Origin of the sequence: Nocardia arthritidis (assembly GCF_011801145.1) — a bacterium.
Lineage (GTDB): Bacteria > Actinomycetota > Actinomycetes > Mycobacteriales > Mycobacteriaceae > Nocardia > Nocardia arthritidis_A.
In genome coordinates, this window is record NZ_CP046172.1 from 5,503,868 (window position 1) to 5,618,937 (window position 115,070).

The 115,070-nt window shown below is 67.1% G+C and carries 110 protein-coding genes and 2 riboswitches (2 of these 112 running past the window's edge); of the genes, 49 read left to right on the top strand and 61 right to left on the bottom strand.

The features are described 5' to 3' along the window. The 4 genes from F5544_RS24710 to F5544_RS24725 form a co-directional block, all read right to left on the bottom strand. Positions 1–746 carry the 5' portion of a class I SAM-dependent methyltransferase gene (locus F5544_RS24710; RefSeq protein ID WP_203217340.1) on the bottom strand. The gene continues 10 nt to the left of window position 1, outside the view, so only the first 746 of its 756 coding nucleotides appear in the window; its start codon is at positions 744–746; its stop codon lies beyond the left edge, outside the window. A gap of 579 nt (positions 747–1,325) precedes the next feature. Then, positions 1,326–3,113: an ABC transporter ATP-binding protein gene (locus F5544_RS24715; protein ID WP_167475392.1), complete on the bottom strand. Its 1,788-nt coding sequence runs from the start codon at positions 3,111–3,113 to the stop codon at positions 1,326–1,328. Between the two features lie 339 nt (positions 3,114–3,452). Then, positions 3,453–4,052, bottom strand: coding sequence for a TlpA family protein disulfide reductase (locus tag F5544_RS24720; protein ID WP_167475393.1), 600 nt, complete (start codon positions 4,050–4,052; stop codon positions 3,453–3,455). Further along, entirely contained in the window at positions 4,052–4,630 is a 579-nt protein-coding gene (locus tag F5544_RS24725; RefSeq protein ID WP_167475394.1) for a MauE/DoxX family redox-associated membrane protein, read from the bottom strand. Before F5544_RS24725 ends, F5544_RS24720 begins: the two co-directional genes overlap by 1 nt. A 419-nt stretch (positions 4,631–5,049) precedes the next feature. Here F5544_RS24725 and F5544_RS24730 point away from each other — a divergent pair, with 419 nt between their 5' ends. Continuing rightward, positions 5,050–5,298 (top strand): hypothetical protein, encoded by a 249-nt coding sequence (locus tag F5544_RS24730; protein WP_167475395.1) that lies wholly within the window; start codon positions 5,050–5,052, stop codon positions 5,296–5,298. Between the two features lie 283 nt (positions 5,299–5,581). On the opposite strand, the gene F5544_RS24735 is transcribed toward F5544_RS24730, so the two are convergent. Further along, positions 5,582–5,893 (bottom strand): EthD family reductase, encoded by a 312-nt coding sequence (locus F5544_RS24735; protein WP_167475396.1) that lies wholly within the window; start codon positions 5,891–5,893, stop codon positions 5,582–5,584. Between the two features lie 167 nt (positions 5,894–6,060). On the opposite strand from F5544_RS24735, the gene F5544_RS24740 reads away from it, so the two are divergent. Continuing rightward, a complete protein-coding gene (locus tag F5544_RS24740) occupies positions 6,061–6,963 on the top strand; it encodes a LysR family transcriptional regulator (protein WP_167475397.1) in 903 nt (300 codons plus the stop codon). Positions 6,964–7,258: 295 nt separating this feature from the next. On the opposite strand, the gene F5544_RS24745 is transcribed toward F5544_RS24740, so the two are convergent. Beyond that, positions 7,259–7,693 carry a hypothetical protein gene (locus tag F5544_RS24745; protein WP_167475398.1) on the bottom strand — a complete coding sequence of 145 codons (435 nt, stop codon included), beginning with the start codon at positions 7,691–7,693 and terminating at the stop codon, positions 7,259–7,261. A gap of 313 nt (positions 7,694–8,006) precedes the next feature. Here F5544_RS24745 and F5544_RS24750 point away from each other — a divergent pair, with 313 nt between their 5' ends. Then, complete coding sequence (locus F5544_RS24750) at positions 8,007–9,116, top strand: hypothetical protein (RefSeq protein ID WP_238846642.1); 1,110 nt, start codon at positions 8,007–8,009, stop codon at positions 9,114–9,116. After that, positions 9,113–9,883: a hypothetical protein gene (locus F5544_RS24755; RefSeq protein ID WP_167475400.1), complete on the top strand. Its 771-nt coding sequence runs from the start codon at positions 9,113–9,115 to the stop codon at positions 9,881–9,883. Before F5544_RS24750 ends, F5544_RS24755 begins: the two co-directional genes overlap by 4 nt. Positions 9,884–11,633: 1,750 nt before the next feature. Here the strand turns inward: F5544_RS24755 and F5544_RS24760 are convergent. Then, a complete protein-coding gene (locus F5544_RS24760; RefSeq protein ID WP_167475401.1) occupies positions 11,634–11,846 on the bottom strand; it encodes a hypothetical protein in 213 nt (70 codons plus the stop codon). 76 nt (positions 11,847–11,922) lie between these two features. Here F5544_RS24760 and F5544_RS24765 point away from each other — a divergent pair, with 76 nt between their 5' ends. Next, positions 11,923–12,141, top strand: a complete 219-nt coding sequence (locus tag F5544_RS24765) for a hypothetical protein (RefSeq protein ID WP_167475402.1) — start codon at positions 11,923–11,925, stop codon at positions 12,139–12,141. A gap of 273 nt (positions 12,142–12,414) precedes the next feature. On the opposite strand, the gene F5544_RS24770 is transcribed toward F5544_RS24765, so the two are convergent. After that, complete coding sequence (locus F5544_RS24770) at positions 12,415–12,789, bottom strand: tautomerase family protein (RefSeq protein WP_167475403.1); 375 nt, start codon at positions 12,787–12,789, stop codon at positions 12,415–12,417. A 174-nt stretch (positions 12,790–12,963) separates the two neighbouring features. Here F5544_RS24770 and F5544_RS24775 point away from each other — a divergent pair, with 174 nt between their 5' ends. Beyond that, on the top strand, positions 12,964–13,563 hold the full coding sequence (locus F5544_RS24775) for a TetR/AcrR family transcriptional regulator (RefSeq protein ID WP_167475404.1): 600 nt from the start codon (positions 12,964–12,966) through the stop codon (positions 13,561–13,563). 50 nt (positions 13,564–13,613) lie between these two features. Here the strand turns inward: F5544_RS24775 and F5544_RS24780 are convergent, their stop codons facing one another. Continuing rightward, on the bottom strand, positions 13,614–14,510 hold the full coding sequence (locus tag F5544_RS24780; RefSeq protein WP_167475405.1) for an alpha/beta fold hydrolase: 897 nt from the start codon (positions 14,508–14,510) through the stop codon (positions 13,614–13,616). Between the two features lie 92 nt (positions 14,511–14,602). Between F5544_RS24780 and F5544_RS24785 the strand changes: the two genes are divergently transcribed. Continuing rightward, positions 14,603–15,061: a MarR family winged helix-turn-helix transcriptional regulator gene (locus F5544_RS24785; RefSeq protein ID WP_167475406.1), complete on the top strand. Its 459-nt coding sequence runs from the start codon at positions 14,603–14,605 to the stop codon at positions 15,059–15,061. Positions 15,062–15,719: 658 nt separating this feature from the next. Here F5544_RS24785 and F5544_RS24790 read toward each other — a convergent pair. Further along, entirely contained in the window at positions 15,720–15,980 is a 261-nt protein-coding gene (locus tag F5544_RS24790; protein WP_167475407.1) for a hypothetical protein, read from the bottom strand. Positions 15,981–16,221: 241 nt separating this feature from the next. Here F5544_RS24790 and F5544_RS24795 point away from each other — a divergent pair, with 241 nt between their 5' ends. Then, the gene (locus F5544_RS24795) at positions 16,222–17,427 is read left to right on the top strand and encodes an MFS transporter (protein ID WP_167475408.1); all 1,206 of its coding nucleotides are present in this window, start codon (positions 16,222–16,224) and stop codon (positions 17,425–17,427) included. A gap of 260 nt (positions 17,428–17,687) precedes the next feature. Further along, positions 17,688–18,398: an amino acid-binding protein gene (locus tag F5544_RS24800; RefSeq protein WP_238846643.1), complete on the top strand. Its 711-nt coding sequence runs from the start codon at positions 17,688–17,690 to the stop codon at positions 18,396–18,398. 238 nt (positions 18,399–18,636) lie between these two features. Here the strand turns inward: F5544_RS24800 and F5544_RS24810 are convergent, their stop codons facing one another. The 3 genes from F5544_RS24810 to F5544_RS24820 all read right to left on the bottom strand — a co-directional run bounded on the left by F5544_RS24810 (position 18,637) and on the right by F5544_RS24820 (position 20,933). After that, positions 18,637–19,242 (bottom strand): hypothetical protein, encoded by a 606-nt coding sequence (locus F5544_RS24810; RefSeq protein WP_167475409.1) that lies wholly within the window; start codon positions 19,240–19,242, stop codon positions 18,637–18,639. Between the two features lie 84 nt (positions 19,243–19,326). Then, positions 19,327–20,577, bottom strand: coding sequence for an MFS transporter (locus F5544_RS24815; protein ID WP_203217341.1), 1,251 nt, complete (start codon positions 20,575–20,577; stop codon positions 19,327–19,329). Continuing rightward, positions 20,574–20,933 (bottom strand): hypothetical protein, encoded by a 360-nt coding sequence (locus tag F5544_RS24820; RefSeq protein ID WP_167475410.1) that lies wholly within the window; start codon positions 20,931–20,933, stop codon positions 20,574–20,576. The genes F5544_RS24815 and F5544_RS24820 overlap by 4 nt, the downstream gene beginning before the upstream one ends. A gap of 212 nt (positions 20,934–21,145) precedes the next feature. Between F5544_RS24820 and F5544_RS24825 the strand changes: the two genes are divergently transcribed. The 4 genes from F5544_RS24825 (at position 21,146) to F5544_RS24840 (ending at position 25,032) form a co-directional block, all read left to right on the top strand. Next, positions 21,146–22,075, top strand: coding sequence for a cutinase family protein (locus F5544_RS24825; protein WP_167475411.1), 930 nt, complete (start codon positions 21,146–21,148; stop codon positions 22,073–22,075). A 220-nt stretch (positions 22,076–22,295) separates the two neighbouring features. After that, positions 22,296–22,652 carry a protealysin inhibitor emfourin gene (locus F5544_RS24830; RefSeq protein ID WP_167475412.1) on the top strand — a complete coding sequence of 119 codons (357 nt, stop codon included), beginning with the start codon at positions 22,296–22,298 and terminating at the stop codon, positions 22,650–22,652. A 56-nt stretch (positions 22,653–22,708) separates the two neighbouring features. Beyond that, positions 22,709–23,767: an LLM class flavin-dependent oxidoreductase gene (locus F5544_RS24835; RefSeq protein WP_167475413.1), complete on the top strand. Its 1,059-nt coding sequence runs from the start codon at positions 22,709–22,711 to the stop codon at positions 23,765–23,767. A 29-nt stretch (positions 23,768–23,796) separates the two neighbouring features. Then, entirely contained in the window at positions 23,797–25,032 is a 1,236-nt protein-coding gene (locus tag F5544_RS24840; protein WP_167475414.1) for a family 1 glycosylhydrolase, read from the top strand. Here F5544_RS24840 and F5544_RS24845 read toward each other — a convergent pair. The 12 genes from F5544_RS24845 to F5544_RS24900 all read right to left on the bottom strand — a co-directional run bounded on the left by F5544_RS24845 (position 25,027) and on the right by F5544_RS24900 (position 37,914). After that, positions 25,027–25,242 carry a hypothetical protein gene (locus F5544_RS24845; protein WP_167475415.1) on the bottom strand — a complete coding sequence of 72 codons (216 nt, stop codon included), beginning with the start codon at positions 25,240–25,242 and terminating at the stop codon, positions 25,027–25,029. The genes F5544_RS24840 and F5544_RS24845 overlap by 6 nt on opposite strands. Before the next feature lie 153 nt (positions 25,243–25,395). Further along, complete coding sequence (locus F5544_RS24850) at positions 25,396–26,922, bottom strand: flavin-containing monooxygenase (RefSeq protein ID WP_167475416.1); 1,527 nt, start codon at positions 26,920–26,922, stop codon at positions 25,396–25,398. 54 nt (positions 26,923–26,976) lie between these two features. Beyond that, on the bottom strand, positions 26,977–28,149 hold the full coding sequence (locus F5544_RS24855; protein ID WP_167475417.1) for a hydroxymethylglutaryl-CoA synthase: 1,173 nt from the start codon (positions 28,147–28,149) through the stop codon (positions 26,977–26,979). Further along, positions 28,146–29,213, bottom strand: coding sequence for a hydroxymethylglutaryl-CoA reductase (locus F5544_RS24860; RefSeq protein ID WP_167475418.1), 1,068 nt, complete (start codon positions 29,211–29,213; stop codon positions 28,146–28,148). Before F5544_RS24860 ends, F5544_RS24855 begins: the two co-directional genes overlap by 4 nt. 9 nt (positions 29,214–29,222) lie before the next feature. Next, positions 29,223–30,323: a type 2 isopentenyl-diphosphate Delta-isomerase gene (gene fni / locus F5544_RS24865; protein ID WP_167475419.1), complete on the bottom strand. Its 1,101-nt coding sequence runs from the start codon at positions 30,321–30,323 to the stop codon at positions 29,223–29,225. Then, a complete protein-coding gene (locus F5544_RS24870; protein WP_167475420.1) occupies positions 30,320–31,396 on the bottom strand; it encodes a phosphomevalonate kinase in 1,077 nt (358 codons plus the stop codon). The genes fni and F5544_RS24870 overlap by 4 nt, the downstream gene beginning before the upstream one ends. Next, on the bottom strand, positions 31,393–32,421 hold the full coding sequence (gene mvaD / locus F5544_RS24875) for a diphosphomevalonate decarboxylase (protein ID WP_342760381.1): 1,029 nt from the start codon (positions 32,419–32,421) through the stop codon (positions 31,393–31,395). Before mvaD ends, F5544_RS24870 begins: the two co-directional genes overlap by 4 nt. 46 nt (positions 32,422–32,467) lie before the next feature. Further along, positions 32,468–33,472 (bottom strand): mevalonate kinase, encoded by a 1,005-nt coding sequence (gene mvk / locus F5544_RS24880; RefSeq protein WP_238846644.1) that lies wholly within the window; start codon positions 33,470–33,472, stop codon positions 32,468–32,470. A 192-nt stretch (positions 33,473–33,664) separates the two neighbouring features. Continuing rightward, complete coding sequence (locus F5544_RS24885) at positions 33,665–34,501, bottom strand: methyltransferase family protein (RefSeq protein WP_167475422.1); 837 nt, start codon at positions 34,499–34,501, stop codon at positions 33,665–33,667. Next, on the bottom strand, positions 34,492–35,508 hold the full coding sequence (locus F5544_RS24890) for a fatty acid desaturase family protein (protein WP_167475423.1): 1,017 nt from the start codon (positions 35,506–35,508) through the stop codon (positions 34,492–34,494). The genes F5544_RS24885 and F5544_RS24890 overlap by 10 nt, the downstream gene beginning before the upstream one ends. A gap of 52 nt (positions 35,509–35,560) precedes the next feature. Next, positions 35,561–36,868 (bottom strand): hypothetical protein, encoded by a 1,308-nt coding sequence (locus tag F5544_RS24895; RefSeq protein WP_174867399.1) that lies wholly within the window; start codon positions 36,866–36,868, stop codon positions 35,561–35,563. After that, positions 36,865–37,914: a polyprenyl synthetase family protein gene (locus F5544_RS24900; protein ID WP_238846645.1), complete on the bottom strand. Its 1,050-nt coding sequence runs from the start codon at positions 37,912–37,914 to the stop codon at positions 36,865–36,867. Before F5544_RS24900 ends, F5544_RS24895 begins: the two co-directional genes overlap by 4 nt. 149 nt (positions 37,915–38,063) lie before the next feature. Here F5544_RS24900 and F5544_RS24905 point away from each other — a divergent pair, with 149 nt between their 5' ends. From F5544_RS24905 to F5544_RS24920, 4 genes are all read left to right on the top strand, one after another. Further along, positions 38,064–38,240, top strand: coding sequence for a hypothetical protein (locus F5544_RS24905; RefSeq protein WP_167475425.1), 177 nt, complete (start codon positions 38,064–38,066; stop codon positions 38,238–38,240). A gap of 1,117 nt (positions 38,241–39,357) precedes the next feature. Beyond that, positions 39,358–41,631 carry an MMPL family transporter gene (locus F5544_RS24910; protein ID WP_167475426.1) on the top strand — a complete coding sequence of 758 codons (2,274 nt, stop codon included), beginning with the start codon at positions 39,358–39,360 and terminating at the stop codon, positions 41,629–41,631. Then, a complete protein-coding gene (locus tag F5544_RS24915; RefSeq protein ID WP_167475427.1) occupies positions 41,628–42,440 on the top strand; it encodes an MMPL family transporter in 813 nt (270 codons plus the stop codon). Before F5544_RS24910 ends, F5544_RS24915 begins: the two co-directional genes overlap by 4 nt. A gap of 169 nt (positions 42,441–42,609) precedes the next feature. Continuing rightward, positions 42,610–44,193, top strand: a complete 1,584-nt coding sequence (locus F5544_RS24920; RefSeq protein ID WP_167475428.1) for an exo-alpha-sialidase — start codon at positions 42,610–42,612, stop codon at positions 44,191–44,193. 193 nt (positions 44,194–44,386) lie between these two features. Here F5544_RS24920 and F5544_RS24925 read toward each other — a convergent pair whose 3' ends face one another. Beyond that, entirely contained in the window at positions 44,387–44,920 is a 534-nt protein-coding gene (locus F5544_RS24925) for a hypothetical protein (RefSeq protein ID WP_167475429.1), read from the bottom strand. Between the two features lie 252 nt (positions 44,921–45,172). On the opposite strand from F5544_RS24925, the gene F5544_RS24930 reads away from it, so the two are divergent. From F5544_RS24930 to F5544_RS24945, 4 genes are all read left to right on the top strand, one after another. Beyond that, entirely contained in the window at positions 45,173–45,715 is a 543-nt protein-coding gene (locus tag F5544_RS24930) for a dihydrofolate reductase family protein (protein WP_167475430.1), read from the top strand. A 176-nt stretch (positions 45,716–45,891) separates the two neighbouring features. Continuing rightward, entirely contained in the window at positions 45,892–46,209 is a 318-nt protein-coding gene (locus tag F5544_RS24935; RefSeq protein WP_167475431.1) for a cupin domain-containing protein, read from the top strand. Between the two features lie 116 nt (positions 46,210–46,325). Next, the gene (locus F5544_RS24940; protein ID WP_167475432.1) at positions 46,326–47,138 is read left to right on the top strand and encodes an inositol monophosphatase family protein; all 813 of its coding nucleotides are present in this window, start codon (positions 46,326–46,328) and stop codon (positions 47,136–47,138) included. A 148-nt stretch (positions 47,139–47,286) separates the two neighbouring features. Then, positions 47,287–48,414: a glycoside hydrolase family 3 protein gene (locus tag F5544_RS24945; protein ID WP_167475433.1), complete on the top strand. Its 1,128-nt coding sequence runs from the start codon at positions 47,287–47,289 to the stop codon at positions 48,412–48,414. Positions 48,415–48,417: 3 nt separating this feature from the next. Here the strand turns inward: F5544_RS24945 and F5544_RS24950 are convergent, their stop codons facing one another. After that, positions 48,418–48,756 (bottom strand): hypothetical protein, encoded by a 339-nt coding sequence (locus tag F5544_RS24950; RefSeq protein WP_203217342.1) that lies wholly within the window; start codon positions 48,754–48,756, stop codon positions 48,418–48,420. Positions 48,757–48,832: 76 nt separating this feature from the next. On the opposite strand from F5544_RS24950, the gene F5544_RS24955 reads away from it, so the two are divergent. Both F5544_RS24955 and F5544_RS24960 read left to right on the top strand, forming a co-directional pair. Next, positions 48,833–50,035: a dipeptidase gene (locus tag F5544_RS24955; RefSeq protein ID WP_167475434.1), complete on the top strand. Its 1,203-nt coding sequence runs from the start codon at positions 48,833–48,835 to the stop codon at positions 50,033–50,035. A gap of 170 nt (positions 50,036–50,205) precedes the next feature. Beyond that, positions 50,206–51,267, top strand: a complete 1,062-nt coding sequence (locus tag F5544_RS24960) for a serine hydrolase domain-containing protein (RefSeq protein ID WP_167475435.1) — start codon at positions 50,206–50,208, stop codon at positions 51,265–51,267. A gap of 68 nt (positions 51,268–51,335) precedes the next feature. On the opposite strand, the gene F5544_RS24965 is transcribed toward F5544_RS24960, so the two are convergent. The 7 genes from F5544_RS24965 to F5544_RS24995 all read right to left on the bottom strand — a co-directional run bounded on the left by F5544_RS24965 (position 51,336) and on the right by F5544_RS24995 (position 59,155). Beyond that, a complete protein-coding gene (locus F5544_RS24965; protein ID WP_167475436.1) occupies positions 51,336–52,553 on the bottom strand; it encodes an FAD-dependent oxidoreductase in 1,218 nt (405 codons plus the stop codon). A 143-nt stretch (positions 52,554–52,696) separates the two neighbouring features. Next, on the bottom strand, positions 52,697–53,317 hold the full coding sequence (locus F5544_RS24970) for a hypothetical protein (RefSeq protein ID WP_167475437.1): 621 nt from the start codon (positions 53,315–53,317) through the stop codon (positions 52,697–52,699). A gap of 91 nt (positions 53,318–53,408) precedes the next feature. Next, positions 53,409–54,254, bottom strand: coding sequence for a TauD/TfdA family dioxygenase (locus F5544_RS24975; RefSeq protein WP_167475438.1), 846 nt, complete (start codon positions 54,252–54,254; stop codon positions 53,409–53,411). Between the two features lie 86 nt (positions 54,255–54,340). Beyond that, positions 54,341–55,333 carry an ArsR/SmtB family transcription factor gene (locus tag F5544_RS24980; RefSeq protein ID WP_167475439.1) on the bottom strand — a complete coding sequence of 331 codons (993 nt, stop codon included), beginning with the start codon at positions 55,331–55,333 and terminating at the stop codon, positions 54,341–54,343. Between the two features lie 54 nt (positions 55,334–55,387). Further along, the gene (locus tag F5544_RS24985) at positions 55,388–56,365 is read right to left on the bottom strand and encodes a substrate-binding domain-containing protein (RefSeq protein ID WP_167475440.1); all 978 of its coding nucleotides are present in this window, start codon (positions 56,363–56,365) and stop codon (positions 55,388–55,390) included. A 28-nt stretch (positions 56,366–56,393) separates the two neighbouring features. Continuing rightward, positions 56,394–57,575, bottom strand: a complete 1,182-nt coding sequence (locus F5544_RS24990) for an ABC transporter permease (protein ID WP_167475441.1) — start codon at positions 57,573–57,575, stop codon at positions 56,394–56,396. Next, positions 57,572–59,155, bottom strand: coding sequence for a sugar ABC transporter ATP-binding protein (locus tag F5544_RS24995; protein WP_203217343.1), 1,584 nt, complete (start codon positions 59,153–59,155; stop codon positions 57,572–57,574). The genes F5544_RS24990 and F5544_RS24995 overlap by 4 nt, the downstream gene beginning before the upstream one ends. Positions 59,156–59,469: 314 nt before the next feature. Here F5544_RS24995 and F5544_RS25000 point away from each other — a divergent pair, with 314 nt between their 5' ends. After that, positions 59,470–59,835, top strand: a complete 366-nt coding sequence (locus F5544_RS25000) for a darcynin family protein (RefSeq protein WP_167475442.1) — start codon at positions 59,470–59,472, stop codon at positions 59,833–59,835. A 7-nt stretch (positions 59,836–59,842) separates the two neighbouring features. Here F5544_RS25000 and F5544_RS25005 read toward each other — a convergent pair whose 3' ends face one another. Then, positions 59,843–60,493, bottom strand: a complete 651-nt coding sequence (locus F5544_RS25005; protein ID WP_167475443.1) for a DedA family protein — start codon at positions 60,491–60,493, stop codon at positions 59,843–59,845. Between the two features lie 85 nt (positions 60,494–60,578). Between F5544_RS25005 and F5544_RS25010 the strand changes: the two genes are divergently transcribed. Beyond that, positions 60,579–61,397 (top strand): SDR family oxidoreductase, encoded by an 819-nt coding sequence (locus F5544_RS25010; RefSeq protein ID WP_167475444.1) that lies wholly within the window; start codon positions 60,579–60,581, stop codon positions 61,395–61,397. Between the two features lie 114 nt (positions 61,398–61,511). Here F5544_RS25010 and F5544_RS25015 read toward each other — a convergent pair whose 3' ends face one another. The 11 genes from F5544_RS25015 to F5544_RS25065 all read right to left on the bottom strand — a co-directional run bounded on the left by F5544_RS25015 (position 61,512) and on the right by F5544_RS25065 (position 76,805). Next, a complete protein-coding gene (locus F5544_RS25015) occupies positions 61,512–62,441 on the bottom strand; it encodes a carbon-nitrogen hydrolase family protein (RefSeq protein ID WP_167475445.1) in 930 nt (309 codons plus the stop codon). A 27-nt stretch (positions 62,442–62,468) separates the two neighbouring features. Further along, on the bottom strand, positions 62,469–63,431 hold the full coding sequence (locus tag F5544_RS25020; protein WP_167475446.1) for a zinc-dependent alcohol dehydrogenase family protein: 963 nt from the start codon (positions 63,429–63,431) through the stop codon (positions 62,469–62,471). Between the two features lie 68 nt (positions 63,432–63,499). Continuing rightward, positions 63,500–64,861, bottom strand: coding sequence for an L-serine ammonia-lyase (locus tag F5544_RS25025; RefSeq protein ID WP_167475447.1), 1,362 nt, complete (start codon positions 64,859–64,861; stop codon positions 63,500–63,502). Next, the gene (gene glyA / locus F5544_RS25030) at positions 64,858–66,153 is read right to left on the bottom strand and encodes a serine hydroxymethyltransferase (protein ID WP_167475448.1); all 1,296 of its coding nucleotides are present in this window, start codon (positions 66,151–66,153) and stop codon (positions 64,858–64,860) included. The genes F5544_RS25025 and glyA overlap by 4 nt, the downstream gene beginning before the upstream one ends. A 39-nt stretch (positions 66,154–66,192) precedes the next feature. Beyond that, positions 66,193–66,288: riboswitch (glycine riboswitch) on the bottom strand. Continuing rightward, positions 66,289–66,379, bottom strand: a riboswitch (glycine riboswitch). A 117-nt stretch (positions 66,380–66,496) separates the two neighbouring features. Further along, positions 66,497–67,282, bottom strand: a complete 786-nt coding sequence (locus tag F5544_RS25035; RefSeq protein ID WP_167475449.1) for an IclR family transcriptional regulator — start codon at positions 67,280–67,282, stop codon at positions 66,497–66,499. Positions 67,283–67,370: 88 nt separating this feature from the next. Next, a complete protein-coding gene (locus tag F5544_RS25040; RefSeq protein WP_167475450.1) occupies positions 67,371–68,927 on the bottom strand; it encodes a GMC family oxidoreductase in 1,557 nt (518 codons plus the stop codon). After that, positions 68,920–70,464 carry an APC family permease gene (locus F5544_RS25045; RefSeq protein ID WP_167475451.1) on the bottom strand — a complete coding sequence of 515 codons (1,545 nt, stop codon included), beginning with the start codon at positions 70,462–70,464 and terminating at the stop codon, positions 68,920–68,922. The genes F5544_RS25040 and F5544_RS25045 overlap by 8 nt, the downstream gene beginning before the upstream one ends. A 66-nt stretch (positions 70,465–70,530) precedes the next feature. Next, entirely contained in the window at positions 70,531–72,012 is a 1,482-nt protein-coding gene (locus F5544_RS25050) for an aldehyde dehydrogenase family protein (protein WP_167475452.1), read from the bottom strand. Next, on the bottom strand, positions 72,009–73,205 hold the full coding sequence (locus F5544_RS25055) for an aromatic ring-hydroxylating oxygenase subunit alpha (RefSeq protein ID WP_167475453.1): 1,197 nt from the start codon (positions 73,203–73,205) through the stop codon (positions 72,009–72,011). Before F5544_RS25055 ends, F5544_RS25050 begins: the two co-directional genes overlap by 4 nt. Then, positions 73,202–74,350: an N-methyl-L-tryptophan oxidase gene (solA, locus tag F5544_RS25060; RefSeq protein WP_167475454.1), complete on the bottom strand. Its 1,149-nt coding sequence runs from the start codon at positions 74,348–74,350 to the stop codon at positions 73,202–73,204. The genes F5544_RS25055 and solA overlap by 4 nt, the downstream gene beginning before the upstream one ends. A gap of 4 nt (positions 74,351–74,354) precedes the next feature. Continuing rightward, entirely contained in the window at positions 74,355–76,805 is a 2,451-nt protein-coding gene (locus tag F5544_RS25065; RefSeq protein WP_167475455.1) for a GcvT family protein, read from the bottom strand. Positions 76,806–77,008: 203 nt separating this feature from the next. Here F5544_RS25065 and F5544_RS25070 point away from each other — a divergent pair, with 203 nt between their 5' ends. The 4 genes from F5544_RS25070 to F5544_RS25085 are packed head-to-tail and all read left to right on the top strand — an operon-like array spanning position 77,009 to position 80,308. Then, positions 77,009–77,419 (top strand): bifunctional 3-phenylpropionate/cinnamic acid dioxygenase ferredoxin subunit, encoded by a 411-nt coding sequence (locus tag F5544_RS25070; protein WP_167475456.1) that lies wholly within the window; start codon positions 77,009–77,011, stop codon positions 77,417–77,419. Beyond that, positions 77,416–78,600 (top strand): NAD(P)/FAD-dependent oxidoreductase, encoded by a 1,185-nt coding sequence (locus F5544_RS25075; RefSeq protein WP_167475457.1) that lies wholly within the window; start codon positions 77,416–77,418, stop codon positions 78,598–78,600. The genes F5544_RS25070 and F5544_RS25075 overlap by 4 nt, the downstream gene beginning before the upstream one ends. An 8-nt stretch (positions 78,601–78,608) precedes the next feature. Continuing rightward, positions 78,609–79,694: an S-(hydroxymethyl)mycothiol dehydrogenase gene (locus tag F5544_RS25080; protein ID WP_167475458.1), complete on the top strand. Its 1,086-nt coding sequence runs from the start codon at positions 78,609–78,611 to the stop codon at positions 79,692–79,694. After that, positions 79,691–80,308 (top strand): MBL fold metallo-hydrolase, encoded by a 618-nt coding sequence (locus F5544_RS25085; RefSeq protein ID WP_167475459.1) that lies wholly within the window; start codon positions 79,691–79,693, stop codon positions 80,306–80,308. Before F5544_RS25080 ends, F5544_RS25085 begins: the two co-directional genes overlap by 4 nt. Positions 80,309–80,541: 233 nt before the next feature. On the opposite strand, the gene F5544_RS25090 is transcribed toward F5544_RS25085, so the two are convergent. Further along, positions 80,542–82,170 (bottom strand): flavin monoamine oxidase family protein, encoded by a 1,629-nt coding sequence (locus tag F5544_RS25090; protein ID WP_275106966.1) that lies wholly within the window; start codon positions 82,168–82,170, stop codon positions 80,542–80,544. Positions 82,171–82,342: 172 nt separating this feature from the next. Here F5544_RS25090 and F5544_RS25095 point away from each other — a divergent pair, with 172 nt between their 5' ends. The 3 genes from F5544_RS25095 to F5544_RS25105 all read left to right on the top strand — a co-directional run bounded on the left by F5544_RS25095 (position 82,343) and on the right by F5544_RS25105 (position 83,930). Beyond that, complete coding sequence (locus F5544_RS25095; protein WP_167475460.1) at positions 82,343–83,068, top strand: class I SAM-dependent methyltransferase; 726 nt, start codon at positions 82,343–82,345, stop codon at positions 83,066–83,068. A 58-nt stretch (positions 83,069–83,126) separates the two neighbouring features. After that, positions 83,127–83,495 carry a hypothetical protein gene (locus tag F5544_RS25100; protein WP_167475461.1) on the top strand — a complete coding sequence of 123 codons (369 nt, stop codon included), beginning with the start codon at positions 83,127–83,129 and terminating at the stop codon, positions 83,493–83,495. A gap of 165 nt (positions 83,496–83,660) precedes the next feature. Next, the gene (locus F5544_RS25105) at positions 83,661–83,930 is read left to right on the top strand and encodes a hypothetical protein (protein ID WP_167475462.1); all 270 of its coding nucleotides are present in this window, start codon (positions 83,661–83,663) and stop codon (positions 83,928–83,930) included. A 107-nt stretch (positions 83,931–84,037) separates the two neighbouring features. Here the strand turns inward: F5544_RS25105 and F5544_RS25110 are convergent, their stop codons facing one another. Both F5544_RS25110 and F5544_RS25115 read right to left on the bottom strand, forming a co-directional pair. Beyond that, entirely contained in the window at positions 84,038–84,730 is a 693-nt protein-coding gene (locus F5544_RS25110; protein WP_167475463.1) for a peptidoglycan recognition protein family protein, read from the bottom strand. Positions 84,731–84,793: 63 nt separating this feature from the next. After that, a complete protein-coding gene (locus F5544_RS25115) occupies positions 84,794–85,498 on the bottom strand; it encodes a hypothetical protein (protein ID WP_167475464.1) in 705 nt (234 codons plus the stop codon). 125 nt (positions 85,499–85,623) lie between these two features. Between F5544_RS25115 and F5544_RS25120 the strand changes: the two genes are divergently transcribed. Further along, complete coding sequence (locus F5544_RS25120; RefSeq protein WP_167475465.1) at positions 85,624–87,123, top strand: APC family permease; 1,500 nt, start codon at positions 85,624–85,626, stop codon at positions 87,121–87,123. Between the two features lie 21 nt (positions 87,124–87,144). Here the strand turns inward: F5544_RS25120 and F5544_RS25125 are convergent, their stop codons facing one another. Continuing rightward, positions 87,145–87,996 (bottom strand): GNAT family N-acetyltransferase, encoded by an 852-nt coding sequence (locus F5544_RS25125; RefSeq protein WP_238846647.1) that lies wholly within the window; start codon positions 87,994–87,996, stop codon positions 87,145–87,147. Between the two features lie 134 nt (positions 87,997–88,130). Beyond that, the gene (locus F5544_RS25130) at positions 88,131–88,559 is read right to left on the bottom strand and encodes a MarR family winged helix-turn-helix transcriptional regulator (RefSeq protein ID WP_203217344.1); all 429 of its coding nucleotides are present in this window, start codon (positions 88,557–88,559) and stop codon (positions 88,131–88,133) included. A 71-nt stretch (positions 88,560–88,630) separates the two neighbouring features. On the opposite strand from F5544_RS25130, the gene F5544_RS25135 reads away from it, so the two are divergent. Then, positions 88,631–89,521 (top strand): alpha/beta hydrolase family esterase, encoded by an 891-nt coding sequence (locus F5544_RS25135; RefSeq protein ID WP_167475467.1) that lies wholly within the window; start codon positions 88,631–88,633, stop codon positions 89,519–89,521. Positions 89,522–89,549: 28 nt separating this feature from the next. Then, positions 89,550–90,110 carry a YbhB/YbcL family Raf kinase inhibitor-like protein gene (locus tag F5544_RS25140; RefSeq protein WP_167475468.1) on the top strand — a complete coding sequence of 187 codons (561 nt, stop codon included), beginning with the start codon at positions 89,550–89,552 and terminating at the stop codon, positions 90,108–90,110. 1 nt (position 90,111) lies between these two features. On the opposite strand, the gene F5544_RS25145 is transcribed toward F5544_RS25140, so the two are convergent. Continuing rightward, positions 90,112–90,519, bottom strand: a complete 408-nt coding sequence (locus F5544_RS25145; RefSeq protein ID WP_167475469.1) for a RidA family protein — start codon at positions 90,517–90,519, stop codon at positions 90,112–90,114. After that, the gene (locus tag F5544_RS25150; protein ID WP_167475470.1) at positions 90,520–91,494 is read right to left on the bottom strand and encodes a helix-turn-helix transcriptional regulator; all 975 of its coding nucleotides are present in this window, start codon (positions 91,492–91,494) and stop codon (positions 90,520–90,522) included. Between the two features lie 62 nt (positions 91,495–91,556). Between F5544_RS25150 and F5544_RS25155 the strand changes: the two genes are divergently transcribed. From F5544_RS25155 to F5544_RS25165, 3 genes are all read left to right on the top strand, one after another. Continuing rightward, a complete protein-coding gene (locus F5544_RS25155) occupies positions 91,557–92,135 on the top strand; it encodes a DinB family protein (protein ID WP_167475471.1) in 579 nt (192 codons plus the stop codon). Continuing rightward, a complete protein-coding gene (locus tag F5544_RS25160; RefSeq protein ID WP_167475472.1) occupies positions 92,132–92,524 on the top strand; it encodes a RidA family protein in 393 nt (130 codons plus the stop codon). Before F5544_RS25155 ends, F5544_RS25160 begins: the two co-directional genes overlap by 4 nt. 193 nt (positions 92,525–92,717) lie before the next feature. Further along, complete coding sequence (locus F5544_RS25165) at positions 92,718–93,188, top strand: DIP1984 family protein (protein WP_167475473.1); 471 nt, start codon at positions 92,718–92,720, stop codon at positions 93,186–93,188. Positions 93,189–93,418: 230 nt separating this feature from the next. Here the strand turns inward: F5544_RS25165 and F5544_RS25170 are convergent, their stop codons facing one another. After that, positions 93,419–94,828, bottom strand: a complete 1,410-nt coding sequence (locus F5544_RS25170) for an alkaline phosphatase family protein (RefSeq protein WP_194252434.1) — start codon at positions 94,826–94,828, stop codon at positions 93,419–93,421. 107 nt (positions 94,829–94,935) lie between these two features. On the opposite strand from F5544_RS25170, the gene F5544_RS25175 reads away from it, so the two are divergent. The 4 genes from F5544_RS25175 (at position 94,936) to F5544_RS25190 (ending at position 98,112) form a co-directional block, all read left to right on the top strand. Beyond that, entirely contained in the window at positions 94,936–95,805 is an 870-nt protein-coding gene (locus F5544_RS25175; protein WP_203217345.1) for a helix-turn-helix domain-containing protein, read from the top strand. A gap of 18 nt (positions 95,806–95,823) precedes the next feature. After that, positions 95,824–96,633 (top strand): SDR family NAD(P)-dependent oxidoreductase, encoded by an 810-nt coding sequence (locus tag F5544_RS25180; RefSeq protein ID WP_238846648.1) that lies wholly within the window; start codon positions 95,824–95,826, stop codon positions 96,631–96,633. Positions 96,634–96,761: 128 nt separating this feature from the next. Continuing rightward, on the top strand, positions 96,762–97,541 hold the full coding sequence (locus F5544_RS25185; RefSeq protein ID WP_167475474.1) for a hypothetical protein: 780 nt from the start codon (positions 96,762–96,764) through the stop codon (positions 97,539–97,541). Between the two features lie 130 nt (positions 97,542–97,671). After that, positions 97,672–98,112, top strand: coding sequence for a GlcG/HbpS family heme-binding protein (locus F5544_RS25190; protein ID WP_203217346.1), 441 nt, complete (start codon positions 97,672–97,674; stop codon positions 98,110–98,112). Between the two features lie 33 nt (positions 98,113–98,145). Here the strand turns inward: F5544_RS25190 and F5544_RS25195 are convergent, their stop codons facing one another. Next, positions 98,146–98,757 (bottom strand): TetR/AcrR family transcriptional regulator, encoded by a 612-nt coding sequence (locus F5544_RS25195; protein WP_167475475.1) that lies wholly within the window; start codon positions 98,755–98,757, stop codon positions 98,146–98,148. Positions 98,758–98,826: 69 nt separating this feature from the next. Here F5544_RS25195 and F5544_RS25200 point away from each other — a divergent pair, with 69 nt between their 5' ends. Both F5544_RS25200 and F5544_RS25205 read left to right on the top strand, forming a co-directional pair. Beyond that, entirely contained in the window at positions 98,827–99,705 is an 879-nt protein-coding gene (locus tag F5544_RS25200) for an alpha/beta fold hydrolase (RefSeq protein WP_167475476.1), read from the top strand. Positions 99,706–99,805: 100 nt separating this feature from the next. Then, the gene (locus tag F5544_RS25205) at positions 99,806–101,011 is read left to right on the top strand and encodes a cytochrome P450 (protein ID WP_167475477.1); all 1,206 of its coding nucleotides are present in this window, start codon (positions 99,806–99,808) and stop codon (positions 101,009–101,011) included. Here the strand turns inward: F5544_RS25205 and F5544_RS25210 are convergent. Beyond that, complete coding sequence (locus F5544_RS25210; RefSeq protein WP_167475478.1) at positions 100,995–101,399, bottom strand: VOC family protein; 405 nt, start codon at positions 101,397–101,399, stop codon at positions 100,995–100,997. The genes F5544_RS25205 and F5544_RS25210 overlap by 17 nt on opposite strands. 56 nt (positions 101,400–101,455) lie before the next feature. Continuing rightward, a complete protein-coding gene (locus F5544_RS25215; RefSeq protein ID WP_167475479.1) occupies positions 101,456–101,791 on the bottom strand; it encodes a hypothetical protein in 336 nt (111 codons plus the stop codon). Positions 101,792–102,286: 495 nt separating this feature from the next. On the opposite strand from F5544_RS25215, the gene F5544_RS25220 reads away from it, so the two are divergent. Further along, the gene (locus F5544_RS25220; protein ID WP_167475480.1) at positions 102,287–102,946 is read left to right on the top strand and encodes a DUF4360 domain-containing protein; all 660 of its coding nucleotides are present in this window, start codon (positions 102,287–102,289) and stop codon (positions 102,944–102,946) included. A gap of 164 nt (positions 102,947–103,110) precedes the next feature. Here the strand turns inward: F5544_RS25220 and F5544_RS25225 are convergent, their stop codons facing one another. The 4 genes from F5544_RS25225 to F5544_RS25240 form a co-directional block, all read right to left on the bottom strand. Next, the gene (locus tag F5544_RS25225) at positions 103,111–104,736 is read right to left on the bottom strand and encodes a PucR family transcriptional regulator (protein WP_238846649.1); all 1,626 of its coding nucleotides are present in this window, start codon (positions 104,734–104,736) and stop codon (positions 103,111–103,113) included. Between the two features lie 85 nt (positions 104,737–104,821). Next, the gene (gene menC / locus F5544_RS25230) at positions 104,822–105,925 is read right to left on the bottom strand and encodes an o-succinylbenzoate synthase (protein WP_167475481.1); all 1,104 of its coding nucleotides are present in this window, start codon (positions 105,923–105,925) and stop codon (positions 104,822–104,824) included. After that, positions 105,922–106,821, bottom strand: a complete 900-nt coding sequence (locus F5544_RS25235; protein ID WP_167475482.1) for a GNAT family N-acetyltransferase — start codon at positions 106,819–106,821, stop codon at positions 105,922–105,924. The genes menC and F5544_RS25235 overlap by 4 nt, the downstream gene beginning before the upstream one ends. Further along, positions 106,818–108,005, bottom strand: coding sequence for a M20/M25/M40 family metallo-hydrolase (locus F5544_RS25240; RefSeq protein WP_238846650.1), 1,188 nt, complete (start codon positions 108,003–108,005; stop codon positions 106,818–106,820). Before F5544_RS25240 ends, F5544_RS25235 begins: the two co-directional genes overlap by 4 nt. 191 nt (positions 108,006–108,196) lie before the next feature. Between F5544_RS25240 and F5544_RS25245 the strand changes: the two genes are divergently transcribed. The 4 genes in view from F5544_RS25245 to F5544_RS25260 are tightly spaced (at most 36 nt apart) and all read left to right on the top strand, a layout consistent with a single transcriptional unit that may run on beyond the window. Beyond that, positions 108,197–109,129, top strand: coding sequence for a serine hydrolase (locus F5544_RS25245; RefSeq protein ID WP_167475483.1), 933 nt, complete (start codon positions 108,197–108,199; stop codon positions 109,127–109,129). A gap of 36 nt (positions 109,130–109,165) precedes the next feature. Next, on the top strand, positions 109,166–110,575 hold the full coding sequence (locus F5544_RS25250; RefSeq protein ID WP_167475484.1) for a serine hydrolase domain-containing protein: 1,410 nt from the start codon (positions 109,166–109,168) through the stop codon (positions 110,573–110,575). Continuing rightward, positions 110,575–113,913, top strand: a complete 3,339-nt coding sequence (locus F5544_RS25255; protein WP_238846651.1) for a serine hydrolase — start codon at positions 110,575–110,577, stop codon at positions 113,911–113,913. Before F5544_RS25250 ends, F5544_RS25255 begins: the two co-directional genes overlap by 1 nt. After that, on the top strand, positions 113,910–115,070 hold the 5' portion of the coding sequence (locus F5544_RS25260; protein ID WP_167475485.1) for an MFS transporter. 435 nt of this gene lie beyond the right edge of the window; 1,161 of the gene's 1,596 nt are visible here — the first part of the coding sequence; its start codon is at positions 113,910–113,912; its stop codon lies off the right edge, out of view. The genes F5544_RS25255 and F5544_RS25260 overlap by 4 nt, the downstream gene beginning before the upstream one ends.

Below are 115,070 nucleotides of genomic sequence, written 5' to 3' on the forward strand. Positions count from 1 at the left end.
TGCAGGACGAAAAACAGGAAGCCCAAGAAGCTTTCGCCGACGACCTCGCGGAACAACTCGGGAAACAGATCGCGGGCGGTAGACACGGGTGGCGGTTCGCTGATGACATTGATGCGAAAGCCCGACGCGGTGAATGCATCGGTCATCGCGTGCAGCGGACGGTCCCAGAACTTCAACTGGGTGGTCTGCCCGCCCATCGTCCACTCTTCGGTCCGCTCACGGGTCTGGAAATAGTCGGTCTTCGCCCCGGCCGTGCGCTCGGTGATCCAGATGGCGAAAGGATGCTCGACCGACGCGATGAGTCGGCCCCCGGGCTTCAGGACGCGTCGCAGCTCGGTCAGTGTCGGACCCCAGTCCTGCAGGTAGTGCAACACCAGGGATGCAACGACGTCGTCGAACGCGTCGTCGGGAAACGGCAGCGGGTTCGCGAGGTCGGCGATCCGCAGGTCCGCCGCGGCGCCCAGTCGCTGCCGAGCCAGCTCCAGCATCTCGGCACTCGCGTCGATGCCGGTCACGATGGCACCACGGTCGCGCAGCTCAGCGAACAACGGACCTGATCCACAACCAGCGTCGAGGATCCGCCGACCGGTCACGTCCCCGGCGAGTTCCAGCACCGCGGGCCGCTCGTAATAGGCGTTCAGCAAGCTGGTCTCGTTCTCGGCGGTGTACCCCTCGGCTATGCCGTCGTAGTTGTACGCCGGGGCAGGATCGGCGGGAAGCGCAGTGCCTTCCGGAACTGGAGTCATGCGCCCCATCCTGGCACACCAGCATGTGCATGCAGCGTAAAGCCTTGTCAGACAACCAATCTGAATACTCGACAATCACCCGCTGTGCGGCAGGAGTTGTTGTTCTGACCGAAGGTCCCTGGCGGATTGTGGTCAGGCACCGAAGAATAACCGCGACATTTCGCGCTGCATTCGGCATGTGCGTGCATTGGAAGTTTATGTCGCCCAACCAATTCGGACGGCCGACCGACGAGCGATATGCGGCTACTCGAGGTCTGGTGTTGGGGTCGGATCCCGGCCAGGATCTGGTCCATGAGGGGACGTTCGCAGGAGTGTGATCAGCGATTTCTGATGACACCCCAGGATGAGCGGGATCAGCCGAGTGCCCCTGGGCGGCAGGTTGGAATGACTCTGCCATCCGGAACAAACCGCGGCTACGACTGTTTGGTGACCAACGCGTGGTATGCGGTGTGGGTTCAGGCGGTCAGGCGGCGGCCGACGACTGATGGTTGGCCGCGTCCTGGGTCGCGACTGGATGGGTGGCCGGGGCGTGTTCTGGGTTCGGTTGGATCTGGGTGACGGTCGGCGGGGTGGTGGGTGTCAGTCGAGGTATGCGTTGGCTTGGGCGCGGTACATGTCGGCGTAGTGGCCGTTGTGATCGATGAGTTGTTGGTGGGTGCCTTGTTCGATGATGTGGCCGTGGTGCAGGACGTAGATGTGGTCGGCGGTGCGGACCGAGGAGAAGCGGTGTGAGATGAGCAGTACGGTGCGGTCGTGGCAGAGGGTGCGCAGGGTGGTGAACAGGTCGGCTTCGGCGCGGGGGTCCAGCGCGGCGGTGGGTTCGTCGAGCACGATCAGTGGGGCGTCGCGGAAAAAGGCGCGGGCCAGGCTGATTCGCTGCCATTGGCCCATGGACAGGTCGGTGCCGTCGGTGTACTCGGCGCTGAGTTGGGTGTGGTATCGGTGGGGCAGGGTGTCGATGAACGCGGCCGCGCCCGCCTGGGTGGCGGCGGTGTGGATGCGGTGCTGGTTGTCGATGTCCGGCGGGCGGCCCAGCCCGATGTTGTCGGCGGCGCTGAGTTTGTAGCGCTGGTAGTCCTGGAACAGGACCGCGCACACGTTGCGGAGTGTGGCGGAGTCGGTGACGGTGTGCCCGTCCAGGCGCAAGGTTCCGCCGGTGGGCCGGTAGAGGCCGGCGAGGAGTTTGGCGAGGGTGGTTTTGCCCGAACCGTTGTCCCCGACCAGGGCGATCACCTGACCGGCCGCCAAGCGCACCGAAACCCCTTGCAGCGCGGGAACATTCGAGCAGGGGTAGGTGAACCACAGGTTGTCGGCGGTGATTTCGGTGAATTGGGTGGTGACGGCGGCGGGTTCGGCGAGGCTGGTGTCGGTGCCGAGGAAGCTGCGCAGGTCGTTCATGAACAGCATGCTGGTTCCGGCGCCGCCCACCATCGCCGCGGTGCTGCGGACCTGCCCGCTGAGCAGGTACATCGCGGCGAGCCCGGTCAGTGCGGTCGCGGTGTCCAGGTGCCCGGAGGCGGTGAGGACCATCATGATCGCGACTCCGGCGGCGACGATCGCGTCCGACAGCAGGCGTGCCCGGATCTCGCGCCAGGTGTAGTGACGCAGCAGCGTGGCCTGTTGATGCAGGTACTGCTGGTAGCAGTGGTCGAGGCGTCCCCACAGCAGGTGGGCGGTGTCGAAGGCACGCAGCTCTTTGGCCTCGTCGCGGCCGGTCAGCAACTGTCGCAGGTAGTTGCGGGTGCGGGTGTTCTCGGTCAGTTCGACCGCGAGGGCGTAGGTGGCGCGTCGGCGCGCCAGGGCCACCCGGACCGCGGGGGCGGCCGCGGCGGCGATGATCGGGAGCACCCAGGGGCTGACCCTCAGCAGCGGCACGGCGATCGCCAGCAACAGCACGACGGTGCGCAGCCCGGTGATCACCGTGGTCAAGGTCATCGGCACGGAGCTGCGGGCGGCGGTCACGGCACGCTCGACACGGTTGTGGAACTCCGGGCCTTCGAAGTCCTCGAGCGGGGCCGATGTAGCCGCGGCCACGACTGCACGCAACGCCGACCGCTCGATCTTGATGCTCAACAGCCGGGACACGGCGCTGTTCACCTGCGTCAGCGCGGCACCGAGGCTGCCCAGCGCGAGCAGCACCACGGTGGACACGGCCAGCCCGGCCGGGTTCGCGGCGGTGGTGGCGCCCATCAGGTGGTGCAGGGCGGTGCGGGCGACGAGCAATCCTGCCCCGGTACCGGCGGCGCCTGCGGCGGCGAGGACGAGCGCGGCCGAGACCAGGCGGCGGTCGGCCCGCCAGGCCAGCACGAGGGAGAACGAGTACAGCCGTCCCAGATCGCGAACCGACAGCCGCCGTGAACCTTCCACGGCGGCTGTGCGCTCGCACCCCGCACCCGCAGGTGGCGGTGTCGTGCTCGCGTCGATGGTGACTCGCCCGGTTATCCCACACCCGTCCGTTTTGACACTGCATGCAGGTGCCGGGAGGTGCGGCGCGGGGCCGCACCTCCCGGCGGTCACCGCGCTAGGGGGCGGGGACTTCACAGCATGCCGTCCCGTTGACGACACCGACAACCGCACAGGTTGAGCTGGCGGTACTGATACATTCCGCGACCGTATCGCTGCTCGTGCTGAGCATCTCGTCGCAGGCCGGCAGGGTTTCACAACACTGGTTGCCGGCTTCGCAATCCTCGCAGGTGCACATGATGTTTACCTTCTTTCTTCGCCAAGGGGGATCCTTGGCCATCGGCCGATGTCGGCCGATGTCTGGGGCGTCGTTGTCGACGCGGGAGTCATCCGGGCGAGCAACTGCGCCGCGTCGCCCGGATACCAGTGGTCGGTGATCCGCCCGTCCGGGCCGAACAACACCGCGCGGGGCGTCCCCCGGATCCGGAACCGCTCGGTGAGCGAGGCGACCGCGTCCGGGTCGGTGACGACCGGCACCCGCATCGGCCTGTGCTCGAGCAGCCGTGCGCACGCGTCGCCGTCACCGCGGCAGACCAGGACCAGTCGCGGCCGGTGCCCGTTGAGCGCGGCGGACAATCCGTCGAGGATCTTGTGGCACGACGAGCAGGTCGGCGAGACGAACAGCAGCCCGCCCGGGTGCCCGGCGAAATCGGTGGCACCGACCGGCTCCCCGCCGGTGGCCGTGACCGCGAATTCCGGTGCGCGCCTGCCGATCATCGCTCGCCCGGGATCCGGCGGATGGCGCAGCCGATCCAGTGACCGGGTCACACCCATCATCAACAGTGCCTGCGCGCCGACCAGAATCCACAACGTCAGCAGCGAAATCATCAATGGTGCCGACATCACCGGGTCCCCTTCCCCGCCGCAGTCGTGACGCGCGATACCAGCACAGTCCGTGACAGCACCGGTAACTCGAACGCCCACATCGCGACGACGACGGCGGCCACCGCGAACCCCACCGCGGCGAGCAGATCCTGGCTACCGACCCCTCCCGCCCACACCGGCCCCGACCCGCCTGCGGCCCACCGATGCACCGCAAGATCAACGACCGCGGCCAGCAGCACCAGCAGCCGTCCCACGGTGCGCCAGGAGATGTCCTCACTGTGCGGGCCGAAACAGCCACACGACACCAGACGGCCCCGAGACAGGTTCACCACCACCGCCGCCAGGAACACCAGCGACAACACACCGGCCACCAGCAGCGCGTACCCCAGCGCGAGCCCGGTCGCCAACCCGGCACCAGCCAGCAGCTCGACCGCGACCACGCCACCGGCCACGACGGGAACCAGCCGCACCGGCACCATCTCGTAGTCCCGCACGACCCCCGCAAAACTTCGGAAATCCGTCAGCTTCGCCACCCCCGCGGTACAGAACACCGCACCCAACGCGAACTGAACGGCCAACCACAGGTCGGTCGACACCAGGCACCTCCAGCCCTGACATCCCGACCCATTTACGTGACATAAATTACATAGCTGACAGCTATTATTTCGTTACAGGCAACTGCCGGGCCCGAACACCTTGTCACGGCATAAACACGCGACGCGCCGCTCGTCATCGGAGCGGTGGTAGATCGCGCCGGGCAACCGCGCGCAGCCTGACATCGGCCATATGCGTGCGTTGGAAGCCCTGTCGCCCAACCGATCTGGAGGATTGATCAACGCTCGCCATGCGGCATTTTCGCGCATTCGGTCCCCGGACCGGACGGCTCATGGAAGCCTTTATGTCGCGGTCATGCTTGAGAGACAAGGGTTTTGACATGGACGAGCCGAGTCGCCAGTTGCTCGCACAGCTGTGGGCCGAACACCGGTCAGCCCCATTTCCGCCACGCTGCCGAGGCGTGGACATCGAAGATGTGGAGCTGGTACTGGTCGATGCGAACATCGCGGGATGCGTCTCGGTGGCGCTTTCGAGGGCGCTGGACGATTGGCGTCGCCGAGTCCTGAGCGAATGCATTGGCGATCTGGACAGAATCATGCACCACTTCGAAGACGAGTACGAGGCGGAATACTTCGGACGGTTGCGTGACATGGCCATGACGTTGTATTCACTCGACCAGGCTGAGATCGAAACCAGACCATCGCCCTGACATCGGCTTGTGCGTGGGAAGACCGTGCCGCTCAACAGATCTGAGCGGTTGACCGCCTGAACCCACAGGCATGAGGGGGGTGTTGGTGGTGGTACTGCGTCGGGCTGTGCGGTGGGTCCGAGCCCGATGCTCGGACCCACCGCCCGTCACGATTGCCATCGGCCAGGCGTGAGCCGGGCATGCCTTGGGGTGCGGCGGGGCCGGACCCGATCGCTACCGCTTGCGCGACACATCACAGTATTTCGGTATGCCGGTCGGCGATGTCGATGGATTTCGGCCTGCCTCAGTCGGTGCCGTCCTGCACCGGATAGTCGATGGCGACCACACCGCCGGTGGCGTAGTTGACGACATCGGCCGCCGCCCGCTGGCCGTACGTCGACGCCCGCGACGCGGCCAGGGCGGCGGCGTCGGCGAAGTCGGCTTCGAAGACCGCGAAATACGGCGCTTCTCCGTTGGAAGCCGCCACGTCGAAGCTGTAGCGCCACGCGAGCAGGCCGGGCCAATTCCTGACCAGCGGAAGGTGTTTGGTCACGTAGTAGTCGCGGAAGTGGTCGGGATCGACGGGCTTGGGATACAGGACCAGCAACCTATGCATGACTGCCTCCTACATCGCTGGGTGCGCGACATCCGGATTCGGGTGAGGACGGAGGAGGCTTCAGTCGAATCGTCATATGCGCAGGTTAGGGCTTGATGTGCGGTCGAGGGAAAGACCGGGTCGCGATAGGCTCAGAACCGATCGTTATCAATCGACCGGGAGGGCATGTGGCGCCGGATACGGTGAGCCTGCGGTACTTCCTGGTACTGGCGCAGGAGTTGAACTTCACCCGCGCGGCCGCACGGATCGGTATCGCTCAACCCGCACTCAGCGCCCGGATCCGCCGATTGGAGGCGGAACTCGGTACGAGCCTGCTGGTCCGCAACACGCGCAGCGTCGAATTGACCACGACCGGTGCGGCTTTGGCGGAGTCCGCGCCGCCCGCGCTGGCGGCGCTGGACCGAGCATGGGACACCGCCCGGAACGCGGCGGCCGGTGAACTGGGCACGCTGCGCATCGGATACAGCCTCAGCACCGGGGCCGAGACCGCACCGGCCCTGGTGGACAGACTCATTCGCAGCACCCCGGGACTCGAGATCAGCGCGGTCCCGATGGCGACACCGGAAATCTCCCCCGCGGTCGCCGACGGCCGCATCGACGCCGGGATCACCCGCGGTGCACAGCCGGGCCGTGGCGTGCGCCGGTACCTGCTGCGGCGTCAGCGCGTCGGAGTCCAACTGGCACAACACCATCCGCTGGCCGAACACCCGGAGATCGAGATCGCCGACGCGGCCGCGTACCCGCTGCGACTCCCCCACCGTACGGCCAACCCCGTGATCCACGATCAGCTGTCCGCACTGTTCCGCGACACCCGGCCATACCCCCGATTCCACACGCCCGCAGTCTCTTTCGACATGTCTCAGCGCGACCTACGCGACGGGCTCACCCTCGCCCCCGCCGGAGAAGCCGCGGCCACGACAACAACGGCCGGTCTCACCTGGCGACCGCTGCGGGGCGCGCCCGGCCTGACGATCCACCTGGTCCTCCCACGCGAGCAGTCGCCACTACACCGCCGCATCCGGGCCGTCGCCAAAACCCTGGCACACGAGCAGCATTGGCTGCCGGACTGACGCGCAAGAGGTCACGCGAGACGGACGTCTACGGTGGCGAGGCCGAAAACCTTGCGCCCCAGCGGACTTCGCGGTTGACGACGACGGTCTTGCCGAATGTCCGACACGACCTCGCTACGCCGGCGGATCAGCATCCGATGATGGCCCCTTGCACCAGCACTCTTGCGGTCACTGACCGCCGTCACCAGCCCCGCGCCGAATGCACCGACATACCGCTGCGCGCGTGTTGGTCAACCGTTCATATCGGTTGGGCGACATGGTCTTCCAACGCACGCACATGCCGATGAGCGAATGCTCAACAGAAGTCGGTACTGCTCGACCGAATGGTAGCGACGGCCCCGGTGGCGTGAAGCAGGCGCGCCAGAGCCTCCATCTCGACGAGAGTCCCTCGAAGCCCAACAGACAGGAGCTCATCGGCCATGGTGCGCGCCTGCGACAGCGTCAGCGACCGGACTTGACGGAGGGTGCGCATCACAGCCACCGGCTCGACACTCCCGGCGCCGAGTTCGAGCACGCTAGGACCGTTGACGTCCAGTATCGCCGCACGAATACTCGCCGGTGTCGGCCCGGAACCGCACTCGTACCACTCACTTTCACATTTTCGACAGGTTCCGTGGAGATTCCACTCGTGCCATCCACCCGTCAGGACCTCGGCCACGGCAGCGTCGGCCGACGATCCGCACTCGATGCAATCCCTTGTGTACAGCGCAGATTCGAGCACAGTATCCATGAGCCGAACCTAGATTCGGAACCGATGCGACGCCAACCTGTCGTTTGCCCCAGGACTGGGGAGGAGTTCCCCAGCTCATCGAGGTGCTCAACCACCACCGATGATGGGACGATTCGGGCGCTGGAAGTAATTCCGTTGGGCCGGAGGGGTTTTCGAGGCCCAATAATACGCGCTTCTCCTCATGAAGCTAGCAAGGGGGTTCTCTGTGATATCCAGTAAGCAGCACGAAAGATCCGTTCGGCGGCGTACCCGTGTCGTGCGAGCCGCGGCCGTTCTCGCAACGATCACCACACTCGCACTCAGCCCTGCCACCGTGTCCGCGCGCCCTGCCGATCCTCCCTATCCGATCGGTGGGGCGATCAAGGTCGAATACGACGAGACCGGCGGATTCGACTTCTTCGGCAACGCGACCAACCCCGAGTCCGACGCCGCCCGCGGCGGACGCTGGCAGGCATTCGAGAAGAACAGCTCCATCTACTGGCACCCCTCGGTGACCAACGGCCACGCCCACCAGATCGGCGGTAGAATCCGGGACAAATGGGGTGAACTCGGCTGGGAGAACGGAACTTTGAAGTACCCCACCACCAGAGAACAACCGACCCGCAAGCCGGGCCGGTTCAACGAGTTCGAGGGTGGGTCGATCTACTACTCCAGCGCAACCGACGCGCACAACATCTGGGGCCTGATCCGCGACAAGTGGGCCTCACTCGATTGGGAGAACGGTCGACTCGGATTCCCGACCAGCGATGAGTTCGGCACCCGCGACAACGGCGCGGGTCAGCATATGGAAGGTGGCGAGCTGTATTACTCGCCGTCCGGCGGTGTACACCCCGTGTGGGGCGCTATCCGTGACCAGTGGGTCAACGCGGGATACGAGAACGGGAAATACGGGTACCCGATCAGCGACGAAGTCGACGGCGGAGACTACAACAACAAAAAGTACGAGGGCAAGTGCCAGTACTTCGAACACGACGTCATCACCTGGAATTTCACGAGGGGGCTCTACGACAAATTGAATTCGTCGGTCTACGTCGGCCCGGCGGGAACTCAGCTGGGACTGTTCAACCGCTCCAAATACGTCGCTGAGGTCCAGAACGCAGTCGATCAGTGGAACTCGAAGGGCAAGGTGAAAGTCGTGATGCCCGGCGTCGAGAACCCGGTATTGCAGGTGGTGGACGTGAATATTACCGACGCCGATTTCGTCGGACAGTACGTTCCCGGCTCTCAGATCAGGCTCAATTCGCACTTCATGGACGATCCATACTACGTCGGTGCCCGCGACCGCAATGTTGTCTTGCACGAGATGGGGCATGCCCTGAGCCTGAACCACAGTTGCACATACAACATCATGGACGCCGTGGTCTCCGAGCAACAGGAATTCGGTCTTCTCGATAACAGCTCCTACCAAGCGATGTGGGGATGACGATGCATCCGAATGTCAAATCCGTATACACGCGGGGTTTACTGACGATCGTCGCCTCGACGGTCGCGGCGGCCATGGCAGGCTGCGGGGCGACCGCGATTCCGGAACCGAAACCAGGGAAGGCCGTCCATGTCGATTCGGATTTGGCCGTCGATCCCCGCGATCACGAAGCGGTCGCTGGCTGGGCCGACGCCATCTTCGTTGGAACGGTCGAGAAATACCTGCAAACCCAGGGCCGGGACCCTGAAATGCCGGAGACCCAGTTCCGGGTGTCGGTGGTGGACGAACTCAAAGGCGACCTGCCCACCAAAGTCGTGGTCAACCAATTCGGCGGCACGAAGACGGGCAGCAACGACATCATCATCGTCAATAATTCACCGATCCTTGACGCCAACAAGACGTACCTGTTCATTGCACGCTACTACGCCGAGAAGAAATGGCTGACCATAGCGACTGGATTCGGAGCTCTCGAACTCACCGGTGCCGATGCCGACGCGGCAAAACGAGCAGACAACAATCCGGCCAACCGGGACGCTGAACCGGAACCGGTTAAAAACATGCGTGACGCTATCGCGCACGAAAAACCATTCAGCGATCAAGCTACCCGACCGAAACTGCCCGACGCCGCCAGCCTGCCCTCCGACGTGCCCGGTATCCCGACCCCACCGGAAACCACAAGCCGACCGCCAACCCCCACGAGCAGTGGACAACCGCATCCGTCTACGACCAGCTCTAGCAGCGCAAACTCGCCGACTCCAACCTCCTGATACCGCCCAGGAGCTGCCGGCATGAGCACCGGCGAAAAGCCGCCAAGCGGGATGGGCGAACGCTACCGGCGCACCGATGCCCATGCTCTTAACGGAACACTCGACACGCCGCCAGCCAGCGCATGAACGACAGGCCGATGCTGTAGCGGGATCCGGGCCCTCCTGCCATGGAGAATGCCGATCCAAGTCGGCCCCGGCAAATCCGATCATCGGAACGCCGGGGCCGACTTCCATACACGGCGGTCTTGTACACGAGACTTCGGGCATACACCGCGCGGGCGAGTTCGAATATCGACACTCGCGTTACCGTCCGGAACAGCGGCCATGCGATAACCGTGTTTGTTCGAGGTCATTGTTCATTTCATTGTCAATTACAGATGTCTCGACGGAAAGCACGATCCGGGTCGACAACACCGCGTAGCCCGCAAAAGTGGTTGCGCCACAACTGAATGAGGGTAAACAGGTTGTTTGCTGCCGCGTTGATCGAGGTCGAGGGTATCGACGGCTCGCACTGGGTGATCTGTGGGGAGGGCCAGGGCGGGGAGGGCGTCGAGCTGGGCACCAGCCCGACTGGCCTGTATGACACGCCAGTGCAAACCATGTGAGTGTCCTCGGCGTTCCAGATCGGCGCTACCTATGCGGGCACGAACCGACTCAAACGCGATGTGACGTTCGGTGTCAACGTGTTCGAAGTGCCTGCCGGTCGCCATCCCACCGATCGGCCCATGTATCTGCTGTGGGTGTGCACCGCCCCCGGGCGGTGGGAGCTACCCGACTTCTCCTGGAAGCGACATCACGCGCATCGCACCGTCGTCCTGCAGCGTCCTGCCGAGGGCTCAACACGAACTCTACTGCCGCGGTGCAGGCGGTTTCCTGCAGTCGTGCGGCATACCCAAAAGATCAACGCGCCGAGATCATCTCGGCCTCAGCAATGTGCGGAAATGCCGCTTCCCGCGCTTTGGTCAACTGTGTCAATACCGGTCGATCGTTGACCCCGCGGTTCCGGTTGCAGTGACCCACCGTGGGAAGGGTCGACTGTGAGCGGAGCGGTTGAGCGTCGGAGTCATCTGTTCGGATCCAGTGGTGAGTCGGCTAGTGACACACTGGGATTCGCACGGGCTTACCACCGGATTGGAGATGTGACATGACTGAGTCGGGTGTTGATCCTGCGGCGGAGCCGGATGACGCGAAGGACGCCGAATTGAAGCCGACCACCAAGCGAGCGACCATAACAAAGGACAGCTTGACCATAGTCGATGGAGGCGGAAACGCCGGGGACGTGGCAGGCGGGTAGCGCTACTCGAGGGCCGGGAGAGTCAGGCCCAGCCTAGTACTTTCGGCTTGCTCGATCGTTGGTCTTGGCCGCGGGAACGCGGCCGAGATCACGGTCTTCGAGTCGGTGGCCGTCGCCTCGAGGGAGATGACCTCGGCATGGTGGACCAGGCGGTCGACTAGCAAATGGACGGTTGGTGGTGGCGCAGTGGTGCGACTACTTCCTCCACGCGAGGGCGTCGGACGCCGAGGCGCTGGCCGCGTTCGGCCCACGAGACGGCCGCGAAGCGTCGTAGCACCGGGCGGGAAGGCACTCCGTGAGCAACATTCAGGGCCGGGCCAAGCAGCGACACGACGACACCAACCGCCCGCTCGCCATGCGACGCCTCGAGTCTCGAGTAGCCGCTGGTCGGGCGATCGGCGGAGCGAGATCGACTGCGGCGCAAGGCATCCGGACCTGCCGCTGACAGCGTTGCTCTCAGTCGGCGTCGGTCACGTAGAAGAACGCATTCGGTCTACGAATTTCGCGCGGCATGTCTTCGTCCAGCCAATCCTGCTCGACACCACCGTCGAGCTGCCCGACCCCAACGCCCACAATCACACGCCACGTCCGTGGCTGAAGCTTGCCGATTACCCGGCAGGGAAGGCTGTAGGGCACGTAGGACAGGTGGACTGTATAGCGCATGGTCATCAAGTCTCTCTCGCGTGCAAATCCCTGCGCAAAATTCGGTTGTCAGGGATCGCCGCGCGGCCGAGGATGACCAGCGATGAGCAGGAGTTGGAGAACCGATCCCTATGAGATCCGGGCGGCTCGCAGGACCCGTCACTCGGTGCCGATCCGGGTCACGGCCCCGCGGCCCGGACATGTCCATTCGGCGGCTCCCAGTGACATCCGGCGGTTGCTGGCGGAGCTCGGTCCTGTCGGAACCTACGGCGTGCGCCGGATCGAATTGCGCCAGCAGGAATTCGACTACGGCCAGGGGTGACTTTTCGGCCAGACCCGCTATCCCGGCGGCCACGAACGCACCATAATCAGCCGCTGATCGCTCGTTCGATCGGCTTCGCCACGAGACGCTCGCCGAAACGATCAGAGCTATCCACGCCGCCTCACGCGGTGCGCCGAATCCATGCCGAGATGATCATCGGGAGTGGCATCGACAACGACGCCACTCCAGCCTCGGCTGGCTCACACCATCGGAGTTCGAGAAGACGAACCAGCCCGCATCACGACGTGCGACGTCAGCGAGTTGTGTACGGCTTCAGGCGAATTGCGCGCCGTGGCCGACAGACCAGTTCTCCTTCGCGGAATCAAGAATATTGATGAAGATGTCTTCTGGCCGGACGCCCGGGTTGTCGCCGAGCAGCTCGGCGATCCGCCGAAACAACGCACTCTTCTGCGCACCTGTGCGTGTGTTGAAAACGGTGATCTGGATGTACACGAGATCGTGACTGCGGTCCACGCCAAATGCGTTGCCGTAGCGAAAGTTTGCGGCGTCGTGTTCGGTGATGGTCATGAACTGATCGCCCTCGGGAACGTCGAGCGTTTCGCGCATCGCCCGGTAGATCGCGTCGAAAATTGCCTGGCGGTAGCCTTCGGGCTTCCCGGCACGCAGCGAAATGTGAACGAGGGGCATGTCGAATCCTTTCGCATTCGGTCGACCACTCCGGTAACGACGTCCGACACCTGGCCCACCTGCCCCGCAACATGGGGCGAACCATTTTTGACACCGTGATAAGAACACGTTCTTGACATGCTGTCAAGTACTCTCGTGGCTGGAGACTGCCCATCGCCGATCGGGGAAGAAGCGTTGAGACCACGAGAATTCGACCACGACGAAGTCCTGCGCATCGCGTTCGATCAGTTCTGGCGCAAGGGCGTGCGAGGCACTTCCCTCGCAGACATCGCGCGCGACGCAGGCGTCCAGCGCGGCAGCCTCTACAACGCCTACGGCAGTAAGGAGGCGCTGTTTCTCGTCGCCTACGAGCGCTATGCGAACAAGTATCTGGACACGCTGCGGAACGTGCTGAGCACGGGGACGCTGCGCGAGCGTCTCGTTGCATTTTTCGACGCGACGATCAAGAACTTTCGTTCCGGCTCCCCGCCTCGCGGGTGTCCGACCACGCGCGGCCTCATGGAGTTGGCGCCCGGCGAGGGCGAGGGCCTGGGAGAGGACGCGCGCCGTGCCTTCGCCGACCTCATCAGCCGCATCACCGCCCTCGTCGAGGAAGCCTTCGTCGAGGGGCAAAGGCTGGGCGAGTTCGACGGAACACCCGGGACCGCCGCCTTGCACATTGTGACCGTCACGCGCGGATCAGCCGTGCTCGAGCGGGCGTTCGGCGATGAGCCGGAGCTCCGCAGGATCGCCGCATACACGATCGACCTGGTTCTGGGCGAGCAAGGCCGCTGAGCCCACGGTCGCCTGCGCGGTATTCCCGCCTGAGGCCGTGATCGTCGAGGTCAATGTGCGATGGCGTCGATGTGGTCGATCATCGTCGGCCATATGCCACGGGGAAATGCGCCGTGTCCCACCCCCGGCATGATCACGGCTTTCGCGCCGGGGATCGCACGGGCGGTCGCCAAGCCCCCGGCGGGCCGGATCATCGGATCCGCGGAGCCGTGCAGCACCAATGCCGGTATGCGAAGTTCCCGCAGCGCCCGGGTCCGGTTCGGGGCGGCCAACATTGCCGCCTGCTGACGCAATTTGCCTGCCGGATCGTAGGCGCGCTGGTAACTGAGCTCGCCGACGTGCTGTAGCCATTTCACGTCCAGCGGATAGTTCTCGGCCGAAGTGCCGATAAGTTCGTACATCGCCACCAGCTGCCGTCCCGCCTCCTGCGGCGAACCGACAGGCTGCTGCAGCAGGCCTGCGACCTTCATGCTGGTTCTGATCGTCGCGCGGCCGATCCGTGCCGACGGCGAGGACATGATCGAGGTCAAAGAGCGTACGCGCTGGGGGTATTCGATCGCCATGGTCTGGGCGATCATGCCACCCAGCGAGCCACCGGCGAGATGTGCTGTGTCCCAGCCCATATCGTCGAGCACCGCGACCGCGTCGCCGGCCATGTCCGCCAGCGAGTACCGGGCCGCGCGCCGGGGGCGCACGACCATATCGAGCACCCGAGGCTCTCCGAGCTGGGGCAGGTGGGTCGAGAGCCCGACATCACGGTTGTCCATGCGGACCACCTGAAATCCCTTGTCTACCAAGGCATGACAGAAATCGTCGTGCCATAGCAGCATCTGCATACCCACGCCCATGAGCAGCAGCAAGGGGCGGCCGCCGTCCGGGCCCAGTACCTCGTAGGCCAGTGCGATGTCACCGTTGTGCGCGGTGCGGATGGTTGCCGGTTGGGTCATGGTGACTCCTTCGCGAGTTCGACTCGCCCACTCTAACCCAGATTGTTCTCATGTGAACAGTTCTTTTGAGAACACCGCATATGCTGGGATCCATGCCAGAGCCCTCCGACTTCTACAGCGAGTTCGGTTACTACATCCACCAGGTCGTCGCGTTGATCGACAAGCGTGGTGACGCGATGTTCCGCCGCGAACTCGGCATCAGCCTGCGGCAGTTCACCCTGCTGCGACTGTTCGAATCCGGAGACGTGCCTTCGCAACAGCTGTTGTCGGACCGGCTGGGGATCGCCAAGAGCGCCGTCAGCAGGCAGATCGATATCGCACGCCGCAACGGCTGGATAGTCGTCGAGGTCTCGCCCCACTCCCGTCGCCAGCACACCTTGACCCTGACCGAGGCCGGCCGGCAGCTATTGTCACGAGCCAAAGCACTGATCGAAACATCCGAACTGGCAGGCTTCGGCGACCTACCGCAGGCTGACGTCGAGGCCACCCTGCGAACGCTGAAATCCTTGCACGGCAAGCTCCTCCAGCAACCGCTTGACCAAGCCACGTGACCGCAGCCGCTCCCCGGACGTATCGCGAATCGCTGCCGATTGTCGGTAGCGCGCGAAAACCACCCACCCGCCCGAAGGCGATGGAGAGCGCCTGGTAGGTCTTGTCCCGGAGCTCGATGGTGATCTGCGGATTCGCCTTGATGTCGTACGCGAGTCATCGCGTGTCCTGGCATCCCGCCGGGCGATCGTTGTGCTGCGAGATCGACTGCGGCGCAGCACGTCCGCACATGCTGATTGCTTTCGAAGTCACTCCGCCACGGGCCGTCGAACTGCGATACTTGTTGTGGGGAATGGGTCCTACCAGCGAAAGTAGCTTCGATGAGTACTGATCCAGCGGCCGACGAGAACGAATCCGTCACCAGCGCCGAACCGGAGACAGACGCTCGGGAGGCCGAGCAGCGGACTCCACCACGAGTGGGTGCTGTTCCAGACTCTGTCGTATTCATTCAGCCCCCTCCTGTCGACTAGGCCGCGCCCTTGCCGCTGGGCGCGTTAGGCGGTCATCCAGAACGTTTGCCTGGCAAAGCTTTCCAGCGCACGCGAAGTGGCCGCTGCGCGGGCGAACCGTTCAGATCGGCTGGGCGACATGGCCTTCCAGCGCATCACCAGTGTGATGGCTCGGACCGTCACCTATGAGGGACGGTCGACATAACCCGGCTCAGTGCAGCAACGCTCGCGCTATCCAGCATCGGGAACGGGAGCGACCGTTACGCCGGTACACGGTGGCGGTGATCCGAGCACCCAGCGAATCGGTGACGTAGAAATACTCTCCGCCGATATCGGTTGCGGCACGGGCGATCTCATCGATCGATCCGTGAAAGTCATATGTTCCCCAGCCGCTCAACGCCATCTCGACCGTGCCGACCGGGTCGAAGTCATGCGACGGTTCGGTGTCGAGTTCCTCCGCTATGTGGCGCATCGCCCCACTCTCAGCCGGACCGAGAACCGCTGTCAAGGCAGTGTGCCGCCGCCGGGTGTGCGCTCGAACACTCGAGTCAGCGACGGAAGGCTGACGCATACCGCCGGCTCGGCACACCCGCAACCTGACCCTGCCGGTAGCAGGAACCGGATGCCTACGCTGCGCGGCCCTCTGGTTACCACCGCGCAACGGATCGAGGCTGATTCGACGATCGAAAACCGAATCAGAAGGGAATCCTGCTGTGCCACTTGCCCTCATCGCACTGATGATCAGCGCTTTCGCCCTCGGCAGCACCGAATTCATCTTGAATGGGCTGCTGCCGGAGGTCTCCCGGGACCTCGATGTCTCCATTTCCACCGCGGGCCTGCTGATCTCCGGCTATGCGCTCGGCGTCGTCGCGGGTGCGTTGCTACTCACCGCAGCCACCATTCGGATGCGCCGCAAAACCGTACTGCTCGGGCTGTTGTCGCTGTTCGTCATCGGGAATACCCTCTGCGCCGTCGCGCCCGGATACGGCCTGCTCATGACCGGGCGAATCGTGTCGGCGCTCACGCACGGCGCGTTCTTCGGCGTCGCGGCCGTGGTGGCCGCCGGGCTGGTCGCACCGGATCGCCGGGCCGGCGCGATCGCCGCGATGTTCACCGGGCTGACCCTGGCCAATGTGCTCGGTGTTCCGGCCGGAACCGTCATCGGCCAGCACCTCGGCTGGCGCATGGTGTTCTGGGGCGTCGCGCTGCTCGGCCTGGTCGGGTTGCTCGGCATCGCCGCGCTGGTGCCGAGCGCGCCCGGCGACCCGGACGCGGGCCTGCGGCGGGAGCTCGCGGTGTTCCGCCGCCCACAGGTGTGGCTGGTACTTGCCATGACCGCGGCCGGAATCAGCGGGCTGTTCATCTCTTTCACCTATATCGCGCCGATGATGACGACGGCCGCCGGCTTCGCGGAATCGTCCATGGCTTGGCTGCTGGTGCTGTACGGGGCCGGACTGGTGGTCGGCAATCTGCTCGGCGGGCGGGTCGCGGACCGGTCGCCGCGGGCGGCGCTGGTGGGCAGCTTGGCCCTGCTGGTCGTGATGCTGCTGGTGTTCACCGCGACGGTGCATGCCGCGATTCCCGCGGCGATCACGCTGGCGCTGCTCGGCGCGGCCGGATTCGGCCTCGTCCCGGTGATGCAGAGTTGGATGCTGCGCTATGCCGAAGGCGCGCCGACCCTGGCCTCGGCCGCCAATATCGCGGCATTCAATACCGGTGCGGCACTTGCGGCGTGGCTCGGCGGACGGGTGATCGACGCCGGATTCGGCTATCCGGCGTTGAACTTGGTCGGTGCGTTGCTCAGCGCGGTGGGACTACTGCTCGCGGCGATCGCGGTCGTCGGTAAGCGGACGTCCCGCGGCGAGCCTGCTGGCCGGGACGATATCCAAGACAGGACTCTCACCGTTTCGAGCAGCTGATCCGGTCGGCCCGGCGAGAAGGTGGGAAACGAGCTGTACGGCGACGCCGCGCAGGACCTCGCTGTGCTGCCCATTCTCCTGGGCGGCCCCAGCGCGGCCGTGGCTCTCCCACCGAATCGTGTGGGTTGCGGCACATCGGGTGAAATCGTGTGGCTCAGCTCACTGAATTCGACTCTGCCGCAACCCTTTTGTCCGCATGCTTCATGGCCTCTTTACACCGCAGCACAAGGGTGAAACTTCGGTCGCACACTCTGGTGAATATGAGGCAACCTCAGGTGTATGCGCTGGCGTGCGAAGTGTGCGGTCGTCTGCCCCATCCCCGGCGCGCCCGGCTCGCCATGGCCAAACTCGGTGCGGTCTTCCCGGTTGAGCTGGCACTGCACGGCTTGGTCATCCGTCTCGAATTGCCCTATCTGGCAGCGGTTTTCGTGCTCGCCGTCGTCACCACCATTCTCATCATCTGGGTGGTCGAGCCCGGGGCTATGCGGTACCTCGCGCGGTGGCTGCACGGGCCGGAGCTGCGACATCGACATCGCCTCGACAGTGCCCAGCGACTGTGGCGCATCCGGGTGCGCCTGGACAACAAGCCCGGCCGCCTCGAACAGCTGGCCAAACAGCTCGGTGACCGGCGCGCGAACATCCTCACCGTCCACGTGCACCATCTGGAGAACGGTGTGCTCGACGAGCTTGTGGTTTCCACCCCGGCCGGACTGCCACCCCAGCGTCTCGACCACGCCATCGCCCGCGCGGGCGGCACGGTCATCGGGATCTGGCCCGCATCGGCCATCACCCTGGTCGACGGTCAGACCCGTGCCCTGGAGTTGGCCGCCCGGGTCGCGACCGACCCTGCCGAACTCCCCTCGCCATCGCGGAACTCCTGGGCGCCCAATACATCCCGGACGCCGATCCGGACCGCACTCCCGGCAGCACCGTTCTGGAGATCACCCCGGACGACAACTCGGCCGGTATGACCTTCATCCGATCGGGCGAACCCTTCACCCCCGCAGAGATCGCCCGCGCCCACCGCCTCACCGACCTTGCCCTGCTCACCACCTACCGCGGCTGACCTCGGGCGCGACCAGAGCGCAGGCCTCGACTGCATCGGCCCAGAACAGACTGGCGAAACGAGCTTCCCGGCCGTGATCAGTCTGTCGACCTCCGCCCGCGACAGACCGCAGCCGGTGGCGATGAATCGCCTTCGGGCTCAGGTCAATTCGGTCCCTGCCAGATTGTCAGGCCGAGCGTCACATAGCCGCTTTCGAACCGGGAATCGCCGTTCAGTATCGATGCCGCGACGACCAGTCCCTTACCGGTGATGCACAGGGTTTGGCGGACATAGTTTCTCGGTTCGACTCTGCTGCCGATGTATTGCCGGGTATTCCGGCAGTCGTCGTAGGTGGGTGTGGTGCCGTTCAGAGTCGCGACGTTCTGTGCGCCGTCCACACCGAGCCCATACGACAGGTTGTTGAGGCTCAATGCCAGTCCGCTGACGAATCTTTCGGCCGCCGGACAGTCCTGGCTGGCGCGCAGTGGTATTCCGGAGCCGTCAGGCACGGTCACGGTGCAGGTCACCCAGGTGGTTCCGGCGGCGGGTCCGGACGGCTTCGGAACGGTCGTCGGTCCCGGCCCGACCGGCGGCGGCCCCGGAACCGTCGACGCCGGGACGACCGGTGAGATGACGGTGGTCTGCGGCGCCGGAGGTTTAGCCTGGTCGTGATTGATGACGGCGACGACGATCGCGCCGACGGCGCCGATCAATGCCGCCACGATGGCACCGACACCGGCTGTGCGCCAATACTTTTCATTATCCGCCACGTGGCGCTCCCCCTGTCCCACCGAGTCGTTCGGCACGATCGTAAAGGATTCGTCCCCGGCGATTAGGCGAATGCGAGACGTGGCTCAACGGCTCCTTTCCGTCGGCAGCAGACCGTCCGGCAGTTCCCGCGTCGAACGCAGGGGCGAAAAGAGCAGTGGCAGTAGGGGAATCACCCCGCCGACGGCGATCACCCAGAGGGTGGTGCGCGCTCCGATGAGCTGACCGAGGACGCCGCCGACGGCCGCGCCCAGCGGCGATATGCCCCAGACCAGAAAGCGCATCGTCGCGTTCATCCGGCCCAGCAAGGTATCCGGCGTGAGCCGCTGCCGGAAGCTGACCTGGGTGATGTTGTAAACCGATGCGCAGAGCCAGATCACCAGATAGGCCGCGGCGGACAACCACAGCAGCCAACCGCGCTGCGCCAGCGGAACGAGCAGCTGAAACGGCGCGGATGCCGCGACCACCACCCAAATCGTCGGCCCCTGCCCGATCAGCTCGGCGATCTTGCGGGCGAATAACGCGCCGATCAGGCTGCCGACCGCGGCGATCGAGAAGAAGGCGCCGATCACGCTGGCCGAGAGCTGCAATACCTGGGCCAACAGCACGGTGAGCATCGCGCTGCGCGCGGCGGACAGAAAATTGTAGGAGGCGGTGGATAGGGCGATGGCGCGCAATATCCGGCTGCCGAAGACGAAACGCAATCCCTCGCGCACCTCGTGGCCGAGATGTGTATTTGTTTTATCCGGCAACTGCTCTCGTTTGCGAATTCGCCCCAGAAAGAGCGCCGAGATCACGAAGCTGACCGCGTCGATGACGATCGCGACCGGCGCGGACAGCGCCTGGATCATCAGCCCGGCCAGCGTCGGTCCGCCGATCTGGCTGACAGCCCGCACCCCTTCCAATCGGGCATTGCCCTCGGCGAGATGTTCGCGGCCGACCAGATGCGGCAGATAACTCTGGTACGCGACGTCGAAGAACACCGTCAGGACGCTGGACAGCAATGCGACGAGATAGAGCTGGCCCATGGTGAGCACGCCGAACAACCACGCCAGCGGAACGGATCCGAGTATCAGCGCCCGCCCGGCGTCGGCGCAGATGAGCACGCGCCGCCGCCGAGACCGATCGACCCATGCGCCCGCGGGCAGGCCGACAACGAGGAAACCCACTGTGCTGCAAGCGGATAGGATCCCGACCGCCAGACTGGACGCGTGCAGCAGCCACACGGCCATCAGCGGCAGCGCGAGCAGACCGACCTGACTGCCGACCTGGCTGACGGTATCGGCGAGGAACAATTGCCGAAAGTCCCACTGCCGCAACAGTCCAGGCGTCCTCACGGCAGCGGCACCGTCGAATCGGCGGCCGCCTCCGCCTCGACGAACTCCGCCAGCCGCGCCACACCGTCGGTGATTTCGGCGGGGGTGAGGTAGCTGAAGGCGAGCCGGATGGTGCGCTCACCGCCACCGCCCGGGTAGAAGTACGACATGGGCGTCCAGATCACGCCGTACCGGTCCGCCGAGCGGGACAGTGCGGCATTGTCGGCCAGGAACGGCACCCGCAGCGACAGGAAGAATCCGCCCTTCGGCTCGTTCCATGCCACGCCCAACCGGGCCGCCCGAGCGGGCGGGAAGTGGGCCCGCAGCATGCCGCCGACCACGATCTGGCTCAGCGACGCGGTGTTGACCGTGATCATGCTCTTCACCTTGGCGAATTACCCCGATGTCCCACGGGCCAGTTTGGCGCGTATACACAGCCGACTGGCCGGTTTCTTGATATTTTGGTGTCCGCATCGCGCCAGTTGCCGTTGGTTCGCCGCTCGCCACCACCGGGAACAAACCGGTGCCGTGACATCGCCAACAGGTAGGGTTGGAGCCAACCACAAACTGGTGAAAAGGAGTGTCGGACTTGGTAACTCGAACCGCCCGCACGTTCAAGTCGGCATGTTCGGTGGCCGCTGCGGCGGTCGCGGTTGCGGCAGGTGTGCTGTCCACCGCCGACGCACCGCGCGCCGCCGCCGCACCCGCCGGTTGCCCGGACGTGGACATCATCGCCGTCCCCGGCACCTGGGAAACCTCCCGCGAGAATCCGCGCCAGGGCATGCTCTCCCTGGTCACCCACGGCTTGCCGGGTACCGTGCGCACCGACTACGTCAGCTATACGGCCACCGCGCTGCCATGGGAGGGCGAGGTGTACGGGCAGTCCAAGCGCGAGGCGCTGAACAATGCGCGCGCCCTGCTCGCCGATGTCGCGGCCCGCTGCGACACAACGCGTTTCGCACTGCTCGGTTACAGCCAGGGCGCCGACGCGGCCGGTGACCTCGCCGCCGAGGTCGGCACCGGACACGGTGTCGTATCGCCCGACCGGGTGATCGCCGTCGGCCTGCTCGCCGATCCGCGCCGCTCCCCCGCCGACGACCTGATCGGCCCGCCGGTGCGCGGCGCGGGCGCGGGCGGTGCGCGCATCGGCGGCTTCGGCTGGCTCACCCCGAAGGTACGGACCTTCTGCGCCGAGGGCGACCTGTACTGTTCGGTGCCCAACGACGACCTGGCCGGCCGCTTCGCCGGATTCGCCGCCCAGCTCTCCGCGCCCGACCCGCTGCAGATCGGCAACTACGCGCAGACCCTGCAGTCGATCCTCAACGACGCGCTGGTCCCCGGCGGCCAGGCCATTCTCTCCGCGCCCGCCGACAATCCGGCGAGCGAACAGTGGAAGAAGCAGATCCAGGATTTCCTCGCCTCCGGCGCGCACCAGTCGTATCCGAACTACGTGGTCGACAGCAGCGGCACCACCGCGACCGGCTGGCTGCACAACTGGCTCGACGGCCTCGTGCGCTGAGCCGCGCCAACAATTTTCACGATCGCGGCCGCCGGTGCACACGCACGGCGGCCGCGGTCGTATCCGGGAAATCCCCAGATGTCCGATCGACCGCCGGATGGGTAGAGTCGGACCCATGTGGAAACCTCGGTTCCACCCCGGTCGAGCAGTCAGCGCGGCGGTCCCGGCCGCAGTGGCCGCCTTCCTCGTCGGATCGATAGGCTGTGGAACGGTCTCGAGTATGCAGACATCGGAAAAACCAAGCGACGCAGCGCCTCCCGCCGTCGTACGGGTCGAGCTGAACCAAACCGGCGGATTCGCCGGCGTCGACGAGGTCTACACCGTCGACAGCGGGGTCGCCGATCAGCGCCGCGACCAACTCTTCGATATGGTTGCGGGCCAACAGTTCCGCACGCTGAACCAGACCTACTCGGTCCCGAACAAATGTCGTGACCAGTTCTTCTACCGCGTCACCGTGACCTACTCCGACTCCACCACAAAGGAAGTCAGCACCGACGATTGCAGCCAGTCGCCGCAGCTGCTCACCGATGTCCGCACCCTGATCCGACAGATCGGCGTGCACCACAACGGCAGATAGATCCGGGTACCATTTTTCCAAGCGCCGGAATACGTTGCGGCGCGACGATACTCGTCATGAACATAGTTGACGATGTCCGGATCGGCGCGTTCGTATTCACCAGCCGGTACGACGGGCAGTCGGCCGCGGAGGTGCTGGCGCGCGGCGTTGCCACCGCACAGGCCGCCGAGGCGGCCGGATTCGACGACATCTGGGTCACCGAACATCATTTCGTGCCGTTCGGGGTCAATCCGTCCGCACTGACCTTCGCCGGATATCTGCTCGGCCGGACCAGCACGGTGCGGGTCGGCACGGCCGTCACCGTGCTGCCGCTGCATTCGCCCGTGCACGTCGCCGAGCAGGCCATGCTGCTCGATCACCTGTCCGGCGGCCGCTTCGATCTCGGCATCGGCCGGGCGCAGCCGGTCGTCGACTACGAGGTCATCGGGCGCGGCGTCGAATACTGGCGGCGCGGCCTGCCCGAGGCGCTCGATCTGGTGACGGCCGCGATGTCCGGGCGGGTGTCCGCCGACTCCGACCTCTACCGCTTCCGCGAGGTGCGCCCCGAACCCGGGCCGGTCCCGGGCCGGTCGACCCCGATCTATCTGGCCGCGAACGCACCGACATCGGTGGAACTGGCCGCGACCCGCGGGCTGCCGATGCTGCTGTTCTTCGACAAGGACGCCGAGACCAAGGCCGCGATGGTCGCCGAGCACGCGCGCATCGCCCGCGCGGCGGGCCACCCCGACACCGAATACGCCCACGGGACAGCACTTTTCGCACATGTGGCCGACGACCCGGACGAGGCGGAGCGGGTGATGCGCCGGGCCGCGCGCGAATTCGTCCTCGCCAACCAGCAGTACCAGCCGCTCATCGAGGCGCCGCAGCGGATTGATCGCAACGCCCCGGTGGACGAGGTCGCCGACCGGTTGGCCGCGGCCGCGCTGGCCGCCCATCCGGTCGGTGAGCCGCGGGTCTGCGTCGAACGGCTGGTCGAACAGATCCGTGGCTCGGGCTGTCGCCGGGTGCTGTGCCAGGTGGAGATCGCCGGGGATCAGGACAGCGTGCTTGCCAATATCAAGCGGATGGGCGAGGAGGTGCTGCCCGAGGTCCGCAAGCGCCTCGGCGCGGGCTGAACTACGCCGAAAACGGGTACCCATGGGGTATGGCAACTCAACCGCCCGCATCGGTGGACCCGTTCGGCCCCGAATTCCTCTGGGGCGTAGCCACTTCGGGTTTCCAATCCGAAGGGCACGCCCCGGACAGCAACTGGGTGCGCTACATCGCCAGGTCGGGTTACGAGGCATACGGTGACTCAATCGATTTCTACGACCGGTACGGCTCCGATCTGGCGCTCGCGCGCGCGATGGGGCTCAACGTATTCCGGATCAGCATCGAATGGGCCCGGATACAGCCGCAGCCGGGACAGTGGGACGAGGACGGATTCCGCTTCTACGATTCGCTGCTCGACGCGATCGCCGCCGCGGGCATGCGGCCGATGGTGACGCTCGATCACTGGGTGTATCCGGGCTGGCGGGCCGACCGGGGCGGCTGGAACGACGCGGGCATGGTCGACGACTGGCTGGCGAACGCCTGCACCGTCGTCGACCGGTACGCGGCGCGAAAACCGCTGTGGGTCACCGTGAACGAACCCGTCGCCTATATCGTGCACGAGGAGCAGCAGACCGGCGTCACCGGGCCGGTCATCGAGGAGCGAATCGCCGCGGTGCACAACGGGATACACGACTACATCCACCATGTGCAACCGGATGCGTTGGTCACCAGCAACATCGGCTATGTCGCGGGCAGCGAGACCCAGGTGAACCAGCCGGTGGTCGACCGCATCAAGGACCGACTCGACTACATCGGCGTCGACTATTACTACGGCGCGGACGATCCCAACGCGCCGCCGCCGGGCGACCGCCAAATATGGGAGCTGCCTTTACAACCCGAGGGCGTCTACTACGCACTGCGCCACTACGCCCGCCAATTCCCCGGCAAACCGCTCTATGTCGTCGAGAACGGCATGCCGACCCAGAACGGCCAACCGCGCCCCGACGGCTACGACCGCGCCGATTATCTGCGCGATATCGTCTACTGGCTGCAGCGCGCCCGCATGGACGGGATGAACCTGATGGGCTACAACTACTGGAGCCTCACCGACAACTACGAATGGGGTTCCTACACACCGCGTTTCGGCCTATACACGGTGAACGTCCGCACCGATCCCGCGCTCACCCGCACCCCGACCGACGCCGCCGACGCCTACCGCACCATCGTGCACGCCGGCGGCGTCCCCCGCGACTACCTGCCGACTCGCCCGCCACTCGCCTGTTCGTACGTCGACCCGCCGAGCAGCTGCGATGATCCGGTCACGCTGCCGCCGTGCGCGGTGCTATAGATCGCTCGGCAGCAAGCTGGCGTGATCATCGATCTGCTGAACATCCACCTCGTCGCCCGGCAGCAAGCTGGCGTGATCATCGATCTGCTGAATACCGGCGTGATCCGTCGGCAGCAGGCTGGCGTGATCATCGGCCGCGGCGACACCCGAGCCGACCAGCAGTAAACCGCCCGCCGCCCCAACCAATACGAGCGCCTTCAGATTCTTCATGAATTACTCCCTCTCACAAGATAATTCACAGTTGTCGACGGCAAATCGACCGTCGAGTCATGGTTTTATCAAGGATGTGGGGCACTCGCCGCGGCCGTGTTCCCAGAACTGAGAGGTCGCCCGGCGACGCCGCCGAGCGACCGATGAACTCGCTCAGGCCGTTCGGGCCGTCACCTCGCCCGCGCGGCTCGTCGTCTCGTACGCCTCCACGTCGAACTTTCGCACCAGCCGCCGGAACCGGAAGCTGAAATCCGGCCACAGCGTGGTGTTTTTGCCGTTTTCGTCCAGGAACCAGCTGGTGCAGCCGCCGGCGAGCCAGATGCTGCCGTCCATCATCCGCTGCACCTGCCGGGTGTATTCGGTTTCCAAATCCTTTCGCACCTCGACCGTCCGCAGACCGCGTTCGGCGACCGTGGCGACCGCGTCGACGATGTAGTTGATCTGGGATTCGATGGTGTAGATCGATGAGGTGTAGCTCAATCCGGTATTCGGGCCGAGTATCACGAAGGCGTTCGGGAAATTGGCGACGGCCGTACCCTTATAGGCGTGCGCGCCCTCGGCGGCGTATATCTCGGCCAGCGTGCGGCCATCCCTGCCGCGGAACAGATCCCAGGTCGGCGAGTTGGTGACCCGGAATCCGGTGGCCAGCACGATGGCATCGGCCGGGCGCTCGGTCCCGTCCTCGGCGACGATCGAATTCTCCCGGATCTCCTTGATACCGCCGGTGACCACCTCGACATTGTCGCGGCCGAGGGCCGGATAGTAATTGTTCGAGATCAGCATGCGCTTGCAGCCGAGGCGGTAGTCCGGCGTCACCTTCCGGCGCAGCGCCGGATCACGGATCTCCAGCCACATCTTCACCCGCGCCATGAATTCGTAGAGCACGGCCAGCCGCGGATATTTGGTCTGCCCGAAGACGAACAGTTCACGATTCGCGTAGATGGCCGCGCGCAACAGCCGTTGCAGGCCGGGTACGTGTTTGAAGGCGAAACGCTCCAGCGCGAAGTATCCGCGATCCAACCGCGGCAACACCCACGGCGCGCTGCGCTGATACACGTCGAGCCGCGCGGCGTCGGGCGCGAGGGCGGGCACGATCTGAATCGCCGACGCGCCGGTGCCGACGACGGCGACCCGCTTACCGGTCAGCTCCGCTTCGTGATCCCAACGAGCGGAATGGAATATCTTCCCCTCGAATGTGTGAATTCCCTTGATATCCGGTAATTTCGGCTCGCAGAGCGCCCCGACCGCGGATACCGCGATATCGGCCGTGAACGGGCCCTGGCTGGTCTGGATCTCCCACCTGGCATCCGCCTCGTTCCACTGCGCGTCCAGCATTTCGCAGCCGAAGACGACCTTCTCCCGCACCTGATACCGGTCGGCGATATCCCGCAGGTACTGCTGGATCTCCGGCTGCGGTGAAAACGACCGCGTCCATTCCGGATTCAGCGCGAACGAATACGAATACAGATGCGAGGGCACATCGCAGGTGGCGCCGGGATAGGTGTTGTCGCGCCAGGTTCCGCCGACGTCGTCGCCCCGCTCGAGGATCAGCAGGTCGGTGAATCCGCGCTCGATCAACCGAATTGCCGTACCGAGTCCGGCGAATCCGCAACCGACGATGACGACATGCGCGTGGCGCGCGGTGGTCCCGTGCCCCTCTTTGATAACTTGGCCACTCATCTGGGCCCCCTCACCGGGATTGTGGATGGATTCGTTGCCGGACTCGTGAATCGGTCATCGCGATTCGTAGATGCGTTTGTGCCCGGAGATCGCGGCGAGCCGGAACGGGCGTCCGGTCTCCTCGGGGGTCGCGTGATACATACCGTCCGAAGGCGATTGGGCCTCGTGCAATTCGCGGTAGTGGTCGTAGTCGAGCGGCGCGCGGGTTTCGATGGCCTGCCGGTTGGCCTCGGTGCGCAGATGTTCGCGGTAGCCGGGTTCGACTGTGCCGCTGAAGAATTCGGCGACGCTACCGGATCCGTAGCTGATGAACGCGAGCGGTTTTCCGGTGAGGTCGTCGGCATTGTCGAGCAGCGACGCGAGCCCGAGGTACAGCGATGCGGTGTAGCTGTTGCCGACCGTGCGGTTGTAGCTGGTGGTGTGGCGGATCACCGCGTCGATCTCGGCCGGATCGGCGGTGTGGCCCTGACTTTCGAGCAGATGCCGATGCGCCTTGTACGCCATCTTGGTGAAGGGCTGGTGATAGCAGAACGCGGCGAATTCGGTGAGATCGCGGCCGCCGCGCCGCCGGTAATCGGTCCACGCCTCCTGCGTCGCCTTCTGATAGGCGTTCACCGAGGTCTTGCCGTCGACCATCGCGGCGGTCCGGTAGTTCGGGCGCCAGAAATCCATGATGTCGGCGCTGTACAGACCGGAGTGCGGTTCCAGGCGCAGAATCGCCGGATCCGCGCTGACCAGCATGGCGACCGCGGCGGCGCCCTGCGTCGGTTCACCGGGGCTGTCGAGTTCGTATTTCGCGATATCGGCGGCGATCACCAGCACCCGCTGCGACGGGTCGCGGGCGATGAGGCCGGCGGCGAATTGCAGTCCGGCGGTGCCGCCGTAGCAGGCCTGCTTGAGCTCGACGACGCGGGCGGTATTGGGCAGACCGATCAGCGGATGCAGATACAGGCCGGCGGCTTTGGATTGGTCGACACCGCTTTCGGTGGCCAGCAGCACGGTGCGGATGTTGTCGACGCCGTTGCGTTCGAGAATCGGCTGGGCGGCGGCCGCGGCGATGGTGACGATGTCCTCGTCGGCGGCGGCGACGCTCATCTTGTCCTGGCCGATGCCGAGATAGAACTTGTCCGGATCGACGCCGAGGCGTTCGGCGAGCACGGCGTGGTCGAGCGCGTAATGCGTTGTGGCGAAGGAGAGGTCGTGGATGCCGAGCGGAATCGTTGTCATGGCTGTACTCCGTTGCTTGCGGTGGACCGTTCGAACTGGGTGTGGGCGCGCATCAGTTCGCCGCTGTTGGTTTGCGCCGCCATCAGCGACAGTTCGCCGCACAGCACGGCGGCGGCGGCGATCACGGCGAGCCGTCGGGCGTTATCGCCCGGATCCCGATCCTGGCGGCAGCCGAGGCGGGTCAGGTTCTCGTCGACGAAACCCAAATCCTTGCCGTTGCCGATGGTTCCGACGATGAGGTTCGGCAGCGTGCACGAGAAATACAGGTCCCCCGCGCGGTCCTCGGCATGCGTTATGCCCTGGGATCCTTCGACGATATTCGCTGCGTCCTGCCCGGTGGCCAGGTAGAACGCCAGCAGCATGTTGGCGTAATGCGCGTTGGCGGAACGGATTCCGCCCGCCAGCAGCGTGCCGATGAGGTTCTTGCGGATGTTCAACTCGACCACCTGTCGAGCGGTGGTGTGCAGTCTCCTTTCCACGATGTCGCGCGGTATCAGCAATTCGGTGACGACGTTCTTGCCGCGCCCGAGGATCCCGTTGACGGCCGTCGCCTTCTTGTCCGTGCAGTAGTTTCCGGAGATCGAGACGTAGCGCAGGCCCGGCCGCGTCGCCAGGATGTGGTTCATCAGGTGGTCGCAGGCGAGGGTGACCATATTGTGGCCGGAGGCGTCGCCGGTGGTGAATTCGAAGCGCAGGAACAGCAGATTCCCGGTGATCTGATGATGCAGATCGATGAGGCGGGCGAAGCGGCTGCTGCCCGCCGCCACCTCTTGTAGTTGGGGGAATTGACTTTTCAGCGTTTCGACGGCGGTGTGCGCGGCGTACGCGTCGTCGGCCTCGAGCAGGATCGAGCGGGTCATCCGGTCGTCGACGAGGGTGGCGACCACACCGCGTTCGGTCAGCGTCGAAATCCGCGCGCCGCGACCGACCGAGGGCCACAGCGGTGATTCGTAGGTGGCCAGCGGGATGTCGACGGAGTCGTCGACCACATTGCCGGTGATCCGGACCGGACCGACCCACCGCAGCGGAACAGCCGCACTGGAGATGTCGTCAGTGTCTTTCATGGATGCGCCCTAACCCCTATCCTTTTCGTTCCACCACAGGCTGCGATGGGCATAAGCGGCGGAATCTATGCCGCGCACCCGGCAGAAGGTCTCCACCTCGCCGGTGATCAACAGATCGCTGCCCGCCAGATCCGCCGGTGTCGGCGCGCCGAGCACGGTCAGGATCTGCCGCAGCTGCGTCAGCCAGGTGCGAATCATCTCGACCAAGGCTTCGGCGCCCTGGCCGACGACCGTGTCCAGGAATCGGCCCGCGACCCCGGTCGCGTTGGCGCCCAACGCGAGAGCGCGGGCGATATCGAGGGGTGAGCGGATGCCGCCGGAGGCGAAGATATCGATGCCGCCGATACCCGCGCAGTCGAGCAGGCAGTTGGGCGTCGACTGCCCCCAATCCTCGATGAAGGAGAAATCGCCCGCGCTGCGCCGGTCGTTTTCGATGCGCGCGAAATTGGTGCCGCCGCGCCCGCCGACATCGGCGACGGCGACCCCGGCGTCGCGCAACCAGGTGACGGTGGGCCTGCTGAGCCCGAACCCGACCTCCTTGACGATCACTGGGATCGGCACCGCGGCGGTGATCTCCTCGATCCGGCGCGGCCACGACCCGAAATTCCGGTCGCCCTCGGGCATTACGGTTTCCTGGACCGCGTTGAGGTGGATCTGCAGGGCATCGGCCTCCAGCAGATCGATCGCCCGGCGCACCTGATCCAGCGTCGCCGTGGCATTGACGTTGGCCATGACGAAGCCGTGCGGATTCTCCTGCCGCAGTATCCGAAAGGTGTCGGCGACGGCGGGTTCGCGGAAGTAGGCGCTCATCGATCCGGACGCGATCGGGATGCCGGTTTCCCGCGCGGCGATGGCCAGCTGGCGGTTGATCTCTCCGGTATTCGGGCTGCCTCCGGTCATACCGTTGACGAACAGCGGTGTGTCCCAACGCTTTCCGGCGACGTCGACGGCCAGCGAAACATCACGCCCGTCGATTCCGGCGAGGGCGTGGTGGATGAAGGTGATTGAGTCGAAGTCGTTGCGGCCGTTACCGGTTCGCTGCTGCCGCACGGCGTGACGGACGTGCTCGTCCTTGCGGTTGGCCGGATCCCCTTGCGATACCGTGTTCATGTGCGGTCCCCTTCGAATGGGTGCGTCCGCAGCGGCAGCGGCCGGATGCCCGCGGTGACCCAGCGGTCGGTGAGTTCGGTGCTGGCGCCAGGGTCGATCAGCGCGATACCGCAGTCGCCGCCGCCCGCGCCGGATGGTTTGGCGGCGGCGCCCACCGCCTCACCCGCCTCGCACAGCGCCCGCAGTCGCGGTGTCATGATGCCGAGCTGGGCCGAGGTATCGAGATCGATCAGAAGCGTTCTGGCGCGGCGGATTTCGGCGCTGATGCCGATCGGGTCGTCGGCTTCGATCGCGGTGACGAGCCGCCGCACGCAGTGCTCGCTGTGCCCGAGAAAGGCGGTGTGGTCGCGGCTTTCGCGGAGCCCGGCGACCAGCTTCGGTGTCGACGCGGGCGTTCCGGTCCAACCGACCCGCATGGCAAGGCTTTTCGGCGTAGGCAACGGTCGCACCGATAATCCGGGCCACGGTTCGCCGAGTGTGGCCTCGATCCCTTTGCGCGCGGCCAGCTCGGCGACCAGGCCGCGGTCGGGTGAACTGTAGGCGAGCCAGCCGCCCCAGGTGCTCGCCGCGACATCACCGCCGGAGGCGCGCGGATTCACCGAGATGGTGGCCAGCATCGCCAACCGGTACCGGTCCATCGGGCCGAGATCGAGCCGGTGGAACGCATCCAATGCCGCTACGGTCGCGGCGGTGACCGCGGCGCTGGATCCGAGACCCAATTTCGTGCCGTCGTTGTCGGCGAGGTCGGTGCTGATGCTCAATTCATAAGGGCGCTGGCCGATTTCACGCTCGATGAGCAGCTGGTCGACCGCCGCGGCCGCCGCGAAGACGTATGCGAACGCCGCGGGCACGGTGGCGTCGGCGGTGAGCGGGACAATGCGGTCGCCGTCGCGGCGGCAGGAAAGCGTCGCGCCGCCGTCCAGTTCGGTATGCAGTGTGGTCTCGCCGGTGGTCTCGGCAATGGTCGCGGTCGCATAGCGGTCGACCGCGACGAGGACCGCGCTGTGCCCCGGCTCGACCACCGCGTATTCGCCTGCGATGAAGAGCTTTCCGGGGGCGCGACAGGTGATCATCGGTCGCCGCCGGGGACCAGGGCCGCACCCGGCCCGAGATGCGCGACCCGGGTGTCGACGAAATCGCCGACCTCGCGCAGCGCGGCGTCCACCCGCGGAGTATCCGAACGCGCGCACAGCACAGTGACATTCGGTCCCGCATCGATCGTCGCGTACGCGGCGACACCGTCGGCCCGCAGCGCCAGCACGCGGTCCAGGATCGCGACCGACTGTGGCGAGAGGTACCGGATCGACGGCCGCGCCATGAGCATGCTCGCATGCATGCCGAGCGCGTTGCGCTCGGCGATCTCCCCGACCGCGGACAGCTCCCGGCGCGCGATCGCCATGCGCATCTCGTCGAGATCCACCGCCGACGCCTCGGCCCACGGCCGATAGAACGGTGAGGTCGCGCAGGTCAGCCGCATGGCATCGCGGCTGGACACCGCCTTGGCCGCATTGTCGACGACGGCGACCACCAGGGCCGGATCCAGCACGTCGCCGTCGATCGGTTCCGCGTACGAGCTCCGGTCGCCCGCCTCGCCGTCGCCTTCACCCGCATGCCACACCACGAACCCGCCGAAGATGGACCGGCATGCCGATCCGGAACCGCGGCGGGCCAGCCGGGACAGTTCGCGGCCGTCGACGTTCAGACCGTACGCGGCGGCCGCCGCGGCGGCCAGCGCGGCGAAACCGCTCGCCGAGGAGGCGAGGCCCGCGCCGGTCGGCCCGGTGTTGGTGGAGATGACCTCGGCGCGTTCGTCGCGTCCGGCCTTGCCGCGAATCATGTCGAGGAATCGCTCGACGCGGCTGTGTGCCGTACCGGTGGCGGTATTGCCGTTGAGCACAACGACATCGGCCGGACCCGCGGTCAATCGCACCGTGGTGGTGGTCGGGTAGATGTCCAGGGTCATCGAGAGGCTTCCGGTGACCGGAAGGAACATCGATTCGTCGCGCTTGCCCCAATACTTCACCAGGGCGATATTCGGATGTGCGACGGCAGTGCCCTCGTCGCGGATCCGGGGTGCGGCCGCATCTGCTGCTGGCATGAATGTCATTGGCGGGTATCCGGTTTCGCGTGAGATCGGGAAATTGTCATGGCCGCACCGCCCGGGTCGGGACGAGCCAGGTGCGTACCGCGCCCGCCCGCCGCAGCGCCTCGCTCACCCGTGCCGCGTCCCCGGTTTCGGCGAGCGCGATGACGCAGCCGCCGAGGCCGCCGCCGGTGAGTTTCGCGCCGAGCGATCCGGCGTCGTGCGCCGCGGCGACCAGGGCGTCGATTTCGGGTGTGCTGACGCCGAGTTCGCCGAGGATGCATTGGAATTCGCGCAGCGCCTTGCCGAGCGAGGCCGCGCGCCCCGCCGCCAGATCCGCCGCGGCGGACCAGGTCAGGTCCGCCGCGCGCTCCAGCAATCGCTGCGCGGCGAGCCGGTCGCCGTCCAGCCTGCGACGCACGGCGGCGACCGCGCGCTGGGTGGCGCCCGACGTTCCGGTGTCGGCGAGCACCAGTTTGGCGTCCAGGCCGATCTCCAGCGCGCGAGTCGCGCCCGCGTGGAACCAGATGGGCGCGTTCGCGAGTACGGTGCTGGCATCGACGCCGCTGGCCCTGCCATGCGCGAATTGTTCGCCGCACTGCACCAATTCGTAGAGCGATGCGGCGTCGAGGGTCCGGCCGTGCAGATCGGCGACCGCACGCACCGCCGCCCCGGCGCAGGCGGCGCTCGAGCCGAGACCGCGGGCGGGCGGAATCGCGCAATCGACGGTGACCTCGACGGTCTCGTCGCCGATTCCCCACCGCCGCAATGCTTCTCCCACCGCGACCTGCGGCCCGGACAGCGTCTGGGCCGCGGCGGGCGCATTGCCGGCGATGAAGCGGAAGCGCCAGCCCTCGGGCGATGTCCCGATATCGACGGTGGGCGCCTCTCCCGGATCGCTCACCCGGGCCGCCGCGCGCACCGCCAGGGTCGGCAGCGGAAACGCGATGGCGGGCGTGCCGTGCACAACGGTGTGTTCGCCGAGCAGGATCGCCTTGCCGTGCGCGCCACCGGCGCCGACACCGGCGACCGGATGTCCGCTCTCGCGAACACCGTTACTGTTCACGTCGATTCACCTCCATACTCGGGCAGGTTCCGGCGTCGCGTCCCGCGCTGCGATGCGACGGCGGATCGGGTTCACCCGCACGGCGCGCTGACACGCCGCGATGGACAACCCACTTGGATTCTGTTGCGAGCGCGCGTACTTCATCAATCGGACGTGGCCGAACTCACCGCAGGCGCCGTCGGCGGCGATGGGTCACGGCCGCTCGGCCGAACGGCGGAAAACGTTCTCCCGCAGCCGGATTCGCGCCGAAGCGCCGAGGGGTGACGGGAAGAAGGCGGGCACCCGCTCGGCATAGGCGCGGTAGGCCGCACCGAAGCGCGCGACGAGATCGCGCTCCTCCAGGAAGGTGCCGAGCAGGATGTAGCCGGTCAGCCCGAGCGCCCACAGCAGATGCCCGGCCGTGAACACGCTCGCACACCAGAAGCTGAGCAGCAGGCCCGTCATCAGCGGGTGCCGCACCAGCCGGTACGGTCCGTGCACCTGCAGCCGGTCGGCGGTGGCGTCGGGCACCCGGGTCACGTACTGGCGGTAGGCCTGACGGATCCCGAGCAGGTGAAAGTGATCCAGCAGCAGGGTCGCCGCGTAGACCAGCACGAAACCCAGCCAGAACCCGACGTCCAGTACCGTCCCGACCACACCGTCGGCCGACCAGATCCGGTGTGGCAGCGGCTGCCAGCCGAGGCACAGCAGCCACACGGCCAGACAGGTCATCACGATGTAGCCGGTGCGTTCGAGGGCATCGGGCAGCCGGCGGGTGATGAACGCCTTCACCGAGGGCCGGGCCATGACCGAATGTTGCATGCCGAACAGCGCGAGCAGCAGCACATCGATGACGACCGCCGGACCGGTCGACAGATGCGGCCCCCTGTCGATCGTCTTCGGCAGCCACCAACCCCCGGCGAACAGCAGGAACAGCGGAACGGTTATCCCGGCGAAGCCGTATACGGCGAAGGCGACCAGGAACGGGACGAGCCGGCGGCGGTCCGTCAGCACGTCCCGGGCCTGATGTTGTGCGGTGGTCAGATCCATGCGAACCACGGCAGGTACCGGGCGCGGACGGTACCCTCCTCGATGCGCTTTTCCAACTTGGCCTTCCAGCGCTCGCCGTAGGACGCGTCGAGGAAGCCGCCCGGCAACGCGACGCGCCATGCCGAGTTGATCGTCATCCAGTAGGGCACGACGACACCCGCGTCGACCTGCCGCATGAAGTCGAGCTTCTCGGGGATCTGGCTCCAGTGCACGCCCGGGTAGCGGTGGTGCACGCTGTGGTAGCCCTGGTTGAAGATGAAGAAGTTGAGGATGTTGCCCGCCGTGTTCAGCGATTTGCTCGGGTCGTCCTCGTAGCCCCTGGCCGGGGCGTGGGTCAGCCAGGCGAAGTAGCCGGAGTTCACCTGGGTGATGAGGAACGGCACGAACCAGAAGAGCAGGAACCGCTCCCAGCCCGCCACGTAGCAGATGCCGACCGCCACCGCGAGCGTCAGCGTGAGGTCGATGATGAACTGGTAGCGGCGTTTACGCCGGTTGTCCGACGGGTTCGCGGCGAAGATCATCCGAACGGTGTGGCTCTTGACGACCGTGCCGTACCGGAACCAGTACCAGACGGCGCGCAGCCCGGAGTCGCGTCCCTCGGTGGAGGTGACGTCGCCGGGTCCGTCGTTGAAGCGGTGATGGTTGAGCACGTGCACCTCGCGCATCTCCGCCGCCGTCAAAGTGGCGGGCAGACAGCACATGACGTCGACGACACGGTTCATCCGCCGCGATACGAACAGCGGCCGGTGCGTATGCATGTGCAGCACGCCGATGGTGAGCGAGAAATTCGCCAGCGTCAGCAGGATGATCAGCGGCACCGCCAGGTACCACTCGGTGGCGGCGGGCACGAACAGACCGAAGGCCAGCAGCGCGAGCCAGCCGACGATATGCAGCAGCGGGCCGATATTCGCCGGATGCTCCAGCTTGAACACCCTGCGGCTGAACGGGATTGCTTCCGACGACGCGGCGGGCGTCTTGTCGCCGGGACGGATCGGCGCGGTGGTCATGGGCGATCTCCTAATGTGATGGTGACAAGAATTCGGGGTGACGCATCGGTCACTAGGGCACCGTCCTTTCTGCGGGGTTCTTCGAAGGAGTCGGAAGTCGTTGTCCTGCACGATCTTCCGTGGTCATCGGCTCGAGTGCGGCGAGTTGGAATCGCTCGGCGAGCGCCAGCATCTCCTGGGCCCCGCGCGGTGGCAGCCGCTCCAGGGCGCCGAAGGCCAGGTGATCGGCGATCATCATGGTGCGGATATCGGCGTCGGGCAGTTTGCCGGTGAGCGGCGCCTCCGGCAGCCCACGCACGAGCGCGAACGTGGTGTCCACGATCAGCGGCATCACCGCGGGCGCGAGCGCGCCGGGATCGACCGCACCGAACACTCCCGCCTGTTCCGGTCCCGCGCCGAGTTCGGGCGCGGTGTCGAGCACCCGGTGGATCGCACCGTCGGCGCAGCGCCGTACCCGATGCAACATCCTGGTCCAGTAGGCGGGCGACCAGGCGGCCAGCGCGGCCGCGGCGACCGGCCGCCGGTACGGCACCGGAGCCCCGACCGCGGTGCACAGGAACGCCGATGTCGTGATGGTCATATACGCCATCGCCGCCCGCGCGCCGCGGCTCGGCGTGCGCCTGCCCAACCGGGCCAGCAGGGCGAAGCCGCCCAGTGCGGGCGCGAGCAGTTGCAGCATCACCGTCCTGGTGAGCTCCGCGCGGTCGGCGACGCCGTATATCTCCAACTCACCGTCTCGCAGGTCGTTCGCCGATTGGGCGATGACGCCGACGCATGCGGTCAGCTCGCTGAGATCGGCCTCGGTGAAGGCGCCCGCGGCGACCAGCGAGCACGCGTAATGCGTCACCCGCCCGAGCACGCCCTCGCTGTAGACCACCCGGGACAGCGGCGTTTCGAGGTTGCGCGCCATCACCCGCCCGATATCGAGCAGCATCGCGCCGACCCGGTCGCGTGCCGCGGCGGGCAGCGCCGAAACGAGCGCGCGGACGTCGTCGACCCGCTCGGCCAGCACCAGGTCCACGGCCTCGCTGTCGCGCACCGCGACACCATCCGGCGGCGGTGGCGGTGTTTCCGTTGCGCCGCTCAGGTATTCGGCGGCGGTGCGGACGGCGCTGCTGGCCAGCGGACGGTCGATGAGGTCCTCGTACGCGTCGAGCACACGGCAGGACAGCAGGGCCGCGGTGGCCTCCGCGCGCAGATCCGGCGGGAGGAATCCGATCGCGATGCCCATATTCCTGGCCGCCGGGATCAGCGCGAGCCGAGCCAGCTCTCCGGGCGATCCGGCGGCCCGCAGCGCGGCGAGGTCGGGTGCGCGGCGCAGGTCGCGCAGGCCGCTGACGAGTATGCGGAACCGGTTCATCGGGTGATCACCTGCTGCGCCAGGTCGCATAGATCATCGCGCGCCGGGGTCGGCGGGAATACGTCCAGTGCCCGGCAGGCCGTCTCGACGGCGCGGACCGCGGCATCGCGCGCCGCGCCCATCGCCCCGCTGCGAACCAGGTCGGCCTGTAGCTCGGCGCTGGAAGTCGCTGCGGAGAGCCACATTTCGCGGGCGTCGGGTCTGATGGCGAGCCATTCGATCACCGGCCAGGTCGGCACCCGGCGGTCCAGATCGCCGCAGGCCTCCTTGCCGAGCGCCGGATCGCCCTCGACATCGCGCACATCGTCCATGATCTGGAAGGCGAGGGCGAACTGTTCGGCGTATTCCATCAGCGTGCGCAGCCGATCATGGTCGACGCCGCCCGCCGTGCCGCCGTACGAGCAGGCCAGCCGGAACAGCGTGCCGGTCTTCGCGGCCGCGACGAGTTCGTAATGGCGGCGCAGGGTGACATCGTCGACCTCGGGCGCCATCGTCTCGACGAGCTGCCCGGCCGACAGGTCCGAAATCCGGTCCAGATAGGTGACGCCGGGCGCCTCGCCGAGGCGCGCGCACACCACCGGATTGTCCGCGAGCACCCGCGCGACGACCTGTAATGCGGTTCCCGCCATGTGGAATCCGGCCCGCGCCGCGGTGCGGACACCGAATTCGGCTGGCACCGAAGGGGAATCGCGGCGCAGCAGCGAGCCATCACAGATATCGTCGTGTACCAGCGATGATTCGTGGAACATCTCCATCGCACAGGCCAGGTCGATCGCGTCGGACCGGGGTACCGCGACCGCCGAGGGCAGCAGGCGGTGACAGTCCAGGACGAGGCGGGCGCGGACGCGTTTGCCGGGGGCGGCCAGGATGTGCCGGTAGATGGCGTCGAAATCTCCTCCGGTGAGGAGGATTTCGTGCAACCGGTCGGTGATGGCGGACGGTTGGAAGATCTCGGCGGCGGGTAGTTGCCCGTTCGGCGCGGTGGTGCGGATGGGGCCGCCGGCAACAGTTTGCGCGGTGCTGGACCGTCCGGACCGGGCTGCCACCAGGCGAGCGTTCTGACGGTGTCCTGGCGATAACGTGGAATCGTCCATGGCGGTGAGCTCCTTTGGCGTGATCACGGTGGCCGAGTCGGGCGCGCGGCGGGCAGCGATAAGCCCGGCGGGCGTTGGTTTGGATTCGAGGTGACCCTCCGGTGGCCGACCGCGCTGTCGGTACCGTGACGCCGGTCCAGCTCGAAGGCCTCGATCAAGTCGATGGCTTGGTCGGCGTTCGTAAATCACATGGCAGCAACAACATTCACTTTACAACAAAACTATTTCATATGGCAGCAACAAGTTTCACAAGCACGCTGCAAGTATTAACGAGATGAATACGCCCCCTCGCGATGTAATCTTCGACGGAAGGTCGGATCGGCGGTTGTGCAATCTGCCTGATCGTCAACGATTCCGGAGTCACCGCGATGGTATCGCGGAATCCCGCCCGTCGCCCAGCTGGTCAAGCCGAATCAACGGAATCGTCGGCAGCGCGGCTACCTCTGTGCCTCGGTGGCGGTAGGTCGAATTGTCCACGCGTCACCAACGATTCCAAACATCATCGCCTCCCAGCGTGAATCGGGCAGCCGTCTAGCTGACTAGACTAGCTCCGAAACTCGTTGCCGTAAATAATGATTCGGTTGTGACTTCGAGTCAAGTATGCGGGGTTCCGATAGTGACACAGCCTAAGCCCGCGGTGGGACGGAGCCGTCTTCTCAGACTTCTCGCCACCGCGGTTCACGGGTACGGGTATTCCGTTGTCATGCATACAGGTATCACATTCTCGTCAGATCGGCGACAGTTACGGATCATCGAATGATGGTTGTTTCCATCATGTTTCCGGGGCCTGACGGGATCATCGGACGACCGCCTGCACGGTGGGGTTCGGCGACGCCATCGTTCCGGGCCGCCGCACCGGCACCCCGATTGACGTGCTCGAATCCATCGGCGGCACAGCGTCTTTCACAAAAGATGCCGATACCGCCGGTATCTGCAAGTATCATCTCGCGAGGGCGTCTCGCGGCACGGATAGCGAGAGAGGTTGAGCCGCACGGAAATCGCGAGCGCCTGAGTTCGACGCGACTTCAGCGGAGGTGTCGAGTATCCCGAAGGCTTCTGGAAGTCCTTGCCGGACAATGACGGTGACAGCATCGAGATCACCGCCGCTGTCTATGCCTTGACGTATCATCGATACTGTTCCGAACGTGCCCGAGTGAATATACTTGCGCGCCCGGACTTTCCGAATCTTCGCCGGGATTTTCGAGCAGAATTATTCGGTATATCCGCGAAATCCGCTGCCCGCGATCACTTCACCGCTCCGCATTCGCATCGGTGCGGTTCGTCGCGATCGTTGTGCGCGGCAATAGGCGTACCTCCGCATTTAGGAGGCTCTCGGCCCCGAAACTCCCTCCTCGCCTAGGATCTTCGCAACATTGCGGCAAGAGAGGACACCGGATGCGAACCGGCCTATTGGACCGACTCGGCACACTCGTGCTGCGATTCCGTTACGTGGTGGTGGCGATCTGGTTGCTCGCGGCGGGAATACTGAATCTGGCCGTGCCGCAACTGGAATCGACGGTCTTCGACCACTCCACCCCGATGATTCCGCGGGATACGCCCGCCGCCCGGGTGCTGCTGGAGATGGGTAAGCAGTTCCACGAGTCCACCGGATCCGGCACCGCCTACCTGGTGCTCACCCGCACCGATCCGCTCACCGACACCGACCACGCCTACTTCGACAAGGTCGTCGCGGCGCTCGACGCCGACCGAGGGCACGTCGAATCCGTGATGGATCTGTGGTCGTCCCCGGTCACCGCCGGATCGGTCGTCAGCGCCGATAAGAAGGCGGTGTACGCGCAGATCCGGCTGGCGGGCGATACCGGAACCACTCAGGCCGCCCGCTCGCTCGACGCGGCGCGCGCCGCGGTGGCGTCGGTGCCGCGCCCCGCCGGTCTGTCGGCCGACATCACCGGGCCGACACCGACATTCGCCGACGAACTCGACGGAATCCATCACGCGCTCGCCATCATCACCCTGCTGACCGTCGGGCTCATCACCGTGCTGCTGATGGTGACCTACCGATCGCTGTCAACCGCCATGGTCGCCCTGCTCACCATCGGGCTCGCGCTCGGCACCGCGCGACCACTCGTCTCGCTGCTCGGCGCCAACGGACTGCCGACATCGATCTTCTCGGTGGCGCTGCTGTCGGCGATGATCCTCGGTGCGGGAACCGATTACGCGATCTTCCTGATCAGCCGCTACCACGAGGGCAGGCGCGGTGCGCTGCCCCCGCGCGAGGCATACCGGGCCGCCTACCGCCGCATCATGCCGATCATCCTCGCCTCCGGCCTCATCGTCGCGCTCACCTGCGCGGCGATGACGGTCACCCGGATCGGGGTCTTCCGCACCATCGGCATCCCCTGCTCGGTCGGCGTGCTCGTCACCATGGTCGCGGCGATGACGCTGACGCCCGCGCTGCTGATGATCGCCGCCGATCGCGGTCTCGCCGAACCCACCGGCCGCGGCACCGCGGGGTACTGGCAGCGACTGGCCGACGCAATCACCGCCCATCCCGCCCGGATGCTCGCCGCATCGCTCGCCGTGATCGCCGTCCTCGCCGCGATCGCGCCGACGCTGGCCATCAGCTACGACGAACGCGCGACCCAGCCGTCCGGCACGCCGAGCAATCGCGGATATGCCGCCGCAGCAGCGCATTTCCCCGCCAACGAACTGCTGCCGACCTTCGTGCTGATCCGGTCCGACCACGATATGCGCACCTCCCGCGACTACGCCGCGATCGAAACGCTCGCCACCGAGATCTCCCGGCTGCCCGGCGTCGCCTCGGTCCGGTCGGTCTCCCGGCCGCTCGGCGTCCCGATCCCGGAGGCGGCGGTCACCACGCAGATCGGCATGGTGAGCGACCGACTCGGTTCGGCCGCAAGCCAACTCGCCGCGGCGCGACCGCAGGTGCAGCAATTGTCCGGCGGCGTAACGCAATTGAACGACGGCGCGCAGGCGCTCGCCACCGGCCTCGGCGGTCTCGCGGCCGGTTCCGCGCAGGCCGGGCAGGGTTCGGCACAACTCGTCGACGGATCGCGCACCCTGGCGGGCGGTATCGACCGTCTCGCCGCGGGCGCGGCCGACCTCGACTCCGGGGCCCAACGCCTGCGCGCGGGCAGTGCCGAACTGGCCAATGGCGTGGATGCGGCACTGGCTCCGGTCCAGGGTCCGCTGTCCGCCATCGACGGCCTGCGGGCGCTCGTCGCGGGCGATCCGCACTGCGCGACAACGCCGTTGTGCGCCGCCGCCCAGGCCGCGCTCGCCGCCTTCGACAGCAGTTCGGTCGGCGCCGCCGTCGGTGAGCTCGGCCGCCTGCGCGACGGCGTGCACGCGCTGTCCGACGGCCACGCCCAGCTGGCGGACGGAATCGCCCAGCTGCGAGCGGGAATCGGTACCGCACAGACGGGTTCGGCGGCGCTCGCCGACGGTCAGGCCCGGCTGAACCGGGGCATCGGCGATCTCGGCGCAGGCATCGGCCAGGCCAGAACCGGCGCCGACGCCCTGGCCACCGGAACGGGCCAGGTGCGCGACGGCGTCACCCAGATGACCCAGGTATACGACCAACTGCCCGCCGGACTCGATCAGGCCGTCGGCTATCTGAGCGAACTGCGCGACAATCAGACCATCGCGCCGGATGCGGGCGGCTTCAACCTCCCCAGTTCGCCATGAGCAACCAGGATTTGGCCGTCGCGTCCAAGTACTACCTCTCCCCCGACGGACATTCCGCGCGAATGATCGTGATCGGCAAGGCGAATGCGTTCAGCGCCGAGGGCATGGGGCTGGCACAGCGGGTGACCGATGCCGCGCGAGCCGCGGCCGGACGTACCCCGCTGTCCACCGCGACGATCGAAACCACCGGTCTCGCAGCCACTTACGCCGATCTGCGGACCATGTCCATCCGCGACCTGGCGACCATCGTCGCGGCGGCATCGGTGCTCATCCTGCTGGTGCTCGCGGTGGTGCTGCGCAGCCTGGTCGCGCCGCTGTACGTCTTCGGGACCGTGCTGCTGTCCTATCTGGCGGCGCTGGGGCTCAGCGTGCTGCTGTGGCAGCACCTGCTGGACAAACCGCTGCACTGGACGGTGCCATCGATGTCGTTCATCGCGCTCACCGCGGTCGGCGCCGACTACAACCTGCTGCTGATGTCGCGGGTGCGCGACGAGCTGCGCGCCGCGCCCGATGCGGGCCTGCGGGCGGCCGTCGCCAGGGCGCTCACCCGCACCGGTGGTGTAATCACCACGGCCGGAATCGTTTTCGCGCTCACCATGGTGGCGCTGATGTTCTCCGACATCACCAATATCGCCCAGATCGGTTTCACCATCGCGATCGGGCTGCTACTGGACACGCTCGTGGTGCGCACGGTCACCATCCCGGCGATCGCGCTGCTGATCGGACGGTGGAACTGGTGGCCGGGCCGGATTTCGAATAATCCGGCCGAACCACAAATTCAGGACTCGTGTTCCGGAACATTCCGATGAATTCCTCCCAGGATTTTCACAGATTCCGGTAATTGCACAGTGGCTTCCCAACAAATGGGGAATTCGATGGAAATGGGGAATTGGGGAATCGCGCGTCGTCGGTCCTATCGTTTTCCGGTGGCCGGTGCGGAAATATTCGCCGGTCACGCGAATTCAGGGAGGTACCCCGATGAAACCCCAAAGACCGCTGACCATATGCGCGGCGCTGGCGATCGTCGCCGCGCTCGGCGGGACCGCATACGCCGATGACGACAGCGAAGCCCTCGAGGCCACCGGCGCAACCGCCGAATCGGTTTCGGCGGGCCCGAGCCTCTTCGCCAACTGCACCATCGGCGGCAGCACCGGCGCGGTGGTCTCGACCGGCTCGGAAGCCGAGCCGTGGGTCGCGGTCAACCCGCGACACCCGCGGCGCACCATCGCGTCCTACCAGCAGGACCGCTGGTCGGCGGCGGGCGGCTCGCACGGCCTCGGCACCAGCTACAGCCACGACGGCAAGCATTTCACCAAGGGGGTACTGCCGTTCGACTCCTGCGCGGGCGGCGCCGACCACGGCCTGAAATACGAACGGGCATCCGATGTTTGGGTCAGCTACGGCCCGGACGGGGTGGCCTACTCCAGCGGCCTGGTGTTCAACGTCAGCGATCCGAGCACCGGCGTCGTCGCGGCGACCTCATCCGACGACGGCAAGACCTGGGAGAACATCCAGCCGCTCATCCAGGACACCCAGGCCGAATTCGGCAACGACAAGAATTCGGTGACCGCCGACCCGAACCACGAGGGCTACGCCTACCAGGTATGGGACCGGCTCGACCAGACCGCGACCACGCTGAACGGCCCCGCGTTCATCTCGATCACCACCGACCACGGCAAGACCTGGAGCAAACCGGCGGTCTTCGTCGATACCGGCGTAACGCCCAATACGCAAACCATCGGCAACATCATCGTCGCGGATGCCAACAACGACGTCCTCTACGACTTCTTCGACTGGATCACCTACACCGACGCGACCGGAAGCAGGACCTCCGACGTGCACTTCGCCTTCGTCAAGTCGACCGATCAGGGCCAGACCTGGAGCAAGCCGACCGCGATCGCCCCGGATACCTCGGTCCCCGAGGTGGATCCGAACGCGCCGACCGACACCACCAAGGCCCTGCGGGCCGGTGCGAACCTGATCAGCGCGGCGATCGACCCGACGTCGGGCAAGTTGTACGCCACCTATGAGGGCAGCGATTTCAGCGATGGCAAATACGACCAGATCGAGCTGGTCAGCTCGTCCGATGGCGGTGCGACCTGGACCAAACCGATCCTGATGAGTCAGGTGCCCACCGCGCCCGCGTTCACCCCGTCGATCGTGGTGGACGAGGACGGCAATGTGGCCCTCACCTACAAGGATCTGCGCAACCTGAAGCCCGGCGACACCACGACCGTGCCGACCGCCGAGTTCATGCTCACCTTCGGATGCGGCGACGAGGCCACCCCCGGGGAACGGCAGATCTCCCCGGTCTTCGACTGGTTGAAGGCGCCGTACGCGACCTGGGGTCATTTCCTCGGCGACTACGAGGGGCTCGCGGTGGTCGGTCACGGGAAGTTCCGCCCGCTGTTCGCGGTGACCAGCAACGACCCGGCCGATCCGAGTGATGTATTCAGCGGCGTATTCGGGATGAATCCGAAAGGTTCGCCCAAGGAACGGGCCGCCGAACCCAAGTCCGGTCCGTCCGGGCAATATGTGCACGGCCGCCGCGGCCGCGTCTGATTATTGAAATAGCTGGATCGCGGACCCGGTTTCCCTTTGGGGCAACCGGGTCCGCGCTGCTGGATTGTCGAGGGCCGCGATTTTCTGCCGACCGGTCGGTGCGATCTCCGATTAATCGAAATATTCGCACCACAGGTTATTTGTTGACAACCATTCAGAAATATTGGCCGGCCGACAATCCGCCACGTCCTGTTCACGGATAGGTGTGCACCGTGCACTGACCGTCGGAGAACATCGGGTTCGTATCCACCGGCAGGCCCGGATCCGGGTTGACGATGATGTCGAAGTGGTCGGTGATCGAGGCCTCGCAGTTGTCCAGGGCGGGTTCCGGTTGCATGCTCGCCGGTCCCATCCACAGGTCGACGCGGTACTTGTGCTGCTTCCAGTCGCCGCTGCATTCGACGCAGCCGTCCTCCATGATGAAGTACTTCCGCACATTCGCCACGTAGATGATGGTGCCGGGAGCGAACTCGTCCTTGTCGGTGGCAAAGGTGGACGGCCGGTCGTAGGTGCCGAGATCCTCGGTCGCCTGCTGGTGGATCTGCGGATACGAGATGACGGCGGTGCCGTAGTGGCCGTTGCCGTCGTCGTTGTCGTTGTAGCCGTACGAGGTGACGTAGGAGTTGATCGTCTGCGGGTCGGCGTGTGCCGCCGCCAAGGCCGGACCGGCCACCAGGGCCGATGCGGCGACCGCGACCGGCAGCAGGGATCTGAATTTGCACAGCATGATATTTCACCTTCCATGAGGCTGTCTTATGTCGAATTACCAACGCGCCCAGCACTTTTCGTCAGGAGAATGACGATTCTTCCGATGTGGCGACACCTCAGTGATATGCCGGTCGCCCGCGCGCCACAACGGGTTCGCGCACTGGCGACCTCCCCAATTCCGGCTTCGCATCATGCGATGCGTCGGCGATGGCGTGAATCACATCGGAAAGCTTGACAATTGGTGTCAGGTTTTTTCGGAACGATCGAGGTCATGGCAACTCAGTACTACACATCCACCACCCTCGACGGTTTCCTGGCCGACTCGGGCAATTCCCTCGACTGGCTGTTCGAGGTGGATGACGACGGGCGCGCCGAGGAGACCATCGCCGCGTTCGTGCAAGGCGTCGGCGCCATGTGCATGGGCTCGACCACCTACGAATGGATCGCGGCCAACGACGAACCGGACCACTGGGCGAAATGGTATGGCGATCTGCCGTGCTGGGTGTTCACCCACCGCGACCTGCCCGCGATCCCCGGAGCGAATGTGCGGTTCGTCTCCGGCGCCGTCGAACCGGTCCACGCGGAGATGGTGCGGGCGGCAGGCGATAAGAACATCTGGCTGATGGGCGGCGGCGAACTGGTCGGGCTGTTCGCCGACGCCGGACTCCTCGACGAGATCATCGCGAGCATCGCCCCGGTGACCCTCGGCGGCGGCGCCCCGCTGCTGCCGCGCCGTATCCCGTCCTCGCGTATCCGGCTCGAAACCGTCGACAGGATGGGTCAATTCGCGGTGCTCACCTATCGGGTGAAGTAGTCACGCACGAGGCGCGGCTTGCCCATCAGTAGCGTATCGTCTGCCGCGCCTCACCGTCCCGATCATCGCCCTTCGCGAAGTCCCGGCCCTCAAAGGCGTTGTGCCGCATGGCGCAGCCGGATCCGGCATACTTTCGTCTGCCCCCCGGCGGGGCGACCGAATGTGGGGAGAATGATATGCAGGCCTTCCGGCTGGACGAACTCGATGCCGATCGCCACGCGAAAGACGTTGCCTACCTGGAGTTTCTGCGTGAGCGGACCATGTCGGCCGGGCTGTACGGTCTCGATGTCCTCGGCACCGATCCGCAGGGCCCACACACCGAGGACGAGGTGTACATCGTGCTGAGCGGCCGCGCCACGATCACGGTCGGCTCCGAGACCGCCGAGGTAGTTCACGGCAGCGTCGTCTACGTACCGGCGGGCGTCACGCACCGCTTCCACAACATCAGCGAGGACCTGCGGGTGGTGGCCGTCTTCACACCGCCGGAGAGCTGACTGCGCCGAAAGATATTGCGGCTCAGCCTATCCGACAGCCGATCAACCTTCGGGGCTCGACATCGGCGAACCCGTTCCCGCACAACACCATTGCGTCCGCCTATGCTCTGGTAGCTGTGATATCGACGGCAGACCTGTCCCTCGCCCAGCGGCTGGCCGATGCCGCCGACACCATCTCGATGCGGTACTTCGCCGCAGGCGCGGTGGCGACACATTCGAAGGCGGATGGCAGCCCCGTCACCGCGGCCGACCACGCGGTGGAACAGGCCCTACGCGACCGGATCGACGCCGCCCATCCCGGTGACCGGGTCGTCGGCGAGGAATTCGGCGGCCACGGTGACGCGACACGGCGCTGGCTGATCGATCCCATCGACGGCACAGGGAATTTCGCGTCCGGGCGGCGCGAGTGGAGCACCCTCATCGCGGTCGAGGAATACGGCGAGGTGCATACCGGTGTGATCAGCGCGCCCGCGCTCGGTCGCCGCTGGTGGGCATCCCGCACGGAGGGTGCGTGGATCAGCACCTGTCGGGCGGGACAGCTCGGACCGCATCGGCCGCTGACGGTGACGGGAACGCCGACCCTCGACGATGCCACCGTCGCGATCTGGCCGGTTGCCGACTGGGTTCCGCAGGACCGGCTCGACGCGGCCAGCGCGCTGCTCGCTCGATGCGGTGACGGCGGTCCGCTGTCGAAATGGTCTGGTGCCTGCCAGGGGGCGATGCTCGTCGCGGCGGGGCAGGCGGATGTCTTCCTCCATCTCACCGCGGGTCCGTGGGATATCGCCGCGGCAGTGCCGATTGTCGAGGAGGCCGGTGGGCGGTTCAGTGATCTGCGCGGCGGGCGCGATATTTTCGGCGGCGCGGCCGTGTTCACCAACGGGCGGCTGCACATGGCCGTTCTGGAAGTGGTTGGGCGCGAAGGGAACTGACGGGGTTCGTACCGCTGACAGGACAGGATGCGGTGGTGCGCAGGCTATCTCGGCGGCCGGCTGTGGTGTCCGCCGGTTTCGGTGAAGTTGCTGCGTTACGGCTCCGGATGAGCGACCATCATAGTAGTCGTTGTGAGGGAGTTCCGTTATGCGGCAACAGATTATCTCAGGCAGACGTGGTCGGCGGCGCGGGTTCTTGGCGGTCGCGCTGGCGGGACTGATGGTGTCGGCGGCGTCTCTGGCGGCGCCGGCCGGGGCGTGGCCACCGGATCTGACGCCGCGGCAGTTGGCCGGGCAGCGGGTGATCTACTCGTATAAGGGCCTCACTCCGCCGCAGAGCCTGTTCGACGCGATTCGCGAGGGGCGGGCGGCGGGGGTGATCTTCTTCGGGGAGAACATCTCCGGCACCGACCAGATCGCGGGGGTGGTCGCACAGCTGCGGGAGGCGCAGGCGCAGAGCCCGATCCATCAGCCGCTGCTGTTGATGACCGACCAGGAGGGCGGCCGGGTGCGCCGACTGCCCGGCGAACCGGTGCTGTCGGCGAAAAAGGTCGGCGAATCCGCCGACCCGGTGGGCGCGGCCGTCGACGCGGGCACGGGTGCGGGCCGCAACCTGCGCAGTGTCGGCATGAACGTGAATCTCGCCCCGGTACTGGACGTATTCGACACAGCGGGCAACTTCATCGATCGCACGGAACGCTCGTTCAGCGACAATCCCGGCCTGGTCGCCGCGCTCGGGTCGGCGTTCATCGCCGCCCAGCAGGCCACCGGCGTCGCCGCCACCGCCAAACATTTTCCGGGCCTCGGCTCGGCGCCCGCCGGACAGAACACCGACCTCGGTCCCGTTGTCCTGCCGGTGAGTTCGGACAAACTGCACACCGTAGACGAACTCCCCTACCCGGCGGCCACGACCGTCGGCGTCAAAATGGTCATGCTGTCCTGGGCGGTCTACCCTGCCATCGATCCCGACCGCCCTGCCGGATTGTCGCCGACGATCGTGAACCAGGAATTGCGCGACCGCAACGGTTTCCGCGGCGTCACCATCACCGACGCGCTCGAGGCCGGATCGCTCGACGCGTTCGGCACCACCGGTCAGCGGGCGGTGGCCGCCGCCGCGGCGGGCGTCGATCTCATCCTGTGCTCGGCGCGCGACATCAACCAAGGCGATGACGCCGCAACGGCACTCGCCGACGCCTACACCAACGGCACACTCGACCGCACCGCCTTCACCGATGCCGTCGACCGCATCACCGACCTGCGCGCCGGCCTCCCCTGAGTGTCACCGCCGCTGACCCGCGAGCGCCAGACCATCCCGAATCGCCTGCTCCACAGGCGAATACGCGCCGTCCGCGCGGTCGAGCACGCAGGGTTCGCGCAGTAGCAGGGGCGGTTGAGCCATGAACTTCGGGCGGCCAGCGCGATTGCGCTGAGCCGCGTGGATCAGGAACGGATGGCATAGATACACATCGCCTGCCTGTCCGGTGGCGAGCGCGAAGGGCAGATCGGCGTCCGAGTTGTAGAGGTCGATCAGCGGCGGCGCCACCATGGCCAGTCCCTCGTCACCGGGCGGTTGATCGCTCGGGAATCGAATAGGCCAGCCGCCCAAGCTATTCGGCACGACGCGACATCTCGCCACCGATTTTCCGCGGCTCGCGGGCTGTTCGACGCCGACCGGGCGGATATAGAACGGAGTGGTGACAACTCACCTTCTCGATCGCGCACACGCCATCCTCCGCGAAACCCCGGTGGTGGACGGCCACAACGATCTCGCGTGGGCCATGCGAATCCACGCCGGTTACGACCTCGACGCCATCGATCCGGCGGCGGATCAGCGCGCCAGATTCCACACCGATCTCGACCGGCTGCGCGCCGGTGGGGTCGGCGCGCAGTTCTGGTCGGTGTACGTGCCCGGCGATCGGTCCGGGGATCACGCCGTCAGCGCCACCCTCGAACAGATCGATTTCGTCCGGACGCTGACCGAAAGGTTCCCGGAGCGATTGCGATTGGCGTGCACCGCCGACGAGATGGAATCCGCGCGGGCCGCGGGCCGGATCGCCTCGCTGATGGGCGCCGAAGGCGGCCACAGCATCGACTGTTCGCTCGCCACCCTGCGTGCCCTGCACAGTTTGGGCGTCCGGTACATGACGCTCACCCACAACGAGAATGTGCCGTGGGCGGATTCGGCCACCGACGAGCCGAAAGCGGGCGGGCTCACCGCATTCGGCGCGGAGGTGGTGCGGGAGATGAACCGGCTCGGCATGCTGGTGGACCTCTCACACGCCTCTCCCGACACCATGCGCGCCGCCATCGCGATATCCGAAGCACCCGTGATCTTTTCGCACTCGAGCGCACGTGCGCTCTGCGACCACCCGCGCAATATCCCCGACGATGTGCTGGCCACACTGCCCGCCAACGGCGGTATCGCGATGGCCAATTTCGTCGGCTATTTCCTGCTGCCCGCCGGTAAGGAGTGGCAGGAGCGGGCGGATGAATACCTGAGCGCCAACGGTTTTCACTGGCTGGACTGGTCGCGGGAGGCGGCCCGGTGCCGACGGGAATTCGCGGCGGCCAACCCGCGCCCGCCACTCACCGTAGCGACGGTGGCCGACCACATCGATCATCTCCGTGAGATGGTCGGCGTCGACCATATCGGCATCGGCGGCGACTTCGACGGCACCACCTATCTGCCCACCGGACTGGATGACGTCTCCGGCTACCCCAACCTGATCGCCGAACTCCTCCGCCGCGGCTGGTCGGCCACCGATATCGGAAAACTGACCTGGCACAATGCCGTTCGCGTGCTCCGCGCCGCCGAGAACGTCGCCCGCGACCTACGGCGCACCCGCCGCCCCTCCATCGCGACCATCGAACAACTCGACGGAACGACACCGGCCTAGAGCCGAATTTCCGGACAGTGTTCGGCTGCTCTGCCGAACACATCGTCGATCCCGCGACCCCATCGACGCTCAGCGTGCGAGGCCGATCGCGAATTACCTTGTCAATCGGCATATTCGCGGACATCGGAAATGAGTGGCGGCGGCACGTCGGGCGCGGATACGTTGCGGTGATGGCGGAAATCCACGGGCACTGCGCCGAGCGATTCGGCGGGGTTGCGGAGGTGTTGGCGGCGTCGTTGGACGGTGTCGATGTCGGGGCGTCGGCGGCGGTGTTCGTCGACGGCGAAGCGGTGGTGGACATTTGGGGCGGGTACACGGATGCGGGGCGCACGGTCGCGTGGGAGCGGGACACGATCGTCAATGTGTGGTCGACGACGAAGACGATGGTGGCGTTGTGCGCGCTGATCCTGGCCGATCGCGGCGTGCTCGAGCTGGACGCGCCGGTCGCCGTCTATTGGCCGGAGTTCGCGGCCGCCGGGAAGCGGGACGTGCTGGTGCGGCATCTGCTCGGACATACTGCGGGCCTTCCGGTTTGGGACCGTCCGGTGACGGCCGCCGATCTTTACCGGTGGCCGGAGATGACGGCGCGACTGGCCGCGCAGGCGCCGCTGTGGGAGCCGGGTGGTGCGGGCGGATACCACTCGATCACCTTCGGTTATCTGATCGGTGAGGTGATCGCTCGGGTGAGCGGCCGCAGCATCGGCGCGTTCTTCGCCGAGGAGGTGGCCGGTCCGCTCGGCGCCGACTTCCACATCGGGTTGGCCGCCGAGCACGATCATCGCGTCGCGAGCCTGGTCCCAGCGCCGGACGGCGACCGGCCGGACGGATTCCCGGTCGGGGTATCCGATGCCAACACTCCCGCATGGCGCCGCGCCGAAATACCCGCCATCAACGGGCACGGCAACGCGCGTTCGGTGGCGGCGGTGCAGTCGATCCTGGTCTGCGGCGGCGCGGCGGGCGGCGTCCGGCTGCTGTCGCGGGCCGGGTGCGAGCGGGTCTTCGAGGAGCAGTACCGCGGCGTCGATCGCATACTGAAGCAGCCGATCCGCTGGGGCTTGGGCTATCGGCTGGAGAACCGTACCTGCTCCTGGGGCGGCTGGGGTGGATCGTTGGTATTCAACGACTTCGACCACCGGATGACCGTCTCCTACGTGATGAATCAGGTGCTGTGGAACGACTACGACCGTGCGCTGAACATCCTGATGGCCGCCTACGCGGCGGTCAGCGCGTAGCTGGCCGCCGCGTCCCGATCAGGCAGAACCCGGCGGCGGCGACGCGACTCGGAGAACCCAATTCGGTTTCAGGCCAACGGATCCGCACCGAGCGTTCGGGTCCCGTTCGCCGCGGAGAGCCGCACGGCGTCGAACCCTTCCACCACCATCGCGCGCTCGTAATCGCCCAGCGCGCAAGACAGTTCGCGCCCGCCCGCCGCCTCGGTCAAGGCGGCCGCGAGCTCCGCGGCATCCCGCAGCGCGATATTCGCACCGGCCCCGGCCGCCGGGCTCATGGCATGGATCGCGTCGCCGAGCACCGTCACGTTCGAAGTCGGCCACGGCGCGATAGGCACGGCCTGGCGCACGGCGATCGGATAAATCGTTGCGTCAGACCATCTTTCGATCAGCGAGCGAACGAACGGATGCCAACCGGCGAGCTGACCGAGCACCAGTTGACGCAGCTCCGCGCCCGAGGCCGCACGTAGGTCCCGATCAGAGCACCCGAGCCGGTCCAGGCGGCGGCCGAACAACGCCGCGAGGCTGTCCCCGACCGGTTCGAGCGCGACCTCGGGCGCCAGCCGGGCCGCGGCCGTCCGCGGCGGTTCACGGTATTCCACGGGTGCGATGCCGACGAACCGATGATCCGGTCCGACAACCGAATTGAAGACAGCGGACATCGCCGACGGCAGCGCGCGACGCATCTCCCCGGTCAGCGGAACCCGCCCGTAGATCAGGCGGATCCCGGAATCGACGACCCGCGCGTGCGGCAACCGCTGTGCGCGGATCACCGACCCGACCCCGTCGGCGCCCACCAACACCGTGCCTTCGGCGATACCGCCGTCGGCGAACCGCGCGACGACGGCGGCTCCGTCGTATTCGTAACCGACGCACCGGCGTCCGAATTGCACGACCTGGTCGAGTCCGGTGAACAGGATCCGCCGCAGCAGCTCCCGGTCGATCACGGTGTGCGCGGGCATCGTATCCCCGTCCAGCGCCGCATCATCCAGTGCGAACACACCGGTCGGCCGCAGCAGCTCGTCGAAACCGCTCACCCTCGGCGCCGGACGTCCCGCCACGGCCGCGATGAGCGAGAACAGCCGCGGTGGCAGGGTTTTCTTCAGCGCCCGCCGACCGCGCGCATCGATGTGCAGCCGATGCCCCTGCGCACGCGCGGTCAGGGAAGTATCGCGCTCGTAGACCGCGACATCGATCCCGCTGCGGCGCAGCCCCTGCGCCAGGCAAAGCCCACCGAGCCCCGCCCCGATGACGATGACACGCGAAACACTTGATTCGAGCCTGTTCAAGACATACCTCACCGAAGTCGCAAGTGATTCACACCTTCTCGATGCCACCCGGCATCGAGAAACCGATCGGTGAGGCCGAAGCCCATGAGCGCGGACGCTCCGGTGAGAAGACTCCCTACCCTACATCGGATGACGAACCGTCGTCAGAATTGTTTTGTCACCGCACCTTTTTCATCGAGGAAGACGATGGAGGGGGTGCCGTCCATCGCCACCCGGAGCTGGATTCGGGGGCGGCCCTGGGGGTCGCAGAGGGTGAGCCCGGCGCCTTCCTCGCTGTAGGCGTAGAGACGAACGCCCAGCGGGTGTTTCGCTTGCTCGATCGGCGCTGTCGGATCACCGAAGTGGTTCATGCTCAGCGAGGCGGCGCCTCGTTTACCTTCCCATGCGGCTTCCAAATGGAGCGCATCGCCGTTCGGATAGTCGAGCGCGAAGGTGGCGTTGTCGCTCGATACGCTGATACCGCCTTTCTCGTCGCCGTTCTCGTCGTTGAACACCATGCACGAGCCGACCGAACCGTGCCGCGCCTCCGGCGGATATGTCTTGCCGCCGAGGATGATCGGCGGTTTGCGCGACTCGAACAGGAACCGCTGCTTACCCCGGTTGTCGACGATCTTGAACGAGCCTGTCGCGGTGGGGATATCCGGATCCGCCTCGGCGATCTTCCCGGCGATGAATCCCGCACCCGCGCCGGCGGCCGCCGCGGCGGAGCCGACGATGACCGAACGCCGGTTCACCGCACGATCTTTCGTATTCTCTGTCTCCACCGCCCCGATCATATTGGCACGCTTGCGAATCACCGCCCGACGCGGATTGCCGGAAATTGTCTCGGATCCGTGCAAGCCACCACAGTTGAGGCTACCGCGGGGCGTACCGGTTGGCCGGTTCCGGGTCGGCGTGAATCCACGTGCGCAGCAATAACTGTCGCGAGTCACCCCGAAACTCGGTCCAGCCGCGCAGCAGTGCGAGATTGTCGAATATCGCGAGCTCGCCCGCGCGCAGTCGTCCCCCGACCCGGATCGACGGCCTGGACAGCACCGAGTCGAGCCCGTCGAGCGCGGACACCTGAGCATCCGTCAACGGCGGAATCCGATGTCGCCGGTGGCCCGCTTCGATGAGGTCGCGCCGGTAGGCGATGGCGGGCCGCCCGTTCTGGGTGAACAGGATCGGTTTGCGCACCGTCGACAGCTCGCCGAGACGTTGATCACCGTTGCGGTCGAAGTGGAACGGGCGGCGCAGCGCGCCGATCAGCCCCGGCGCCGATTCCGCGACGATATCGTCGAGGTGCACCAGCACGCACCCGCTTTTGGACGGCCGAACACACAGCAGCGCAACATAATCCGGTGTCGGCCGCGGTCCATCGGCGGCATCGGTGGCCAACCGGTGCCCGCATTCCGGCCGACCGATCTCCGCGATCAGGTCGCCATCGCGGTTGTGCGGCCGCGGACGACCCAGCAGGCCCGTCACACACATCAGCGCGGGCACCGTGATCGCCGTCGGCACGCCGGTCAGCACGACGACGCCCGGCTTGCGGTGCACATATCGCTCGAGCAGGCCGGTGAGCTCCGCGCGGGCCCGTTCCGCGACACCGAAGTCGACGGGATGGCGCATCAGCCGAGCCAACGACGGCGGTATCCCGACCCGGCAGTCGTCGAAGCCGTCCGCCACCGCGCCCACCAATGCGACACTGTCGCGCAACACCATTCGCCACCTCGGTCACCATCGGCGCGAGACCTCTTCTCGGACAACGGAACTATGCCGAGATTCCGCGACGGGGTCGAAGGTTTACCTCAGGACGCAAACCTTCCCGCATCCGAGACGCCGGACTGTGAGGTGAGCAGATCGAGGCCGAGCCGGGTGCACCCGTGCCACACGGCTTTTCCGTCGCGGTAGGAGGCGATGAGCCCGGCCTGCCGCAGCGTCTTCGCCTGCCGGGACGCGGCCGCGATGGTGGTCGACAATTCCTTCGCGAGATCGGTGGTGGTCTGTTCGCGGGTGAGCGAGCGCAGCGCCTGCGCCCGGGTCGCGCCGAGCAGGGCGGTGAGCGGGTCGTCGCGGGATTCGGGCGCACCGAGCAGCGGCAGCGGAGTGAGCGCCGGATAGATCAGCACGAGGGGTTCGCCGGGTTTGTAGTCGATCAACGGATGGCCGGTCCACACCAGCGCTGGTTGCAGAGTTATCCCGTTGCCCGCCAGGGTGATTTCGATATCGCGGGGAAAGTCGGCCTCCAGGGTCGTGCCGGAGAAACGGATCGCCGGGCTGAGGCCGGTCAGCGTGGCGTGCAGCCCGTGTCTGGCGAGTGTTCGCGCGCGCCAGGCGATTTCGGCATAGAAACCGGCGCGCAGGCTCTCCCAGCGGTTGGCCAGGATGGCGCCGTACGCCTGCACCAACCCCTGTTCCAGCGTCTGCCACGCCTCGCCGTCCTTCTCGGCGAGCCTGCGTAGCCACGGCGTGCGCGGACGGTCGAGCGAGCACATCCGCTCGAGTTCGGACACCACCTCCGCGCGCGGCGTGGACAGCACCCGCTCGACCCCTTCCGCCAGCGTGGAATCGGGCGGATCGAGGAAGAACGGGCCCGCACCCTTGGGCGACACCAGATGCGTGAGCAGCCGCGCCTGATTCGGCAGCGTATGCGCCATCCGCTGGCGCCACGGCCCGAACACCGGATCCGGATCCCGGCGCTGCAACATCTGCATCGCGTAGGTCAGCTCGGCGAGCGGCGCCGGATGTTCGGCGAACGACACCCGCAACAGATCATCGACGGTGCAGCGAACCCGCAACATCGAGCCAGTCTAGCGTCGACCTGCTCGAACCAGCCCGTCCGGCAACGTAATTCGCTACTTCCCGACCTTCCCGGACATATCGTACTGCTGATACAGCTGCGCGGCGTTGTCCTTGGTCACCTGGGTGGTCGGCAGCACCTGCTTCTTCTCCACCGCCTGGTTGTGCATGAGCTTCTCCACGGTCTCGGCCGCCTGTTCGGCACAGGTCGGGTAGACGAAAGTGGTGAGCAGCTGGCCGTTCTGGACCGCGCGAATACCGCCGGTCGGGATGGCGAGGCCGTCGATGCCGATGGCCGGGATGGTCTTACCGGCGCCCTGTATGGCCAGCTCCGCGCCGAGCGCCATATCGTCGTTCTGCGCGTACACCAGGTCGATCTTGTCGCCCTTCGCCAGCCACTGCTGCATGGTCGCGGTGGCATTGGCCTTGAGCCACTTGGCTTCCTGCTGTTCGATGATGGTGATGTTGTGGCCGTCCACCGCGTCGCGGAAGCCCTTGTCGCGATCGACCTGCGGCTGATCGGACAGGATGCCGCGCAGTTCGACCACATTGCCGCCGTTGGGCAGCGCCTGCACCGCGGCCTGCCCCGCCCGCTTGCCGATGTCGTAGTTGTCGCCGCCGATGAACGACGAATAGCAGTCGGTGTTCACGCTGCGGTCCAGGACCACCACCGGAATATGCGCCGCGCACGCCTGCTGCACCGCGGCGGTGAGCGGCGCGGGCTCGTTCGGCGAGACGATCAGCGCGTCCACCTTCTGCTGGATGAAGTTCTGCACCTGGCTCACCTGCGTCGCGCTGTCCTGGTGCGCGTCGGTGATGGGCAGCAGTTTGAGGTCGGGATGCTGCTTGACGAAGTATTCCAACTGCAGATTCAGTTGGGCCCGATAGGGTTCGGCATTGTTGGACTGCGAATAGCCGATGACGAACTGCTTTCCCGGCCCCGACGAGCTGGGCGGATTCGCCGCGCAGGCCGAACCGAACGCGGCCGCGGTGCACAGCGCCACGGTGAGATATGCGAAGCGACGCATCAGCATTGTCGACTCCTGTGTGAAGAGGGATTTGTTATGGCCCGGATTCGGACGGTGGGGGCGCGGTCGCGGCGGCCTGCCGCCGCAACCGCCGTGTGATGGGCTCGGCGATACCGCGGAAGAATCCGGGCCGCTGCAGCACAACGGCGACCACCACGATCGAACCCTTGATGATCAGCTGCGCGTTCGTGCTGATCGCGTTGAGCCCCAACACATTGTCGAGCAGGGTGAGGATCAGCGCCCCGACGAAGGTGCCGGTGACGGTGCCCTTGCCGCCCGCCAGACTCGCCCCGCCGATGACGGCGGCGGCGATGGCGTCGAGCTCGTAACCGGTGCCCGCCAGCGGATCCGCCGACGCGCTGTACGCGGCGTCGATCGGTCCGGCGAATCCGGCGAGCAGCCCGGACAGCGTGAACACGGCGACCACGACCAGCGTGACGTTCACACCGGAAAGCCTTGCCGCGGTGGGATTTCCGCCGACAGCATAGATATGTCTGCCGAATCTGGTCTTGGTGAGCACTATTTGGAAGACGATGCAGACGGCGATGAAAGCCACCACCGGATAACCGATTCCGGCCTTGCCGAACAGCGGCAGCCAGGTGCCCTGGAAGAGGGTGTGGCCGGGCGTGCCGAGCTGGGCGAACGCGGCGGCCTGCCGGGTCGGCTGCCCGTTCTCGCCGGCGACGGCCGTCCCCACCGCGACATTGCCCGACACCTGCCGGTCGATACCGCGCACGATCGAGAGCATGGCCAGCGTCATGACGAACGACTGAATCCGTAACACCGTGGTGCCCAAGCCATTGGCCAGTCCGAAGACCGCGCCGACCGCCGCACTGGCCGGCACGATCAACCAGGGGCTGAGATTCTGGTGCACCAGCAGCATGGCGGCGGTCATCGAACCGATGCCCATGATCGACCCGACCGACAGATCGATGCCCGCCGTCAGGATCACCAGGGTGACGCCGACGGCGAGGATGCCACGCGAGGAGAACGCGGTGATCGCGTTGGTGAGGTTGGTCTGATTCCAGAAGTACTGCCCCTTGGTCAGGATGCCGAACGCGATCACCAGCAGCAGGCCGATATAGCCTTGGGCCGCACCGAGATACGGCAGCAGCCGGGTCAGCGTCAGGCGGATCCGGGCGGGCAGGGCCTGCCGCTCGCCGGGCAGGTCCTCGGTGGTCCGGTCGGGTGACGGCCTGAGTCGGTCGCCGGTCATCGCAGCTCCTGGTCGTTCTCGGCGGGCAGGGTGTGCGCGGCCCGCGCCATGGCCGCGGTGAGGATCGCCTCCTGGTCGAACGGCGCCCCACGCGCGGGATCGCGGTGGAATTCCCCGGTGATCCGGCCCTCGCACAGCACCAGGATGCGGTCGCACATGCCGATCAGCTCGGGAAGTTCGGAGGAGACGACCAGCACCGCCGCGCCGTCCGTCGCCAGCCGGTCCATCAGCGCGTGCACCTCGGCCTTCGCGCCGACGTCGATACCGCGGGTCGGTTCGTCCATGAGCAGCACCGACGGGCGGGTGAGCAGACATTTGGCCAACACGACCTTCTGCTGGTTGCCACCGGACAGGGTGCCGACCACGGTCGCCAGCCCGGTGGCCCGGATCCGCAGTTCGGTCAATTGCGTTGTCACCTCGGCCCGTTCACGGCCGACGTCGACCGTGCGCCACGGCCGCAGATAACGGCCGAGCGCGGCCAGCGAGGCGTTGAACCGCACCGTATTGCCCAGCACCAGGCTCTGCGCCTTGCGGTCCTCGGCGACCAGCGCGAAACCGCGGGAGATGGCGTAGCGCGGGCCGCGCGGACGGTAGCGGCGGCCGTTCAATCGCATTGTGCCGCCGACCTCGTGCCCCGCCCCGTAGAGCGCCTCCAGCACCTCACTGCGCCCCGCGCCCATCAGGCCGGCCAGCCCGACGATCTCACCGGCGGCCACCTCGAACGAAACATCCTGCAGGGCAACAGTATTGCCACTGGTCGAGAGTCCGTCGACGCGCAGCCGGACCGGGCCGTCCGAATGTTGTTCCGGCCGACGGGGAAACAGCTCACCGAGCGGGCGGCCGACCATCAGCTGGATGAGTTCGGCCGCGCTCACCCCGGCCATGGGACGGGTGCCCGCGTTGGCCCCGTCGCGCAGCACCGTCACCACATCGGCGATCTGCGCCAATTCCTCGATGCGGTGCGAGATGTAGACCACGCCGACGCCCTGCGCGGACAGCGTCCGGATGACGGTGAACAGATGCTGCGTCTCGGCCTCGGCGAGCGCGGAGGTCGGCTCGTCCATCACCAGCACGCGCAGATGGTGATTCAACGCCTTGGCGACCTCGATCAACTGCTGTTCGGCGAGGCGGCAATGCCGGGCCAGGCGGCGCGGCGGCAGGCCGAGTCCGACCGTGGCGAGCAGTTCGCGGGTGCGCGCATCCATCGCGGTCCGGTCGAGTGTGCCGCGCGCGGTGCGCAATTCCTGTCCGAGGAACAGATTGTCGGCGATGGAGAGCTCCGGCACCAGGTTCAGTTCCTGGTGGATCATCGCGATGCCGTGCCGCGACGCATCCTTCGGCGAACGCAGATGCACCGGGTCGCCGTCGATCTCGATGGTTCCCGAATCCGGTGGGAAGACCCCGGCGAGCACGTTCATCAGCGTCGATTTGCCCGCGCCGTTCTCGCCGAGCAGTGCGAGCACCTCACCGTGGTGCAGCGTCAGATCGACGCCGCGCAGCGCACGCACGCCGGGAAAGGTTTTGACGATATCGCTCATGGTGAGCAGCGCGGTGCGCTGCTCGGTTGCCACACCGGTCATCGGATCCCCGCGAATCCGTTGCCCAGCAGCCCGATCCGAGCCATGCCGGCCTCCTCACCCCGCCGACGGACGCCACCGGCCACCCACTCCGATGTGACGCCGATCTCATTCGATATCCCGACAGCATAGGCGTATCGGCGGCAACGATTCGAGACTCGATTTTTTTGCCGCCGCGCGAGCCACCGGACATTGAATTGCGTTGCGCGCAAACAATAGTTGTCAAGTTTGCAGTGGACAGCAACTCACCGGGCGGCAGAGACTCGAGTCGTGCCGGATTTCCGGCGGATCTATCTCAGCGGGGAAAGGGAAATATCATGACGACAGAGCCCTTCGAAGCGGGTGTCACCGCGTTCATGCTGGTGAAGACGACACCCGAGTGGCTCGCACTTTCGATCGACGAGCGGATCGCGGCGTTCACCACCGAAATCCTCCCGGCGGTAAGGGAAAAGGCGAAGGATGTCAGATCGCGGTTCTTCGACACCGAGTTCTATTCGGCGCAGGTGACCGACGTCTGGATGTGGGAGGCGCGCGACCACCACGCGTACGAGCTCGTCATCGAGGCGCTGCGCGAAACCCCGTTCTGGGATCGGTATTTCGAAATCGTCGCACTGCTGGTCGGCGTCGAGAACGCCTACGCCAAGAATTACGGTATCGACACCTTCGCCACGGTCGAGGCGTGAAAACGAGCTAGGACCGCTGGATTTCGTGGGTGGCGGCGTATTCGGCCTCGATCGTCCGGTCGCGGCGCCGCTCACGAACCTTCCAAACGACAAGCCCGACAACGACGATCACCGCGACGCCGATGGCCATATCCCGGCCGACGGTCTTGGCCACCGCCTCGTAGGACTGCCCGGCGACGAATCCGAGCACCACGAATGTTGCGCCCCAGACGATTCCGCCGACCGCGTTGAAGGCCAGGAACCTCGGATACGGCATCCGCGCGGTACCGGCGAGCGCGGGCATCATGGCGCGGAAGAACGCGGTGAACCGGCCGAGGAACACCGCCCATCCGCCGCAGCGGGCCAGGAAATCCCTTGCGCGATCGAGCCGTCCGCGATGCCGGTCCAAGATCGAGGCCTGCAGCAGGCGCGGCCCGACATGTTTGCCGACCTCGTAGCCGACGCTGTCGCCGATTATGGCCGCCGCGATCACCAGCAGGATCATCGCCCACAGCTGTACATGTCCCTGGCTGGCGGCGACACCGCCGATCACCGCCGCCGTCTCGCCCGGCACCACGAACCCGATGAATATCGCGTCCTCGGCGAAGACCAGTAGGGTGACGATCAGGTACACCCACACCGGGGCGATATCGAGTATCCGATGCAGCAGCGAATCCATGGTCCCCACGCTACCGATCGCGGCGACGTTCCCGGCAGGATAAATTCTTGCTTGGAGTGCACTCCAGGTGACTACCGTGGCCGACATGAGCAAAGTTTGGTTCATCACCGGTGTTTCAAGGGGATTCGGACGGGAATGGGCCAGCGCCGCCCTCGAGCGCGGCGACAGCGTCGCGGGTACCGCCCGCGATGTCGGCACGCTGGACGACCTGGTCGCCAAGTACCCGGACACATTCCTGCCGATCCAGTTGGATGTCACCGATCGGGCGGGCGATTTCGCGGCGGTCCGCCGGACGGCCGAGCGGTTCGGCCGCCTCGACGTCGTCGTGAACAACGCGGGCTACGGACAATTCGGGATGGTCGAGGAGATCGGCGAGGACGAGCTGCGGGCACAGTTCGAGACGAACGTCTTCGGCGCGTTCTGGGTGACCCAGGCGGCGCTGCCGATCCTGCGCGAACAGGGCAGCGGGCACATCCTCCAGGTCTCAAGCATCGGCGGCATCTCCGCATTCGCGAACCTCGGCGCGTATCACGCGTCGAAGTGGGCGCTGGAAGGGTTCTCGCAGTCGCTGGCGCAGGAGGTCGCGCCGTTCGGCATTCACGTGACCCTCATCGAGCCGGGCGGCTTCGGCACCGATTGGGCGGGTCCGTCGGCGAAGCACGCCACCCCGATCCCGGCCTACGATCCGGCCCGCGCCGCGCGGGCGGCCCAGCGGACCCGGTTCACCCCCGGCGATCCGACCGCGACCAGCACCGCGATCCTGACCGTAGTCGACGCCGATGAGCCGCCGCTGCGTTTGTTCCTCGGCACCGCGCCCTTGATCATCGCCACAGCGGATTACGAGTCCCGGCTGGCGCAGTGGCGCGAATGGCAGGATGTCTCCGCTGCCGCGCAGGGGAATTGACCACGCTTGGGTGGCGGCCGAGTTCGGCTGCCACCCAAGGGGATCGCCTAATGGGCGCTGTCGACGAAGTCGTCCGCAGACCCGCGCATGGCCGCAGCGAAGGCGGAGGTACGCCTAATCCTCCAGAAATACGGCCGGGTTCCGGCGCCTGCGGTCGACGGTCACCGTGAATACGTCCGGCCGGGAGTAGTGACCGGCGGGATCGAAATTCTGGCGCTCCCTTGCCACCTCGGCCGGATCGATATCGGCGACGACGAGCTGCTCCGCGCCCACCACGGGTTCGACGAGCCAGCGGCCGTCCGGGCCCGCGATCGCGGATCCGCCGTCGTAGCCCGCCGGCTCGACCAGCGCGAGGAGTTCGGCGCGCAACGGGAAATCGGTTGGCACATCGGCGTATTCGAGGACCGCGCTCGCGGCGAGGGAGTAAACGCGGCCCTCCAGCGCGACGAAACGCGTGATATCCCTGGTGTTTCGGACCGAACCCGGCCAGGTGGAGATGTGCAGGGTCGCGCCGTCGGCGTACAGCGCGTGCCGGGCCTGCGGCATCCAGTTCTCCCAGCAGGACAGTCCGCTCACCCGAAACCCGCCGAAATCGTGCGCGCGCAAACCGTTTCCGTCACCGATCCCCCACACGAGGCGTTCCTCGTAGGTCGGCATGAGCTTGCGGTGTGCGCCGACCACGCCGCGAACCGGGTCGATCGCGACCAGCGTGCAGTACACCGTGCCCCGCACTCGCTCGGTGATGCCGAGATAGCAGAACACCCCGAGGTCGCCGACCGCCGCCCGGATGGTCGCCAACTGCGGTCCGTCGAGCTCGACCGCGGCATCCAAATAGTAAGCGTAAGCGGCCTTTTGAACCGGATCGTCGAACCGCGCCCCATCCAACGGCGCCAACCAGATCGGATAGCCGGACAGGAAGGTCTCCGGAAACGCCACCAGCTCGACCCCCTGCCCGGCGGCCCTGGTCAACCATTCGATCACGAGTTTCGTTCCGGCCGTTGAATCGAGCCAGGCCGGCCGAGCCTGTGCCGCAGCGATACGCATGCGCCGATAGTAAGCGTGTGACTGTAATCAGGGCAGCAGCAACACTTTTCCCCGCCCGCCGGATCGCTGGGTCGTCAGGATCGCCGAGCGCACGTCGTCGAGCGGGAATGTCCCCTGCACGGTCGAGGCGGCAGTGCCGTCCAGAACCAGTCGGCCCGCCTCGTCCAAGGCCGACTGCAATTCCCCATGTCCGGCCCGGTGCACCCAATCACGCAGGCGGTACAGCACGATGGATACGTCGGGGCGGCGAGCCGACAGCGGCCGACCCGACAGCAGCCCGTAATGCACCAGGCTGCCGCCGGGCCGCAGCGTCGCGATAAGCACGTCGCCCGCCGCGCCGCCCACCGCGTCGTAGCCGATCTCGGGTCCGCCGCCGGTCAGCCGGATCAGCTCCCGCTCCCAACCGGGTTCCCGGGTGCTGAGCACACCGGCCCATTCGGGTCCGGCGGTTCCCGGTCCGTCGGCGTCGCCGCGCACCAGCGCGACCGGCCGGATCCCGTGCCGGTTCAGCAGCCGCGCCAGCATGCCGCCGATGGCCGAGCCCGCGGCGTTCACCGCCACGGCGGGCGCGCCGCGGGGCAGCGCGAATTCGCTGACCATCCGCACTGCGGTCAGCGGATTGATATAGGACAGCGCGGCCTGTTCGTCGGTCAGGTCCGGCAGCACGCGAAAACACCAGCGCGCCTCGGTGGTCTTCACCTGCTGCCAAGCACCCGCACTTCCGATGGGCAGCACTCGGTCGCCCACCGCCACCGTGGTGACACCCGGCCCGACGCCGCAGACCCGCCCGACACCTTCGAAGCCGGGCACCAGCGGCAATTCGGTGCGCGAGGCGTAGGCGCCCGAGACGGTCACCAGATCCGACGGGTTGATCGCCGCCGCGAGCATCCGCACCGCGACCGCACCGGCGCCGAGCGCGGGCGGCTCGTAGTCCCGAACCCGCACCACCTCGGCGGCGGGCCCGAACCGCGTCACCACGGCTGCGCGCATGCGAAATCCTCCCGATTCGACGGCCTGATCGCTATTCCAGCACGGCGATCCGTCACGTCGGACGGCGGTCAGCATTCGACGACGGCGACGGCCAGGCCGCCGCGGGAGGTCTCCTTGTATTTGTCGAGCATGTCGGCGCCGGTGGCGCGCATGGTCTGAATCACCTTGTCCAGCGAGACGTGATGCCTGCCGTCGCCGCGCACGGCCATGCGCGCCGCCGTGATCGCCTTCACCGCGGCGATACCGTTGCGCTCGATGCACGGGATCTGCACCAGACCGCCGATGGGATCGCAGGTGAGGCCGAGATTGTGTTCGATGCCGATCTCGGCGGCGTTCTCGATCTGCTCGGGCGTGCCGCCGAGGACGGCGGCGAGTCCGGCCGCGGCCATCGCGCACGCCGAACCGACCTCGCCCTGACAGCCGACCTCGGCGCCGGAGATCGAGGCGTTCTCCTTGATCAGCTGGCCGATCGCGCCCGCGGTGAGCAGGAATTCGACGACGCTGGCATCGCTGTCGGTGACGAATCGCCGGACATAGTTCAGCACCGCGGGCACGATGCCCGCCGCACCGTTGGTCGGTGCGGTGACGACCCGCCCGCCCGCGGCGTTCTCCTCGTTCACCGCCATGGCATAGAGGGTGACCCACTCCATCGCGCGCAGCGGATCGCGCTCGTCGGATTCGGCGCACAGCCGCTCGTGCAGCGCCGCCGCGCGCCGCCGCACCCGCAGCGCGCCGGGCAGCACGCCGGTGCCCGTCATACCGCGATCGACGCACTGCCGCATGACATCCCAGATGCCGAGCAACTCGCCGCGCACCTGATCCGCACCGCGCCAAGACATTTCGTTGACCAGTACGAGTTCGGCGATGGACCGTCCGGTGGCGCGGGTGAGCGCGAGCAGTTCGTCGGCGGTATGGAACGGATGCGGCACCGCGACGGATGCGGCGACCGGCCGGTCGATCTCGTCCTCGTCGAGCACGAACCCGCCGCCGATCGAATAATAGGTGCGCTCGAACCGGACCCGGCCATCGATATCCTTGGCGCGGAACAACATTCCGTTGGTGTGGAATGCCAGCTTGGTGCCGCCGAGCAGCACGACGTCGTCGATGGCGCAGGCGATGGGGTGCACCCCGCCGAGCGGCAGCCGCCCCGTCTCGCGCACGCGGGCCGCGATGGCGGGCACCACGTCCGGGTCGACCGTCTCCGGCCGCTCCCCCGCGAGCCCGGCGAGTACGGCCTCGACGCTGCCGTGCCCGTGCCCTGTCGCCCCGAGCGAACCGTACAGCTCCACCGATATGGTGGCCGTATCATGCAGCAGCCCAGCCGATTTCAGCCTGTCGACAAAGGCCGCCGCGGCCCGCATCGGCCCGACGGTGTGCGAGCTGGACGGCCCGATGCCGACCCGGAACAGGTCGAAGACGCTGATCGTCACGCCGGGCCCCGCAGTCCGGTGTAGAGCGGAAAACGTTGCGCCAGTGCGTCTACCCGGGCGGCGAGCGCTCCGGTGGGCTCGGTGCGGCACAGCGCGGCCGCGATGATGTCGGCCACCTCGGTGAACGCGTCCGGATCGAAGCCGCGCGCCGCCAGCGCCGGGGTGCCGATGCGCAGCCCCGAGCTCACCATCGGCGGTCGCGGATCGAAGGGAACCGCGTTGCGGTTCACCGTGATTCCGATTTCCGCGAGCAGATCCTCGGCCTGTTTGCCATCCAGTTCGGCGGCGCGCAGGTCGACGAGCACCAGGTGCACATCGGTGCCGCCGCTCACCAGGCCGATACCCGCGTCCCGGCAGTCGGCCGCAAGCAATCGGTCGGCCAGGATCCGGGCGCCGGTCAACGTGCGCTCCTGCCGCTCACGGAATGCCGGTTCGGCCGCCATTTTGAACGCGACTGCCTTCGCGGCGATCACATGTTCCAGCGGCCCGCCCTGCTGCCCCGGAAACACCGCCGAATCCAGCTTCTTCGCCAATTCCGCTGTGGCGAGCACGAATCCGCCGCGCGGACCGCCGAGGGTCTTATGCGTTGTCGAGGTGACCACGTGCGCGTGCGGCACCGGGGACGGGTGTAGCCCGGCCGCGACCAGGCCCGCGAAATGCGCCATATCCACCATCAGGTGGGCGCCGACCTCGTCGGCGATGCGCCGGAATTCGGCGAAATCCAGGTGCCGCGGATAGGCCGACCAGCCCGCGACGATCAGCTTCGGCCGGTGCTCGCGCGCCAACCGCGCCACCTCGGCCATATCGATCAACTGGTCCTCGGCCCGCACATGGTAGGCCGCGACATCGTAGAGCCGCCCGGAGAAGTTGATCTTCATGCCGTGCGTCAGGTGGCCGCCGTGATCCAGCGCGAGCCCGAGGATGGCGTCACCGGGCCGCAGCAGCGCGTGCATCACCGCGGCATTGGCCTGCGCACCCGAATGTGGTTGCACGTTGGCGTATTCCGCGCCGAACAGCGCGCGCAGCCGCTGGATGGCCAGCGCCTCGATCTCGTCGATGTGCTCGCAGCCGCCGTAGTAGCGGCGGCAGGGATAGCCCTCGGCGTATTTGTTGGTGAGCACCGTGCCCTGCGCCTGCATGACGGCGAGCGGCGCGTAATTCTCCGAGGCGATCATTTCCAGGCCGCGCCGCTGGCGGTCGATTTCGCGGTCGACCAATTCGGCCATTGCCGGGTCGAATTCGCGCAGCGGCTGGTCGAGCTGCGAATGGACGGCGGATGCTGGTTCGGCCATGGGGAGCCTTTCGTCTACGCGGATGCGTGGGGTTTCGGCTCCTCCCGCTCTGTCCAATGGCCTGAGAGATTCGCGCGGCGATCGCGCTTGCCCCGTCGGCGAGTACGCTTGTGGCGCACTACTTTCCAGAGTTGCCTGTCCGCGGCGATACTGGGCCTGAGAGATTCCCGGGAGGATGTTGCTCCTTCGGCTCTCCACCGGAGTGGAGATCTCTCGCCGCGGCTGAACGGCTGTATATTGTATTCAATTACGGCGTATCAGTTCCAATTGTTGCGTAAAACGCAACAATTGTTCGATGCGCAACTCAGTATTGCCGGGGTCACACCCCTTGTCAACGCGGCGCTCAACCCAGATAACCCAGCCTGCGACTGATCCCCGCCGCGCTCGCGCGGGCCAACTCGGCCGTGCGCGCGAACTTCTCCGGCCCGAGCCGATAGGACGGGCCCGAAACGCTCAGCGCCGCAACGACGGAACCACTGCTGTCGTACACCGGCACGGCGACCGCGTTCAACCCGATCTCCAACTCCTCGCGCACCCCGGCCCAGCCCTGCTGCCGCACCCGCGCCAGCTCCGCGGTGAGGTCGGTCACCCTGGTGACGGTGTTCGCGGTGTACCCGGCCAGCTTGGTCCCGACGAGTTTGCGCAGCGCCGCCGGTTCCAGCGCGGCCAGCAGCACCTTGCCGCTCGAGGTCGCGTGCGCCGGGCAGCTCTGACCCACCCAGGACCGCAGCGCGATCGAACCCGGACCGATCGCCTCGACGATATTGATGATCCGATCACCGTCCAGCACAGCGATATTCGTCGTCTCGCCGGATTCGGCCGCGAGCGCGTTGCACGCGCCCTGGCTCTGCCCGACGAGATCGGCCTGCGCACTGGTGGATCCGGCCAGCCGGACGATCGAGAACCCGAGCCGGTACTTGCCCCGCTCGGACAGCTGCTCGACGTACCCCCGCGATTCCAGCACGGCGACCAGCCGCGAAACGGTGGATTTGTGCACGCCGAGTTCGGCGGCGATCTCGGTGACACCGGCCTGGCCGAGTTTGGCGATGATCTCCATGACGAGCAGCGCGCGGTCGACGGACTGCACCGCGGCGGTCCGCCCGCTCTCCTCGAGATCCTGTTTCGCCATGACAACGCCATTCTAAGCGGAGGTCGCCGCCGCACCTCGATCACTCCCGGCCCTGATAGGTCCCAGGTTTCGGCCACCGCCGATAAGTTCAGCCGCCGCGGATGAGATCGGCGCATTTCTCCGCCATCGCCATCACCGTGATATTCGGGTTCACCGCGGGCAGTTTCGGCATGGCCGAGGCATCCACCACCCGCAGCCGCGCGACGCCCTTCACCCTTAGTTCGGGATCGAGCACCGCCATCGGATCGTCCGCGGCGCCCATCCGCGCGGTGGCCGCCGGATGGTAGACGGTGTTGTGCGTCGCCCGAACGTAATCCAGCAGTTCGTCATCCGTCACCGCATCCGGTCCGGGCGCCAACTCCTCGGCGATCCACGCCCGCAGCGGCGCCTGCCCGGCGATCTTGCGCGCCAACCGGATTCCGGCCAGCATCACCCGTTCGTCGTGGCCGTCCGGATCGGTGAAGTAGCGCGGGTCCACCCGGGGCCGGTCCCGGAAATCGCGGCTGCGCAACCGGACCGTGCCGCGCGAGCGGCCCTGAGTCACGTTGGGGGTCAGGCAGAATCCGTTGTCGGTGGTCGGATAGCCGTGGCGCACGGTGTTCATATCGAACGGCACGCTGCCGTAGTGCATCATGATGTCCGGCACCCGCAGCGCCTCGTCGGTGGTCGCGAATATCCCGATCTCCCACCACTGTGTCGAGGTGGTCACCATCGGCCGCGCGGCCGCCCAGAACACCAACCCCTCCACGTGATCGTCGAGGTTCGAGCCGACGCCGGGCGCGTCGACCCGCACCGGCACGCCGATCTCCCGCAGATGCTCGGCCGGTCCGATTCCGGAGAGCAGCAACAACTTCGGCGTATCGATGGCGCCCGCGGTGACGATCACCTCGCGGCGCGCGGACACCGTGTCGTAGCCGGTGAGGTCGGGCCGCAGACATCGCACGCCGGTCGCGTTGCGCGCCTCGTCGAACAGGATTTCGCTGACCCAATAGCCGGTGCGCACAACGAGATTGGGCCGCGAACCGAGGATCGGATGCAGATACGCGTGTGAGGACGACATCCTGGTGTTGTCCTCGTCCGCGTTGATCTGGAACCAGCCCGCGCCGTTGCGCACCGTCGCGCCGCGGTTGAATTCGACCGTCGGCAGCCCGGCGGCCGCCGCGGCTTCCAGCACGGCGACCCCGCACGGATCGGCGGGCGGGATATCGCGCAGCCGCACCGGGCCGCCGCGCCCGTGGTGATCGCCTGGGGCGTCGTTGTTTTCGAGCCGGGCGACGTACGGCAGCACCTCGGCCGCGCTCCAACCCTTGGCGCCCATGGCCGCCCACTCGTCGAGCCCTTCGGCGGGCGGCCAGAACGCGATACACGAATTGTGTGATGAGCACCCGCCCAGCACCTTCGCCCTGGCGTGCCGCAGAAAGCTGTTGCCGCGCGACTGCGGTTCGACCGGGTAGTCCCAGTCGTAGCCGGAGTCCAGCAGATGCATCCACCGATCCAGCCGCAGGATGTCCTCGTTGCCGACATCGGAGGGTCCGGCCTCCAGCAGGCACACCGTCACGTCCGGATTCTCGCTGAGCCGGGCCGCGAGCACACATCCGGCCGTGCCGCCGCCGGCGATCACATAGTCGAAGCCGCTGTCAGACATCGCTTTTCGCCCCCTCGAGTGCCGCGTCGACCGCATGCGACGCCAGCGTGCCGATACCGCGCCTGCCCTTCAGCAGGTACCACAGCAGCCCGGCCCCGAGGATGGCGCCGATGTAGACGAAGGCGCCCCAGGTGTTGTACCAGGGCGTGCCATACACCGAGACTCGCGGCCAGGCCAGGTTCAGCGCCATGCCGACGCCCCACACCACCGCGGCGATATTCACCGGCAGACCCCACCGTCCCATGGTGAAATATCCACCCTCCACCAAATCCCTTGGCGGCCAATGCCCTTGCAGCCGCTTGCGCAGCATCGGGCCGGTCACCATGAGGTATGCCAGGTAGATCATGATGATCGCGATCGAGGTGAGCACCGTGAATATCTTGGGCTGACCGATATTTATCAGCAGGATCAGCGCGGAAAGCACGCCGATCACCACCGCGGGCACCAGCGGTGTCTGCGTCTTGGCGTGCACCCGGGCCAACTTCTCGCCGAACGGCAGCGCGTTGTCCCGCGCCATCGCGAAGGCCAGCCGGATCGCCGCGGTGTGCACGGCCAGCGAACACACCGTCACCGCTACCACGATGCAGCACAGGAAGATCCGGCCCAGCGGACCCCACATCACCTGCTCCACGATGTATTGCAGGCCGCCGTCGCCGCTGCCGATCTTCTTGTCGGCCAGGTCGGGCGCGGCCATCACGGCGAAAACCAGGATGGCCCCGCCGATCACGAACGAGGCGAGTACGGCGCGCAGAATCGCCTTGGGCGCGGTGCGGCGGGGTTCCACCGTCTCCTCGCCGAGCGAACTCGCGGTGTCGAAGCCGTACATCACATAGCCCGAGGCGAGCGTGGCCACCAGGAACGCGCCGAGATAGCCGCCCGCCTGCCCCGCGCCGTATCCGTGGGTGGAGAAGAACACCGCGGGACCGCGAGTCGCGTTGGCGGCCAGGATGATCGCGATCAACACGGCGGCGATCAGCTCGACGAACACTCCCGCGCTGTTGATCATGGCCATCAGCCGCACCCCGAAGGCGTTCACCAGGGTGGTGAAGATGATCATGACGGTGCCGAGCACCACCGCGTTGGTGGCGTAATCGTATTGACCGGTGCCGTCGCCGATCAGCTGGAAGCCGGACCACAGCCGGGGCAGGTTCAGCTGCAGCGCCAGCACGACGGCGGACAGCGTCACGATGGACGCGGTGAGCATCAGCCACCCCGACGACCATCCGACGAGCTTGCTGCCCAGCGCTTTCGACCAGTTGTAGACCGAGCCGGCCACCGGGTACCGCGCCGCCAGCTCCATGAAGCACAGCGCCACCGCGAGCTGCCCGACGAATACCAGCGGCCACGACCACAGATAGGCCGGTCCCGCGCTGCCGAAACCGAAGTAGAACAGCTGGAAGGTGCCGGTCAGGATCGAGATATAGCTCACCCCGGCCGCGAAACTCGCGAACTTCCCGATACTTCGGTCGAGGGTTTCGCGATATCCGAAATCCCCCATGCCGTTATCGTCGGAAACGCTGTGTTCCTTGACTACCATTGCGACACCGTGCCTTTCGCGGTGCGTGGCCGTACGGGCTGTCCGGCCGTAAAACTGGAATGACTGCTAGACGCCCTTGAACCACGCCACCGGCTTCGGTGCCGTGTTGTGCCAGATGTGTTTGATCTCTTGATATTCCGCGAGCCCGGTGGGGCCGAGCTCGCGCCCGTTCCCGGATTTCTTGAACCCGCCCCACTCCGCCGCCGCGGTGTAGTAGCCGAAGTCGTTGAGCCACACCGTGCCGTGCCGCAGGGCGCGCACCACGCGCTCGCCGCGCGCGGCGTCCGCGGTGCGCACCCCGGCGGCCAGGCCGTATTCGGTGTCGTTGCCGAGCCGGATCGCCTCCGCCTCGGTGGTGAACCGCTCCACCGTCAGGATCGGGCCGAAGGTTTCCTCCCGGACGATCCGCATGGTGCGGTCGCAGTGATCGAATATGGTCGGCAGGAAATAGCTTCCGTCGGCGAGCGCCGGGTCGGCCGGGCGCGTGCCGCCGGTGACCAATTTGGCGCCCTCCGAAATTCCCAGCGCGACATAGCCTTCCACCTTCGCCCGGTGCGCGGCGGAGACCAGCGGGCCGGTCTCGCTCACCGGATCGAGGCCGGGGCCGACCTTGATCCGTTCGGCCCGGTCCGCCAATTCGGCGACGAAATCGTCGGCGATGGACGCCTCGACGATGAGTCGCGTTCCGGCGGAACACACCTGGCCCGAATGCAGGAATACACCCGTCAGCACCTGATCCACCGCGCTGGCCCATTCGGCGTCGGCGAAGACGATATGCGGATTCTTACCGCCGAGTTCCATCGCGACCTTGGTGAGGTTTTCGGCCGCCGCCCGCGCGATGGTCTGCCCGGTCACCGATCCGCCGGTGAAGGAGATCAGGTCGACATCCGGATTGGCGGTGAGCGCCGCACCGAGCGCGGATCCGCTGCCCTGCACCAGGTTCAGCACTCCGGCGGGTACCCCCGCCGCCTCCGCCAACCGGGTGAACGCGATGGTGGTCAACGGGGTGACCTCGCTCGGCTTGGCCACCATGGTGCAGCCGGCGGCCAGCGCGGGCGCCACCTTCCACGACATCTGCAGCAGCGGATAGTTCCACGGCGCGATCAGCACGCATACCCCGATCGGCTCGCGCACCACCCGGCTCAGCACCGCCGGATCGCCGACGTCGATCAGCCGATCCGCCTGTGTGCCGACGAGATTCGCGTAGTAGCGAAATACCGAGACCACATCGTCGATATCGATCCGGCTCTCCGCCAACGTCTTACCGGTGTCGACGGTCTCCAACCGGGCCAGTTCCTCCCGGTCGCGCACCAACAGGTCGGCTACTCGCAGCAGTAGCGCGGCCCGCTCGGCGGCCGGTGTCGCCGCCCAGGCGCCGTCATCGAAGGCCGCGCGGGCGGCGGCCACCGCGCGCAGCGCATCGTCCGGTGTCGCCTCGTCCACCGTCGCGGCGACGGAACCGCTGGCGGGGTCGATGATCTCGCGGATTCCACCATCGGCGGCGTGCACCCAGCGGCCGCCGATGAACAGGTCCGGTTCGCCGTTCATCGGGCCCTACCTCTCCCGTGCGCACGCGATCTTCCCGAGCAATCGGACTGCGCGGGCGCGGCCGCACCCACCCGGCGCGACACCCATTCGTGGAACTCCGAGATGTGATGCTCGGCCGGTACCAGCACCCCGCCGTCGCGGTAGGCGCGCGAGGACATCGTCGGCTGGGTCCGCTCGCACGCCGCGAAATCCTGCTCGTTCACCCGGTGGAACAGCTCGACCGAGCGCGACACGTCCCGACCCTGTGCCACAACATCTTTCGTGTAGAGCCAATCGCATTCGACCACGGTGCGATCGACCGTGAGCGGATACATCCGGTGGAAGATGATGTGATCCGGCACCAGATTCACGAAAACCTGCGGCCGGATGGTGATCGCGAAGTATCGCCGATCCTGCTCGGCCCGGATGCCGGGCAGCGGATCGAATCCGGCCGAGCCGTCGACGGTGAAACCCGCTATGCCGGGGCCGAATTCGGCGCCGTGCCCGACGAACACCTGGGCGGCGAGCCCCTGCGCGAATTCGGGCAGCACCTCGGTGAGCTCGGGGTGGATGGTGGCGCAGTGGTAGCACTCCATGAAGTTCTCCACGATGAGCTTCCAGTTGGCCGCGACGTCGTAGACGACGCGGCGGCCGACCGCGAGCCGCTCGATATCGTAGGCGTCGATGGCGGACGGGTCACCCAGCCGCTCGGTGACCGCGCCCTGCACCTCGGCCTCGAACGAGGGTGGCTGGTCGGCCAGGCAGACCCAGGCGTAACCGAGCCATTCCCGCAGCGCCACCGGGATCAGACCGTAGGCCACCCGGTCGATCGGCACACCCGAAACATCCTTCAGCGCGGCGATATTCGGCGCCGCGACGAGTTTTCCGTCGAGCCCGTAGGTCCAGGCGTGGTAGGGGCACTGCAGATTGCGGCGCACCTGGCCCGCGTCCTCGGTGCAGAGCATCGCCCCGCGGTGGCGGCAGATATTGAGAAAGGCGCGCAGCTCGCCGTCGCGGCCGCGCACCACCAGCACGCTCTCCCGGCCCACCTGCACCCGCCGGAACTGTCCGGGTTCGGCCATATCGCCGGATCGCACCGCGCAGAACCACATTCGCTCGAACAGCCGCTCCTGCTCGGCCGCGAAAACACGGTCGTCGACGTACCAGTTGCCGCCCAGGGTCGGTATGAGCGCGGGCCCATCCGTCGTCGTCATGCCGTCACCAACCTTTGCGGATCGAAAAGTGCTATGGGGTGGGTGGTTTTCCCCTCGATGGCCAGATCGGCCAGGACCTCCCCCACCACCGGAACGAATTTGAAGCCGTGGCCGGAGAAGCCGCAGGCGACGGTCACCCTGGCCGCGTCCGGATGCCGGGCGATGACGAAATGCTGATCGGGGGTGTTGGAATACATGCAGGTGGCCGTGTGCACGGCCGGACCGTCCAGTGCCGGAAGGATTTTCCCGACCCGCTCGCGCATCTCGGCGATCTCCCGCGGATGCACCACCCGGTCGATGGTGTCGGGCGTGCATTCGATTCCCTTGCGGAAGAACGCCGTTTTCACGCCGCCGTCCGGACCGTCGATGGCCGGGAATCCGTAGATCTGCCTGCCCGCCGCGTCCTCATTGATATAGATCGGCTGATCCTCGAAGGCCCGGGTGCCGCCGACCGGATCGAGCCAGTACAGCACCTGCCGCTCGATGGTGATCGGAATGCCGAACTCCGCCAACAGCTTCGGCGCCCACGCACCGGGACAGACCACCAGCTGATGCGCCCGGTAGGTGGTGCGCGCGGTGGTGACCCGCACCCCGTGCGCGTCCTCGGACCAGCCGAGCACCTCCTCGCCGAACGCCAGCGTCGCCCCGGCCCGCAGCGCGAGATCGATATGCGCCCGCACCGTCAGCTCCGGCCTGGCGAATCCGCCCTTGGCCTCGTACAAACCGATATCGTCGCGGTCCGGGGTGAAATTCGGGAAGCGGCGGCGGATTTCGGCGGCGTCGAGCACATCGTGCGGCAGCGACCATTCGCGGGCCGCGCGCAGGCTGCCCGCGACGGTCAGGCATTCGGGCGGACCGAGGTAGAGGCCGCCGGTGATCCGGAAGACCTCGTTGCCGCTGTCGGCGGCCAACTGCTCCCACAGTTCGTACGCGCGCAGCAGCAGCGGGACATAGGCGGGATCCTCGAAATAGGACTGCCGGATGATCCGGGAACCGCCGTGGCTGGAACCCCGGTCGTGCGCGGGGGTGAACTTCTCCAAACCCAGCACCCGCTGCCCGCGCGCGGCGAGGTGATAGGCCGCGGCACTGCCCATCCCGCCGAGGCCGATCACGATGACGTCGTAACCCCCAGTGGCCGTTGTCATTTGGCTACCTCCTGATCCTGGCCATCGCCGGGTCGACCACCGGTTCCGCGTGCACGGTCGCGGTGTGGCGCTGCCCGAGATACTCGGCTTCGACCACCGCGCCCGGCTCGACCGCGGCGGGCAGCCAGGCGTAGGCGATACAGCGGCCGATGGTGGCCGAATAGCCCGCGCTGGTCACATAACCCGCACAGGTATCGCCGACATACACCGGCTCCTTACCGAGCACCACCGCCGCCGGATCATCGAAAACGATGCTGTGCAGCGTCTTTTCGGGCGCGGAGTGTTTCAGCGCGTCCTTCCCGATGAAATCGGCCTTGTCCATGCGTACCGCGAAATCCAGTCCCGCGGCGGCTGGCGAGTGTTCGGGGGTCATATCGGTTCCCCAAGCGCGGTAACCCTTTTCGATGCGCAGGCTGTTGAACGCGATCCGGCCCGCCGCGATCACCTCGTGCGCCCGCCCCGCCGTCCACAGCAGATCCCAGAGCGCGCCACCGTATTCGGCCGATGTGTAGATCTCCCAGCCGAGCTCGCCGACGTAGGAGACGCGCAGCATGGTCACCGGTATCGCGCCGAGGTGGGTCCGCAGGGCGCGGAAATATTTGAACGCCGCATGCGAGATATCGTCGGAGCACAGGGGCTGCACCAGATCTCGCGCCGCGGGCCCCCACACCCCGACGCAGCAGGTGCCGCCGGTGATGTCGCGCAGCGTCACCGAGCCGTCGTCCGGCAGATGCCTGGTGAACCAGTCGAAGTCGAGCGGACCGTTGGCGCCCACCTGGAACAGGTGGCGACCGAGCCTGGCAACGGTGAGATCGCTTCGGATACCGCCGTTTTCGTCGAGCAGCAGGGTGTATGTCACCGAGCCGACGCTCTTGTCCAGGTTGTTCGTGGTGAGCCGCTGTAGCAGGGCAAGCGCGCCCGCGCCGGACAGCTCGTAGCGGGTGAGCGGCGTCATGTCGTACATCGCGACGCGTTCCCTGGTCCAGTGCGCCTCGGCGATCGATATCGGCGACCAGAACCGGCCCGACCACTCGTCGCGCTCCGGGAACGGCACACCCGCCGCGCGAAGCCGTTGCGCGAGTTCGGCATTGGCCTCGTACCAGGCCGGGCGCTCCCAGCCGCCGCCCTCGAAGAAATAGGCACCGAGCTCCGCCTGCCGGCTGTGGAACGGGCTGGTGCGCAGCCCCCGCAGCGCGGTGCGGTACTGGTGCGGATGGATGATGTCGTACACCTCGACGAAGGCCTGCGCGCTGGTTTCGCGAATGAATTCCGCACTGCGCGCGACGTCCTCGAAGCGGTACAGATCGCATTCGTGCACGTCGGTGCCGGGCGTGCCGTCCACGATCCACTCCGCCGTCGCGCGCGCGACGCCCGCCGAGTGCGTCACCCAAACCGCCTCGGCCACCCAGAATCCGGCCAACTCGCGGTGTTCGCCCATGATCGAGAACCCGTCGGGGGTGAAGGAGAAGATACCGTTGAAACCTTCTTCCACCTTCGAATCGCCGAGCGCCGGAAGCAGTTCCACCGATTCGTGCCAGGCGGGCCCGAAATCGTCCTCGGTGAACGGCAACATCGACGGCATACTCGCCGCCGCGCTGGGCTCCGGTAAATCGGCCGGATCTATCGGCATCGGCCGGTGGCCGTAATAGCCGATCCCGATTCGGTCGACATGTTCCCGGAAATACAGATCTCGATCTTGATGCCGCAGAATCGGCAGGCTCGCCTCGCCGAGTTCGGTATTGCGGCCCGCCAGTGGGGCGATCGGACCCGTTTTCGCGTATTGGTGCGCCATCGGCACCAGCGGCAGCACCAGACCGACCTTTTTCGCCAATTCCGCACCCCAGAATCCGGCCGCGCAGACGACGATATCCGCGGGCACGATGCCGTCGGCCGTCTCCACGCCGGCCACCCGGCCGCCGCGCTCGACAATTCCGCGCACGTGCTGATGTCCGCGGAATTGCGCGCCGCGCGCGGTCGCGAGCCGGGCCTGCGCCGCCGCGGCGCGCACCGCCTTCGCCAAACCGTCGGTCGGCGTGTGGAATCCGCCGAGAATGCGCTCCGGGTCCAGCAGCGGGTGCAGTGCGGCGCATTCGGCCGGGTCCAACAGCCTGCCCTCGATACCCCACGACCGCGCCCACCCGGCCTTGCGATGCAGATCGCGCCAGCGTTCCCGAGTGGTTGCCACCTCCAGCCCGCCGACCCGGTTGAACACCCAACCCTCCGGATGTTCGAGGGCGCCGAATTTTTCGGTGGTGTATCTGGCGAATTCGGTCATGGTTTTCGACGGATTGGTCTGAAACACCAAACCCGGTGCGTGGGAAGTGGATCCGCCGGTGGTGAACAGCGGGCCGCGGTCGAGCACGGTGAGATCCGTCCAACCGCGCGCCGTGATTTCCTCGGCCAGCGACGCGCCGACGATTCCGGCGCCGATGACGACAACTCTTGGATTGGCCAAGGCGTGCCTCCGATGTTGCTCGATTCGCAACGAATTCGTATTACGCAACAGATGGTCCCGCCGGACCGCCGGGCTGTCAACCGCTGGAAACCGTTCGTTCACAAAAAAATTCGCCGTTGACGGTGGCGGCCCGCGCGGCGCACACTGTTGCGTGATGTGACGCTGTTGCGCATTAAGCAACTAGGAGGGTCATGGAATCCGTCATGAAATCCCCAGCCGCCGAACTGTTCGTCGCCGAGGCGGCGGATCTCCCGGTAGGCGCCGTCGCCACCGTCCGGCCCGAACACGGCGCGCCGATCTCGGTATTCCACACCGCCGATGGGCTTTTCGCGATCGACGACACCTGCACCCATCAGGACGCGTCATTGGCCGACGGCTGGGTGGACGGCTGCACGGTCGAATGCCCGTTGCACGAATCGTGTTTCGATCTGCGCACCGGCCAGGTATCCGGCCCGCCCGCCAAGGTCGCGGTGCGCACTCATCCGGTGCGGGTGAGCGACGGCCGTATTTTCGTGATGGCCGTATCCGGGAGCGGATCGACAGCACAGCCGACGCCGCGGCCGAATGCGGGCGAGGGAGCAGCGAGCCAGCGCTTTGACGAGGAGGCTTCGTGAGCGAACCCGCAACACGGCACATTGTCGTGGTCGGCGCGTCGCTGGCCGGATACTCGGTGGTCGGCGCGCTGCGCGAATTCGGCCACGAGGGCCCGATCACCGTGCTGGGCGCGGAAATTCATCCACCCTACGACCGCCCGCCGCTGTCCAAGGAATTCCTGCTCGGCGAAATCGATGTGACGCTGTCCCGCCCGGAGGACGAATCCGACTCCCGCACAACGTGGTTGCTCGGCCGCAGGGCAATCGGCCTCGCCGCCGGGGCACCACCCCGCGTACTCGTCGACGACGGCACCGAAATCGCCGGTGACTCGGTCGTCCTCGCCACCGGAGCCCGCGCCCGCACCCTGCCCAGCGCCGGAACACTGTCCGGCGTCTACACCCTGCGCACGCTCGACGACGCGCGCGCGATCCGGGCCGCGCTGGCGACCGCACGCCGGGTGGTGATCGTCGGCGCCGGGCTGATCGGCGCTGAAATAGCCTCTACCGCAGCCGGTTTCGGTTTGGATGTGACGGTCGTCGAGATCACCGACGCGCCGCTCGCCGCGGTATTCGGCGCACGTATCGGCGCGCTGTGCGCGAACCTGCACGCCGCCAACGGCGTACGGTTGCGTACCGGTGTCGCCGTCACGGAATTCCACGGCGCGCAACAGGTCACGGCGGTGCGGCTGAGCGACGGCAGCGAATTGCCCGCCGACGCGGTGATCGTCGGCATCGGCGCGGTGCCGGAAACCGAATGGGCCCGCGCCAGTGGCATCGTCATCGAGAACGGTTTCCGCACCGACGCCGACTGCCGCACCTCACTGCCCGGCGTCTACGCGATCGGCGATTGCGCCCGCGGCTACGATCCGCATCTCGGCACGCACCACCGCAGCGAGCACTGGACCAATGCGCGGGTGCAGGCCCGCATCGCGGCCGCCGCCATCACCGGCGCGCCGCGACGCCCGGCGCCGCCGCCGTACTTCTGGTCCCGGCAGTATGGACGGATGATCCAGTTCGCGGGCGCGCGCGAACCCGCCGACGCGGTCCGCATCGTCGACGGCGACCCGGCCGGACCATCCTGCACCGCCCTCTACGAGCGCGACGGCGTCCCGGTCGCCGTCTTCGCCATCGACAATCCCCGGCTCTTCACCCGGTACCGTAAAGAACTCGAGCGGCGCCACGCACCGATCGCAACCCTGTAGGAGGATTCGTGTCCCAAACCGTTCGCGGCATCGTCGCACGCACCAAAGCGGCGCCGGTCGAACTCGTCGACGTGGTGCTGCCCGATCCGGGACCGCACGATGTGGTGGTGCGGATCCAGGCGTGCGGAGTCTGCCACACCGACCTGCACTACCGCGAGGGCGGCATCAACGACGACTTCCCGTTCCTGCTCGGACACGAGGCCGCAGGCATCGTCGAGACCATCGGCGATCAGGTAACCCATGTCGTCCCAGGCGATTTCGTCATCCTCAACTGGCGCGCGATCTGCGGCGAGTGCCGGGCCTGTAAGCGGGGGCGGCCGTGGTACTGCTTCGACAGCGGCAACGCCAGCCGCAAGATGGCCCTCGCCGACGGCACCGAACTCAGTCCGGCGCTCGGCATCGGCGCGTTCGCCGACAAGACGCTGGTGCACGAAAGGCAGTGCACCAAGGTCGATCCCGCGGCCGACCCGGCCGTCGCCGGACTGCTCGGCTGCGGCGTGATGGCCGGACTCGGCGCGGCGATGAACACCGGCAACGTCTCGCGCGGCGACACCGTCGCCGTGCTCGGCTGCGGCGGTGTCGGCGACGCCGCCGTCGCGGGCGCCCGGCTCGCCGGCGCCCGCACCATCGTCGCCGTCGATCGCGACCCGCGAAAGCTGGTCTGGGCCAAGGAATTCGGCGCCACGCACACGGTGGACGCGAGCACCGAGGACGCCGTCGCCAAGATCAAGGAGTACACCGACGGATTCGGCGCCGACGTGGTGATCGACGCGGTCGGCCGCCCGGAGACCTGGAAGCAGGCCTTCGACGCCCGCGATCTGGCCGGGACCGTGGTGCTGGTCGGCGTGCCGACACCGGAGATGACCATCGAACTGCCGCTGATCGAGGTGTTCTCCCGCGGCGGCGCGCTCAAATCGTCCTGGTACGGCGACTGCCTGCCCGAGCGCGACTTCCCGATGCTGGTAGACCTGTACCGGCAGGGTCGTTTGCCGCTGGAACGCTTTGTCTCCGAACGGATTCCGCTCGACGGTGTAGAGAAGGCGTTCACCGCGATGCGGGCGGGCGACGTGCTGCGCTCGGTGGTGGTGCTGTGATCGAGCGGGTGGTCACCTCGGGTGTCTTCGCGCTCGACGGCGGCACCTGGGAGGTCGACAACAACGTCTGGTTGCTCGGCGACGAGCGCGAGGTGCTCGTCGTCGACGCCGCGCACGACGCCGCCGCCATCGCGGCGGCCGTCGGCGCGCGCCACGTGGTCGCGGTGCTGTGCACGCACGGGCACAACGACCACGTCACCGTGGCGCCGGAGCTCGGCGCCCTGCTCGACGCGCCGGTTCTCCTACACCCCGCCGACGAACCGCTCTGGCGAATGACCCACCCGGACAACGACTATCACTCTCTCGACGGCCGCAACCGGATCACCGTGGCCGGGGCCGATATCGACATCCTGCACACTCCCGGTCACTCCCCCGGCTCGGTCTCGCTGCACCTACCGGAGGCGGCGGCGCTGTTCACCGGCGACACCCTGTTCGCGGGCGGACCTGGTGCCACCGGGCGCTCCTACTCCGATTTCGGCACCATCATCGATTCGATCCGTACTCGTCTGCTCACCCTGCCCGAGGAAACCACCGTGCACACGGGTCACGGGCCGACCACAACAATCGGTGTCGAACGGCCCGCGCTCGCGGACTGGATCGCCCGCGGACACTGATCGGGTTGCGCCGCTTACTGGTTCGTTTCTGGATCGGAGAGGGTTTCGTTGGCGACCCGGACGCCCGGTTACGGATCCACGCCCAGATCGGGGAGGATTACGTTGGCGACCGGGATGCCCGGTTACGGATCGATGCCTAGTTCGGAGAGGATTCCATTCGCGACCAGGACGCCCGGATACGGATCCATGCCCAGTTCAGAGAGGATTCCATCGGCTACCAGGACGCCCGGTTACTATGTCATGCCCAGATCGGAGAGGATTTCGTTGGCGGCTCGGATGCCGGTTTCGGCGCCGCCGTTCATATATCCCTGCGATTCCGGTGACGTGTGTTCGCCCGCGAGGTGGATGTTGCCCTGGCGCATCCCCTCGTATCCGGCGAAACGGTGACAGTACCCGACGGGGTAACAGCTATACGCACCATAGGAATTCGGATTCAGGTGCCAAGCCGATAGGGTCGCCTTGCCATTCCACAGCTCGGCGACTCCTGGCACCACCCGATCGAACTGCGGTAGCACCGTCGCGACGGCGTCGCGCACGGCTGGATCATCGGCGGTCAGAAACGGTTGGGGCGGTTGGAATCTCAGCGCGCCGAGACCCCCGCCGTATTGGATCGCGATACCGTGCGCACCGCGCTGTCCGGCGGTGGCGTCCCAGATCTGGTGGTAGCCGAGGTCGGTGAAGCTCATCCCGGTGGACGAACCGGGCCACGGCCCGCCACCGACCCACGGACGCGCGGTGAACTGCATATTCAGCTTCGTGCAGCTGCCCATCGCCAGCGTGGTCAGCACACCCGTCATCCGCGCGTCGAAACCCGCTGCGCGATAATCGATCCGGTCGTAGACCCCGAGCGGCACCGCCAGGATGGTGTGATCGGCGACCACGGCACCGCCCTCGTCGAAGGTCAAGGTCTGCGTGCCGTCCGCATTGCTGGCGATGGCCGCCAACCGTGAGCCGAACCGGATGGCGCCCTCCGGCAGCGCCGCGGCGATCGCCTCCGGCAATCGCTGGTTGCCGCCGGTGATCTCGAAGCGTTCGTCGGAGGCGCTCCACACCCGCGGATCGCCGGGATCGGCCTGATCGCCCATGAGATACACCAGGTTCAGCGCCGTCTGGCCGACGGTCGGCATCCCGTATTCCACCACGTACGCGTCATCGAGGAATCGCGCGATCCACGAGCCGTAGCCGCCGGGTACCCGGGTCGAGATCCATTCCGCCAGTGAGAGATTGCTCAACGCGACGGATGCCGGATTCGACCGGTCCCAGGTCGGCGCGTCCGGTCCGGCCGCGGCCAGGTCGCGCCGCAGCGCCTCGTACACCGGCCGGAAATCGGCGACGAACCGCTCCTGCGGGATATAGCCGCCATCGAAATACAGCAGATCATGGCTGTCCGGCGGTGCGGTCCGGCGGACATCGGTCAGCGGCAGCCCGAACCGCGCGCACAGCCGCCGGATCGCGGTGTGATCGGAATCGATTGCCTCACCGCCGTATTCGCTGACCTGACCGTCGGCCCAATACTCGCGTTCGGAGAACATCCGCCCGCCGACCCGGTCGCTCGCCTCGTACACCGTCGCGGCGACGCCCGCATCGGCGAGTGTCGACGCCGCGGCCAATCCGGCGATCCCGGCACCCACGATGGCGATTCGCGGTGCGTCCGCGGCCTGCGCGGCGGTCGGCCGCGCCACCGCACCCGCGAGCAGTGCCGCACCACCCAGCACCGCACCGAATTTGAACAGGTCGCGTCTGCCGAACACCCCGGCCCGCCGCGCCTCCCGGAATTCGAGCACCGGCATGCCGATCCGCTCCGCCCGCCCGTAATCGGCAACGGTCCGCCGCACCAGCCGCATCATCTGAGTCCGTGGCACGACCCACCCTTTCACTCCCGGAGCCCTGAAGAATATTCAGTCTAAGAAGCACCCGCCCGAACCGAATTCGCCGAACTGTCGCCTATCCCACCCGCCCCCAACCGATTCGGCGCTTGACAGATCGCCTCGAAATCAGTCGACCGCACCACGGCTCAGCCGATACCGTTCCCCTGTGCCGGATCCGCTTTTCGCTCACCCTCGGCTCGCGGCCGTCTACGACGCCTTCGACGGCCCCCGCCACGACCTGCCCGCGTATCTCGGCATCGCCGACGAGCTGGACGCCCGCCGGGTGGTCGATATCGGCTGCGGCACAGGTTGTCTCGCGATTCTGCTCGCCGATGGCGGCCGCACCGTCACCGGAGTGGAGCCCGCGGCCGCATCGTTGGACATCGCGCGGGCCAAGGACCCGGACAGGCGGATCACCTGGCTCGAAGGCGATGCGACGACGGTGCCCGCCGTCGCCGCCGACCTCGCGCTGATGACCGGAAATGCCGCGCAGTGCATCCTCTCCGACGACGAGTGGATGCTGAGCCTGCGCCGAATTCACGCGGCGCTGCGCCCCGGCGGCCATCTGGTTTTCGAAACCAGACGTCCCGAGCGCCGAGCCTGGGAGGACTGGGCCGCCGATCCCGGGCCGGTCACGGTCGACGTTGCGGGTATCGGGCCCGTGCGGCAGCTGCGCACGGTCACCGATGTGCGGCTCCCGTTCGTTTCCTTCCGCGTCGAATACCGATTCGAATCCGATGGCGCGGTGCTCGTCTCGGATTCGACCATCCGCTTCCGCGACCGGGATGAGATCGATGCGAGCCTGGCCGCCAACGACTTTCGCGTACTCGATGTTCGGGAGGCGCCGGATCGTCCCGGCCGCGAGTTCGTCTTCATCGCCACCCGCGACTGAAACACCTGCCGGGTCATTAAGCTGGGTTGTGCCGGCCCACGATCCGAAAGGTTCCGGGATGTCCGAATATCTCGATGCGTTGCAGGCGGCCGCGGACGGCATTTCCGGGATCGAGGCCGCGGCGGCCGGTTCCGGTTCGGCGCGGCTCACCACGGAGCTCACGGCGGCGCTCACACTGCTCGATGCGGCGCGAACCGCGTTGTCGCAGCGGATTTCGACGCTGCCGGGAACCACCTCGCCCGGCACGGTGACGGCGCTGAACTCGGAGCTGGCCGCGATCGGGAATGCGAGGACCCAGCTCGGGAACGCGCTCGGCGACGTCGGCGCCGAATCGACGGTGGCCACCGTCGCCGGAATCGCCGCGGCGCGGCACAGCCTGGAGGCCGCGCTGCAGGCGGCGCGGGCGCTGGAAACGCAGGCGCCGTAACCGCTTTCGGCCCGGCCACGACGTATTCGAGCCGATGGCTATCCGGCAGCGACCGACCCGGCGAATCTGTGACCTCGATCACACTCACATCCCGGATGGAACCCATCGGGCCGCCGCGCGTCTAAACCCAATGACCGACAACAACATTCGAGACAGGAAATCCGGATGAAACTCCGCATGGCCATTGTCTTCTCCGCCGCGATCGTTGGCTCGGGCCTGATCGCCGCCGGAGCCGCCACCGCAGCCCCCACCGCAACCGGCGCGCAGCCGGGCTACCAGATGGTCGACGCGCCCAACAACGGATGCCTGCCCCCGCCGCTCGGCCCGGACGGCAAGCCGCTCCCGCCGCCGGTCGGCCCCGACGGCAAGCCGCTGCCGCCCCCGTCCGACCTCAACGGCAAGCCGTGCCCGCCGCCGGACGCGCCGAAGTCCTGAGCCAGCCCGGCAGAGCGCGGACGCCCGGGCTCGGGTGTCCGCGTTCTGCCGGAAGCCGCAATCAAGAACCTCATAGCGCCAGGTAAACCGGCCGCCCCGGGTACGGTTCAGCCGATGGGTTCGACGGCCGCCGCCCGCAATGCGGGCAGCAGGTCGTACAGATGCTGGCCGGGGCAGGTCGTCTGGCCCGCGATCGCCGACCAGTCCCGGTGACCGGCGATGGACGGCATCTCGACCGAAAGTCCGGTGGTCGGATTGGTGTAACGGACATCGGCCATCGGATTCAATCCCAAACCGGCGCAAAGCTTTCCGAGCACATCGCGCAGCGCGCCCAGCGACGCCATGGTCGGCTGTGTCGCATCGAAGTTCCCGATCAGGCAGATGCCGATATTGCCCGGGTTCGCATTGTAAACATGGCCCGCCTCAACGACTTCCGCGCCGGGCGCCAATACCGCACCGGGCCGGAAGATCGGCGCGGAGTCGCCGGTATCGCGGCCCGCGTAGACGACACCGTTCGGGTCGATGATCAGGTGGTAGCCGATATCGCCCCATCCGCGCCCACCGTGGGCGGGCGAGGCGTGGAATACGTACACCGCGCGCACGACATCGCGATAATCGGTGGCGCCGGTCCCGTCGAAATCGAAGGTGTGGTGGACGGTGATCAGCTGAGCGGGCGCGAATGCGTGATCCGTCCAGGTCAGCAGCGATTCGTCGGCCGCCCACCCGGTTCGGGTGACGGCGGGGAAACCCCAGGCGAAGGACGTTTCGACAGGATCCCGGAATGGCGGTGCGCCGACCATATCTCCAGCATAGGTCCGGCCGGGCGGCGCGGGTATCGTTCCGCGCGCGAGATTCCGGCGCGATCACCGTTGGCATCGGCCGGCGGGTAGTCGCCGCAGATGCGCGCCGACCCATCCAGTGAGCTTGTCCAGCAAGGCGATTCCGTCGGTGAATGCGCCCGAATCCGGTTCCGCGCCCAAAACTACCGCGGTCCAACCGGATCCGTTGCGCAGCACGGCCATCTGCCGCACCAGGTTGCCCGGCTCGTCGGGACCCCATCCCGCCTTGACGGCCGCGCCGGGCAGCCGGGCCAAACCCCATTGCTGTTCCGGGACAAGCCTTCGCATCAACGCGAGGACGTCCGGCCCGAGCTCGATGCACGGCAGGTGCGCGGTGAACAGCGCCTGCCGGACGGCACTCCATTCGGTTTGACCGAAGGCGGTGTACTCGCGCCGGACCCGGCGCGATCGCACCCGGGTCACGGTGTCGCTACCGTCCCGCAGCACCGCTTCGACCGCCGCCGCCGCGACGGCCGGTGGTCCGAGCATCGACCACAACCGCTCGGCCGCCGCATTGTCGGATCGGGTGATGGCCGGTGTCACATAGGGTTTCGCGGCCGCCGGCGCCGCCCGCAGCGCGGCGACAGCCAGCGGCACCTTGCTGGTGGACCAGGCGACGCCGCCGGACCAGTCGCCGAGCGCGATGCCGTGGCCGCCGCCGACCGGGGCACAGGCGAGCCCGACCGTTCCCGGCAGTTCCACACCGAGGGCGGCGAAACTATCGGACAAGGAACGGAATTCATCCGCAAACATATTTCACAATGCTCCTCCGGCGCGGGGTGCGACGCGGGAAAATGACGATCTGGCCGGTAAGCCGCGTCACCGATGCTCGTGCGAAAAAGAAGGAGGCGGATATGGCAGCCGCCGATTCCACCGAAGGACGGCAGGAGACAGGCCGGATCGATGCCGCGGACCCGGGTCTGGCGCGCGGCGCCATCGGCCTGCGCGAGGTGCTGTTCCAGTCCGTCACCTCGATGGCGCCCGCGGGCGCGGTCGCGCTCTCCATCGCCGTCGGCGCCGGATACGCCGGTGGCGCACTGCCGCTGGCGGTCCTGCTCGCCCTCATCGCCTGCCTGCTGGTGGCCACCTCGATCGGACAGCTCGCCAAACATCTGCCGTCCGCGGGCAGCATCTACACCTACCCCGCCGAGGCCCTGCACCCGGCGATCGGGTTCCTGGTCGGCTGGGGTTACGGGCTGGTCGAGGCGCTGATCGGCCCCACAACGACGGTCCTCGTCGGCTATCTGGTCGGCTCGGTGCTGCACAGCGAATTCGACTGGCCGTTCACCGCCACCTGGATCGTGGTCATGATCGCGGCGGCCCTGCTGATCGCGCTGCTGAACTATCGCGGCGTGCGGATCAGCGCGCAGGTCGGCACCGTGCTCGGCCTGTTCGAAATCCTGGTGTTCCTGGTGCTGGCCTGCTGGCTGGTGGTCAAGGCGGGCACGGTGAACACCGGGAGCGTCTTCACCCTCCACTTCGCGAAAGTCGAAGGCTACCAAGGGTTCTCCGGCGTCGCGGCGGCGTCGATCTATACCATCCTGGCATTCATCGGCTTCGAGGCCGCGGCGCCGCTCGCCGAGGAGGCCCGTAATCCGCGCCGCACCATACCCGTCGCCGTGGTGGCGTCCTGCTGCGCCATCGGCGTGTTCTATGTGTTCACCACCTATGCGGGCGACGTGTACTTCGGGCCGGACCGATACGTGAGCTTCGGCGAGCTCGGCGACGGCAGCCCGTGGGTCGCGCTCGCCCGCGACGTGTGGGGAATCGGTTGGGTGCTGGCGTTTTTGGCGATCCTGAATTCCACCTTCGCCAACGGGAACGCCGGCACCCTCGCGACCACCCGCACCTGGTATGCCATGTCCCGGATCGGGCTGCTGCCCGCCGCGCTGGCGCGCACCCATCCGCGGTGGAATTCGCCGCACGTCGGCGTCATCGTCCAACTGCTGGTAACGCTGGCCGTCGGCCTGCCGATCGGCATCCATTTCGGGCCGAGCGCGGCCTTCGTCCTCCTCGCCACCATGCTGTCCGGCGTGATGATCGCCGTCTACATGGTGTTCAACCTGTCGTGCACCATGTACTACCTGCGCCGTCAGCGTGCCGAATTCAATTGGCTACTGCATCTGGTGATTCCGGTGCTCGGCATCGCGGCGTTCGTCCCGGCCTGGCTCACCGCGATGGGTATCGGCACCTCGGTGCTGAAATTCATTACCCCGCTGACCTATCCGTCGAGCGCGGCGGGCCTGATCATCGGAATCTGGTATGTCATCGGGATTCTCGTACTCGGCTATCTGCGTGTGCGGCATCCCGACCGGCTACCGCAGATGCGGCGGGTGTTCGCCGACGAGTCGTGAGCGCCCGAATCTCGTTACGGTTCAGAGGAACTGCCCGCTGGCCAGGTAGGGCGCGGGGGTCGGCATACCGCGGACGGCGAGGTAGCCCTCCTGACCGAGCTGGAGTCCGGCGGCCAATCCGACATCGACGGCCCATTCGTTGGCGGTGGTGATGCAGTTGACGAGCGTATCGGCCTGCGCCGTGGCGAGCGCTTCCCAGAGCAGGTTCTCCGCGATGCGGGGATCGGCGGCGGCCAGCAGGACCGGACGGCCCCGGCCGTCGATGTACACGTAACCGGGCCGGTCCGGGCGGGATACGACCAGGCGGTGCTGCTTCAGCAGATACTGATGGTCCTCGCCGTGACCCGCGCCGCGCAGTCGCTGATCCAGCCGATCCATCCAGTCGAAATCGTCGGCCGACCCGTCGGACAGACCGGTCACCGCCGCAAGCTGGGCCCGATCGACGGTACCCACCATGCGCATCTGCGGGTGCAACGAGAAACCGGCCAATCGATAGCGGCGCGTCGCCGCGGGATGCACTGTGGAAGAGAACATTCCTTGACGGCCGCCGGCGTGTGCCAGTACCGCGTCGAGCAGCCGCTTGCCGATACCGCGCCCCTGCCGGTCCGGTAGCACACCGTAAGTTGCCAAGTACCACAGGCGATCCCGGTTCTGCGAGATCGCGAACCCGACGATCCGCGCATCCTCGACCGCGACCCAACATCCGTGCGGATCCACCTCGAGGAAATAGCGCATGCGGTCGATCCACCCCTTCGCCGCCTCCGCCGAACGAGGTTGCGGCTCAGGCTCACTCACCCGCCGATCACGCCGATCGCCTTCGAGGAACACCACATCCGAAGTCCGTTCCGCCCCCGCCAGGTCGTCCGCACCCATCGGCCTGACCACAACACAATCCATTCCGCTTACGGTACGAACAATCCGCCCCCGAGGAAACCGATTTTCGCGGGCCGGTCTCCGGCCGTCACCAACCCCGCGATTCCCTTGACAGCCAACTAGTTTCGACATCGTCAATCGAGCAACCGGCGCAGTAGCGCCAGCGATGTCGCCACCTGTTTTCGTTCGGCGGCGGTGAGCCGGTCGGCGATGAGGTCGGCGAGATGTTCGTGGCCGGTTGCGCGGCGCTCGGCGAGCAGGGCGCGGCCGTCATCGGTGAGGGTCAACAGTTTTCGCCGTAGATCGGCGCTGTCGGCGGTGCGGCGCAGCAGGCCGCGGTCGACGAGCGCGGTGACCGTCGCGGCCATCGATTGGTGGCGGAGTTTGTCGGCGCGGGCCAGGTCCGCGATGGTCGCCGGACCGTCGCGGTCGAGGCGTTTCAGGACCGAGACCTGGGACAGTGACAGTTCGCGCTCCGGTGAGACCGCGCGCATCCGCCGGACCAGCGCACCGATCACCGACTGCAATTCTTCCGCGATCTTCTCGCTTGCCACCTCGTTCACGGCTCATTACAGTACAGTAAAACTGCACAGTTTGCCTGTATATTATCGCCGGGCATGAAGGATGGCATCGAATGACCGAGGACCTGGTCACCGCCGAGCTGACGGTCGACGGACGGACGCGCACGTTCAGCGTGCGTCCGCCGTCGGATCGCGGCGCGCCGCTGGTATTGGCGTTGCACGGCAATATGTCCGGTGCGGGCGACCGGCCTTCGGCCGGTGGCGCCGGACCGCTCATGGACCAGTGGCTCGGATTCGGCGCGCTGGCCGCGGAATCGGGTATCGCGGTGGCGTATCCCGATGGCTGGCAACAATGTTGGGCCGATGGGCGCGGGGTCACCGCGGCCGACGAGGCGGGCGTCGACGATATCGCCTTCCTGCGGCGGCTGATCGAACGGTGCGCCGAACGATTCGGCACCGCGCCGGATCGAACGATCGTCGCCGGAATCTCCAACGGCGCGTTCATGTCTCATCGAGTAGCATTGGAACTTGCCGATCAGGTACCGGTTTTCGCCGCGGTGGCGGGCGCGCTTCCGGCCGCGCTGCGCGATATCCGTCCGACCCACGCGGTTTCGGCGATGCTGATCAACGGCACCGCCGATCCGATCCAGCCGATCGAGGGCGGATTTTCCCGGAATCGCGGACCCAACGGTGAATTACGCGGCCGCACACTGAGTTTGGCCGAAAGCGCGGAGCACTGGCGCACGATCGACCGATGCGGCGGCGCCGGCACGACAACGACCACCGCCCTGTCCAGCCGCCACACCGTCGACGGCGGCGTCGGAGGTAGCCGGGTGACCGCGTGGACCGTATTCGGCGGCGGACACAGCTGGCCCGGCGCCCCGGTACCCGCCGAATGGGCGGGCGCCCCAGGCTTCGCCACCACACGGGAATTCGACGCCGCCGCGGAGATCCTCCGGTTCGCCCGTCCGCTGCTCATTCCGGCGCGGGCCCGCAAACTCTGAAATCAACCGACTACCAAGGAGTTCGAATATGTCCGTGCTGGGAAAGCTATTGGCGAACAAGCGCGCGGGCGACGAAGGTTTGGCCTGGAATCGACCGAATCTGGCCGGGGGCAGCACATTTCGGATCACCAGCCCCGACTTCGAGCACGAATCGCACCTGAACGTGATCCACGCCGGAAAACGGCTCGGCGGCCAGGACCGCTCCCCCGCGCTCACCTGGTCGCCGCCGCCCGCGGAAACGGCCCAACTGCTGCTGGCGATCGAGGATCCCGACGCACCGATGAAGACGCCGTTCGTGCACGCCGTCGCACTCCTCGACCCCACGCTCGGCGGCCTCCCGCAGAACGGGCTCGCCGCGGACGATCCGGCGCCGGGCGCGCTGATCCTGCGTTCGGGTTGGGGCCGCGGCTATATGGGCCCGGCGCCGATCAAGGGACACGGCCCGCACCGCTACGTCTTCCAACTCTTCGCCCTCGCCGAGCCGATCACCACCGGGAAATCCCTGGAGTCGGCGAAACCGGCCGAGGTGCTGGCGGCCGGACGCGCACTCGCCCGCGCCCGCATCGACGCCTTCTACGAACGCGGGTGAACTAATCCAGCACGGCCGCAACGGCTTCCACCTCGACAAGTTGGTCGGCGTAGCCGAGGACGGTCACCCCGAGCAGGGTGCTCGGCACGTCGTGGTCGCCGAAGGCGTCGCGCACGACCTCCCATACCGTGACCAGGTCGGCGCGCCGCGACGACGCGACATAGACCCTGGTGCTGATCACATCCTCGATGGTGGCCCCCGCCGCGGCCAGCGCGGTCCGCAGGTTCGCCAGCACCCGCACGGCCTGACCCGCGTAATCACCGACGGCGGCGGTGGACCCGTCGGCCTCCAGCGGGCAGGCCCCGGCCAGGAAGATCAGCCGGGCCTGCGCGGGAGCCGTTGCGGCATAGGCATATTCGGCGACGTCGGACAGTTGGTCGGAGCGAATCAGCGTCACGCTCTTCGGCATTCACACCACGCTACCCGCGCCGGCGCCCGCCGCCGCGAGCCGCCGCGCCAACTCATGACAGCGGCTCGCGAGCGACGGCGGGTCGAGCACTTCGAAATCGTGCCCGAGCAGCAGCATGTGCATCAGGACGAAATCGAGATCGCGCCCGCCGCTGCGCACCTCGCAACGTTCGGGCCCGCGCGAGAGCACGACGGCCGCCGCCGCCGGAATCTGCGCGCGCACCACATCGGCGGACGCGGATACGAGGAAGCGCGCTCGGTGCGGGTAGACCCGGCTCGCCACGCTCTCCTGCACGTAGCCGACCGCGTCGGGTACGTCGCGGGGGTGGAATCGCCAGGTCCGCGCGGATACCGCGGACATCCGGTCGACCCGGAAGGTGCGCCAATCCGCCCGGTCGAGATCGTATGCGAACAGGTACCAGCGCCGGTCGGAGGCGACCAGGCGATACGGCTCGACCCGCCGCAGCCGCACCCCGTCGCCGGACGGATAGTCGAAGCCGGTCTCCACCTCGTCGCGGCAGGCCCGGGCCAGCGTCATCAGCACATCGGGATCGACCGGTATGCGGCCGCCGTCGAAGGATTCCACCGCGACCGACAGCGCGCGCACCTCCTGCCGCAACCGGGTCGGCAGCACCCGGTCGAGTTTGGACAGCGCCCGGAGCGCGGCGTCGCCCGCACCGGCGACCGCGCCACCCGCGCCGGCGAGCAGCGCGACCGCGGTGGCGATCGCCTCCTGATCGTCGAGCAGCAGCGGCGGCAGATCCTGTCCGGGCCCCAGCCGGTAACCGCCGCCGACACCCTGGCTGGCATGGACCGGATACCCGAGCGCGCGCAGCCGCCCGACATCACGGCGCACCGTGCGCTCCGTGACGCCGAGCCGGTCGGCGAGTTCGGGACCGGTCCACACCTGACGCTGCTGCAGCAGCCCGAGCAGGGTGAGCACCCGCTCCGTCGTGCCCCGTTCGTCGACTGCCATATCGTCAACCTTGCCAGAAATAGCGGACCGAACCTGTCCGCTAGGCATGTCAGGGTCATGGCATGAACTCAGATCAGTTCGACTGGAACCAGATATTGCGCGAGCAGTGGGAGTGGCACTGGAACCATCAGGTGCGGGCCCGGCTCGATGGACTCACCGACGACGAATACTTCTGGTCGCCGGTACCCGACGCCTGGAGTGTCCGGCCGCGCGGCACCTCGACCGCACCGGTACAGGCAGGCTCCGGGGACTTCACGATCGACTACGCCTTCCCGACCCCGACTCCGGCACCGTTCACCACGATCGCGTGGCGGCTGGGGCACGTCATCGTCGGCGTGCTCGCCATGCGCAACGCCACGCACTTCGGCGCGCCCGCAACGTCATACGAGAAATGGGAGTACGCCGGAACGGCCGCCACCGCGCTCGAACAACTGGACACTCAGGTCGAGCTCTGGATGGCCGGGGTGCGCGGCCTCGACGAGGCCGCGCTGCTGACCCCGGTCGGCTCGAAGGAGCCCTACCCCGACCTGCCGATGGCCGCGCTGATACTCCACATCAACCGCGAGTTGATCCATCATCTTTCCGAGGTCAGCCTGCTGCGGGATCTCTACCTGCACACGAAATCCGGGGAACGCCGGTGACCGAAGCGATCACCCTGATCGACCCCGAAGGCCTCCCCTACAGCCCGGCTTTCGCTCAAGGCGTCATCGCGCCCGCGGCCCGGACGCTGTATGTCGGCGGTCAGCTCGGCACCGACAGCTCCGGCAAACTCCTCGATGGCGCGCAAGCGCAAGCCGCACAGGCGATGCGCAACGTGCTGACCGTGCTCGCCGCGGCGGGGACCGGTCCGGAGCATGTGGTCAAGCTCGGCGTCTACCTCGTCGCCGGGGTCGACCCACAAGCGGGATACGCGGCCACACGGTCGGTGTGGGGTGAATACCGCACGGCCGTTACGGTTGTCACCACCGCGGGGCATGCGCGTCCTGGTGTGCTCGTGGAGATCGATGCGGTCGCGGTCATACCGGAATAACCGTTCGTACATCGCGAATCTGGCTGCAAGACAGTTGGATTCGCGGTTACGTTCCGTGGGGATAGGCTCGATTGCACAGCGCGAATCCGGTCGCATTCCCAACGTCGGGGAGCACCCGCGGGATGACGGCACCGCAGGGGCTGGCAGGATCACCGCGGGCGGGATCACCCAAAAAATAGTCGGAGGTCGGGATTTGAAGTTGGCGGAGGCGCTTGCGTTGCGTGCGGACGCGGCGCGGCGGATCGAGCAGCTACGCGCCAGGATCGTCGGCAACGCCCGCTTTCAGGAGGGTGAGGAGCCCGCCGAGGACGCCTCGGCGCTGCTCGTCGAGGCCGAAAACGTGCTCGGCGAATTCGAAACGCTGATCCAGCGGATCAACCGCACCAACGCCGCCGCGCGGATCGACGCGGACAATACCCTCACCGATGCGCTGGCACGCCGGGATGCGTTGCGGCTGCGGCACTCCGTGGTGACCGCCGCCGCCGACGCCGCGGCGGGCACGAACCAGGGCGGGTACGCCCGCCAGCTGCGCTCCGAGCTGAAGTGGCTCACCGCGCTACCCGTCGCCGAATTGCGTTCCCGCGCCGACGTTCTCGCCCGGGAACTGCGCGAACTCGATGTGCGGATCCAGCGTGCGAACTGGGAGGTGGACCTGCTGGACTGACGGTGGAGCAGGTAGTCGTCGCGGAGGCGTGCACGACCCGCCAGGACCGACGGGCTATTCGGTCCCTTTCTTGGTTGCACGGTGGGCAGTGCAAATGGGTTCAACTCCCTATTTACAACGCAGCCCAGCACCGCGCACAAGTAAAGGCGCATCGCGCACAGCACACAACCATGTGCAGATCCGTGACGACGAGGGCGGGCAAGGGGTACTCCACCATGCTCCAAGGCTTTTCACGGCACGTGTGGTCTGCTTCCCGGTGCCTGGACCGGCTGCGCCTGCGGGCTGGCCGGAACGACCGGCGCCGGAAGCATGTCGGTCATGTCAGCCCTGGCCACTTCGAGTTGGACGCCCGGGAAGGTCACGGGCTGGGCGGCGGCCTGGTCGAGCCGCAGCGCCGAGGTGAGGTCGCCGAAGGCGCGGCGGCGCCACGGTGAGATATTGGGTTCCGTTACGCCGGTGAACCATTCGAGGAAGCGCAGCACGGATGTGTGATCGAATCGTTCGGTCGCCACCCATCCCCCGGCCGTCCACGGGGATACGATGACGCAGGGTACGCGGTAGCCGCCGCCGATCGGCAGATCCCCGACGAATTCGCCGGGTTCACCCGCCTGCGGCAGCGGCGGCACCACATGATCGAAGAGCCCGTCGTTCTCGTCGTAATTCAGGATGAATACGGTTTTCGCCCAGAGCTCCGGATCGGCGGCGATGGCATTGATCTTGTCGGCGATGAAGGCCGCGCCGTCGGCGGGCCGCCAGGCGGGATGTTCCGACGCGACCTCCGGCGGCATCAGCCAGGTTACGGTGGGCAGCGCGCCCGAGCAGACGTCGTTCTCGAAGGCGCCCGCGGGCGATGGCGCGACTGCCTTGCGGTACAGCGGCGAATCGGGCGCGGCCGCGCGGAACTGCTGGAAATCGGCCAGCACGTTGTACGGCTGACCGGCCTCGACGTACACCTTCCAACTCACACCCGCCTGTTCCAGCCGCTCGGCGTAAGTCGTCCAGCCGTAACCGTTTTCGGGCACATCGTTGCTGATGATCGGACCGCCGCCCGCGCCGTCCGGATCGATCGTCCCCGTCATCCACATCAACCGGTTCGGCGCCGTCGGGCCGAGCACCGAGCAGTGGTAGGCGTCGCAGACGGTGAACGCGTCGGCGAGCGCGAAATGGAAAGGGATGTCGGCTCTTTCGTAGTAGCTCATGACATAGGGACCGTTCGCGCCGTCGGCCGCGCGATGCGCGGGCAACCACCGGTCCATCCTGCCGCCGTCGAGCGCGTCGTGCTGCACCGTCCAGGCGTGCGAGGTCGACGGGATCCGCTGCACGCTATTGCGATAGGTATCCAGATGGAACGGCAGGGTGTATCCGTCCGGATTCTCCGCATCCGGTTGCCTGAATACCGACGACCCGTCCGGCAGCCGCGCCGCATCCGGATCGCCGAATCCGCGCACACCGGACAGCGTGCCGAAATAGTGGTCGAACGAACGGTTTTCCTGCATCAGCAGCACCACATGTTCGACCGGCCGCGGCGCGACCGGTTCGGCGAGCGCGCGACGGATATTGATCGGCATGGCCGCCAGCGCCGCCGCCGCGGTGGCGCCCTCGATGAAACGCCGACGGGTGAGCCCGATCTGGCCGTTCATGAACGCTCCTCAGTCCATGCCCCCGGATATCCACCAATACCAGCACGATGCGTCGATGTCCTGAATCGCACGAAAATTCTTGGCACCACCGCACATAGGATGGGGCGATGGGATCCACCGGGCCCGGATACGCCGATACGGGCCGGGCTGGCACCGCATGGGATGTCGCGCGACCGGCGCGACCTAGCCGGGTGCGTGGCATCGATATGGGCGGATTCCGCGATCGGAATCGCGGGCCCGGCCCGATCGAGTTGCGGGTGATCCCGCATCCATCGGTCACCCTGGTGCTCGAATTCGGTGACGGCTCACTGGAATTGGACGTCACAGGCGGGCATGGGCGGGGCAGTTTCGTCGCGGGGCTGGCACCAACGGGTGTATGTGTCCGGGCGGAGCGCATCGAATGCGTCGAGGTGCGGCTGTCTCCGCTGGTCGCACGAAACGTATTCGGCGCGGCCCCGGACGGCTCCGTTGTCACCCTGGACGAGCTGTGGGGTCCGGACGCGGCGCGAATCCGGGAGCAACTCGGCGAATCTACTTCGTGGGATGAGCGTTTCGCGTTGACGGACGACCTCCTGACCCGACGAGCCGCGGTGTGCCCGTCCGTCGACCCCGAGGTGGCCTGGGCGTGGGAACGAATCATCGGCAGTCGCGGCCGGGTGCGGGTCGAGGTTCTGGCGGCCGAGATCGGTTGGAGCCGAGGGCGACTGTGGTCCCGGTTCCGGTCGCAGATCGGCGTCCCGCCCAAATACGCCGCGAAACTGGTGCGTTTCGACAATGCCGCCCGCCGCCTGGCCGCGGGGCACGGCGCAGCCCAAGTCGCGGCGGAGTGCGGCTATGTCGATCAGTCCCATCTGCATCGAGAAGTCATGGCTTTCACTGGAAGGACACCGCGGACACTGGCCGTCGACGACGAGGCCGCCGCCGAACGCCTCGCCTTCGCGAATGAACAAACATTTGTACAAGATTCGCGACCGTGAGCACGCCACAGTGGGGTCATGCGAGGCCATGAACCCATGCGGGTGCGCGATGCGAAGATACTGATCACCGGGGCCACCGGCGGGCTCGGCCGGGAGCTGGCGACGGCCATGGCCGCGGGCGGAGGCGAGCTGATACTCACCGGACGCCGCGCCGACCTGTTGGAGCCGCTGGCGCGGACATTGGGCGGCAAGGCAATTCCCGCCGACCTGGCCGACCCGACAGAGGTCGAGCGGTTGCTGACCGCGGCGGGCGAGGTGGACATAGTTGTCGCAAATGCCGCGCTACCGGCGGGAGGTCTGCTGACAGACCGCTCGATCGATGAGATCGACCGCGTGCTGGACGTGAACCTGCGCGCTCCGATCGTGATGGCGAAAGTGGCCGCACAGCGGATGGCCGCAAGGCGCCGAGGTCATCTGGTCTTCATTTCATCGATATCGGGAAAAACCGCATCCGGGCACCTATCCCTTTACAACGCAACCAAATTCGGCATGCGCGGCTTCGCCCTCGCACTGCGCGAGGATATGCGGCCGCACAATGTCGGGGTCTCGACGGTTTTCCCCGGCTACATCCGCGACGCGGGCATGTTCGCCGATTCCGGCGCCACCCTGCCCCGCGGGGTCGGCACCCGCTCACCCCGAGATGTCGCGCACGCGACCATTCGGGCCATCGAGCGCAACCGCGCCGAAATCGACGTCGCCCCACTGGGTTTGCGCGCCATCGCCGTCCTCGGCAGCGCCGCGCCCAGCCTCTCCGCCGCGATCCAGCGCCGTCTCGGCGCCGAGGTGGTGAGCAGGCAACTCGCCGAAGGTCAGCGCGATAAACGCTGACTGTGCCATGGATTTCCGCCCGTACGGTGGCGCGGAACCGACCGAGCGCAGTATCAAAAGAACCGCGTGCCATACCCGTCATCACCGGCGGCAGGCTCCGCTCACCGACTCTCGTTAAACTACCGACCATGGACGGTGAACTGGCCTGTTGCATGGCCCTGGCCACTCACGCCACCGCATGGTTACGCAGTCGGCAGACCTCTCCCGCCGGGTTCGAATTGACGCACAGCACAATGCAGTTTGTCGGCTCGATCATCTTCGACGATGCCGCAGGCGTGGACGGCTGGATGCGACAGCTGGCAGCAGACGGGGTGGATCGGGTATGGCTCGCGGTCCCGAACCTGGATCCGCAGGACGAGCGCGGACTGGCCGCGCACAAGGCGGCCGCGTTCGCCGGCGGCGTCCAGCTCGGGCTGCTGACGACCGGTGCGGCCGGGAACCGGTTATGGCAGGCGCGCTGGCAAATCGGCGACCGTAACGCACCCGACCAGCGGATTTGGACTGTCACCTATCGGTCGCAGCCGGTGACTTCCGGCCCCCTGCTACCCGATCTTCAGCAAGCTGCGCGATTCCTGAACCAGGCACTCCAGCATGCCGAGGAGTTCGCATCCCATAATGTGTTGCCGCCGTGGGATGGACTGTTCGCGCAGGCTCGCGGGCAATGGTCTGGCAGTGGTGAACCGCGCAATGTGGATCACCAGGACCTGTTCCCCGATGATCGGGGGCATGCCGACAGCCATCGCCTGGCATGTATGGCGCAGGCCGCCTGGGTATTCGGTGGTATGGGATCTTGGAACGACCTCCAATTCGACGAACCCGATCGGCAACGTGAGTACGAGACCATCAGCCGGGATCTGTTCGCGGCGGTCATCCGCGCCTGTGTCGCCGCCGTCAACGCCGAGGCATAGCTGCTTCCCCGGCTGATCAAGGCGGGCGGTGTCGTGGCGCGCCATTCGCGGGTGTTGGCCGCCGGTAACAGGTTGTGCCGCTGGTGAATTCCGTTGACTCGCCGGATTGCCGACGATAGATTTCGTACCCGTGTCTGATATCGCGCGACTTCCCGGTTTGACATTGGCCGATGCGGATCGGCTGGTGGCGGCGGCGCTCGCGGTCGGTGCGGAGCGCGGGTTTCCGCCGCTCGCGGTGGCCGTCATCGATGTTGCCGGAGAGGTGATCGCGCTGCGGCGCGCCGACGGCGGCATGCCCATGACCAGCCGAATCGCCGTGGCCAAGGCGCGCACCGCACTGCTTACGCTGAGACCCTCCGGCCAACTCCAACTCCCGGGCGCGATCGTCGACGGCATTCAGCACCTCTACGGCGGCGACTACGTCCCGTACGCGGGTGGCGTGCTGGTCACCGATGGTGAGGTAATCCTCGGCGCCGCAGGCGCATCCGGCGCCCTCGCCGTCGAGGACGAGGAGGCCGTGCAGACGGCGGTGCTGCGCTGGCAAGCGGACCCCACCGGCGAACTCGGCTGATCCGAGGCGAATTTCGTTGCGGCTGTTCGCCTTTCATGGAGCAGCCGGGAACACCATCGTGCGCAGGATGTCGATCCACCAGTCGAGTGTGCGATCGCTCGCGGACGCGTCGAGTCCGGCGCTGCGGCGGAATTCACCGCCGAACAACGGTTCCAGCGCGACGGCCTGATGCAGTGCGGCCACCGTCACCTGGAGCGTCTCGCGCGATGGCGGCGTGAGCCCGACGGTCGCGCCGTGCTGCCGCGCCTGGGCGTGCAGCCGGTCCACCACCTCGTCGAGCAGCCCGCTGCCGGTATCCCGCCAGCCGGACCGGTACAGCGCGACCGCCAGATCGGCGTAACCGTCGGCGTACAGCGCGTACAACGCGTGCACCAGGTCGGCCGGGTCGATCGGACCGTCGGGCCACGCGCCGAGCACGGCGTGCAGTTGCGCCTTCAGCTTGGCCCCGCCGAAGCGCAGCAGCGCCTCCAACAATTGCTCACGGGTGCCGAAGTGGTGGTTGACCGCGGCATCGGACACCCCGATCTCGGCGGCCACCGCCCGCACTTGAACGGCGGCCGGACCGCCCGCGGCGAGCAGTCCGCTCGCCGCCTCGAGGATCATCCGCTTGGCCTCATCGGGATTGCGTCGCACTCGGGTAGCCACTCGCCAAGCTTACCTTGACCAATCAAGGTAGAAACCCTTACCTTGGAGACTCAAGGTAAGGGGGTACATATGCACCGACAATTCACGATTCCGGCGATGGTCGAACTGGCGACCAGCTTGGGCGTCGAGGTCGACGACCCGACACCGCCCACCGAATTCCACTTCTCCCGCGCCGACTGCCGATTACACGGATTCGACTGGGGCGGAACGGGTTCCCCGGTCATCCTGCTGCACGGTGGCCGATTGACCGCGCACACATGGGATTTCGTCTGCCTCGGACTGCGCCGCGACGCGCGGCTGGTCGCGCTGGATCTGCGCGGGCACGGCGAGAGCGACTGGTCCGACGACTACCGCATCGCCACCATGGCGGCCGATGTCGCCGCGGCGGCCGACCATTTCGGCTTCGACCGGGTCCACTTGGTCGGCATGTCACTCGGCGCCCTGGTCGCGGCCGAGCTCGCCGCTTCGCGACCCGACCTCGTCGAGCGGCTGGCGCTCATCGATGTCGCACCGGGCGTCGACTTCGAAAGCACCTGGCTGATGCGAACATTCGTGCTCGGCCTCAGCCCGGTGCAGGATCTCGACACCGTGGTCGGCGCCGCGATGCGAATCAATCCGAGCGCCGATCGCGCCGTCGTCACCTACCGGATGAGCACCCTGTTCTTCCGCGCACCCGACGGCGACTGGGTGCCGAAGGCCGATCCGAGCACACCCGATTTTCCAGCCATTCTCGCGGCCGTCGAAGGGCTGCCCGCGCAATTGACCGATGCGCCGGTGCTATTGGTGCGCGGCGAACGCAGCAGGGTGGTCACCCAGACCACCGCCGAACGCCTCATCGCACGGCTTCCGTACGGAGAACTCGTCTCGATACCGAATGCCGAGCACAACGTTCAGGAGGACAACCCGGCCGCATTGATCACCGCGCTGCGGGATTTCCTTACTCGCTGAGTCCCTGGCGGCAGCACACTCTTGCGTGTACGTATACGTCTACTTATAGTGAGACTGTCGCTTGAAGTGCCGAATATGTACTGCCGCAAGAGGAATCGCCATGAGTGAACCCCTCCACACCGTCACGACGATGCCGACTCAACGTCGGCCCGGCCACCCCTTCGACCCGCCCGCGGAGTTGATCGACGCCCGCAGGCACGGTCCCATCAGCCGCTACACCTTCCCCGGCGGCAGACCGGGCTGGCTGATCACCGGATACGACCTGGTGCGGGCGGTGCTGGCCGACTCGCGGTTCAGCTCGCGCAAGGAGCTCATGCTGCACCCGACCCTCGACTACTCGGGTTTCGAGATTCCGCCCGCGCCACCCGGCGAATTCCTCCTGATGGATGAGCCGAGGCACGGGCGCTATCGAAAACCGTTGGTGGGCAAGTTCACCGTACGTCGGATGCGAATGCTCGGCGAGCGCGTCGAACAGGTCACCGCGGATCATCTGGACGCCATGGAAAAGGCCGGTCCGCCAACGGATCTGGTGACCGCCTTTGCCAAACCCATTCCCGCCGTCATGATCTGTGAGCTACTGGGCGTGCCGTACCGGGATCGGGATCGCTTCCAGGATCAGGTCTACTCGTTCATGGGCGGGGAGACGAGCGACGAGGACATGGTCGTGGCCTACACCGCGGTCCAGCAATACCTCGCGGAGCTGGTGGCCGCCAAACGCGCGAACCCGACCGACGACGTGCTCAGCGACCTCACCGACGGCGACCTGACCGACGAGGAGTTGCAGGGAATAGCCCTGGTTCTGCTCGCGGCCGGGCTCGACACCACCGCGAATATGTTGGCGCTGGGCACTTTCGCGCTGCTGCGCAACCCGGCACAGCTCGACGCGCTGCGCGCCGATCCGGCGCTCATCGACCGGGCCGTCGAGGAACTGCTGCGGTATCTGAGCGTCGCCAAGACATTTCAGCGCACGGCGCTGGAGGACGTCGAGTTGGGCGGCACGACCATCGAGGCCGGGCAGGTGGTCATCCTGTCGATGAACACCGCCAATCGCGATCCCGAGCGCTTCGCCGAACCCGACGTGCTCGATCTCGGCAGGCAGGCCGTCGGGCATCTGGCCTTCGGCCACGGTATTCACCAGTGCCTCGGCCAGCAGCTCGCCCGCGTCGAGATGCGGGTCGCGTTCCCCGCGCTGCTAGACCGTTTCCCCGCGCTGCGCCTCGACGTGCCCGCCGAAAAGGTAAGCCTGCGACCGGAATCCGAGGATATCTACGGGGTGAGGAGCCTGCCGGTCACCTGGACGGTGTGATTCGGTGCTCCACCGCGTCGACCCGTCGCCGGAGCAGACAGAATTCGTTACCCTCCGGATCGGCGAGCACATGCCATGTTTCGGCGCCCGTCTGGCCGATGTCGACCTCGCGCGCACCCGCGGCGAGCAGCCGCGCCAATTCCGCGTCCTGATCACGGTCGGTGGGGCTGACGTCCAGGTGCAGCGGCAGCTTCCCGCGTCTCGGCTCGGCGCTGCGGCTCAACACCAGCGTCGGCTGCGGCCCGCCGAAGCCGGTTCCGGGCGGGCCGATCTCCAGATCGTCACCCTCCCAACCGAGTTCGACGTAGCCGAGGACCTCGCACCAGAATTCTCCCAACCGTTGCGGGTCGACGCAGTCGATGACGAGTTCGGTGATCCGGCAAGCCATGCGTGTGACCCTACGCGCGCATGGCTACCTCCACACGTCCTGAGGGGCAAAGCATTTCACGATGGTCGACGGACCATGGTCGCGTACCAGAACTGAACCGTGTGCCGCTCCGGCACGAAGGCGTCGTCCGCGGCGGCGGTCAGATCCTCGATATCCCAGCCGCTTCCGAACGCCTCGGTCAACTCCGCGCCGGAGATACCCTTGGTCCCCGGACCGCCGAAACCCGGCTGGTTGCGATCGCTGAAGCAGCGCAGATGCAGCAGCGCTCCCGGACGACAGGCACCGTACAGCACCGCCGCATAGCGGGAGCGGTCTTCGGGATACAGACTGTGGAAGCAGCCGATATCGAAGGCGTCACCCTGCGCCGCCTGGCCGCCGGACTGGGCGTCCAAGTGCCCTGCAACGGAATTCCGGCGCGGACGGATACGCCGAGGGACTCGGGTTCATCCTCGCGGGCATCCAGGTCCGGGCCGACCGCGAGACCCGAGCCGTCGAATGATCCCGTAGGCGCACAGGCACTTCCATACGGCACGACAATTCCGATGCGGCGTGCGGCGATCAGCCCATGATCGTACGATCCGGCCGGGTCGTCCGCGCACCGGTCACCGAGTAAAGAATCGCCTAATTTCTGGGGAAAGCAACAGGTTCGGCGGCGTACGGCTCGACTTCGACTGCCGGACAAGCCGATATGTCATGGAATATACGTTTCCCCTTGGTACATAACACAACTGGGGATAATAGACCGATTGGTCGCGGTGCTACGATTCTCGCGACGCTCGGAAAATCAACCGGGGATCGGGACCCGACACCGAGCGCACCGCGGGGACCCCGAATGTCGTCCGGGTCTCCGGATTTCCCTTTCCATCAAGAGATATCGCGAGAAATCCATGTTCAAGAAGTTCGCCGCCGTCGGCGCAGCGATATTCGCGTTCGCCATTCCGATATCCAGCTCGCAGAGTTCCGCGGATCCCGTACCCGGGTGGAACAACCCGCCGCCGCCGGACAAAATCGTCATCGACGTGGTCACCGTCAACGGAACCGGTTGCCCGCCGGGCACCGCGGCCGTGGCGGTTTCCCCGGACAACACGGCCTTCACGGTGACATACAGTCAATACACCGCGCAGGTCGGCGTCGGCGCGGGCCCGACCGATTTCCGGCGGAACTGCCAGCTCAACCTGCTCGTGCACGTGCCACAGGGATTCACCTACGGCATCGCCCAGGCGGACTACCGCGGCTTCGCGCACCTCGAAGCCGGCGCGACCGCGCTCGAACGGGCACGGTATTACTTCCAGGGCAATTCGCCGACCCAGTACATCGACCACCCGTTCAACGGCCTCTACGACGACGACTGGCAGACAACGGATTCGACTCCGGTCGGCTCGGTCGTATTCCTGCCCTGCGGCGAAAATCGCAACTTCAATATCAATACCGAACTGCGGGCGAACGCGGGCACCTCGGACCCGACCAAGACCACGAGCTTCATCACCATGGATTCCACGGACGGAAGCATCACCACCACTTACCACTTCGCCTGGAAGCAGTGCTGACCGCGCAATCGGATCAACTCGGTTTCACCTATTTCGCCGGTACCTCATAGGTGCGCCGAGTAAATCCGTTGCGTTCAAATGACGGTGTCGCCGGGAAGAACCCCGAAATTCCCGGCGGCACCGTCGCAGGCAATTCGACGGCCGCGCCGAACACGCTCGACGATTCACCCGTCGCCCAAAGCCATGAGTTTCAGTTGCAGCAGTGCCCCGAAGCGGGCGTCGGGGTCGCTCAGATCGATTCCACCGACCTCGCCGATGCGCCGCAGTCGGTACCGGAAGGTATTCGGGTGGATATATACCGCGGCGGCCGCGGCGTTCACGTCACCGAAGGCGTCCAGCCAGGCCCGTAGGGTGGCCAGCAGGCAACTCCCCTGGGCCGCATCATAATCCCGCAAGCGAGCGATCGGTCCGGACAAGCGGTCGCGGCGCAGCGCCATCAGATCGTGCAATTCCAGCAGCAACGCCTCGGTCTGCACATCGCTGATATCGGCGACCCGCCGCGAAACCGTACCCGAACGCAGCACGCGCAGTGCGCGATCCGCATCGTCGCGGGAACGCCGCAGGTCGGCGACGTCGGCGGCGACGGTGCCGATGCCGATGAGCACGGGCGCGCGGTCGCCGACGCGGGTCACGAAATCCCGCGCGGCCTCCGCGGCGCGGTCCGCGCCGAGCACCGGCACGATCGCGTAGCCGGTCTCGCCGAGCAAAGCCGTTGCCACCATTGGATATACGGCATTCAGGTGCATGGCGAAGGCGTCGGCGAGGCGCTCGTGCTCGCTGGCCCGTCTGGCGGCGGTATCGATGCCATCGACCCGGCCGCGATCCTGGATCATCGCCAGCACGGTGACCGGCCGATCGGCCACGCCGAGTTCGCGCAGCGCGTCGGCGGCGTGCGGGCCGCCGTCGACCGCGCGGCTGAGCAGATCGGCGCGCATCCGCCGCGCGACATCGGAGCCGGCCCGCTGCCGCAGCAGATGTACCGCGGCCAGCTTCCCGACCTCCTCGAACGCGTGGATGCGTTCCGGCGTCAGCGGCGCATCGGTTGCCGCCCAGATGGTTCCGAGCACCTCATCGCCCGCGCGCACCGTCTGCGCGATGCGCGGCATGGTGAACCCGTCGAGCCCGGGCAGCGGTTCGATCCGCACCGGGGACTCGCTGCGGTACAGCTCGCGGAAAATGCCTTTCGCTTCGAGGGTTTCGGAATAGAGCTCCGGAACCTGGCGTCCCAGAATGGTTTCGGTCCGCGATCGGTCCGCCGCGTCCTGGCCGCCGGAGAAGGCCAAAACCCGGCTGTCGCGGTCCTCGATGGTCACCGGCGCATCCAGCAGCGCGGCGATCGCGTTCGCCAGCGCGAACAGATCGCCGGACGGTATGCCGCCCAATGTCTCCGGTTCGGGGCCGCCGGTCCGGTCGGCGGCAAGCAGTGTCCGCAGCCAGGTGGCCAGCTGCGTCCAGGACGCACCCCTGGTCAGTTCGAGCAGCACGACGCCGGTGCGCCGGGCGGTCTCGATCAGCGTCCGGTCGGCGGGCACCGGCGCGCGGACCACCAATACCGCCGCGTCCAGGCCGCCGAGATCGTCGAGGAGTCGCCCGATCTCCCCCGGCCCGTGCACACCGATGCCGAGAACCAGCGCACCCGCGGGCAGCACCGGCGCGTCCAGCGGATCGTGGATCACGACACCGCTTATCTCCCGTGCACCTTCGGCGTCACCGCAGACGAGCCGGAGCATGGTGGCGCCGAGATCGTCGAGGATGCGAACCAGGTTCGTCGAGATGCGGCCACTCCGCACAGGGTGGAGCCTTGTCGAGGGTCTGTCGGATCCTTCCGGAAAGGGTAGGCCGGTCATCCGACCACGGTAGCGGGCGACCGGTGGGTCACACCGGAATCCATTCCGTCGCGACCGTGACCGCCTGTAGCAGGCCGAGATCCGGCCGCACGCCGATCCCGGGTCCGTCCGGTACCGGAAGATGCCCGTTGTCCAGCACGAACGGCGGGGTTATATCGGTGTCGTAGTAGCGATCCGATGCCGAGGTATCGCCGGGCAGCACACATCCGGGAAGTGCGGCGAGCGCCACATTCGCGGCACGCCCGAGACCCGTCTCCAGCATCCCGCCGCACCACACCGGAACCCCGTGCGCCACACACAGGTCGTGGATGCGCCTGGACTCGAGGTAGCCGCCGACCCGGCCCGGTTTGATATTGACGATCCGGCAGGCGCCCAGCGTGATGGCCGCGGCGGCGGTGCGGGCCGAGGTGATCGACTCGTCCAGGCAGATCGGTGTGCGCACGCGCCGGGCCAGTTCGACGTGGCCGAGCAGGTCGTCCTCCGCGAGCGGTTGTTCGATGAGCAACAGGTCGAACGGATCGAGCCGGGCCAGCCGGTCGGCGTCGGCGAGCGTGTACGCGGTGTTCGCGTCGACCTGTAAAGCGATATCGCCGAACCGTTCCCGCACCGCCCGGACCGGGTCGACATCCCACCCGGGTTCGATCTTGAGCTTGATGCGCAGATATCCCTGCGCCAGATATCCGGACACCGCGTCGAGCAACTGTTCGATCGAATCCATGATCCCGACCGAAACCCCGCACGGCACCCGGTCTTTCGTCGCACCGAGCTCCCTGGCGAGCGGCACGCCGAGTGCGGTCAGCTCGGCGTCGAGCACCGCCATCTCCAGGGCGGCCTTGGCCATCGCATGTCCGTGGAAGGCCGCCAGCGCGGGGGCGACCGCCGTCGCGGTGTGCGGCCCACAGGCAGCCAGCGCGGGAATCAGGAAGCGGCGCAACACATCCGCGCAACCGTCGAGGTATTCCGGCGAGTAGACCGGCTCGGCCATCGCGACGCATTCACCCCAGCCCTCCGCATCCGTGGTGACCACGCGCAGCAGCAGCAGTTCTCGCGCGAACTGGGTGCCGAACGAGGTGCGGAAGGGCGATTTCAGCGGCATTCGGATGCGCCGCAATTCCACCCCGGTGAGTTTCATTCGTTCTCCTTGGTCAATAGATAGCCGCCGTCGCGGTCGAATCCGGTGATGCGCGCGCCGTCGTTCAGCAGCTCGGTCATGACCGCGCGCACCGCGGCGCGCCAGCTCCTGGCCACGGCCGGATCCGCCGCGCGCAATCCGGTGATGTCCCGCGGCACCGCGACCAGCACGGTGCGGCCGTCGACCGATCCGGTGACAGGCCCACCGTCGGCGGAAATACCGAGCGCCACAACCGGTTTCGGAGCCGGATAGTTATCCCGGGCCGCAGTGGCGGCCGTCGCCGCCCCGATCCCGGTCGGCCGTCCGTCGCAGGCCGCTGCCACCTCGGGTGCGCGCAGCCGCCACCGGACCAGCAGCCGGTCGGTGGCATCGCCCGCGTTGACGGCGTCGGACATCGGCCCGTAGAAGTCGGGCAGGTATTCCACCGGGATCGCACCGAGTTTGACGATGTTGAAGTAGGCATTGCGGCGCACCAGCGGATCGAAGGTCCAGCCGATGGTCTCGACGCCGTTGCGCAGCGCCCAGGCGCGCTGATGCGTCTTCAAGGCGAAACCCACACTGCGCCCGCGCATCCGGTCCACCACACCGGTGATGTGGCTGTGCAGCAGCAGCCGCGCGGGCGCGGCGTGGAATCCGACGCCGACGCCGACCATTTCGGCGCCGTCGAAGGCGCCCGCCACATACCCGTCCGATTTCGACAACGCGCGCAACAGATTCGGCGCCAGCGGCCGATCCTCCGGCGCGAACCCCCACATCGTCTCGCACAACCGGCACGCCTCGACCAGATCCGCCATCTCGGTCAGCGAACGGACCACCACACCGGCGCGGGCGGCGGCTCGCTCGGCGGCGCCGGTCGCATTCGATAACACCGCCGCGGCGAGCGATTCGGCTCTCATGTTGTCCTACCTTTCTGGATCGATGTGCTCTCGCTCACGCCGAGCAATTCCTCCAGCAGTACATGGAAAAGTGCGGCGCGGCCCGGCAATTCATCGATCAGCACATGTTCGTGATCGGCATGCGCGCCATCGCCGCATGCCCCGAGCCCATCCAAGGTCGGTATGCCGATGCCCGCGGTGAGATTTCCGTCGGAGCCGCCGCCGACGGCAGCGCCGGTGATCGGCCCGATACCGAGTGCGGCACCGAGACGTTGTGCGCGGCCGAACAATTCGCGCGACGACTCGGCGGCCAACGGCGGCCGGTTCGGGCCGCCGAGCACCTCCAGTTCGGCGCCGTCGAGCAGCGGTCGCAGCCCGCGCATCGCGGCATCGACCCGATCCTGTTCGGCCACCGTCGCGGCCCGTACATCCACCGCGCACGACGCCTCGGCGGGAACCGTATTCGCCGCGGTGCCCGCCGACATCAGCGTCGGTGTCACGGAGGTGCCGACCGCCGCGTCGCCCAGGGCTGCGACGACGCCGATCTGATGGGCCAGCTCGACGGTGGCGTTCACCCCGCGCTCGGGTTCCAGCCCGGCGTGGGCGGCCCGGCCGCGCACTCGAATCCGATAGTGCGACACTCCTTTTCGGACGATCTTCAGCGCGGTTCCGGCGGCAGGCTCGGCCACCAGAACGGCCGCGCAGCCCCGTGCCGTATCGACGATCAATTCGCGCGACGACGGTGCGCCCAGCTCCTCGTCACCGGTGACCAGAATCGTTACCCCCGACCGATCCGGCAGTGCGGCCACCGCGCGCAGTGCCAGCGCCAGACCCGCCTTCATATCGAAACACCCAGGGCCGTAAAGCTTTCCGTCGCGCACCGCGAACGGATGGGTGCGCACCGAACCCACCGGCCACACCGTGTCGTGGTGACCGAGCACGAGCACCCGGGCCGGGCTGCCGAAGCGCCACCGCAGATGGGTGCGACCGGACAGCACGATCCGTTCCGGTGCGACGCCCAGCAGCGCACCGCCGACCGCCGCCACCGCATCCGCCCCGCGGGCCACCGCCGCCAGGTCCGTCGACGGCGATTCGCAGCACACCAGCCGCTCGATATCGGCCAGCAGCGCGGGCAGTTCGGCACGGAACCGCCGCACCGTCCCCGGCCCGGCGGACGCGTCGCCGCGCATTTCGACCGACGTCATCTGATACCTCCTCGCGCTCGCCGAATTCCGGATTCGAGCTTCCTCGCACCGAACCCGGGCCACTTCGTCGCCACGCACGAATTGCCCGCCCGCCATTCGTCGTTCTCGACGACGCCGCGATCGGTTCCTGCCGTCACGATGGCGGCATCGCACAGTGTTCGACGCCGCGCGGCATTCGAGGAGGATCCACCATGACAGCCACCACCCGTACCGGCTCGGCCGAGGCGCAGCGGCGCATCGCCGACGTATTCGCCGCGGCCGGCGCCGAGGGCAACCTGCACGCGCGCGCCCTGGACAGCCCGGCCGAAATCGGTTGGGCGGCAGATGAACCGGTCGTGCTGGCATCGGTATTCAAGATTCCGGTCGCGCTCGCCTATGCCCGCCAGGTCGCCGCGGGTGCGCTGGATCCGGCCGAGCGCACCACCGTCACCGCGCGCGACCGGATCGGCGGAATCGGCACCGCGGGTTGCACCGACGACGTCGAGATGAGCTGGCGCGACCTGGCGGCGTTCGCGCTGACGATGAGCGATAACGCCGCCACCGATGTGCTGCTGCGCCGGGTCGGCATCGATGCGGTGCGCGAGGTGCTCGCCGAGCTCGGACTGCACCGCACCCGGCTCATCGGCGGCTGCGAAGATCTGTTCGCCACGGTCCGGCAGGATCTGTCGTCGCAGTTCCCGGACATCGACCCGGGCGACCTCGACGCCCTGTTCGCCGCCGCGAATCCCGAGCAGCTGCGCGCGCTCTCGGTCTGCGATCCGGCCCGCACCACCGCGAGCACACCACGAGAGATCACCGCGCTGCTCGCCGCGATCTGGCAGGACACCGCGGGTCCCGCCGCGGCGTGTGCCGAGGTGCGCGCCATCATGCACCGGCAGATCTGGCCGCATCGGCTCTCCAGCGGCTTCGGCGACGAGGTGCTCATCGGCGCCAAGACCGGCACCCTGCCGTTCGTTCGCAACGAGGCGGGCGTACTCACCTTCCCGGATGAAAAACGTTACGCGGTAGCCATTTTCACCGTCGCGGCGCAGGCGAACCTGCGCGCGCCCGCGATCGATGCCGCGATCGGCAGCGCCGCGAGGATCGCCGTCGACGCGCTGCGCGACGCGGAATCCGCCAACTGAACTCCACCGCACGACCCGATATCAGAGGAGACAATCGTGACACACTGGACGCACTCCGGCACCACCGCATCGCCGGATACCGCGCACTGGCAGCGGCGGCTCACCGAAATCGCCATCCGCCAACGGATTCCGGGTGCCGTACTGGCGATCGCACACGGCGACAACCTGATCGAGGTGGCGCACGGCGTGCTCAACGTCGCGACCGGCGTGCCCACCACCACCGATTCGCTGTTCCAGATCGGTTCCATCACCAAGGTCTGGACCGCGACGGCCGTCATGCGCCTGGTCGACCAGGGCACGCTCGACCTAGACGTGCCGTTGATCGATCTCTTCCCTGAACTCGCCCAAGGTGATTCGGCGATCCTCGACCGGGTCACCATGCGCCACCTGCTGACCCACACCAGCGGCATCGACGGCGATGTCTTCACCGACACCGGACGCGGCGACGACTGCCTGCGGCGCTATGTCGCCGAGTTGGCCGGAGTCGGGCGAATCCATCCGATCGACGCCACCTGGTCGTACTGCAACTCCGGATTCACCCTCGCCGGCCGCGTCATCGAGCTCATCACCGGGACGACCTGGGACACGGCCATGCGCGAGCTGCTGTTCGAACCGCTCGGCCTGCGGCACACGGTCACGCTGCCGGAGGAGGCGCTGCTGCACCGCGCCGCCGTCGGACACCTGGCCGGACCCGACGGCACACCGCGCCGGGCGGACCGCTGGTACCTGCCGCGCAGCAGCGGGCCCGCCGGAGCGATCGCCGCGACCGCCCGCGACGTGCTCACCTTCGCCGGCCTGCATCTGAACGACGGCGTCGGTCCCGACGGCGAACGGCTGCTGTCATCGGAGTCGGTGCGGCGGATGGCCCAGGAACAGCTCGCGGTCCCGTTCATGGGCGAAATGGTCGACTCGTGGGGAATCGGCTGGTGGCGCGGTGACTGGCACGGGGCCCGGATGATCGGGCACAACGGCGGCACCATCGGCCAGACCGCGCAGCTGCAGATACTGCCCGAGCAGCGACTCACCATCGTCGTGCTCACCAACGGCAGCGCCGCGCAGTCCGCCTTCACCGAATTGTCCACCGAAATCGCCGCCGAGTTGGCCGGCGTCCGGACCCCGGAACCGTTCGCGCCGCCGAGCGAACCGCCGAGTTTCGATCCGGCCCGATATGTGGGCTGCTACGAACGCAGCGGCGTGCGCCACGAAATCCGCCTCGACGACACCGAATTGGTGCTGAAAACGACATTCTCCGGCGAGCTTGCCGAGGTCGCCCCGGTGCCATCGGTCGAACAGCGGCTGACACCGGTCGCCACGGATCTTTTCGCGGCCAGGTCGACTTTCGACCAGGACGTGTGGCAGCGCGTGACCTTCCACACCATCGCCGACGGCACCCGCTACCTGCACCTGGGTGGCCGTGCCGCCGAATACGTTGCGAGCGAGGCGTGATGACGAACATACGACGTCGGCTCGAACTCTCGGATCTCGAACGCGTCGCGGTGCCGTCGGATCCGGCGCTCGCCCCCGACGGCAGCCGCGTGGTCTACGTGCTGCGCACCGTCGATCCGGAGCGCGACGCCGACAGCCATGCGCTCTGGCAGGTCCGGCCGGACGGCACGCGGGCTCGGCTCACCCGAGGCCCGGCCGATACCGCGCCGCGCTGGTCACCCGACGGCCGGTCAATCGCGTTCCTGCGCGCCGCCGACGGCCCCACCCAGCTGTGGCTGCTGCCCGCCGACGGCGGCGAGCCCGAGCAGCTCACCGAATTGCCGCTGGGCGCGGGCGAACCGGTGTGGAGCCCCGACGGCACCCGGATCGCGTTCGCGGCGCCCGTCGACACCACGGGGGCGAGCCTCGATCCCGCCGCGCCCATCCACATCGACAGGCGAACCTACAAGCTCGATGGCACCGGCTGGTTGCGCGGATTACGTTCGCACATCCACGTTCTGGAGCTCGACGGCCGTTCGGTGCGCCAGGTCACCTCGGGCGATTTCCACGCCGGACTCCCGACCTGGTCGCCGGACGGCGCCCGCCTGGTGTTCGCCGATTCGCTGGCCGACGACGATATGAGTCGCGCCGATGTGCGCATCGTCGATGCGGCCGCCACCCGCCGGGTACCCGACCGCATCGGTCCCGCGGGCGCGGTGGTGTCCGGGGTGGTCTGGTCCGCCGATCCGGCCGCCCTGCTCGTCGCGGCCACCCCCGGCATCGAGCTCGCGAACACCGACCTGCTGTGTGTGTCGGTCGAGAACGGCGAATCCACCGCGCTCACCGCGGATTTCGATCGCAACGTGATGGTCGGCGCGCCCGGCTATCCCGGTGCGCTACCCCGCCCCGCCGGGCCCGGCACAGTGCTGTTCTGTGCCCGTGAACGCGGATACACCCACCTCTACGCGTACGGCGACAACGGCATTCGCCCGCTGATCGACGGAACCCGGGTGGTCTCCGGGCTTTCCGTCGCACCCGCGGCCGGTCTCGCGGCGGTCACGGTCGCCACCGAGACCAGCTTCGGCGAGATCGTCCTGCTCGACCTGGCCACCGGCACCCACCGTGAGCTGACCGCGCACACCGCCGCCGCCCTGCCGGATGTCGCGCCGATTCCCGTGCGGGAGCGGGTTTTCCAGATCTCGGACGGCACCGAGGTGCACGGTTGGCTGCTGCGCGACCCCACCGCACCGGTTCCCGGGCCGCTGCTGGTCGACGCGCACGGCGGCCCGCACAATGCCTGGAATTCGGCCCGCGACCCGTTCCACGCCTACCATCAGATCCTCGCCGCGCGCGGCTGGACGGTGCTGCTGCTCAACCCGCGCGGCAGCGACGGCTACGGCGAGCGATTCATGCGGGCCGCCCTCGGCGGCTGGGGTGTCGCCGACGAACGCGACTTCCTCGAACCCATCGATCTGCTCATCGCCGAAGGGCAGGCCGATGCGAAGCGAATCGCCCTGTGCGGCTACAGCTATGGCGGCTACGTCGCCTGCTGGCTACCGACCAGGACCGATCGGTTCGCCGCCGCGGTCGCGGGTGGGGTGTTGAGCGATCTGGCGAGCTTCATGGGCACCTCCGACAGCGGAATCATGCTGGCGCGCGAGGAGATCGGTGCGACGCCGTGGTCCGATCCGGCGGCGGTGGCCCGGCTCTCCCCCAGCTCCGGTATCGAAAAGGTCGGCACGCCGACGCTGCTCCTGCAGGGCGAGGCCGAGGCCCGCTGCCCGCTCGGGCAGGCCGAGCAGTGGTACGCCGCGCTGCGCGACCGGGGCATCCCGACCGAACTGGTGGTGTATCCGGGGGCTTCGCACCTGTTCATCCTCAACGGAAAGCCCAGCCACCGTGCCGATTTCAATCGACGCATCGTGGAGTGGGTGATCCGGCACACCAGGGCCGCGGCGCCGGCGGGCGCGAAATCGGCCGCCGCGCCGCTGAATACCGAACACTGGCAGCGGCGACTCACCGAAATCGCGACCCGGCACGGGATTCCGGGCGCGGCACTGGCCATCGCCCAGGGCGGGAGCGTGCTGGAGGTCGCACACGGCGTACTCGATATCGAGACGGGCACACCCGTCACGACCGATTCGCTGTTCCAGATCGGCTCGGTCACCAAGGTCTGGACCGCGACGGCCGTCATGCGCCTCGTCGACCAGGGCAAGCTCGACCTCGACGTGCCCTTGGTCGACACCTTCCCGGAACTGCGCCCGGCGGACTCGCGGATTCTCGACGGGGTCACCATGCGCCACCTGCTGACCCACACCAGCGGTATCGACGGCGATATCTTCACCGACACCGGCCGCGGTGACGATTGCCTGCGCCGCTACGTCGCGGAACTGGCCACCGCGGCCCGCACCCATCCCATCGACGCCAGCTGGTCGTACTGCAACTCCGGTTTCATCCTCGCGGGCCGCGTCATCGAACTCGTCACCGGAAAGATCTGGGACGCGGCCATGCGCGAGCTGCTGTTCGAACCGCTCGGCCTGCGGCACACGGTCACGCTGCCGGAGGAGGCGCTGCTGCACCGCGCCGCCGTCGGGCACGAGCCGGGACCCGACGGCACACTGCGGCGCGCCGAGCGCTGGCACCTGCCGCGCAGCTGCGGGCCCGCCGGGACCATCACCGCGCGCGCCCGCGACGTGCTCACCTTCGCCGAACTACATCTGAATCATGGTCTCGCCCCGGATGGTACGCGCCTGCTGTCGCCCGAACTGATCCAGCGGATGCAGGACAAGCAGGTGGCCGTGCCGTTCGCCTTCGAGCTGGAGGACTCATGGGGGCTCGGCTGGTCCCGCACCGATCTGGGCGGACATCTGGTGATCGGCCACGACGGCGGCACCATCGGCCAGACCGCGCGGCTGCTGGTACTGCCGCAGCACCGGTTCGCCGTGGCGATGCTCGCCAACAGCGGCGCGACCATGTCGGCCTTCACCGAGCTCTCCGCCGAGATCATCGCCGGCCTGACCGGTGTCGCGCTGCCGGAGCCGTTCGCGCCGTCGGATCCGCCGTCGTTCGATCCGGCTCGCTACGTGGGCGTATACGAGCAGGCCGGCGTGCGGCTCGAAATCGCCGCCGACGGAGCCGAACTCGTCGCACGGATGACCTTCACCGGTGCACGGTCCGAATTCGGCGCGACCCAGCAGATGGTGTTGCCACTGATACCGGTCGAGGAGGATACCTTCGCCACCCGCCTCCTTGGTGACGAAAAATGGCTGCCCGTAACGTTTTTCGATCTCACCGACGGCGCCCGATACCTATATTTCGGTGGTCGAGCGGTGAAACGCGTTGCGGACGAGGTTCGATGACAACGCAATCGAGCACAGCGCAACGCGCCGAACAGATTCCGGCCCGCGCCTGGCTCACGCTCATCGCGGTGATAGTCGGAGCCTTGGTGTTCCAACTCGACGGCATCGTGGTCGGCGTCGCCAATCCCGGCATCGCCGCCGGGCTGCGGGCCGGACCCGCCGGAATCCAGTGGGTCAACACCGCCCAACTCCTGGCGCTGGCCGGCCTGGCCATTCCGGCCGGAACGCTCGCCGATCGATTCGGCCGCAAGCGAATGTTCCTGCTCGGCGTCGGCGGATTCACGGCGGCCTCGCTGCTGTGCGGACTCGCACCGTCCATCGAGGTCCTGATCGGCGGGCGGGTGCTCCAGGGCGCGTGCGGGGCGCTGCTGCTCCCCGCGGCCCTCGGCTCGATACGAGCCGCATTTCCGCCGGGACGGTTACCGACGGCCCTGGGTGTGTTCGGATCCGCCGTAGCGCTGGTGCTCACCGTCGCACCGCCGCTCGCCGGCGCGCTCGTCGAAAAGGCGGGCTGGTCATGGGCATTCTTCGCCGGGGTGCCGTTCGGCGTCGCGGGCGTGGTACTCGGCGCGTTGGTCATGACCGATCAGCCCCCGGGCGAAACACCACCGCTCGACCTGCCCGGCGCGGCCGCGGCGACGCTCGGAATCACCGCGCTGGTGTGGGCGTTCACCGGTGCACAGCAGGCGGGTTGGGCCTCGGCGCGCACCATCGGATTCGCCGCCGCCAGCCTGCTACTGCTGATCGGCTTCGTTGTGCTGCAAAGGATTTCGCCGCATCCACTGATTCCGCTCGGCCTGTTCCGCAGCCGGTCGTTCACCATCGGGCTTGTGTTGTTGGCACTCGCCCTCGCGGCCATGTCCGCGGTCACCTTCTTCCTGATGTTCTTCCTTCAGGGAGTGCAGGGCAAAGGCGGATTCGCGGCGACGGTGGCGCTACTGCCGCTGACCGTCGTGCTCATCGTGTCCCCATCGATCGGCGGGCTGCTGACCCAGCGGCTCGGCGCGCGGACGACACTGCTGCTCGGCGCCGCCTGCTACGCGGTGGCCTTCGCGTTCCTGCTGCGCCTGACCGCCGATTCGGGAGCGGTCGACGTCGGCTTGCCGCTGGCGCTGGCCGGATTCGGCAACGGGCTGCTCACCGTCTCCGCCATGGAG

What these genes read in the sequence shown, in the direction of transcription:
- F5544_RS24720 (WP_167475393.1), bottom strand. Translation starts at nt 4,052, where the DNA reads ATGTCGGCACCATTGATGATTTCGCTGCTGACGTTGTGGATTCTGGTC.
- F5544_RS24735 (WP_167475396.1), bottom strand. Translation starts at nt 5,893, where the DNA reads ATGCATAGGTTGCTGGTCCTGTATCCCAAGCCCGTCGATCCCGACCAC.
- F5544_RS24745 (WP_167475398.1), bottom strand. Translation starts at nt 7,693, where the DNA reads ATGGATACTGTGCTCGAATCTGCGCTGTACACAAGGGATTGCATCGAG.
- F5544_RS24755 (WP_167475400.1), top strand. Translation starts at nt 9,113, where the DNA reads ATGACGATGCATCCGAATGTCAAATCCGTATACACGCGGGGTTTACTG.
- F5544_RS24760 (WP_167475401.1), bottom strand. Translation starts at nt 11,846, where the DNA reads ATGACCATGCGCTATACAGTCCACCTGTCCTACGTGCCCTACAGCCTT.
- F5544_RS24765 (WP_167475402.1), top strand. Translation starts at nt 11,923, where the DNA reads ATGAGCAGGAGTTGGAGAACCGATCCCTATGAGATCCGGGCGGCTCGC.
- F5544_RS24770 (WP_167475403.1), bottom strand. Translation starts at nt 12,789, where the DNA reads ATGCCCCTCGTTCACATTTCGCTGCGTGCCGGGAAGCCCGAAGGCTAC.
- F5544_RS24780 (WP_167475405.1), bottom strand. Translation starts at nt 14,510, where the DNA reads ATGACCCAACCGGCAACCATCCGCACCGCGCACAACGGTGACATCGCA.
- F5544_RS24785 (WP_167475406.1), top strand. Translation starts at nt 14,603, where the DNA reads ATGCCAGAGCCCTCCGACTTCTACAGCGAGTTCGGTTACTACATCCAC.
- F5544_RS24790 (WP_167475407.1), bottom strand. Translation starts at nt 15,980, where the DNA reads ATGCGCCACATAGCGGAGGAACTCGACACCGAACCGTCGCATGACTTC.
- F5544_RS24800 (WP_238846643.1), top strand. Translation starts at nt 17,688, where the DNA reads ATGAGGCAACCTCAGGTGTATGCGCTGGCGTGCGAAGTGTGCGGTCGT.
- F5544_RS24820 (WP_167475410.1), bottom strand. Translation starts at nt 20,933, where the DNA reads ATGATCACGGTCAACACCGCGTCGCTGAGCCAGATCGTGGTCGGCGGC.
- F5544_RS24830 (WP_167475412.1), top strand. Translation starts at nt 22,296, where the DNA reads ATGCAGACATCGGAAAAACCAAGCGACGCAGCGCCTCCCGCCGTCGTA.
- F5544_RS24835 (WP_167475413.1), top strand. Translation starts at nt 22,709, where the DNA reads ATGAACATAGTTGACGATGTCCGGATCGGCGCGTTCGTATTCACCAGC.
- F5544_RS24840 (WP_167475414.1), top strand. Translation starts at nt 23,797, where the DNA reads ATGGCAACTCAACCGCCCGCATCGGTGGACCCGTTCGGCCCCGAATTC.
- F5544_RS24845 (WP_167475415.1), bottom strand. Translation starts at nt 25,242, where the DNA reads ATGAAGAATCTGAAGGCGCTCGTATTGGTTGGGGCGGCGGGCGGTTTA.
- F5544_RS24850 (WP_167475416.1), bottom strand. Translation starts at nt 26,922, where the DNA reads ATGAGTGGCCAAGTTATCAAAGAGGGGCACGGGACCACCGCGCGCCAC.
- F5544_RS24855 (WP_167475417.1), bottom strand. Translation starts at nt 28,149, where the DNA reads ATGACAACGATTCCGCTCGGCATCCACGACCTCTCCTTCGCCACAACG.
- F5544_RS24860 (WP_167475418.1), bottom strand. Translation starts at nt 29,213, where the DNA reads ATGAAAGACACTGACGACATCTCCAGTGCGGCTGTTCCGCTGCGGTGG.
- fni (WP_167475419.1), bottom strand. Translation starts at nt 30,323, where the DNA reads ATGAACACGGTATCGCAAGGGGATCCGGCCAACCGCAAGGACGAGCAC.
- F5544_RS24870 (WP_167475420.1), bottom strand. Translation starts at nt 31,396, where the DNA reads ATGATCACCTGTCGCGCCCCCGGAAAGCTCTTCATCGCAGGCGAATAC.
- mvaD (WP_342760381.1), bottom strand. Translation starts at nt 32,421, where the DNA reads ATGCCAGCAGCAGATGCGGCCGCACCCCGGATCCGCGACGAGGGCACT.
- F5544_RS24885 (WP_167475422.1), bottom strand. Translation starts at nt 34,501, where the DNA reads ATGGATCTGACCACCGCACAACATCAGGCCCGGGACGTGCTGACGGAC.
- F5544_RS24890 (WP_167475423.1), bottom strand. Translation starts at nt 35,508, where the DNA reads ATGACCACCGCGCCGATCCGTCCCGGCGACAAGACGCCCGCCGCGTCG.
- F5544_RS24895 (WP_174867399.1), bottom strand. Translation starts at nt 36,868, where the DNA reads ATGAACCGGTTCCGCATACTCGTCAGCGGCCTGCGCGACCTGCGCCGC.
- F5544_RS24910 (WP_167475426.1), top strand. Translation starts at nt 39,358, where the DNA reads ATGCGAACCGGCCTATTGGACCGACTCGGCACACTCGTGCTGCGATTC.
- F5544_RS24915 (WP_167475427.1), top strand. Translation starts at nt 41,628, where the DNA reads ATGAGCAACCAGGATTTGGCCGTCGCGTCCAAGTACTACCTCTCCCCC.
- F5544_RS24920 (WP_167475428.1), top strand. Translation starts at nt 42,610, where the DNA reads ATGAAACCCCAAAGACCGCTGACCATATGCGCGGCGCTGGCGATCGTC.
- F5544_RS24925 (WP_167475429.1), bottom strand. Translation starts at nt 44,920, where the DNA reads ATGCTGTGCAAATTCAGATCCCTGCTGCCGGTCGCGGTCGCCGCATCG.
- F5544_RS24930 (WP_167475430.1), top strand. Translation starts at nt 45,173, where the DNA reads ATGGCAACTCAGTACTACACATCCACCACCCTCGACGGTTTCCTGGCC.
- F5544_RS24935 (WP_167475431.1), top strand. Translation starts at nt 45,892, where the DNA reads ATGCAGGCCTTCCGGCTGGACGAACTCGATGCCGATCGCCACGCGAAA.
- F5544_RS24945 (WP_167475433.1), top strand. Translation starts at nt 47,287, where the DNA reads ATGCGGCAACAGATTATCTCAGGCAGACGTGGTCGGCGGCGCGGGTTC.
- F5544_RS24960 (WP_167475435.1), top strand. Translation starts at nt 50,206, where the DNA reads ATGGCGGAAATCCACGGGCACTGCGCCGAGCGATTCGGCGGGGTTGCG.
- F5544_RS24975 (WP_167475438.1), bottom strand. Translation starts at nt 54,254, where the DNA reads ATGGTGTTGCGCGACAGTGTCGCATTGGTGGGCGCGGTGGCGGACGGC.
- F5544_RS24980 (WP_167475439.1), bottom strand. Translation starts at nt 55,333, where the DNA reads ATGTTGCGGGTTCGCTGCACCGTCGATGATCTGTTGCGGGTGTCGTTC.
- F5544_RS24985 (WP_167475440.1), bottom strand. Translation starts at nt 56,365, where the DNA reads ATGCTGATGCGTCGCTTCGCATATCTCACCGTGGCGCTGTGCACCGCG.
- F5544_RS24990 (WP_167475441.1), bottom strand. Translation starts at nt 57,575, where the DNA reads ATGACCGGCGACCGACTCAGGCCGTCACCCGACCGGACCACCGAGGAC.
- F5544_RS24995 (WP_203217343.1), bottom strand. Translation starts at nt 59,155, where the DNA reads ATGACCGGTGTGGCAACCGAGCAGCGCACCGCGCTGCTCACCATGAGC.
- F5544_RS25000 (WP_167475442.1), top strand. Translation starts at nt 59,470, where the DNA reads ATGACGACAGAGCCCTTCGAAGCGGGTGTCACCGCGTTCATGCTGGTG.
- F5544_RS25005 (WP_167475443.1), bottom strand. Translation starts at nt 60,493, where the DNA reads ATGGATTCGCTGCTGCATCGGATACTCGATATCGCCCCGGTGTGGGTG.
- F5544_RS25010 (WP_167475444.1), top strand. Translation starts at nt 60,579, where the DNA reads ATGAGCAAAGTTTGGTTCATCACCGGTGTTTCAAGGGGATTCGGACGG.
- F5544_RS25015 (WP_167475445.1), bottom strand. Translation starts at nt 62,441, where the DNA reads ATGCGTATCGCTGCGGCACAGGCTCGGCCGGCCTGGCTCGATTCAACG.
- F5544_RS25020 (WP_167475446.1), bottom strand. Translation starts at nt 63,431, where the DNA reads ATGCGCGCAGCCGTGGTGACGCGGTTCGGGCCCGCCGCCGAGGTGGTG.
- glyA (WP_167475448.1), bottom strand. Translation starts at nt 66,153, where the DNA reads ATGGCCGAACCAGCATCCGCCGTCCATTCGCAGCTCGACCAGCCGCTG.
- F5544_RS25035 (WP_167475449.1), bottom strand. Translation starts at nt 67,282, where the DNA reads ATGGCGAAACAGGATCTCGAGGAGAGCGGGCGGACCGCCGCGGTGCAG.
- F5544_RS25040 (WP_167475450.1), bottom strand. Translation starts at nt 68,927, where the DNA reads ATGTCTGACAGCGGCTTCGACTATGTGATCGCCGGCGGCGGCACGGCC.
- F5544_RS25045 (WP_167475451.1), bottom strand. Translation starts at nt 70,464, where the DNA reads ATGGTAGTCAAGGAACACAGCGTTTCCGACGATAACGGCATGGGGGAT.
- F5544_RS25050 (WP_167475452.1), bottom strand. Translation starts at nt 72,012, where the DNA reads ATGAACGGCGAACCGGACCTGTTCATCGGCGGCCGCTGGGTGCACGCC.
- F5544_RS25055 (WP_167475453.1), bottom strand. Translation starts at nt 73,205, where the DNA reads ATGACGACGACGGATGGGCCCGCGCTCATACCGACCCTGGGCGGCAAC.
- solA (WP_167475454.1), bottom strand. Translation starts at nt 74,350, where the DNA reads ATGACAACGGCCACTGGGGGTTACGACGTCATCGTGATCGGCCTCGGC.
- F5544_RS25070 (WP_167475456.1), top strand. Translation starts at nt 77,009, where the DNA reads ATGAAATCCCCAGCCGCCGAACTGTTCGTCGCCGAGGCGGCGGATCTC.
- F5544_RS25100 (WP_167475461.1), top strand. Translation starts at nt 83,127, where the DNA reads ATGTCCGAATATCTCGATGCGTTGCAGGCGGCCGCGGACGGCATTTCC.
- F5544_RS25105 (WP_167475462.1), top strand. Translation starts at nt 83,661, where the DNA reads ATGAAACTCCGCATGGCCATTGTCTTCTCCGCCGCGATCGTTGGCTCG.
- F5544_RS25110 (WP_167475463.1), bottom strand. Translation starts at nt 84,730, where the DNA reads ATGGTCGGCGCACCGCCATTCCGGGATCCTGTCGAAACGTCCTTCGCC.
- F5544_RS25120 (WP_167475465.1), top strand. Translation starts at nt 85,624, where the DNA reads ATGGCAGCCGCCGATTCCACCGAAGGACGGCAGGAGACAGGCCGGATC.
- F5544_RS25125 (WP_238846647.1), bottom strand. Translation starts at nt 87,996, where the DNA reads ATGGGTGCGGACGACCTGGCGGGGGCGGAACGGACTTCGGATGTGGTG.
- F5544_RS25135 (WP_167475467.1), top strand. Translation starts at nt 88,631, where the DNA reads ATGACCGAGGACCTGGTCACCGCCGAGCTGACGGTCGACGGACGGACG.
- F5544_RS25140 (WP_167475468.1), top strand. Translation starts at nt 89,550, where the DNA reads ATGTCCGTGCTGGGAAAGCTATTGGCGAACAAGCGCGCGGGCGACGAA.
- F5544_RS25145 (WP_167475469.1), bottom strand. Translation starts at nt 90,519, where the DNA reads ATGCCGAAGAGCGTGACGCTGATTCGCTCCGACCAACTGTCCGACGTC.
- F5544_RS25150 (WP_167475470.1), bottom strand. Translation starts at nt 91,494, where the DNA reads ATGGCAGTCGACGAACGGGGCACGACGGAGCGGGTGCTCACCCTGCTC.
- F5544_RS25155 (WP_167475471.1), top strand. Translation starts at nt 91,557, where the DNA reads ATGAACTCAGATCAGTTCGACTGGAACCAGATATTGCGCGAGCAGTGG.
- F5544_RS25170 (WP_194252434.1), bottom strand. Translation starts at nt 94,828, where the DNA reads ATGAACGGCCAGATCGGGCTCACCCGTCGGCGTTTCATCGAGGGCGCC.
- F5544_RS25175 (WP_203217345.1), top strand. Translation starts at nt 94,936, where the DNA reads ATGGGATCCACCGGGCCCGGATACGCCGATACGGGCCGGGCTGGCACC.
- F5544_RS25180 (WP_238846648.1), top strand. Translation starts at nt 95,824, where the DNA reads ATGCGAGGCCATGAACCCATGCGGGTGCGCGATGCGAAGATACTGATC.
- F5544_RS25185 (WP_167475474.1), top strand. Translation starts at nt 96,762, where the DNA reads ATGGACGGTGAACTGGCCTGTTGCATGGCCCTGGCCACTCACGCCACC.
- F5544_RS25200 (WP_167475476.1), top strand. Translation starts at nt 98,827, where the DNA reads ATGCACCGACAATTCACGATTCCGGCGATGGTCGAACTGGCGACCAGC.
- F5544_RS25205 (WP_167475477.1), top strand. Translation starts at nt 99,806, where the DNA reads ATGAGTGAACCCCTCCACACCGTCACGACGATGCCGACTCAACGTCGG.
- F5544_RS25210 (WP_167475478.1), bottom strand. Translation starts at nt 101,399, where the DNA reads ATGGCTTGCCGGATCACCGAACTCGTCATCGACTGCGTCGACCCGCAA.
- F5544_RS25220 (WP_167475480.1), top strand. Translation starts at nt 102,287, where the DNA reads ATGTTCAAGAAGTTCGCCGCCGTCGGCGCAGCGATATTCGCGTTCGCC.
- menC (WP_167475481.1), bottom strand. Translation starts at nt 105,925, where the DNA reads ATGAAACTCACCGGGGTGGAATTGCGGCGCATCCGAATGCCGCTGAAA.
- F5544_RS25235 (WP_167475482.1), bottom strand. Translation starts at nt 106,821, where the DNA reads ATGAGAGCCGAATCGCTCGCCGCGGCGGTGTTATCGAATGCGACCGGC.
- F5544_RS25240 (WP_238846650.1), bottom strand. Translation starts at nt 108,005, where the DNA reads ATGACGTCGGTCGAAATGCGCGGCGACGCGTCCGCCGGGCCGGGGACG.
- F5544_RS25245 (WP_167475483.1), top strand. Translation starts at nt 108,197, where the DNA reads ATGACAGCCACCACCCGTACCGGCTCGGCCGAGGCGCAGCGGCGCATC.
- F5544_RS25255 (WP_238846651.1), top strand. Translation starts at nt 110,575, where the DNA reads ATGACGAACATACGACGTCGGCTCGAACTCTCGGATCTCGAACGCGTC.